The organism is Streptomyces sp. 6N223 (assembly GCF_052246635.1).
Classification (GTDB): domain Bacteria; phylum Actinomycetota; class Actinomycetes; order Streptomycetales; family Streptomycetaceae; genus Streptomyces.
The window spans coordinates 1-114,921 of record NZ_JBQQCA010000013.1 but is presented as its reverse complement, the minus strand read 5'-3'; the positions used below and the strand labels follow the sequence as shown (position 1 = coordinate 114,921).

The 114,921-nt window shown below is 71.1% G+C and carries 96 protein-coding genes, 1 tRNA gene, 4 pseudogenes and 2 riboswitches (1 of these 103 only partly in view); of the genes and pseudogenes, 41 read left to right on the top strand and 60 right to left on the bottom strand.

Annotated elements, in window-relative coordinates; genetic code table 11:
* Positions 1-165, bottom strand: partial view of a TetR/AcrR family transcriptional regulator gene (locus tag ACTWQH_RS11335; protein ID WP_443286311.1) — the 5' end (the start) only. Its footprint begins 474 nt before the window's first position; 165 of the gene's 639 nt are visible here — the first part of the coding sequence; the start codon lies at positions 163-165; its stop codon lies beyond the left edge, outside the window.
* Positions 166-246: 81 nt separating this feature from the next.
* Here ACTWQH_RS11335 and ACTWQH_RS11330 point away from each other — a divergent pair, with 81 nt between their 5' ends.
* The 3 genes from ACTWQH_RS11330 (at position 247) to ACTWQH_RS11320 (ending at position 2,490) form a co-directional block, all read left to right on the top strand.
* The gene (locus tag ACTWQH_RS11330; RefSeq protein ID WP_443286310.1) at positions 247-1,038 is read left to right on the top strand and encodes an ABC transporter ATP-binding protein; all 792 of its coding nucleotides are present in this window, start codon (positions 247-249) and stop codon (positions 1,036-1,038) included.
* A gap of 67 nt (positions 1,039-1,105) precedes the next feature.
* Positions 1,106-1,888: an ABC transporter permease gene (locus ACTWQH_RS11325; protein WP_443286309.1), complete on the top strand. Its 783-nt coding sequence runs from the start codon at positions 1,106-1,108 to the stop codon at positions 1,886-1,888.
* A 23-nt stretch (positions 1,889-1,911) separates the two neighbouring features.
* Positions 1,912-2,490, top strand: coding sequence for a cob(I)yrinic acid a,c-diamide adenosyltransferase (locus ACTWQH_RS11320; protein ID WP_443286308.1), 579 nt, complete (start codon positions 1,912-1,914; stop codon positions 2,488-2,490).
* Positions 2,491-2,689: 199 nt separating this feature from the next.
* Here the strand turns inward: ACTWQH_RS11320 and ACTWQH_RS11315 are convergent, their stop codons facing one another.
* Positions 2,690-3,250 carry a hypothetical protein gene (locus ACTWQH_RS11315; protein ID WP_443286307.1) on the bottom strand — a complete coding sequence of 187 codons (561 nt, stop codon included), beginning with the start codon at positions 3,248-3,250 and terminating at the stop codon, positions 2,690-2,692.
* Between the two features lie 131 nt (positions 3,251-3,381).
* Here ACTWQH_RS11315 and ACTWQH_RS11310 point away from each other — a divergent pair, with 131 nt between their 5' ends.
* Complete coding sequence (locus ACTWQH_RS11310; RefSeq protein WP_443286306.1) at positions 3,382-4,578, top strand: sensor histidine kinase; 1,197 nt, start codon at positions 3,382-3,384, stop codon at positions 4,576-4,578.
* Positions 4,575-5,243 (top strand): response regulator, encoded by a 669-nt coding sequence (locus ACTWQH_RS11305; protein ID WP_443286305.1) that lies wholly within the window; start codon positions 4,575-4,577, stop codon positions 5,241-5,243. The genes ACTWQH_RS11310 and ACTWQH_RS11305 overlap by 4 nt, the downstream gene beginning before the upstream one ends.
* Before the next feature lie 18 nt (positions 5,244-5,261).
* Here the strand turns inward: ACTWQH_RS11305 and ACTWQH_RS11300 are convergent, their stop codons facing one another.
* The 24 genes from ACTWQH_RS11300 to ACTWQH_RS11185 all read right to left on the bottom strand — a co-directional run bounded on the left by ACTWQH_RS11300 (position 5,262) and on the right by ACTWQH_RS11185 (position 29,279).
* Positions 5,262-5,708 carry a DUF2550 domain-containing protein gene (locus ACTWQH_RS11300; RefSeq protein WP_443286304.1) on the bottom strand — a complete coding sequence of 149 codons (447 nt, stop codon included), beginning with the start codon at positions 5,706-5,708 and terminating at the stop codon, positions 5,262-5,264.
* 114 nt (positions 5,709-5,822) lie between these two features.
* Positions 5,823-6,212, bottom strand: a complete 390-nt coding sequence (locus ACTWQH_RS11295; protein WP_443286303.1) for a F0F1 ATP synthase subunit epsilon — start codon at positions 6,210-6,212, stop codon at positions 5,823-5,825.
* 108 nt (positions 6,213-6,320) lie between these two features.
* Entirely contained in the window at positions 6,321-7,775 is a 1,455-nt protein-coding gene (gene atpD, locus ACTWQH_RS11290) for a F0F1 ATP synthase subunit beta (RefSeq protein ID WP_443286302.1), read from the bottom strand.
* A gap of 2 nt (positions 7,776-7,777) precedes the next feature.
* Complete coding sequence (locus ACTWQH_RS11285) at positions 7,778-8,707, bottom strand: F0F1 ATP synthase subunit gamma (RefSeq protein WP_443286301.1); 930 nt, start codon at positions 8,705-8,707, stop codon at positions 7,778-7,780.
* Positions 8,708-8,710: 3 nt separating this feature from the next.
* Entirely contained in the window at positions 8,711-10,282 is a 1,572-nt protein-coding gene (gene atpA, locus ACTWQH_RS11280) for a F0F1 ATP synthase subunit alpha (RefSeq protein ID WP_443286300.1), read from the bottom strand.
* 90 nt (positions 10,283-10,372) lie between these two features.
* Positions 10,373-11,206, bottom strand: coding sequence for a F0F1 ATP synthase subunit delta (locus tag ACTWQH_RS11275; RefSeq protein ID WP_443286299.1), 834 nt, complete (start codon positions 11,204-11,206; stop codon positions 10,373-10,375).
* The gene (locus ACTWQH_RS11270; protein WP_443286298.1) at positions 11,203-11,748 is read right to left on the bottom strand and encodes a F0F1 ATP synthase subunit B; all 546 of its coding nucleotides are present in this window, start codon (positions 11,746-11,748) and stop codon (positions 11,203-11,205) included. Before ACTWQH_RS11270 ends, ACTWQH_RS11275 begins: the two co-directional genes overlap by 4 nt.
* A 37-nt stretch (positions 11,749-11,785) precedes the next feature.
* Positions 11,786-12,025: an ATP synthase F0 subunit C gene (atpE, locus tag ACTWQH_RS11265; protein WP_443286297.1), complete on the bottom strand. Its 240-nt coding sequence runs from the start codon at positions 12,023-12,025 to the stop codon at positions 11,786-11,788.
* 106 nt (positions 12,026-12,131) lie between these two features.
* The gene (atpB, locus tag ACTWQH_RS11260) at positions 12,132-12,944 is read right to left on the bottom strand and encodes a F0F1 ATP synthase subunit A (RefSeq protein WP_443286296.1); all 813 of its coding nucleotides are present in this window, start codon (positions 12,942-12,944) and stop codon (positions 12,132-12,134) included.
* A gap of 231 nt (positions 12,945-13,175) precedes the next feature.
* On the bottom strand, positions 13,176-13,613 hold the full coding sequence (locus ACTWQH_RS11255) for a hypothetical protein (protein WP_443286295.1): 438 nt from the start codon (positions 13,611-13,613) through the stop codon (positions 13,176-13,178).
* Between the two features lie 208 nt (positions 13,614-13,821).
* Positions 13,822-15,180, bottom strand: coding sequence for an MraY family glycosyltransferase (locus ACTWQH_RS11250; RefSeq protein WP_443286294.1), 1,359 nt, complete (start codon positions 15,178-15,180; stop codon positions 13,822-13,824).
* A 169-nt stretch (positions 15,181-15,349) separates the two neighbouring features.
* Positions 15,350-16,024, bottom strand: coding sequence for an arsenate reductase/protein-tyrosine-phosphatase family protein (locus tag ACTWQH_RS11245; RefSeq protein ID WP_443286293.1), 675 nt, complete (start codon positions 16,022-16,024; stop codon positions 15,350-15,352).
* 20 nt (positions 16,025-16,044) lie between these two features.
* On the bottom strand, positions 16,045-16,692 hold the full coding sequence (locus ACTWQH_RS11240) for an L-threonylcarbamoyladenylate synthase (RefSeq protein ID WP_443286292.1): 648 nt from the start codon (positions 16,690-16,692) through the stop codon (positions 16,045-16,047).
* Between the two features lie 66 nt (positions 16,693-16,758).
* Positions 16,759-17,655 (bottom strand): peptide chain release factor N(5)-glutamine methyltransferase, encoded by an 897-nt coding sequence (prmC, locus tag ACTWQH_RS11235; protein ID WP_443286323.1) that lies wholly within the window; start codon positions 17,653-17,655, stop codon positions 16,759-16,761.
* A 31-nt stretch (positions 17,656-17,686) separates the two neighbouring features.
* Positions 17,687-18,757, bottom strand: a complete 1,071-nt coding sequence (prfA, locus tag ACTWQH_RS11230) for a peptide chain release factor 1 (RefSeq protein WP_443286291.1) — start codon at positions 18,755-18,757, stop codon at positions 17,687-17,689.
* Between the two features lie 111 nt (positions 18,758-18,868).
* Positions 18,869-19,093, bottom strand: coding sequence for a 50S ribosomal protein L31 (gene rpmE, locus ACTWQH_RS11225; protein ID WP_347585111.1), 225 nt, complete (start codon positions 19,091-19,093; stop codon positions 18,869-18,871).
* A gap of 125 nt (positions 19,094-19,218) precedes the next feature.
* Positions 19,219-20,325, bottom strand: a complete 1,107-nt coding sequence (locus ACTWQH_RS11220) for an LCP family protein (protein WP_443286290.1) — start codon at positions 20,323-20,325, stop codon at positions 19,219-19,221.
* Between the two features lie 136 nt (positions 20,326-20,461).
* A complete protein-coding gene (rho, locus tag ACTWQH_RS11215; protein WP_443286289.1) occupies positions 20,462-22,423 on the bottom strand; it encodes a transcription termination factor Rho in 1,962 nt (653 codons plus the stop codon).
* A 460-nt stretch (positions 22,424-22,883) separates the two neighbouring features.
* A complete protein-coding gene (gene thrB, locus ACTWQH_RS11210; protein ID WP_443286288.1) occupies positions 22,884-23,825 on the bottom strand; it encodes a homoserine kinase in 942 nt (313 codons plus the stop codon).
* Between the two features lie 233 nt (positions 23,826-24,058).
* Positions 24,059-25,132, bottom strand: a complete 1,074-nt coding sequence (gene thrC, locus ACTWQH_RS11205; RefSeq protein ID WP_443286287.1) for a threonine synthase — start codon at positions 25,130-25,132, stop codon at positions 24,059-24,061.
* A gap of 29 nt (positions 25,133-25,161) precedes the next feature.
* On the bottom strand, positions 25,162-26,454 hold the full coding sequence (locus tag ACTWQH_RS11200) for a homoserine dehydrogenase (RefSeq protein ID WP_443286322.1): 1,293 nt from the start codon (positions 26,452-26,454) through the stop codon (positions 25,162-25,164).
* Positions 26,455-26,582: 128 nt separating this feature from the next.
* The gene (gene lysA / locus ACTWQH_RS11195; protein ID WP_443286286.1) at positions 26,583-27,980 is read right to left on the bottom strand and encodes a diaminopimelate decarboxylase; all 1,398 of its coding nucleotides are present in this window, start codon (positions 27,978-27,980) and stop codon (positions 26,583-26,585) included.
* A 70-nt stretch (positions 27,981-28,050) separates the two neighbouring features.
* The gene (locus ACTWQH_RS11190) at positions 28,051-28,845 is read right to left on the bottom strand and encodes a DALR anticodon-binding domain-containing protein (RefSeq protein WP_443286285.1); all 795 of its coding nucleotides are present in this window, start codon (positions 28,843-28,845) and stop codon (positions 28,051-28,053) included.
* 26 nt (positions 28,846-28,871) lie between these two features.
* A complete protein-coding gene (locus ACTWQH_RS11185; protein WP_443286284.1) occupies positions 28,872-29,279 on the bottom strand; it encodes a response regulator in 408 nt (135 codons plus the stop codon).
* A gap of 155 nt (positions 29,280-29,434) precedes the next feature.
* Between ACTWQH_RS11185 and ACTWQH_RS11180 the strand changes: the two genes are divergently transcribed.
* Positions 29,435-29,509: transfer RNA gene (locus ACTWQH_RS11180), tRNA-Arg, on the top strand.
* A 625-nt stretch (positions 29,510-30,134) separates the two neighbouring features.
* Here the strand turns inward: ACTWQH_RS11180 and ACTWQH_RS11175 are convergent.
* Positions 30,135-31,427 (bottom strand): aminotransferase class V-fold PLP-dependent enzyme, encoded by a 1,293-nt coding sequence (locus ACTWQH_RS11175; RefSeq protein ID WP_443286283.1) that lies wholly within the window; start codon positions 31,425-31,427, stop codon positions 30,135-30,137.
* A 16-nt stretch (positions 31,428-31,443) separates the two neighbouring features.
* Positions 31,444-31,562, bottom strand: a riboswitch (SAM riboswitch).
* Between the two features lie 20 nt (positions 31,563-31,582).
* Here ACTWQH_RS11175 and ACTWQH_RS11170 point away from each other — a divergent pair.
* The 6 genes from ACTWQH_RS11170 to ACTWQH_RS11145 all read left to right on the top strand — a co-directional run bounded on the left by ACTWQH_RS11170 (position 31,583) and on the right by ACTWQH_RS11145 (position 38,527).
* Positions 31,583-31,765 carry a putative leader peptide gene (locus tag ACTWQH_RS11170; protein ID WP_443286282.1) on the top strand — a complete coding sequence of 61 codons (183 nt, stop codon included), beginning with the start codon at positions 31,583-31,585 and terminating at the stop codon, positions 31,763-31,765.
* Between the two features lie 290 nt (positions 31,766-32,055).
* Positions 32,056-32,164, top strand: a riboswitch (SAM riboswitch).
* 111 nt (positions 32,165-32,275) lie between these two features.
* Entirely contained in the window at positions 32,276-33,475 is a 1,200-nt protein-coding gene (locus tag ACTWQH_RS11165; protein WP_443286281.1) for a peroxidase-related enzyme, read from the top strand.
* Positions 33,476-33,531: 56 nt separating this feature from the next.
* Positions 33,532-34,611 carry an ABC transporter substrate-binding protein gene (locus ACTWQH_RS11160; protein WP_443286280.1) on the top strand — a complete coding sequence of 360 codons (1,080 nt, stop codon included), beginning with the start codon at positions 33,532-33,534 and terminating at the stop codon, positions 34,609-34,611.
* 6 nt (positions 34,612-34,617) lie between these two features.
* Entirely contained in the window at positions 34,618-35,748 is a 1,131-nt protein-coding gene (locus ACTWQH_RS11155) for a FecCD family ABC transporter permease (RefSeq protein ID WP_443286279.1), read from the top strand.
* Positions 35,745-36,575 (top strand): ABC transporter ATP-binding protein, encoded by an 831-nt coding sequence (locus tag ACTWQH_RS11150; protein ID WP_443286278.1) that lies wholly within the window; start codon positions 35,745-35,747, stop codon positions 36,573-36,575. The genes ACTWQH_RS11155 and ACTWQH_RS11150 overlap by 4 nt, the downstream gene beginning before the upstream one ends.
* Positions 36,572-38,527 (top strand): FAD/NAD(P)-binding protein, encoded by a 1,956-nt coding sequence (locus ACTWQH_RS11145; RefSeq protein ID WP_443286277.1) that lies wholly within the window; start codon positions 36,572-36,574, stop codon positions 38,525-38,527. The genes ACTWQH_RS11150 and ACTWQH_RS11145 overlap by 4 nt, the downstream gene beginning before the upstream one ends.
* Before the next feature lie 494 nt (positions 38,528-39,021).
* Here ACTWQH_RS11145 and ACTWQH_RS11140 read toward each other — a convergent pair whose 3' ends face one another.
* The 10 genes from ACTWQH_RS11140 to ACTWQH_RS11095 form a co-directional block, all read right to left on the bottom strand.
* Positions 39,022-39,369: a hypothetical protein gene (locus tag ACTWQH_RS11140; protein ID WP_443286276.1), complete on the bottom strand. Its 348-nt coding sequence runs from the start codon at positions 39,367-39,369 to the stop codon at positions 39,022-39,024.
* Between the two features lie 107 nt (positions 39,370-39,476).
* Complete coding sequence (locus tag ACTWQH_RS11135) at positions 39,477-39,998, bottom strand: gluconokinase (RefSeq protein WP_443286275.1); 522 nt, start codon at positions 39,996-39,998, stop codon at positions 39,477-39,479.
* Positions 39,999-40,012: 14 nt separating this feature from the next.
* Complete coding sequence (locus tag ACTWQH_RS11130; protein ID WP_443286274.1) at positions 40,013-41,311, bottom strand: ABC transporter substrate-binding protein; 1,299 nt, start codon at positions 41,309-41,311, stop codon at positions 40,013-40,015.
* 108 nt (positions 41,312-41,419) lie between these two features.
* Positions 41,420-43,306 (bottom strand): beta-L-arabinofuranosidase domain-containing protein, encoded by a 1,887-nt coding sequence (locus ACTWQH_RS11125; RefSeq protein WP_443286273.1) that lies wholly within the window; start codon positions 43,304-43,306, stop codon positions 41,420-41,422.
* An 8-nt stretch (positions 43,307-43,314) separates the two neighbouring features.
* Entirely contained in the window at positions 43,315-44,739 is a 1,425-nt protein-coding gene (locus tag ACTWQH_RS11120) for a GH1 family beta-glucosidase (protein WP_443286272.1), read from the bottom strand.
* Positions 44,736-45,647, bottom strand: a complete 912-nt coding sequence (locus tag ACTWQH_RS11115) for a carbohydrate ABC transporter permease (RefSeq protein ID WP_443286271.1) — start codon at positions 45,645-45,647, stop codon at positions 44,736-44,738. Before ACTWQH_RS11115 ends, ACTWQH_RS11120 begins: the two co-directional genes overlap by 4 nt.
* Complete coding sequence (locus ACTWQH_RS11110; protein ID WP_443286270.1) at positions 45,647-46,573, bottom strand: carbohydrate ABC transporter permease; 927 nt, start codon at positions 46,571-46,573, stop codon at positions 45,647-45,649. The genes ACTWQH_RS11115 and ACTWQH_RS11110 overlap by 1 nt, the downstream gene beginning before the upstream one ends.
* On the bottom strand, positions 46,573-47,865 hold the full coding sequence (locus ACTWQH_RS11105) for an ABC transporter substrate-binding protein (RefSeq protein ID WP_443286269.1): 1,293 nt from the start codon (positions 47,863-47,865) through the stop codon (positions 46,573-46,575). Before ACTWQH_RS11105 ends, ACTWQH_RS11110 begins: the two co-directional genes overlap by 1 nt.
* A 152-nt stretch (positions 47,866-48,017) precedes the next feature.
* The gene (gene dgoD / locus ACTWQH_RS11100) at positions 48,018-49,253 is read right to left on the bottom strand and encodes a galactonate dehydratase (RefSeq protein WP_443286321.1); all 1,236 of its coding nucleotides are present in this window, start codon (positions 49,251-49,253) and stop codon (positions 48,018-48,020) included.
* Positions 49,189-50,088, bottom strand: coding sequence for an SMP-30/gluconolactonase/LRE family protein (locus ACTWQH_RS11095; RefSeq protein WP_443286268.1), 900 nt, complete (start codon positions 50,086-50,088; stop codon positions 49,189-49,191). The genes dgoD and ACTWQH_RS11095 overlap by 65 nt, the downstream gene beginning before the upstream one ends.
* Before the next feature lie 236 nt (positions 50,089-50,324).
* Here ACTWQH_RS11095 and ACTWQH_RS11090 point away from each other — a divergent pair, with 236 nt between their 5' ends.
* The 3 genes from ACTWQH_RS11090 to ACTWQH_RS11080 are packed head-to-tail and all read left to right on the top strand — an operon-like array spanning position 50,325 to position 52,680.
* Positions 50,325-51,302 (top strand): sugar kinase, encoded by a 978-nt coding sequence (locus ACTWQH_RS11090; protein ID WP_443286267.1) that lies wholly within the window; start codon positions 50,325-50,327, stop codon positions 51,300-51,302.
* A complete protein-coding gene (locus tag ACTWQH_RS11085; RefSeq protein ID WP_443286266.1) occupies positions 51,302-52,075 on the top strand; it encodes an IclR family transcriptional regulator in 774 nt (257 codons plus the stop codon). Before ACTWQH_RS11090 ends, ACTWQH_RS11085 begins: the two co-directional genes overlap by 1 nt.
* Positions 52,072-52,680, top strand: a complete 609-nt coding sequence (locus ACTWQH_RS11080) for a bifunctional 4-hydroxy-2-oxoglutarate aldolase/2-dehydro-3-deoxy-phosphogluconate aldolase (protein ID WP_443286265.1) — start codon at positions 52,072-52,074, stop codon at positions 52,678-52,680. Before ACTWQH_RS11085 ends, ACTWQH_RS11080 begins: the two co-directional genes overlap by 4 nt.
* A gap of 582 nt (positions 52,681-53,262) precedes the next feature.
* On the opposite strand, the gene ACTWQH_RS11075 is transcribed toward ACTWQH_RS11080, so the two are convergent.
* Both ACTWQH_RS11075 and ACTWQH_RS11070 read right to left on the bottom strand, forming a co-directional pair.
* Positions 53,263-54,363, bottom strand: a complete 1,101-nt coding sequence (locus tag ACTWQH_RS11075) for an IS110 family transposase (RefSeq protein ID WP_443286264.1) — start codon at positions 54,361-54,363, stop codon at positions 53,263-53,265.
* 224 nt (positions 54,364-54,587) lie between these two features.
* A pseudogene (locus ACTWQH_RS11070) lies at positions 54,588-54,792 on the bottom strand (IS5/IS1182 family transposase); the annotation flags it as partial.
* Positions 54,793-55,866: 1,074 nt separating this feature from the next.
* Between ACTWQH_RS11070 and ACTWQH_RS11065 the strand changes: the two are divergent.
* A complete protein-coding gene (locus ACTWQH_RS11065) occupies positions 55,867-57,090 on the top strand; it encodes a glycoside hydrolase family 5 protein (protein ID WP_443286263.1) in 1,224 nt (407 codons plus the stop codon).
* Between the two features lie 1,002 nt (positions 57,091-58,092).
* Here ACTWQH_RS11065 and ACTWQH_RS11060 read toward each other — a convergent pair.
* From ACTWQH_RS11060 to ACTWQH_RS11050, 3 genes are all read right to left on the bottom strand, one after another.
* Positions 58,093-58,749, bottom strand: a complete 657-nt coding sequence (locus ACTWQH_RS11060; RefSeq protein ID WP_443286262.1) for a hypothetical protein — start codon at positions 58,747-58,749, stop codon at positions 58,093-58,095.
* Between the two features lie 54 nt (positions 58,750-58,803).
* A complete protein-coding gene (locus tag ACTWQH_RS11055) occupies positions 58,804-59,145 on the bottom strand; it encodes a hypothetical protein (protein ID WP_443286261.1) in 342 nt (113 codons plus the stop codon).
* A 130-nt stretch (positions 59,146-59,275) separates the two neighbouring features.
* Positions 59,276-60,925, bottom strand: a complete 1,650-nt coding sequence (locus ACTWQH_RS11050) for an AbfB domain-containing protein (RefSeq protein WP_443286260.1) — start codon at positions 60,923-60,925, stop codon at positions 59,276-59,278.
* A gap of 597 nt (positions 60,926-61,522) precedes the next feature.
* Between ACTWQH_RS11050 and ACTWQH_RS11045 the strand changes: the two genes are divergently transcribed.
* From ACTWQH_RS11045 to ACTWQH_RS11035, 3 genes are all read left to right on the top strand, one after another.
* Positions 61,523-61,669, top strand: a complete 147-nt coding sequence (locus tag ACTWQH_RS11045; protein ID WP_443286259.1) for a hypothetical protein — start codon at positions 61,523-61,525, stop codon at positions 61,667-61,669.
* Between the two features lie 178 nt (positions 61,670-61,847).
* A complete protein-coding gene (locus ACTWQH_RS11040) occupies positions 61,848-62,126 on the top strand; it encodes a hypothetical protein (RefSeq protein WP_443286258.1) in 279 nt (92 codons plus the stop codon).
* A gap of 62 nt (positions 62,127-62,188) precedes the next feature.
* Positions 62,189-62,398, top strand: coding sequence for a hypothetical protein (locus ACTWQH_RS11035; RefSeq protein ID WP_443286257.1), 210 nt, complete (start codon positions 62,189-62,191; stop codon positions 62,396-62,398).
* Positions 62,399-62,530: 132 nt separating this feature from the next.
* On the opposite strand, the gene ACTWQH_RS11030 is transcribed toward ACTWQH_RS11035, so the two are convergent.
* Entirely contained in the window at positions 62,531-63,505 is a 975-nt protein-coding gene (locus tag ACTWQH_RS11030; RefSeq protein WP_443286256.1) for a LysR family transcriptional regulator, read from the bottom strand.
* A gap of 123 nt (positions 63,506-63,628) precedes the next feature.
* On the opposite strand from ACTWQH_RS11030, the gene ACTWQH_RS11025 reads away from it, so the two are divergent.
* Together ACTWQH_RS11025 and ACTWQH_RS11020 are read left to right on the top strand one after the other, a co-directional pair.
* Complete coding sequence (locus tag ACTWQH_RS11025) at positions 63,629-64,771, top strand: PrpF domain-containing protein (protein WP_443286255.1); 1,143 nt, start codon at positions 63,629-63,631, stop codon at positions 64,769-64,771.
* Between the two features lie 38 nt (positions 64,772-64,809).
* The gene (locus ACTWQH_RS11020; RefSeq protein WP_443286254.1) at positions 64,810-66,093 is read left to right on the top strand and encodes an SLC13 family permease; all 1,284 of its coding nucleotides are present in this window, start codon (positions 64,810-64,812) and stop codon (positions 66,091-66,093) included.
* 483 nt (positions 66,094-66,576) lie between these two features.
* Here ACTWQH_RS11020 and ACTWQH_RS11015 read toward each other — a convergent pair whose 3' ends face one another.
* Positions 66,577-67,593, bottom strand: coding sequence for a polyprenyl synthetase family protein (locus tag ACTWQH_RS11015; protein WP_443286253.1), 1,017 nt, complete (start codon positions 67,591-67,593; stop codon positions 66,577-66,579).
* Positions 67,594-67,896: 303 nt separating this feature from the next.
* The gene (locus tag ACTWQH_RS11010) at positions 67,897-71,247 is read right to left on the bottom strand and encodes an NACHT domain-containing protein (RefSeq protein ID WP_443286252.1); all 3,351 of its coding nucleotides are present in this window, start codon (positions 71,245-71,247) and stop codon (positions 67,897-67,899) included.
* A 433-nt stretch (positions 71,248-71,680) separates the two neighbouring features.
* Here ACTWQH_RS11010 and ACTWQH_RS11005 point away from each other — a divergent pair, with 433 nt between their 5' ends.
* Genes ACTWQH_RS11005 through ACTWQH_RS10990 form a run of 4 tightly spaced genes read left to right on the top strand, consistent with a single transcriptional unit; the run spans position 71,681 to position 78,025 of the window.
* Complete coding sequence (locus ACTWQH_RS11005; protein WP_443286251.1) at positions 71,681-74,155, top strand: GMC oxidoreductase; 2,475 nt, start codon at positions 71,681-71,683, stop codon at positions 74,153-74,155.
* Complete coding sequence (locus ACTWQH_RS11000; RefSeq protein ID WP_443286250.1) at positions 74,152-76,020, top strand: hypothetical protein; 1,869 nt, start codon at positions 74,152-74,154, stop codon at positions 76,018-76,020. The genes ACTWQH_RS11005 and ACTWQH_RS11000 overlap by 4 nt, the downstream gene beginning before the upstream one ends.
* Positions 76,017-77,099, top strand: a complete 1,083-nt coding sequence (locus ACTWQH_RS10995) for an esterase/lipase family protein (RefSeq protein WP_443286249.1) — start codon at positions 76,017-76,019, stop codon at positions 77,097-77,099. The genes ACTWQH_RS11000 and ACTWQH_RS10995 overlap by 4 nt, the downstream gene beginning before the upstream one ends.
* Positions 77,096-78,025, top strand: coding sequence for an acetoacetate decarboxylase family protein (locus ACTWQH_RS10990; protein WP_443286248.1), 930 nt, complete (start codon positions 77,096-77,098; stop codon positions 78,023-78,025). Before ACTWQH_RS10995 ends, ACTWQH_RS10990 begins: the two co-directional genes overlap by 4 nt.
* A 265-nt stretch (positions 78,026-78,290) precedes the next feature.
* Here the strand turns inward: ACTWQH_RS10990 and ACTWQH_RS10985 are convergent, their stop codons facing one another.
* Complete coding sequence (locus tag ACTWQH_RS10985; protein ID WP_443286247.1) at positions 78,291-78,545, bottom strand: hypothetical protein; 255 nt, start codon at positions 78,543-78,545, stop codon at positions 78,291-78,293.
* A gap of 249 nt (positions 78,546-78,794) precedes the next feature.
* The gene (locus tag ACTWQH_RS10980; RefSeq protein ID WP_443286246.1) at positions 78,795-79,391 is read right to left on the bottom strand and encodes a TetR/AcrR family transcriptional regulator; all 597 of its coding nucleotides are present in this window, start codon (positions 79,389-79,391) and stop codon (positions 78,795-78,797) included.
* Between the two features lie 97 nt (positions 79,392-79,488).
* On the opposite strand from ACTWQH_RS10980, the gene ACTWQH_RS10975 reads away from it, so the two are divergent.
* Positions 79,489-80,976: an MFS transporter gene (locus ACTWQH_RS10975; protein WP_443286245.1), complete on the top strand. Its 1,488-nt coding sequence runs from the start codon at positions 79,489-79,491 to the stop codon at positions 80,974-80,976.
* Between the two features lie 195 nt (positions 80,977-81,171).
* On the opposite strand, the gene ACTWQH_RS10970 is transcribed toward ACTWQH_RS10975, so the two are convergent.
* Entirely contained in the window at positions 81,172-82,323 is a 1,152-nt protein-coding gene (locus ACTWQH_RS10970; protein WP_443286244.1) for an ArsR/SmtB family transcription factor, read from the bottom strand.
* 68 nt (positions 82,324-82,391) lie between these two features.
* On the opposite strand from ACTWQH_RS10970, the gene ACTWQH_RS10965 reads away from it, so the two are divergent.
* The 3 genes from ACTWQH_RS10965 (at position 82,392) to ACTWQH_RS10955 (ending at position 85,454) form a co-directional block, all read left to right on the top strand.
* Complete coding sequence (locus ACTWQH_RS10965) at positions 82,392-82,769, top strand: VOC family protein (protein WP_443286243.1); 378 nt, start codon at positions 82,392-82,394, stop codon at positions 82,767-82,769.
* 531 nt (positions 82,770-83,300) lie between these two features.
* A complete protein-coding gene (locus ACTWQH_RS10960; protein ID WP_443286242.1) occupies positions 83,301-83,801 on the top strand; it encodes a hypothetical protein in 501 nt (166 codons plus the stop codon).
* Between the two features lie 78 nt (positions 83,802-83,879).
* Positions 83,880-85,454, top strand: coding sequence for a multicopper oxidase family protein (locus tag ACTWQH_RS10955; RefSeq protein ID WP_443286241.1), 1,575 nt, complete (start codon positions 83,880-83,882; stop codon positions 85,452-85,454).
* A gap of 71 nt (positions 85,455-85,525) precedes the next feature.
* Here the strand turns inward: ACTWQH_RS10955 and ACTWQH_RS10950 are convergent.
* The 6 genes and pseudogenes from ACTWQH_RS10950 to ACTWQH_RS10925 all read right to left on the bottom strand — a co-directional run.
* Positions 85,526-86,107, bottom strand: a pseudogene (locus tag ACTWQH_RS10950) (helix-turn-helix transcriptional regulator); the annotation flags it as partial.
* Between the two features lie 82 nt (positions 86,108-86,189).
* Positions 86,190-86,771 carry a DUF4396 domain-containing protein gene (locus ACTWQH_RS10945; protein WP_443286240.1) on the bottom strand — a complete coding sequence of 194 codons (582 nt, stop codon included), beginning with the start codon at positions 86,769-86,771 and terminating at the stop codon, positions 86,190-86,192.
* 360 nt (positions 86,772-87,131) lie between these two features.
* Positions 87,132-88,445: an MDR family MFS transporter gene (locus tag ACTWQH_RS10940; RefSeq protein WP_443286239.1), complete on the bottom strand. Its 1,314-nt coding sequence runs from the start codon at positions 88,443-88,445 to the stop codon at positions 87,132-87,134.
* A complete protein-coding gene (locus ACTWQH_RS10935; RefSeq protein WP_443286238.1) occupies positions 88,442-89,575 on the bottom strand; it encodes a PLP-dependent cysteine synthase family protein in 1,134 nt (377 codons plus the stop codon). The genes ACTWQH_RS10940 and ACTWQH_RS10935 overlap by 4 nt, the downstream gene beginning before the upstream one ends.
* 59 nt (positions 89,576-89,634) lie before the next feature.
* Complete coding sequence (locus tag ACTWQH_RS10930) at positions 89,635-89,976, bottom strand: hypothetical protein (protein ID WP_443286237.1); 342 nt, start codon at positions 89,974-89,976, stop codon at positions 89,635-89,637.
* A gap of 296 nt (positions 89,977-90,272) precedes the next feature.
* Positions 90,273-90,734 (bottom strand): DUF6153 family protein, encoded by a 462-nt coding sequence (locus ACTWQH_RS10925; RefSeq protein ID WP_443286236.1) that lies wholly within the window; start codon positions 90,732-90,734, stop codon positions 90,273-90,275.
* A gap of 443 nt (positions 90,735-91,177) precedes the next feature.
* On the opposite strand from ACTWQH_RS10925, the gene ACTWQH_RS10920 reads away from it, so the two are divergent.
* Positions 91,178-92,965: a VanW family protein gene (locus ACTWQH_RS10920; protein WP_443286235.1), complete on the top strand. Its 1,788-nt coding sequence runs from the start codon at positions 91,178-91,180 to the stop codon at positions 92,963-92,965.
* A 73-nt stretch (positions 92,966-93,038) separates the two neighbouring features.
* Here ACTWQH_RS10920 and ACTWQH_RS10915 read toward each other — a convergent pair whose 3' ends face one another.
* Complete coding sequence (locus ACTWQH_RS10915; protein ID WP_443286234.1) at positions 93,039-94,487, bottom strand: MFS transporter; 1,449 nt, start codon at positions 94,485-94,487, stop codon at positions 93,039-93,041.
* 332 nt (positions 94,488-94,819) lie between these two features.
* Between ACTWQH_RS10915 and ACTWQH_RS10910 the strand changes: the two genes are divergently transcribed.
* The 3 genes from ACTWQH_RS10910 (at position 94,820) to ACTWQH_RS10900 (ending at position 98,529) form a co-directional block, all read left to right on the top strand.
* A complete protein-coding gene (locus ACTWQH_RS10910) occupies positions 94,820-95,104 on the top strand; it encodes a heavy-metal-associated domain-containing protein (protein WP_443286233.1) in 285 nt (94 codons plus the stop codon).
* Between the two features lie 74 nt (positions 95,105-95,178).
* Positions 95,179-96,141, top strand: coding sequence for a hypothetical protein (locus ACTWQH_RS10905; RefSeq protein ID WP_443286232.1), 963 nt, complete (start codon positions 95,179-95,181; stop codon positions 96,139-96,141).
* A gap of 54 nt (positions 96,142-96,195) precedes the next feature.
* Positions 96,196-98,529: a heavy metal translocating P-type ATPase gene (locus tag ACTWQH_RS10900; protein ID WP_443286231.1), complete on the top strand. Its 2,334-nt coding sequence runs from the start codon at positions 96,196-96,198 to the stop codon at positions 98,527-98,529.
* A gap of 132 nt (positions 98,530-98,661) precedes the next feature.
* Here ACTWQH_RS10900 and ACTWQH_RS10895 read toward each other — a convergent pair whose 3' ends face one another.
* Positions 98,662-99,420: a TVP38/TMEM64 family protein gene (locus tag ACTWQH_RS10895; RefSeq protein WP_443286230.1), complete on the bottom strand. Its 759-nt coding sequence runs from the start codon at positions 99,418-99,420 to the stop codon at positions 98,662-98,664.
* Between the two features lie 366 nt (positions 99,421-99,786).
* Here ACTWQH_RS10895 and ACTWQH_RS10890 point away from each other — a divergent pair, with 366 nt between their 5' ends.
* Together ACTWQH_RS10890 and ACTWQH_RS10885 are read left to right on the top strand one after the other, a co-directional pair.
* Positions 99,787-101,172 carry a glycoside hydrolase family 43 protein gene (locus ACTWQH_RS10890; protein WP_443286229.1) on the top strand — a complete coding sequence of 462 codons (1,386 nt, stop codon included), beginning with the start codon at positions 99,787-99,789 and terminating at the stop codon, positions 101,170-101,172.
* 481 nt (positions 101,173-101,653) lie between these two features.
* Positions 101,654-102,592: an alpha/beta hydrolase family esterase gene (locus ACTWQH_RS10885; protein ID WP_443286228.1), complete on the top strand. Its 939-nt coding sequence runs from the start codon at positions 101,654-101,656 to the stop codon at positions 102,590-102,592.
* 43 nt (positions 102,593-102,635) lie between these two features.
* Here ACTWQH_RS10885 and ACTWQH_RS10880 read toward each other — a convergent pair whose 3' ends face one another.
* Both ACTWQH_RS10880 and ccsB read right to left on the bottom strand, forming a co-directional pair.
* Positions 102,636-104,807 (bottom strand): MMPL family transporter, encoded by a 2,172-nt coding sequence (locus tag ACTWQH_RS10880; protein ID WP_443286227.1) that lies wholly within the window; start codon positions 104,805-104,807, stop codon positions 102,636-102,638.
* 24 nt (positions 104,808-104,831) lie between these two features.
* The gene (gene ccsB / locus ACTWQH_RS10875) at positions 104,832-105,830 is read right to left on the bottom strand and encodes a c-type cytochrome biogenesis protein CcsB (RefSeq protein WP_443286226.1); all 999 of its coding nucleotides are present in this window, start codon (positions 105,828-105,830) and stop codon (positions 104,832-104,834) included.
* A 140-nt stretch (positions 105,831-105,970) separates the two neighbouring features.
* On the opposite strand from ccsB, the gene ACTWQH_RS10870 reads away from it, so the two are divergent.
* Both ACTWQH_RS10870 and ACTWQH_RS10865 read left to right on the top strand, forming a co-directional pair.
* Positions 105,971-106,369: a BlaI/MecI/CopY family transcriptional regulator gene (locus ACTWQH_RS10870; protein ID WP_443286225.1), complete on the top strand. Its 399-nt coding sequence runs from the start codon at positions 105,971-105,973 to the stop codon at positions 106,367-106,369.
* Positions 106,366-107,274 (top strand): M56 family metallopeptidase, encoded by a 909-nt coding sequence (locus ACTWQH_RS10865; RefSeq protein ID WP_443286224.1) that lies wholly within the window; start codon positions 106,366-106,368, stop codon positions 107,272-107,274. The genes ACTWQH_RS10870 and ACTWQH_RS10865 overlap by 4 nt, the downstream gene beginning before the upstream one ends.
* A 333-nt stretch (positions 107,275-107,607) precedes the next feature.
* Here ACTWQH_RS10865 and ACTWQH_RS10860 read toward each other — a convergent pair whose 3' ends face one another.
* Complete coding sequence (locus ACTWQH_RS10860) at positions 107,608-108,042, bottom strand: chromate resistance protein ChrB domain-containing protein (protein ID WP_443286223.1); 435 nt, start codon at positions 108,040-108,042, stop codon at positions 107,608-107,610.
* On the bottom strand, positions 108,039-108,545 hold the full coding sequence (locus ACTWQH_RS10855) for a Chromate resistance protein ChrB (RefSeq protein WP_443286222.1): 507 nt from the start codon (positions 108,543-108,545) through the stop codon (positions 108,039-108,041). The genes ACTWQH_RS10860 and ACTWQH_RS10855 overlap by 4 nt, the downstream gene beginning before the upstream one ends.
* A 303-nt stretch (positions 108,546-108,848) precedes the next feature.
* On the opposite strand from ACTWQH_RS10855, the gene chrA reads away from it, so the two are divergent.
* The 4 genes and pseudogenes from chrA to ACTWQH_RS10835 all read left to right on the top strand — a co-directional run.
* Positions 108,849-110,249 carry a chromate efflux transporter gene (gene chrA, locus ACTWQH_RS10850; protein ID WP_443286221.1) on the top strand — a complete coding sequence of 467 codons (1,401 nt, stop codon included), beginning with the start codon at positions 108,849-108,851 and terminating at the stop codon, positions 110,247-110,249.
* 687 nt (positions 110,250-110,936) lie between these two features.
* Entirely contained in the window at positions 110,937-111,860 is a 924-nt protein-coding gene (locus tag ACTWQH_RS10845) for an alpha/beta hydrolase family protein (RefSeq protein ID WP_443286220.1), read from the top strand.
* A 306-nt stretch (positions 111,861-112,166) separates the two neighbouring features.
* Positions 112,167-114,682: pseudogene (locus tag ACTWQH_RS10840) on the top strand (PQQ-dependent sugar dehydrogenase).
* Between the two features lie 10 nt (positions 114,683-114,692).
* A pseudogene (locus ACTWQH_RS10835) lies at positions 114,693-114,921 on the top strand (glycosyl hydrolase); the annotation flags it as partial.

Sequence of the window (114,921 nt, the reverse complement as noted above, 5' to 3'; positions counted from 1 at the left end):
CTTGGTCGGGAAGTAGTTGTAGACCGTGTTGACCGAGACGTCCGCCGCATCCGCGATCTCGGCGACGGTCACCGTCACGAAGCCGCGCTCCATGAACAGCCTGGTCGCGATGTCGGAGATCTGCTGCCTGGTCTGCTGCTTCTTCCGCTCCCTGAGGCCCGCCATGCCGTCATGGTAGCGATCCTTGGCCAAGCTTAAAACTTGGTGGCATTGCATTTTTTGGTTCGCTCTGTTTTTCTTGCTGACATGGCTGCGACCCCGATCCTGACCACCCACGACCTGGCCCGCACCTTCACGACCAAGCGCGGGACCGTGGAGGCCGTGCGCGGCATCGACATGAGCGTCGACGCCGGGGAGATGCTCGGCTTCCTCGGGCCGAACGGCGCCGGCAAGTCGACCACCCTGCGGATGCTCACCACCCTCCTCGCCCCCAGCCGGGGCACCGCCACCGTCGCCGGGTACGACCTGGCCCGCGAGCCCACGGCCGTGCGCACGGCCATCGGCTACGTCGCCCAGTCCGGCGGCGTCGCCCCCGAGGAGACCGTGCGCGCCGAGCTGACCCTCCAGGCCCGCATGTACCGGCTGCCGAAGGCCGAGGCGATCGCCCGCACCGAGGAGCTGGCCAAGGACCTGGACCTGACCGACCTGCTGGACCGCAAGTGCTCCCAGCTCTCCGGCGGCCAGCGGCGGCGGCTGGACATCGCCATGGCCCTCACCCACCGGCCGCGAATCCTCTTCCTGGACGAGCCCACCACCGGCCTCGACCCGGGCAGCCGCGCCGACGTGTGGGACCTCGTCCGCCGCATCCGCGCCGAGAGCGGCACCACCGTCTTCCTCACCACCCACTACCTGGACGAGGCCGACGCCCTCGCCGACCGGCTGATCATCGTCGACGGCGGCCGGATCGTGGCCGAGGGCACCTCCGAGGAGCTCAAGGCGCGCTACGGCGGCTCGCCGGACGCCACCCTCCAGGACACCTTCATCGCCATCACAGGCCGCGGCCCCAAGAAGGACGACCAGGCCCCCGTCGCCGTCTGACGACCGGCCGACCCGCCGCCCGGCCGACCCACCGACCCGTGCGAGACCCAGAGGACCCGACCCCGCCATGTCAGCGACTTCCCCCGCGCAAGTCCGCGCCGCCCTGCTCTCGGACACCGGCCTGATCTTCGGCCGCTACATCCGGCAGACGCTGCGCTCCCGCATCGGCCTCATCTTCGGCCTGCTCCAGCCCACGCTCTTCCTCATCTTCTTCGGCCCGCTCCTGGAGGACGTCCGCCTCGGCGGCGAGGGCGACTCCTGGCAGACCCTCGTCCCCGGCCTGCTCGTCCAGCTCAGCCTCTTCAGCTCCGCCTTCGCCGGCTTCGGCATCATCATGGAGAAGCAGCTCGGCATCATCGAACGCATGCGCGTGACGCCGGTCAGCCGTCTGGCGCTGCTGCTGGGCCGCGTGCTGCGCGACGCCACCCAGCTGCTGGTGCAGTCCCTGGTCCTGGTGCTGCTCGGCGTCGCCTTCGGGCTGCGCACCTCCGTCCTCGGCGTGGTGATCGCCTTCCTCTTCGTGGGCGTGCTCGGCATATCGCTGGCCTCGCTCTCCTACGCCTTCGCCATGCGCGTCGAGACCATCCAGGAGTTCGCGCCCGTCATCAACTCCATCAACCTGCCCGCCATGCTGCTGTCCGGCATCCTGCTGCCGATGGCCCTCGCCCCCGCCTGGCTGGACGTCATCTCGCACTTCGTGCCGTTCCGCTACATCGTGGACGCCGTCCGGGCCGCCGTCGTCGGCGACTACGGCAGCGGCGACCTCGCGCTCGGCGCGCTGGTGGCCGCGGCGCTGGCCACCGTGTCGCTCACCATCGGCACCCGGCTCTTCCGCAAGGCCGGGGCTTAAGGGTGGCGCAGTAGGCTCGTGCCATGGTGAGGCTCACCCGGATCTACACGAGGACCGGAGACGACGGCACGACGGCGCTGGGCGACTTCAGCCGCACAGCCAAGACCGACCCGCGCATCGCGGCGTACGCGGACGCCAACGAGGCCAACGCCGCCATCGGGACGGCGCTGGCCCTCGGCGAGCTGCCCGAGGAGGTCAGGGCGGTCCTGATCCGCGTGCAGAACGACCTCTTCGACGTCGGCGCCGACCTGTGCACCCCGGTGGTGGAGCACCCCGAGGTGCCGCCGCTGCGCGTCGAGCAGGGGTACGTCGACCGGCTGGAGGCCGACTGCGACCGCTTCCTGGAGGAGCTGCCGAAGCTGCGCAGCTTCATCCTCCCCGGCGGCACGCCCGGCGCGGCCCTGCTGCACCAGGCGTGCACGGTGGTCCGCCGCGCGGAGCGCAGCACCTGGGCGGCGCTCGACGCCCACGGCGAGACGATGAACCGCCTCACCGCGACGTACCTCAACCGCCTCTCCGACCTGCTGTTCATCCTCGCCCGCACGGCGAACCGCTCCGCTGGCGTCGACGACATCCTCTGGACCCCCGGCGAGAACCGCTGACGGCCGCTCGGGGGTGATGTTCCCCGCCCACCCACCCCAGGGGGGCCGGACAGGACAGGGCCAGGCCGCGCCAGCCGCGAGGCGGGTGGCGTATCCGGCAGGACGCGGTGCCGGGCCAGCAAGTCCGGCGGCATCCGCCCAGGACCACAGCCGCCAGCGCCGTGCCGGGGCGCGCGCCCCGGCAGGTGCGGCTCGCGGGCTAGCTCCCCGCGTCGGCGGGGGCCCGCTTCGGCCAGATTGTGTACGCCAGCGCCACGATGCCGTGGATGCCGAGCACCCGCAGCGCCGCCCCCTCCGACGCGCGCAGCGGATCCACGCCGCCGTCGGCGTCCCCGGCGTTCTCCGTCGCCCAGATCAGGCACTCGAGCACCACCAGCGAGATCACCACGGCGATCAGCGTCCTCGACCAGACACGCCACTCCTCCCGCGCCCGCTCCATGCCGTACAGCGTGACGGCCGCCGGCTTCGGCCCGCCGCCGAAGCGGTACGCCACGTGCCGGTCCGCCCAGGCGATCACGGAGTGGCCGTAGGCGATCGTGAACCCCAGGTACAGCGCGGCCAGGCCGTGCGCGAACGTCGGCTCCTCGCCCCTGGTCAGGTCCACGGCCGTCGCCGTCAGCAGCAGCGCGTCGATCAGCGGGACGCCCAGCAGCAGCGCCGCGCTGGTGCGGCGCATCCGCAGCAGATAGCGGACGGCGAGGCCGGCGGCCAGCACCGCCCAGAAGGCGAACTCGGCGGCGACGATGAGTACGACGATCACGCCCTCAAGGCTCGCCGCCGAACGGCCGCCCGGCGTCGTCGCGGGCGACGATTCCCGCCCGCCGGGCTGCATCGTTCGATGTACGCCGTCCGATGGTGCCGCCGCATGCCCCGGCGTGCTGAGATGGACCCATGCCCCGCCTGCCCCGACCACACCGCCACGACGTCTGGATCGCGGCGGCGGGCCTCACCGGCGGCCTGGTCGGCATCGCCTTCGACCTGCACGTCTTCACGTACGCCGACTCCAGCCCCCTGATGCTCGTCGGGCTGCTCGCGATGTGCGGCGCCGAGTTGCTGCGCCGCACCGCCCAGCCCTGGGTACTGCTGCCGGGCCTGGCCGCCCTCCTCGCCGACAGCCTGACGGGCGGGCTGCTCGCCGTCGTGGTCATGTACACCGACCTGGTCTACGCGGCCGTGCTCTACGGCTCCGCCCGCTCCTCCCAGGTGGTGCTGCGGGCCAGCACGTGGGTCACCGTGGTGGCGACCCTGCTGGCCATCGCCGTGTGGCGGCAGCCCGCGGCGCTGATGATCGGCGCGGCCCTCGCCGCCGGGCTGGCCAGCCCGGCCTGGACCGCGATGATGATCCGCGACCACCGCGAGGCCGCCGCGGCCGAGCGGCTGCGCGCGGAGCAGACCGCGCTGCTGGCCGAGAGGGACCGCGTCCAGGCGGTGAACGCCGAGCGCGCCCGCATGGCGCGCGAGCTGCACGACCTGGTGGCGGGCCACCTCTCCGCCATCGCCATCCACTCCACCGCCGCGCTGTCCCTCGACGAGCCGGGCGCCGCCCGCACCGCGCTCGGCGTCATCCGCGAGAACAGCACCCAGGGCCTGGCCGAGATGCGCCGCCTGATCGGCCTGCTGCGCGACTCCGGTGCCGAGGGCGGCCAGGAGAAGGTGGAGGCGACCCCGAGCCTGGACGGCGTGGAGGCGCTGCTCGTCCGCGCCGAGCGCTCCGGCGCCTCCGGCCAGCTCCGCTTCACCCGCCGCGACCACCGCGACGGGCGGTCCCGCCCGCCCGCCCCGGTCGAGCTGGCCGCGTACCGCATCGTGCAGGAGTCGCTGACCAACGCCGTGAAGCACGCCGCGCCCGGCGAGGTCGCCGTCGACCTGCGCCAGGATAAGAGGAGCCTCGTCGTGACCGTCACCAGCCCGTACGACCACCGCGCCGCCGCCCGCGCGCCCGGCTCCGGGGCCGGCCTCGTCGGGATGCGGGAGCGCGTGGAGCTGCTCCGGGGCTCCTTCGCCGCCGGGGTGGCGGACGGCCCGGACGGCGCCCCGGTGTGGCGGGTGCGGGCCGAGCTGCCGGTGGCGGGGGTGTCGCGGACGTGACGGCGGAGACGATCCGGGTCGTGGTGGCCGAGGACCAGGCCGCGGTGCGGCAGGGCCTGGTGCTCATCCTGCGCAGCGCGCCGGACATCGAGGTGGTCGGCGAGGCGGCCGACGGCGAGGAGGCGGTGCGGCTCGCGCGCGAGCTGCGGCCGGGGCTGGTGCTGATGGACGTGCAGATGCCCCGGCTCGACGGGATCTCCGCGACCCGCCTCATCGCGGGCGAGGGCCTGGCGGACGTGCTGGTGCTGACCACCTTCGACTTCGACGAGTACGTCTTCGGCGCGCTGCGGGCCGGGGCGGCCGGATTCCTGCTGAAGGACAGCGACGCCGCCGCCCTCCTCGGCGCGGTCCGCACCGTGGCGGCGGGCGACGGCCTGATCGCCCCCGCCGTGACCCGCCGCCTCATCTCGGCGTTCGTCCGCTCCTCCCCCACGGAGCCCAGCCCAACGCCGGACCCGGCGCGGGTGGCGGCCCTCACCCCGCGCGAGCGCCAGGTGCTGGCCGAGGTCGGCGCGGGGCTGTCCAACGCGGAGATCGCCGCGCGGCTGAACATGGCGGAGGCGACGGTGAAGACGCACGTCAGCAGGATGCTGCACAAGCTCGGGCTGCGCAGCCGCGTCCAGGCGGCGGTGCTGGCCCAGGAGCTGAAGGCCGGGGGCACCTAGCCCGGCGCCCCGCCCCCGCTAGGCCACGTTGACGCGCTGGCCGGGGGGCGCGGCCTCCAGCCACGCCAGGAAGCCCGTGAGCGCGTCCTCGCTCATCGCCAGCTCCACGTCCTGCCCCTCGTGCCGGCAGTTCAGGACCAGCGCCCCCGGCAGCAGCGCCAGCTCCTCGTCCCCCTGCGGTCGCCGCCGCTCCCGCACCTGGATGAGGTCCCGCCGCAGCGTGCGCCGCGGGCGCGGGGCGTAGGAGAAGACCCGGAACCACTCCACGTTGTCGCCGTTGTAGCGGGCCACGCCGAAGAGCCAGCCCTTGCCGGGGGACTGCCCGGCGCGCGGCGCGGTGAAGCGGGCGCTGCAGTCGAAGGTGCCGCCCAAGCGCTGGATCAGCCGCCGCCGCACGGCGAAGACGAGCAGGCCCAGCGCGGCGAGCGCGAGCACCGCACCAGCCACGAGCAGTGCGAGGACCATATCGACCGACCTCCTCGCCTTGTGCCTCGTGGTGCGTGTCCCGGTGTACCCCGCCGGAGTTTCCCGATATCGACCGTCTCGTTTGCTAAGCCCTGATATGCCCTAGTGTGCGCCTCAGCGTTCCGCCGTCGCAGCAGTCAGCCGGACCGAGGCCCGGCGTTCGGCGGCCGCGTCCGCATCCGCCTTCGCCTGCTCCAGGGCTCGCTCCGCGCGCTCGACGTCGATCTCGTCGGCCAGTTCCGCGATCTCCGCGAGCAGCGACAGCTTACCGTCCGTGTACGAGACGAACCCACCGTGCACGGCGGCGACGACCGTGCCACCGGCGCCGCCCTCCTCGCCCACGGTCCGGATCGTCACGGGGCCCGACTGCAGCACGCTGAGGAGCGGCTGGTGGCCGGGCATGATGCCGATGTCGCCGGCGGCGGTGCGCGCCAGGACCAGGCTGGCCTTGCCGGCCCACACCTTGCGGTCGGCGGCGACCAACTCCACGTTCAGCTCAGCCACGGTTGCTCCCCATCTCTGTCATCCGTGTCAACGAAGAATAGTTCCCGTGTGCGCGGTGCCGGGACGGGGGTTGACTTCCCCGCCCCGGCACCAACTCGCGTCGTGCGATCAGGAGACGCCCAGCTTCTTGGCCTTGGCCTTCAGGTCGTCGAGGCCGCCGCACATGAAGAACGCCTGCTCCGGGTAGTGGTCGAAGTCGCCGTCCGCGATGGCGTTGAACGCCGAGATCGACTCGTCCAGCGGCACGTCCGAGCCGTCCAGGCCGGTGAACTGCTTGGCCGCGTGCGTGTTCTGCGACAGGAAGCGCTCGATGCGCCGCGCCCGCTGGACGGTGAGCTTGTCCTCCTCGCTCAGCTCGTCGATGCCGAGGATCGCGATGATGTCCTGGAGGTCCTTGTACTTCTGCAGGATCCCCTTGACGCGCGAGGCGCAGTCGTAGTGGTCCTGCGAGATGTAGCGCGGGTCCAGGATGCGGGAGGTGGAGTCCAGCGGGTCCACCGCCGGGTAGATGCCCTTCTCGGAGATGGGCCGCGAGAGCACCGTGGTGGCGTCCAGGTGGGCGAAGGTCGTGGCCGGCGCCGGGTCGGTCAGGTCGTCGGCGGGCACGTAGATGGCCTGCATCGAGGTGATGGAGTGGCCGCGGGTGGAGGTGATGCGCTCCTGCAGCACGCCCATCTCGTCGGCGAGGTTCGGCTGGTACCCCACGGCCGAGGGCATGCGGCCCAGCAGCGTGGAGACCTCGGAGCCGGCCTGGGTGAAGCGGAAGATGTTGTCGATGAAGAACAGCACGTCCTGCTTCTGCACGTCGCGGAAGTACTCCGCCATGGTCAGGCCGGCCAGCGCGACCCGCAGGCGGGTGCCCGGCGGCTCGTCCATCTGGCCGAAGACGAGCGCGGTCTGCGGCAGCACGCCCGACTCGTCCATCTCCGCGATCAGGTCGTTGCCCTCGCGGGTGCGCTCGCCGACGCCCGCGAAGACGGAGACGCCCTCGTGCAGCTTGGCGACGCGCATGATCATTTCCTGGATCAGCACGGTCTTGCCCACGCCCGCGCCGCCGAACAGGCCGATCTTGCCGCCCTTGACGTACGGGGTGAGCAGGTCGATGACCTTCAGGCCGGTCTCGAACATCTCGGTCTTCGACTCGAGCTGGTCGAAGTCCGGCGCCTTGCGGTGGATCTCCCACCGCTCGGAGATCTCCGACTCGGCCTCGGGCTCGTTGAGGATGTTCCCCAGCACGTTGAAGACGCGGCCCTTGGTCACGTCGCCGACCGGCACGGAGACGCCCTTGCCGGTGTCGGTCACCGGGGACTGGCGCACCAGGCCGTCGTTGGGGGCCAGCGCGATGGTGCGCACCAGGCCCTCGCCGAGGTGCTGCGCGACCTCCAGCGTCAGCGACTTGGTCTGGCCCGGGTTGGCCGGGTCGGCGATGGCGACGGTCAGCGCGTTGTAGATCTCGGGCATGGTGTCGACGGGGAACTCCACGTCGACGACCGGGCCGATCACGCGGGCGACGCGGCCCGTGGCTGCGGCCTTGGTGCCGGCCGCCTCAGCTGCAGTAGTCATGGTTATCGCTCACTCCCGGCGGTGGCGTCGGCCAGAGCGTTGGCGCCACCGACGATCTCGCTGATTTCCTGGGTGATGTCGGCCTGTCGGGCCTGGTTGGCAAGCCGCGTGAGCGACCTGATGAGCTCCTCGGCGTTGTCCGTCGCCGACTTCATGGCCCGGCGGCGGGCGGCGTGCTCGGAGGCGGCGGACTGGAGCAGGGCGTTGTAGATGCGGCTCTCGACGTACCGCGGCAGCAGCGCGTCGAGCACCTGTTCCGGAGAGGGCTCGAAGTCGTACAGCGCGTGCGGCTCACCGGCACGCTGGAAGGCCTCGGCGGACTCCTCGGCGGTCGAGGCGAGGGTCAGGGGCAGCATCCGCCGCTCCACCGGTGTCTGCGTCATCATCGACACGAACTCGGTGTAGGCGATGTGAAGCTCGTCCACGCCGCCCTCGTCGGTGTCCCGCTCCATGGCCTCGATCAGCGGCGCCGCCACCGCCTTGGCGTCGGCGTACGTCGGGCTGTCGGTGAAGCCGGTCCAGGACTGGGTCACCGGCCGCTCGCGGAAGGCGTAGTACGCCACGCCCTTGCGGCCCACGATGTAGGTGTCGACCTCCTTGCCCTCCGCGATCAGCTCGCCGGTGAGGTTCTCGCCGGCCTTGAGGGCGTTCGCGGAGTACCCGCCGGCCAGGCCGCGGTCGCTGGTGACGACCAGCACGGCGGCCCGTCGGGCGGGGTCGGCCTCGGTGGTGAGGGGGTGCTTGACCTCGGAGCCCTGGGCCACCGCGCTCACGGCGGCCGTCAGCTCGTCGGCGTACGGAGTGGAGGCCGCCACCTTGCGCTGAGCCTTGATGATGCGCGAGGCGGCGATCATCTCCATCGCCCGCGTGATCTTCTTGGTGGCGGTGACGGACTTGATGCGGCGCTTGTAGACGCGAAGCTGGGCGCCCATGGATCAGCCCTCGCCCAGCAGCTTGCCGTCCGAGGTCTCGAACTGCTGCTTGAACTTGGTGACCGCGCCGCGCACGGCCTCGACGGTGTCGTCGGACATCTTGCCACCCTCGCGGATGGCGGTCATGAGGTCCTTGTGCTCGCGGCCGAGGTAGTCCAGCAGCTCCCGCTCGAAGCGGCGGACGTCGCCGACCGGGATGTCGTCCATCAGGCCGTTGGTGCCGGCCCAGACCGAGACCACGATGTTCTCGGTGGTGAAGGGGCTGTACTGCTCCTGCTTGAGCAGCTCCACCATGCGCTGGCCGCGCGCCAGGGCCGCCTTGGACGCCGCGTCGAGGTCGGAGCCGAACGCCGCGAAGGCCTCCAGCTCGCGGTACTGCGCCAGGTCCACGCGGAGCGAGCCGGTGATCTGCCGGATGGCCCGGTGCTGGGCGGCGCCGCCGACCCGGGAGACCGAGAGGCCGACGTTCAGCGCCGGGCGCTGGCCGGCGTTGAACAGGTCGGACTCCAGGAAGCACTGGCCGTCGGTGATGGAGATCACGTTGGTCGGGATGTACGCCGAGACGTCGTTGGCCTTGGTCTCGATGATCGGCAGGCCGGTCATGGAGCCGGCGCCCATGTCGTCCGACAGCTTGGCGCAGCGCTCCAGGAGGCGGGAGTGGAGGTAGAAGACGTCGCCGGGGTAGGCCTCGCGGCCCGGCGGGCGGCGCAGCAGCAGCGACACGGCGCGGTAGGCCTCGGCCTGCTTCGACAGGTCGTCGAAGATGATCAGCACGTGCTTGCCGTCGTACATCCAGTGCTGGCCGATGGCCGAGCCGGTGTAGGGGGCGATGTACTTGTAGCCGGCCGGGTCGGAGGCCGGGGCGGCGACGATGGTGGTGTACTCCAGGGCGCCGGCCTCCTCGAGGGCACCGCGCACCGAGGCGATGGTCGAGCCCTTCTGGCCGACGGCGACGTAGATGCAGCGGACCTGGCGGCTCGGGTCGCCGGAGCGCCAGTTGTCCCGCTGGTTGATGATCGTGTCCACCGCGAGGGCGGTCTTGCCGGTCTGCCGGTCGCCGATGATCAGCTGACGCTGGCCGCGGCCGATCGGGGTCATGGTGTCCACGGCCTTGTAGCCGGTCTCCATCGGCTCGTGCACCGACTTGCGCTGCATCACCGAGGGGGCCTGGAGCTCCAGCGCGCGGCGGCCGGTGGTCTCGATCTCGCCGAGGCCGTCGATCGCGTTGCCCAGCGGGTCCACGACCCTGCCGAGGTAGCCGTCGCCGATGCCGACGGAGAGCACCTCGCCGGTGCGCTTGACCGACTGGCCCTCCTCGATGCCGCTGAACTCGCCGAGGATGACGACGCCGATCTCCCGCTCCTCCAGGTTGAGGGCGAGGCCGAGGGTGCCGTCCTCGAACTCCAGCAGCTCGTTCGCCATGGCCGAGGGCAGCCCCTCGACCTTCGCGATGCCGTCGCCGGCAACGCTGACCGTCCCGACCTCTTCGCGCGAGGCCGCGTCCGGCGTGTACGTCTGGACGAAGTTCTCCAGCGCGTCCCGGATCTCATCCGGCCGGATCGTGAGCTCCGCCATCTGGATTCCCTGCTCTCCTTGTTGGGACCGTAATGTCTGGGTACGGCCCAACTCGGGCCGCTGACTGTCTTCTGAGTTGGGTTGTGGCCGTCAGTCGAGCCGCCGGTCCACCGCGTCGAGCCGGCCGGCGACGGTGCCCTCGATGACCTCGTCCCCGATCCGCACCGAGATCCCGCCGAGGACATTCGGGTCCACGTCGAGATTCAGGCGGATCTCCCGGCCGTACAGCCTGGCCAGCGCCGCGCCGAGGCGCCGCTGCTGGGTGTCGCTGAGCGGCACCGCCGTGGTGACCACCGCGACGGAACGGTTGCGGCGCTCGGCGGCCAGCTTGCTCAGATCCTCCAGGCCACCTTCCAGGCTACGGCCCCGCGGCCGTTCCACCAGTCTGGCGACGAGCCGCTCGGTGACCGGCTGCGCACGCCCGCCGAGGAGGCGGCGTACCAGGGCCACCTTGGCCTCCCGGTGGGCGGTGCTCGCGACGCGGCCGGCGAGGGTGGTGCGCAGCTCGGGCGAGGAGACGACGATCCGGCCGAACCGGAACAGCTCGTCCTCGACGGTGTCGAGCACCCCGTCCCGCTCGGCGCCGATGAGGTCGGCCAGGTCCGCCAGCTCCTCCACGGCGTCCACCAGGTCGCGCGAGGCGGACCAGCGGGCGCGGACCATGCCGGAGACGAGGTCCACCACCTCGCCGCCGACCTGGTCGCCCAGCAGCCGGCCCACGAGCTCGGCCTTGGGCTCCCCCGGCTGGCTCGGGTCGGTCAGCACCCGGCGCAGCGCGGTCTCGCGGTCGAGCAACGCCGTGACGCCTGCGAGCTGCTCGGCGAGCACGGTGACGTCGAGATAGGAGGTGCTGTCCACCAGCACGCTCAGCCGCTCCCGGGCGGCGGCGCGCGCCTCCCGGCTGGCGATGCCGCCGGCCGTCACCGCGCCGCCTCTGCGGCCGTGGCCCGCTCCTCAAGCTCGTCGAGGAAGCGGTCGATCACGCGGGACTGCCGGGCGTGGTCCTCCAGGGACTCGCCGACGAGCCGCCCGGCCAGCTCGGTGGCGAGCCGGCCGATGTCCCGGCGCAGCGTCTCGGCGACCTGGCGGCGTTCGGCCTCGATCTGGGCGTGGGCGGCGGTGACGATGTCCTCCCGCTGCCGCTGGCCCTCCTCGCGCATCTCGGCGATGAGCGCGGCGCCCTGCTCGCGGGCCTCCTCGCGCAGCCGTGCCGCCTCGTGACGGGCCTCGGCCAGGCGTTCCTTGTACTCCTCCAGCGTCTGGCGGGCCTCGGCCTGCGCGGCCTCGGCCTTCTCCATGCCGCCCTCGATGGCGGCCCGTCGCTCCTCCAGCGCCTTGTTGATCGTGGGGAGCAGCTTCTTGTGGAAGAAGAGGTAGATGATGCCTAGGCAGAGCAGACCGATGACGATCTCGGGCCACTCCGGCAGCAACGGGTTCTGCGGCTCTTCCGCCGCGAGATGGAACATGGGGTGCCTCCTTCCGTCCGAGTCGGCGGGTCTGTCGTCAGGAGGTGGGGTACACGAACGGCGCGACGAAGCCGATCAGTGCCAGCGCCTCGACCAGGGCGAAGCCCAGGAACATGTTCTGCCGGATCAGGCCGGTCGCCTCGGGCTGACGGGCCATGGCCTGCACACCGCTACCGAAGATGTAGCCGACGCCGATGCCGGGGCCGATGGCGGCCAGGCCGTAGCCGATGGAACCGAGGTTGCCCATGATTTCGGTGGCGGCGAGGGTCTCAAGCATGGTGGTGGGTTTCCTTATCTCGGTTGGCCGGTGGACGTGGGTTTCGGGCCACCGGTCGTCTTTCGGGGGTGGAACGGTCTGCGGGGGCGGTCCGTGGGCGGTGCCGTCAGTGCGGCTCCTCCAGCGCGCCCGAGATGTAGGTGGCGGTCAGCACGACGAACACGTAGGCCTGCAGCGCCTGCACGAACATCTCGAACGCCGTGAGGATCAGCGTCACGGTGAGCGAGGTGATCGAGAAGAAGGAGCCGACGACCGAGCCGAGCGTGTACCAGGAGCCGATCAGGAAGACGAGGATCAGCACGTGCCCGGCGAACATGTTGCCGAAGAGCCGGATGGCGAGGGTGAACGGCCGGATGAAGACGTTCGACAGGAACTCGATCGGGGTCAGCAGGAAGTAGATCCACTTGGGCAGACCGCTGGGCACGCACAGGTTTCTGATGCCACCGACGAAGCCGTTGGTCTTGAAGGTGAGGGTCATGTACGTGACCCAGACGACCAGCGCCAGGGCGATGGGATAGCCGATGATCGAGCTGGCCGGGATCTGCGCGAAGGGCACGATGGCCCAGACGTTCAGCATCCAGACGAGGAAGAAGAGGGAGACCAGCAGCGGCACGTACGGCTCGCCCTTCTTCCCCATCACTTCGCGGGCGATGCCGCGCCGCACGAAGTCGTAGAGCACCTCGCCGACCATCTGGACCTTGCCGGGCACGACCCTCGCGCGGCCGAAGGCGATCCAGAAGAAGCTGAGGATGGTGACGGTGCTCAGCAGCGCCAGCAGCATCGGCTTGTCGAAGTCGACTGGGCCGACGGAGAAGATCGGCTCGAACTCGAACGACCACAGCGTGGGCCCGGGGTAGCCGCAGTCATGGAGCAGATGACAGTCGGTCTCAAAGGCGAGCGTCTGGTCGTCATTCACCATGGGCTCCCTCGGCGTGACGCATGAATACGGCAACCTCGCGTGTCGGCGTGGCGGCGAACGCCACGGAGCGGCACTGGACAGGGTGAGTGGAAACGGAACCGGTCGGCGCTGGCGCGGCGCGCGTGGGACCGCCGTTCGCGGCTCTCGGCGACGGACGATAGCAGCCCACCACAGCCCGCCGAACCTCGCCCCCGGCGATCACGCCGGGGGCACGAGCCGTGCGGACAGGGCTCATGGGGTGCCGTCCTGGGCGGTGGTCGCGGATGGGGCGCTCGGCTCGGGCTCGACGTACGGGGCCTTGAGGGTCAGGCTCGCCCTGGTCTGGCCCACGAGCCAGGCGACGGCCGCGGCAAGCACGCCCGCGCCGAAGGCGCGGCCGTTGAGGAAGGAGGCGTCGCGCAGCAGGAGCAGCAGGACCAGCAGCAGGCCGATCTGCGTGGTGTAGACCAGGAAGCCGATGCCGAGGAAGAGCTCGGGCCAGCGGCGGCTCGTCCGCATCAGGGCGAGCTGGCCGAGGCCGAAGAAGGCGATCGCGAGCACCGCGCCGAGAGCGACGCCCACCGCGCCGTCCGCCCCCGCCGCCACCGCACCGATGACGACGGCGAGCGCACCAGCCGCGGCAGCGAAGATCGCGGCGCCTCGGATGATCCGGGCGTCGTGTGACTGCATGTACAGATCTCCGGCGGGCTTGGGGACGTGTCGTCGTTGACGATTGAAGATGTCGTTCGGCGCTGGGGGCACAGCGCCGGAGTACGTGAACGCTATCACAAACTATTTGATGAGGTCTTTACCCAGTTCGTGTGCAGGACCTCACACCTGCGGGGTAATCCGCGTGTCGCCTGGCTGACGCCCGGGTGGCGGCATGCTAGGGCCCGCGTCACGAGCGGCTGTCGATCTTCCGGCGCGACGTGAAGCGGCGCCGCTCCCCCACCGCCGTGGCGCCGCGGAGCTCGGCGAGCGTGGGGCCGGGCCTCGGCGTTCCGTTCACCGCCGGCCCGTCGGCGTTGCGCGCCGCGTCCGGAGGTGCGACGGCGGGCTGGGCGGGCCGGGCGGCGGCCCGGCGCGTACGCCGGTACCGCGGCGGCAGCAGCCGCTCGGCCCAGGCCAGGCCCTGGGTGCTGATGGCGGGCAGCAGCAGGATGACCAGGCCCACCGCGCTGAGCGCCACGATCACCGGCACGACCCAGGCGGCGGAGCTGGCGGACTGCACGGAGTACCCGACGACGCCGAAGGAGATCAGCGCCGACCAGAAGTACATGATCATCACGGCGCGGCTCTGCGAGTGCCCGATCTCCAGCAGCCGGTGGTGGAGGTGGCCGCGGTCGGCGGAGAAGGGCGAGCGGCCGTTCCAGGTGCGGCGCACGATCGCCATCACCAGGTCGACGAAGGGCACCGCGATGATGGTCACCGGCAGCAGCAGCGGGATGAAGACCGGCACGGACTGGAGCACCGTCTCCCGCTCGGAGCCGGCGAGCCCCATGACCAGGTCGGGGTCCACCTGGCCGGTGATGGAGACCATGCCGGCGGCGAGCACCAGGCCGAGCAGCATCGACCCGGAGTCGCCCATGAAGATCCGGGCGGGCGGCAGGTTGTGCGGCAGGAAGCCCAGGCACATGCCCACCAGCACGGCGGCGAAGAGGGTGGCGGGCGCGGCGGCCTCGATGCCGTACCCATACCAGAAGCGGTAGGCGTAGAGGAAGAACGCGCAGGCCGCGATGCCGACCATGCCGGCCGCGAGGCCGTCGAGGCCGTCGACGAAGTTCACGGCGTTGATGGTGATGACCACGATCGCGACCGTGAGCAGCGTGCCCTGGAGCGGGGTGAGGGCGACCATGCCGACCGTCGGGATCGGCAGCCACAGGATGGTCAGGCCCTGGAGCACCATCAGGCCGGCGGCGACCATCTGCAGGCCCAGCTTGACGAGGGCGTCCAACTCCCACTTGTCGTCCAGCACGCCGATCAGCCAGATCAGCAGGGCCGCCGTCAGCAGCGCCCTCGGCTCGTCGGAGAGCTTGAACACCTCGCCGATGTTGGTGAGTTGGGAGGCGACCAGCAGCCCGGCGCACAGCCCGCCGAACATCGCGATGCCGCCCAGGCGCGGGGTCGGCTCGGTGTGCACGTCGCGGTCCCGGATCGGCGGCATCGCGCCGACGGCGATGGCGAACTTCCGTACGGGGCCCGTCAGCAGATAGGTGACGGCCGCCGCGACGCAGAGCGTCAGTAGGTATTCGCGCACAAGCTGCCCCAGTGGTCTCGCTGGTCTACCGCGCAACACCTTCTCATGCCGCTTCCCATGCCTGCGCCCCCCTCGGCGGTCAACGGCTGTCTCTTCAGACTAGATCAGTGACTAGAGCAGAAGGAGATCAGAACGAGATAAGAACGAGGTCACAGGAGACGCGCCGCCGCTACGGGTTCTTCACACGTCCGCGACGGGCCGGTACGCCGGTGAGCGCGGTGATCACCGGGTCCAGGGCGTTGCGGATCTCCTCGCCGATGCTGCGGAAGTACGGGATCGGCGAGCCGTAGGGGTCGGGCACCTCGTCCGCCTCGGCGCTGGGGGCCGTCAGCCAGCCGCGCAGCGCCGCGGCGGCGCGGGCCAGCGCGCGGGCGCGTTCGACCAGCGCCTCCGGCGAGGTGGCGTCCGGGAGCGTGGTGGCGTCGATGGCCCGCACCAGGCGGGTGAACTCCTTCAGCGTGAAGGTGCGCAGGCCCGCGGAGTGGCCCATGGAGATGACCTGCGCGCGGTGGTCGCGGGTCGCGGTCAGCACCAGATCGGCCTGGATGACGTGCTCGTCCAGCAGCTCCCGGCCGTGGAAGCCGCCGGGGTCGGCGCCGTACTCGGCCAGCACCTGCGCGGCGTGCGCCTCCATGGGCGCGCCCTCGTGCCCCCAGGTGCCGGCGCTCTCCACCACCAGGCCGGGGACGCCCGGGGCGCCGGGGATCTGCCCGCCCAGGCGTTCGACCAGCCCCAGCCGGGTCAGCCGCTCGGTGATGGGCGAGCGGCAGACGTTCCCCGTACTGACGTACAGGATCCGGAACTCGCGGGGCGGCGAGTCGGGGATCACTGACATCGCCGACATCGCCGGTATCAGTGGACGTATCAACGGGCGATCTCCAGATCGGGCACGACCTTGCGCAGTTCCTCCTCGCTGATCGCGCCGGCGCGCAGCAGCACCGGAACCTTGCCGGTGACGTCGACGATCGAGGAGGGCACCGTGTCGGGCGTGGCCCCGCCGTCGAGGTAGACGGCGACGGCGTCGCCGAGCATCTCCTGGGCGGCGTCGCAGTCCTGGGGCGCCGGGTGGCCGGTGAGGTTGGCGCTGGAGACGGCCATCGGGCCGAAGTCCTTCAGCAGTTCCAGGGCGACGGGGTGCAGCGGCATGCGGATCGCGGCCGTGCCGTGGGTCTCGCCGAGGTCCCAGGTCAGGGAGGGCTGGTGCCGGGCGACGATGGTCAGCGCGCCGGGCCAGAAGGCGTCCACCAGCTCCCACGCCTTCTCCGAGAAGTCGGTGACCAGGCCGTGCAGGGTGTTGGGCGAGCCGACCAGAACCGGGGAGGGCATGCCCCGGCCGCGGCCCTTGGCCTCCAGCAGGTCGCCGACGGCGGTGCTGTTGAACGCGTCGGCGCCCACGCCGTAGACGGTGTCGGTGGGCAGCACGACGAGGTCGCCGCGCCTGACCGCCCTGGCTGCCTCCAGCAGGCCGTTCTTGCGGGACCTCTCCTGGGTGCAGTCGTAACGCCGTGCCATGGTTGAACGTCTCCTCCTGCGCGCATGCGCTCTCACGCGGTCCGTCAACGCCGTGAGCCGGGGCCGTCAGCGAGCGACCCGCCGGGCGGTGGCGAAACGGGGTCGGTTGTTGAGGTCGGGGTGGTCGGCGGCGTCGGCCCAGCCCCGGTCCTCGGTGAAGATCCAGGGCACCTGGCCGCCCTGGGTGTCGGCGTGCTCGATCACCACCACGCCGCCGTGCCGCAGCAGCCGGTGCGCGGTCCGCTCCAGGCCGCGGATCATCTCCAGGCCGTCCTCGCCGGAGAAGAGCGCGAGCTGCGGGTCGTGGTCGCGCGCCTCGGGGGCCACGTGCTCCCACTCGCCGAGGGGGATGTACGGCGGGTTGGAGATCACCAGGTCGACCTGCCCGCCCAGCTCGGGCAGGGCGGTGCGGGCGTCGCCGTGGTGCAGGATCACGCGGGTGCCCTCGGCGTTCTCGCGCGCCCACTTAAGGGCCCGCTCGTCCAGCTCGACGGCGTGGACCGTGGCCCTGGGCACCTCCTGGGCGAGGGCGAGCGCGATGGCGCCCGAGCCGGTGCACAGGTCGACGATGAGCGGCTCGGCGACGTCCATCGCGCGGACCGCGTCTATCGCCCAGCCCACCACCGACTCCGTCTCCGGTCGGGGGACGAAGACGCCGGGGCCGACGCGCAGTTCCAAGTAGCGGAAGAAGGCGCGGCCGGTGATGTGCTGCAGCGGCTCGCGGGCCTCCCGGCGGGCGACGACCTCCCAGTAGCGGGCGTCGAAGTCGGCGTCGGCGACGGTGTGCAACCGGGTGCGGTCGGTGCCGTGGACGTACGCCGCGAGCTCCTCGGCGTCGAAGCGGGGCGAGGGCACCCCGGCGTCGGCCAGGCGCTGGGTGGCCCGCGCCACCTCGGCCAGCAGCAGCGAACGCGGCCGCCGGGAGGGCGGGGCGGGCTCGGGAGGCTCAGACCGGGATGACACAGTCACGTGGCCCACCTTACGGCTCCCGCGCTCAGCCCGCCGCAGCGAGCCGTGCGGCCGAATCGGCGTCCAGGCAGGCCTGGATGACGGCGTCGAGGTCGCCGTCGAGCACCTGGTCGAGGTTGTACGCCTTGAAGCCGACGCGGTGGTCGGAGATGCGGTTCTCGGGGAAGTTGTAGGTCCGTACGCGCTCGGAGCGGTCCACGGTGCGGACCTGGCTGCGGCGGGCGTCGGACGCCTCGCGGTCGGCCTCCTCCTGGGCGGCGGCCAGCAGGCGGGCGCGCAGGATGCGCAGCGCCTGCTCCTTGTTCTGGAGCTGGCTCTTCTCGTTCTGGCAGGAGACGACGATGCCGGTGGGGAGGTGGGTGATGCGCACGGCGGAGTCGGTGGTGTTGACCGACTGGCCGCCGGGGCCCGAGGAGCGGTAGACGTCGACGCGCAGGTCGGCGGCGTTGATCTCGACCTCGACGTCCTCGGCCTCCGGCATGACCAGCACGCCGGCGGCGGAGGTGTGGATGCGGCCCTGGGACTCGGTGGCGGGGACGCGCTGCACGCGGTGCACGCCGCCCTCGAACTTCAGGCGCGCCCACACGCCCTGCCCGGGCGCGGGGGTGCCGCGTGTCTTGACGGCGACGGAGACGTCCTTGTAGCCGCCGAGGCCGGTCTCGTTGCCGTCGATGATCTCGGTCTGCCAGCCGAGGCGCTCGGCGTAGCGCAGGTACATGCGCAGCAGGTCGCCGGCGAAGAGCGCGGACTCCTCGCCGCCCTCGCCCGCCTTGATCTCCAGGATGACGTCCTTGTCGTCGTTGGGGTCGCGGGGCACCAGCAGCAGCCGCAGCTCGTCGGTGAGCTCCTCGCGGCGGGCGCTGAGCTCCTTGACCTCGGCGGCGAACTCCGGGTCCTCGACGGCGAGTTCGCGGGCGGCGTCGATGTCCTCGCCGCAGCGCCGCCAGGCGCGGTACGCCGTGATGACGGGCGTCAGCTCGGCGTAGCGGCGGGAGAGCCGGCGCGCGGTCGCCTGGTCGGCGTGGATGGCGGGGTCGGCCAGCCGCCGTTCGAGGTCGGCGTGCTCGCCGATGAGTTCCTCGACCGCCTCGAACATCTTCGGTGCTCCTGACAAGGGTGTGGGTGGTGGGCAGGCCGCGAGACAGCCAAAAGCGCCGGTCCGGCCCGCTCGCGGTGGAGCGGCCGGGCCCGGCGCGGTGGGTGTTCGCTACTTGCGGGACGACCCGGCGTTCTTGCCGAAGCGGGCCTCGAAGCGGGCCACGCGGCCGCCGGTGTCGAGGATCTTCTGCTTGCCGGTGTAGAAGGGGTGGCACTCCGAGCAGATGTCGGCCCGGATGCGTCCCTCGGTCACGGTGCTGCGGGTGGTGAACGACGCGCCGCAGGTGCAGCTGACCTGCGTCTCGACGTACGCCGGGTGAATGTCACGCTTCACGGTGGGTAACTCCTCGATCGCTGTGGCCGCCGGGTCGGCTACGCCGGATGCGTGCCGTGAACCGGAGCCGACGCCCCAGTGTGCCAGCACGGGGCTCTGCCTCCAAAACGGGCTGGGGCCAGGCGCTATTCCCCCAGGCCGGTCCGCTCCCCGGCGACGACCTCGCCGGGGCCGTGGCGCGCGGCGGCCGAGCCCTTGATCGCGGCCCTGGGCACGGGGTCGTCGCGCCTGAGCGCCGCCCAGACCTGGTCGGCCCGCTCGCGCAGCGGCACGACGCGGTTGGCGTCGCGCGCGTCGTAGGTGACGGGCAGGGTGACGAGCTGGAGGTCGCGGCCGTCGATGCCGCGCAGCGTGCGGGCGAGGTCGGTCAGCTTCCTCACGGAGGCGAGGTCGGAGTCGGTGGTGACGGCGGAGGTGGCGGCGTCGGCGAGGTCGTAGAGGCGGGCGGGGTTGGTGAGCAGCCCGATGCCGCCGACCTGGTCGGCCAGGGCGCGGATGAACTGGTGCTGGAGCCGGATGCGGCCCAGGTCGCTGCCGTCGCCGACGTCCTTCCGGGTGCGGACGAGGGCCAGGGCCTGCCGCCCGTCGAGGGTGTGGGTGCCGGCGGGGAGCGTCAGGTGGCTGTCGGGGTCGTCGATGGGCTCGGTGGTGGTGATCTCGACGCCGCCGAGGGTGTCGATCAGGTTCCTGAAGCCGCGGAAGTCGATCTCGACGTAGTGGTCCATGCGCACGCCGGTGACCGCCTCGACGGTGCGGACGGCGCAGGCGGGGCCGCCGACGCGGTAGGCGTCGTTGAACATGGCGCGGGCGGCGGCGGGCGCGGTGGTGCCGTCGGCGCGGCGGCAGGCGGGGCGGGTCACCAGGGTGTCGCGGGGGATGGAGACGACGGTGGCGGCGGAGCGGTCGGCGGCCAGGTGGACGATCATGGCGGTGTCGGAGCGGGCGGCGCCGCCGGTGCCCGTGCCTGCGCCTGCGCCGCCGTAGACGCCGCCGCTGCGGCCGGAGCGGGAGTCGGAGCCGAGCACGAGGATGTCGAGCGAGCCGTTGTCGGTGTCCTCGGGCCGGTCGGTGCCGAGGGCGGCGTCGATGTCCACGTGGGCGATGTTGCCGTCGAGCTCGCGGTAGAGGGCGTACGCTCCGGCGGCCGTGAGGAGCAGCGCGCCGAGCACGGCCAGCGCGGTGGCCCGCAGCAGGCGCTCGCGATGGCGAGCAATCCGGCGTATCGGGATCATTACCTCATTTTGCCCCGACCGTCGGAGTGACGCTTCCCGAGAGGCATCAAGGCCCCCGAAACGCCGAGGCGGGGATGTCCGCCGGCCACGGGTCCGGCGGACACCCCCGCTTGCTCGCGGGCGGCGACGGCGAGCGTCAGTCGCCGTTGCCGGGCGTCGGCGTGGTCTTCTGGATCTGCAGCAGGAACTCGGCGTTCGACTTCGTCTGCTTCATCTTGTCCAGCAGCAGCTCGATGGCCTGCTGCTGGTCCAGCGCGTGCAGCACCCGGCGGAGCTTCCAGACGATGGACAGCTCCTCGCTGCCCATGAGGATCTCCTCCTTGCGGGTGCTGGAGGCGTCCACGTCCACGGCCGGGAAGATCCGCTTGTCCGACAGCTTCCGGTCGAGCTTGAGCTCCATGTTGCCGGTGCCCTTGAACTCCTCGAAGATCACCTCGTCCATCCGCGAGCCGGTCTCGACCAGCGCGGTGGCGAGGATCGTCAGGGAGCCGCCGTCCTCGATGTTGCGGGCGGCGCCGAAGAACTTCTTCGGCGGGTAGAGCGCGGCGGAGTCCACACCGCCGGAGAGGATCCGGCCGGAGGCGGGCGCGGCCAGGTTGTAGGCGCGGCCCAGGCGGGTGATGGAGTCCAGCAGCACCACCACGTCGTGGCCCAGCTCCACCAGCCGCTTGGCGCGCTCGATGGCGAGCTCGGCGACGGTGGTGTGGTCCTCCGAGGGCCGGTCGAAGGTCGAGGAGATGACCTCGCCCTTCACCGAACGCTGCATGTCGGTGACCTCCTCGGGCCGTTCGTCGACGAGGACGACCATGAGGTGGCACTCGGGGTTGTTGCGGGTGATGGCGTTGGCGATGGCCTGCATGACCATGGTCTTGCCGGCCTTCGGCGGCGAGACGATCAGCCCGCGCTGGCCCTTGCCGATGGGCGAGACCAGGTCGATGATGCGCGGCGTGAGCGCGCCCGGGTCGCTCTCCAGGCGCAGCCGATCCTGCGGGTAGAGCGGGGTCAGCTTGTTGAACTCCGGGCGGCCGCGGCCGGCTTCGGGCGACATGCCGTTGACCGAGTCGAGCCGGACCAGCGCGTTGAACTTCTCGCGCCGCTCGCCGTCGCGGGGCTGCCGGACCGCGCCGGTGACGTGGTCGCCCTTGCGCAGGCCGCTCTTGCGGACCTGGGCGAGCGAGACGTACACGTCGTTGGGGCCCGGGAGGTAGCCGGAGGTGCGCACGAAGGCGTAGTTGTCGAGGATGTCGAGGATGCCGGCGACCGGGATCAGCACGTCGTCCTCGGTGATCTGCGGCTCGGCGATCTCGTCGCGGCCGCGCCGCCCGCGGCGGTCGCGGTAGCGGCCCCGGCGGCCGCGGCGGCCGCCGTCGAAGTCGTCGTCGCGGCCGCCCCGGCCGCCGCCCTGACCGCCCTGGCCCTGGCCGCCCTGGCCCTGGTTCTGGCCGCCGCCCTGGCTCTGGCCCTGGCCGCCGCCGCTCTTGCCGCCGCGGCGCTCGCGCTTGGACTGGCGGTCCGGCTGGCCGCCGTCGCCCTTGCCCTCGCCGTCGCCCTTGCCTTTGCCCTCGCCCTTGCCGGCGGTCTCCCTGGCGGCGTCCTTGCCCGCGTCCGCCCTGGCGTCGCCGGTGGGCGCCACCGGCTCGGCCGCGGGGGCCTGCGCGGACCCCTGGGGCGCGGTGTCGGCCTGGCCGGGGATCTCGATCTGCCGCGCGGCGGCCTCGTCCCCGCCCTCCCCGGTCCTGGCCCGGGAGGTCGCCCGGCGCTTGGGCTTGTCGGCCCCGCCGGCCGTCGCCTTGGCACCGCCGGACGGCGCCGCGTCCGCTTTCGCCCCCGACGGGGCACTCCCGGAGACGCCCGCCTGCTTCTCCTTGATGACCTCGATCAACTGGCTCTTGCGCATACGCGCGGTGCCCCTGATCCCAAGCCCCGAGGCGACCTGCTGCAACTCAGCCAGGACCATGCCTTCGAGGCCGGTACCGGAGCGCCGGCGCCGCGGGGCGGCGCTGGCGGCAGGAGCGTCCGTGGCAGACGCGGTGGCATCACCGGCAGTCTTGTCGGCGTTCTCGGCACTCACGCCCATCAGATCGGTGGTGTCGCTCACGAAGGGTCCTTCCCTGGAGCGGACGTCGGCCTGTCTGGCTCGGCGACCGGTCGTGCTGTCCGGCGGCGGTCCTGTGTGCGTGGACCCGCCGGTGCGGTGTTCCCGCCCGCTCTCATGCGGGACGGGAAGATCAATTCAAGGTGGTGGTGCGGGGAGTCGTGGAGGCTGACCGCGAATCGCCGCACCGGTTCCGGAGCGTGCTCGGCGCTACCAGGCAGGCTGCTCAGGCAGATGAGTGGAGGCTCCCGGAAGAAGATGACGGTCCCGAAAGGGCGGGACCCCTGCGTACCCAGTCGGAGGTCGATTCGGTACGTGCAGACTTGAGGTTAACACTACCGGATCCTGCCTTCATTCCCCCTCTCGTCGTTCGTCAGCGAACTTCCCCGGAGAGCCCTGCGCCATCCCGGCGTGCCCGGCATGCGCGCAATACCCGCCACGCCTGCCATGCCCGCCGCGCCCGTCACTGGCCGGACCCGGACCCGGCCAGCGGCAGAACCGACGCGCCCGCGAGGTCCAGCTCCAGCCGGTTGGCCGTCCAGCCGGTCCCGGCGAGCCGGGCGACCTTGTCGGCCTCCCCGTCCTCGGTCAGCGCGAGCACCGTCGGCCCCGCGCCGGAGATGACCGCGGGCACGCCGTCCGCCCGCAGCCGGCCGACCAGGTCCACGCTCTCCGGCATCGCCGGGGCCCGGTAGTCCTGGTGCAGCCGGTCCTCGGTGGCGGGCAGCAGCAGCTCGGGGCGCCTGGTCAGCGCCTCCACCAGCAGCGCCGCGCGGCCCGCGTTCGCCGCCGCGTCCGCGTGCGGCACGCTGCGCGGCAGCAGCCCGCGCGCCGTCTCCGTCGACAGCGGGCGGGAGGGCACGAAGACCACGGGCACGACGGTCGCGGCGGGCTCCAGCCTGATCGCCCGCACCGCGTCGGCCGCGCTCGGCTCCTCCCATGTCAGCGTAAAACCGCCGAGCAGGCATGCGGCAACGTTGTCCGCGTGCCCCTCCATATCAGCGGCCAGCTCCAGCAGCGCGGCGTCGTCGAGCCGGGCGTCGCCGCCGGTGGTCACCGCGCGGGCCGCCAGGATCCCCGCGCAGATCGCGGAGGCGGAGGAGCCCAGGCCCCGGCCGTGCGGAATGCGGTTGGCGCAGACGAACTCCAGGCCGCGCGGCTGGCCGCCCAGCGCGTCGAACGCCGCTCGCGCGCTCCTGACCAGCAGGTTCGTCTCGTCGCGTGGCAGGGTGTCGGCGCCCTCGCCCGCGACGTCCATGTGCAGTCCCGAGTCGGCCACCCGCACCACCACGTCGTCGTACAGGGCCAGGGCCAGACCCAGGGTGTCGAATCCGGGGCCGAGGTTGGCGCTGGTCGCGGGCGTACGCACCCGGACGGCAGCGGCGCGGAAGGCGGGATGGGCCATCGCTCGATGACTCTCCTTGTGAGTTCTGTGAAGCGTCCCCGTGCGTCGCGCGGTGTGGGGTCCCGGACTCGCGGGGCACTGACACGGCGAGCCCGCCGGGAGCCGCGGCGACACCACGGAACGAATACCAGCCTATCGAAGGAAGGTTCTGATGCGATACAGGGCGGACCGGTGTGGCCGGGTGAGTACGGATACGGGGGGATCGGACGGGGTCTGGCGTCGCCGGGCGGGGGTCAGGCCAGGCCGAGCCGCTCCGCGGCGGCGTCGGCGTCCACCGGCACCGTCACCGGGCGGGGCGCGCCGGCGACGGCCCAGTCGGGATCCTTCAGCCCGTTCCCCGTGACCGTGCAGACGACGCGCTGGCCGGGGTCGAGCTGGCCCTGCTCGGCCGCCTTGAGCAGCCCGGCCACCGAGGCGGCCGAGGCGGGCTCGACGAAGACGCCCTCGCGGGCGGCCAGCAGCCGGTAGCACGCCAGGATCTGACGGTCGGTCACCTCGTCGATGAGGCCGCCGGACTCGTCCCGGGCGCGCTCGGCCGGGGCCCAGGAGGCGGGGTTGCCGATGCGGATGGCGGTGGCGATGGTGGACGGGTCCTTCACCGGCTCGCCGCGCACGATCGGCGCAGCGCCCGACGCCTGGTACCCCCACATGCGCGGGGTGTGGGTCGCCGGGCCGTCGGCGGCGTACTCCTGGTACCCCCGCCAGTACGCCGTGATGTTGCCGGCGTTCCCCACCGGGAGCACGTGGATGTCGGGGGCGTCCCCGAGCATGTCGACGACCTCGAAGGCCGCGGTCTTCTGGCCCTCGATGCGGGAGGGGTTCACCGAGTTCACCAGGGCGACCGGGTACTTCTCGGCGAGCTGGCGGGCGAGCGTGAGGCAGTCGTCGAAGTTCCCGTCGACCTGGAGGATGCGGGAGCCGTGGACGAGCGCCTGCCCCATCTTGCCCAGGGCGATCTTGCCCTGCGGGACCAGCACCGCGCAGACCATGCCCGCGCGCACGGCGTACGCCGCGGCCGAGGCGGAGGTGTTGCCCGTCGAGGCGCAGATGACGGCGCGCGCGCCCTCCTGCCTGGCCCGGGAGATCGCCACCGTCATGCCACGGTCCTTGAAGGATCCGGTGGGGTTGGCGCCCTCGACCTTGAGATGAACCTCACATCCGGTGCGCTCGGAGAGCTCCTGCGCGGGCACCAGCGGCGTGCCGCCCTCGCGCAGCGTCACCACGGGGGTGTCCTCGGTGACCGGGAGGCGGTCGCGGTACTCCTCGATGACCCCGCGCCACTGGTGGCTGGTGCGTGCTGCGTCCATGATGACCACGATCCCTCTCGATTCCCTTCCTACTCCCCCTCGACCCGCATGATGCTCGCGACGCCGTGCACCGTGTCGAGGCGCCGCAGCGCGCCGACGGTCGCGGCGAGGGCGGCGTCGGGGGCCCGGTGGGTGACGACGACGAGCGACGCCTCGCCATCCTTGCCGGACTGGCGCACGCTGTCGATCGACACCCCGTGGTCGGCGAAGACCGTGGCGCACTGGGCCAGCACGCCCGGCTTGTCGACCACGTCGAGGCTGATGTGGTACCGCGTGACGACCTCGCCCATGGGGCTGACCCGGAGCCGGGCGTACGCCGACTCGCCCGGGCCCTGGGAGCCGCTGCGCTTGTTGCGGCTGGCGGCGACCAGGTCGCCCAGCACCGCCGAGGCGGTGGGGACACCGCCCGCGCCGGGGCCGTAGAACATCAGCCGGCCGGCGGCCTCGGCCTCGACGAAGACCGCGTTGTACGCCTCGCGCACCGAGGCCAGGGGGTGGCTCCGCGGGATCATCGCCGGGTGGACGCGAGCCGTCACCGACCGGCCGTCCGCGGCCCGCTCGCAGATGGCCAGCAGCTTCACCGTGCGCCCCATGTCGCGGGCGCAGGCGATGTCGGCGGCGGTGATCTCGGTGATGCCCTCGCGGTGCACCTCCTCCAGGCGCACCCGGGTGTGGAAGGCGATGCCGGCGAGGATGGCGGCCTTGGCGGCGGCGTCGAAGCCCTCCACGTCGGCGGTGGGGTCGGCCTCGGCGTATCCCAGGGCGGTCGCCTCGCGCAGCGCCTCGCCATACCCGGCGCCGGTCGACTCCATCCGGTCGAGGATGAAGTTAGTCGTGCCGTTGACGATGCCGAGGACGCGGTTGACCTTGTCGCCGGCCAGGGACTCGCGCAGCGGGCGCAGCAGCGGGATGGCCCCGGCGACGGCCGCCTCGTAGTAGAGGTCGGCGCCGTGTTTCTCGGCGGCGGCGTAGAGCGTGGGGCCTTCCTCGGCCAGCAGCGCCTTGTTCGCGGTGACCACGCTGGCGCCGGATTCGAGGGCGGCGTTGATCAGGGTGCGGGCTGGCTCGATCCCGCCGATCAGCTCGACGACCACGTCGATGTCGCCGCGCGTGACGAGGCCGGCGGCGTCGGTGGTGACCAGGGTGGGGTCGATGCCCTCGCGGAGCTTGTCGGGGCGGCGCACGGCCACGCCGGCGAGGCGGAGCGGGGCGCCGATGCGGGCGGCGAGGTCGTCGGCGTGCGTCGTCATCAGGCGGACCACCTGCGAGCCGACCACGCCACAGCCCAGCACCGCAACCTGCAACGGACGCGCACTCACCACCATCCCACCTCGCCTTTCCGAATCCTCACCGGCCGGTCTCAAGTCTCACGCACGCGCGGCGGGCTGCCCCATGCACGTTCAGTATGCGGACTCCGACTGACAACGCCCTGACTCCCACCCGGCGGGACTCAGCCGACGTCGAGGCGGAGCAGGTCCTCCTCCGTCTCGCGCCGCACGATGACGCGGGCCTCGCCGTCCCGGACCGCGATCACCGGCGGGCGCGGCGTGTGGTTGTAGTTGCTGGCCATGGAGCGGCAGTACGCCCCGGTGGCGGGCACGGCCAGCAGGTCGCCGGGGACCACGTCGGCCGGCAGGTAGGCGTTGCGGACCACGATGTCGCCGCTCTCGCAGTGCCTGCCGACGACCCGCACCAGTTCGGGCGGGGCGTCGGAGGCGCGGGACGCCAGCGCCACGGCGTACTCGGCGTCGTACAGCGCGGTGCGGATGTTGTCCGACATGCCGCCGTCGACGCTGACGTAGGTGCGCAGGCCGTCCAGCGGCTTGACGGTGCCGACCTCGTAGAGGGTGAACGCCGTCGGCCCGGCGATCGCCCGCCCCGGCTCGACGGAGAGGCGGGGCAGCGCCAGCCCGGCCGCCTCGCACTCGCGGGCGACGATGTCCCCCAGGGCCTTGGCGATCTCGTGCGGCTCGCTCGGGTCGTCCTCGGAGGTGTAGGCGATGCCGAGGCCGCCGCCGAGGTCGATCTCGGGCAGCTCGACGCCGTGCTCGTCGCGCACCGCGCTCAGCAGGCCGACGACGCGGCGGGCGGAGACCTCGAAGCCGGCCATGTCGAAGATCTGCGAGCCGATGTGGGAGTGGATGCCGACCAGTTCCAGGCTGTCGCCGTGCGCCAGCACCTTCCTCACCGCCTCGGCGGCGGTGCCGTCGGCGAGGGCGAGGCCGAACTTCTGGTCCTCGTGCGCGGTGGCGATGAACTCGTGGGTGTGGGCCTCGACGCCGACGGTGACGCGGACCTGCACCCGCTGGCGTACGCCGTGCCGCCGTGCCGCCCGGGCCACGCGCGCGATCTCCTGGAAGGAGTCGAGCACGATCCGCCCCACCCCCGCCTCGACGGCGCGGTCGATCTCCGCCTCCGACTTGTTGTTCCCGTGCATCGCGATACGCCCGGCGGGCATCCCTCCCGCCAGCGCGGTGGTCAGCTCCCCGCCCGTGCAGACGTCGAGGTTCAGCCCCTCCTCGTGCAGCCAGCGGACGACGGCGCGGCTGAGGAACGCCTTGCCCGCGTAGAAGACGTCGGCGCCCGGGCCGAACGCCTCGCGCCAGGCGCGGCAGCGGGCGCGGAAGTCGTCCTCGTCCAGGACGTAGGCGGGGGTGCCGTGGGCGGCGGCGAGCGTGCGGACGTCGATGCCGCCGACGGTGAGGACGCCGTCGGCCTGGCGGCGTTCGACGGTGCGGGCCCAGACCTTGGGGTCCAGGGCGTTCAGGTCGGCGGGCGGCGCGGTGTAGTGCCCCTCGGGCAGCACGTCGCCGTGCCGGGGCCCGGCCGGGTGGGCGGAACGGCTCATGGAAAGGGACCTCTTGCTGGCTTCTGTATCTGGCTGTGTCTGTCGGCGGGCCTGTCGGCGGTCGTCCGCGCTAGAGACGGTCGGGTGCGCTGATGCCCATCTGGTGGAGGCCCTCCGCGAGCACCGTCCCGGCCGCCTGGGCGAGGGCGAGCCGGGCGCGGTGGACGGCCCCGGGTTTCTCGTCGCCGAGCGGCAGCGTGTGCCGCTCGCGCTCGGCCGTCAGCAGCGCGTCGGCGGTCATCCGGAGCCGCCCGGGCCCGAGCCTGCCCTCGCCGAGCAGCCGCAGCAGGGCCCGCTCCCCGGGGTGCGGGTAGGCGCCCCGGAACGCCCCGGGCTCGGGCGTCAGTCGCAGCGCGTCCGCCGCCCGCTCCAGAGCGCGGCTGCGGGCGTGGGCGTAACGCACCAGGAAGAGCGGGTTCGACTCCCGCTGCACGAGCAACGCCGCCCGGTCCTTGTCCTTGCCCTTGTCCTTTACGCCGGTGATCTCGGCCCAGCGGGCTGCGTCCCGCGCCGGGTCCTCGGGCAGCGGCGGCGCCGGGCGCGGCCGGGCGAGGATCTCCCGCAGCAGCGCGGCGTCGGAGCCGTCCGCCAGCGTGATGGTGAGGAACCCCCCGCCGGCGACCTCCACGCCGCGTACGCCGGGCTCGCGCAGCAAGCGCGTACGCAGCACCCCCGCCACCTCGGGCGCGCTCCGCCCGGCGGGACCGGCCAACCGCAGCGCTATGCCCGTGGCCCAGCCCCCGCCCGCCGACCGCAGCGGCACCCGGTCCGGGACGGCCACCGCCACGCCCGCGCCGAGCTCACCGCCATCGACCGCGCGGCGCACGCTGCGCAGCACGGCATCGGACAGCTGGGCCGGAGTCACGCGCCAAGCCTACGAGAGCCGCGGCCTCACTCCGCCACCGATTTCGCCAGCCGGACGGCGGGCGTGCGCCCCTCCGCCCACAGCCGGCGCACCAGGCACACCAGCTGCGCGGGCTCGAACGGCTTCGCCAGCACCGCATCGACCCCTCGCGGCGGCTCCCCCTGCCCGGCGCTGGCGCTGACCAGCAGCAGCGGAATGTGCCCGACCCGCGGATCCGACCGCAGCCGACGCACGGTCCGGAGCCCGTCGAGCCGGGGCATGGCGATGTCGAGCGTGATGACGTCAGGCTGGAAGTGCTGCACCGCCTCCAGACACTCCGCGCCATCGGAGGCGGTCATGACCTCGAAACCGTCGAGCTCGAGGTTGACCCTGATCAACTGCCGGATGACCTGGCTGTCGTCAACGACTAGGACCCGGCCGGGAGCGGCTGGCACACAGCCAGGGTAAGCGCGCTCCCGCCCCCGCGTCCGGGATTCCGCGAATCTCTACCCGGGAGTAGCGCCCTCCGCACCCACGTACGGAAACACCGGTGCGGGACCCCCCTGCCGAGCTGGTAGGGTTCTACCCGTCGTCACGTGAAGCGACATCCGCCCCCGTAGCTCAGGGGATAGAGCAACGGCCTCCGGAGCCGTGTGCGCAGGTTCGAATCCTGCCGGGGGCACCATCAGTTTCTGTGTTTTCCCAGGTCAGGTGTTGTCCTGGCCTGTCCTCGCGATAAACACATCGCGGCTGCCTCATACCCCTGCTGCTGCCAGAAAGCCCAGGTCAGCAGCCTGATCATGGACAGTTCACCGAGGACGCGACGTTTGCGCGGGTGGGAACCCAAGGGGGACCCAGTACATGGGAACAAAGACACGGGGTTGGCTCGATCGGTGATGCGCTGCTGAGCGACCTCGGCGACAGGACGGCCGGACTCTACGAGGTCGAGGACCTTGCGGCGGGACTCGGGCGGGTGGCTGCGGGGCATGTGGGCCTCCAGAGGCGCCGGATGACTGATCGTCCAGCAACCCGACTCCACCGAACCCGGGGCACATCACACACTCATCGAAACTCGGGTCAGCTCAGCGTGCCAGGAGATCGCGATGTGGTCGGCCATGGCGGGCCGCCGAACCCGTCGCCGCGAGTGAGGAACACCCCACCAGCCCCAGCGGTCTCGACGGCCGGCGGCAGCCCGTGCGGCAGCCGCTGGTCCTCGGTCGCCGGGCACGGAGGGGACATGGCTGAGCAGTGGGAGGCCGATCCGACGGCGTCCTTCGCGCCCCGGAGAGCGACCGGGGCGGCTGGGAGCGTCAGTCCGGCGGACCGGCGGCGGCCAGTTCGCGGACCGCGCGCACCAGTCGTTCGATGTGCTCGTCCGGGGTGCCTGCGCCGAAGCTCGCCCGGACGGCCTTCAGCGGCCCGTCGCAGTCCCCGTCTCCGTCCTCGGCCCTGTCACCGAGGAGGGCTTGTACCAGCGGGTGGGCGCAGAACAGCCCGTCGCGCACGCCGATGCCGTACCGATCGGACAGCGCGCGGGCGAGCGCGCCGCTCTCCCAGCCCGCCACTACGAAGGACACCACGCCGACCCGGGGCGCGTCCTGGCCGAACAGCCAGAGCACCCGCACGCCGGGTGTCTCGGCCAGGCCCGTCAGGAGGGAGGCCAGCAGGCGTTCCTCGCGTGCCACCAGGGCGGGGAACCCCGCCGCGTCCAGGGCTCGGCAGGCGGCGGCGAGGGCGTAGGCGCCGACGACGTTCGGAGAACCGGCCTCGTGCCGCACCTCCGGCGCGGTGTGCCAGGTGACCTCGACCCCGGCATCCGGCGACGCGCTGACGACCGCGCTCGCGCCGCCGCCCGCCAGGTACGGCTCGGCGGGGCTGAGCCAGTCGGCCCGCCCGGCCAGCACGCCGGCACCGAAGGGTGCGTAGAGCTTGTGCCCGGACAACGCCACCCAGTCCACGCCGAGGGCCGCGATGTCCACCGGGCGGTGGGGCGCCAACTGCGCGGCATCCAGCACCGTTCGCGCCCCGAACGAGCGCGCCGTGGCGGCGAGGTCGGCCACCGGCCACAGCTCGCCGGTGACATTCGAGGCTCCCGTCACGCACAGCAGCTTCGGCCCGGGGGCGGCCTGGGCGAGCGCGGCACGCAGGATGGCGACGGCCTGCTCCGGCGTGCTGGGCGCGGGCAGGCAGGTCACCGCCGCGCGGCCGTGCCGGTCCCAGGGCAGCAGCGCGGCGTGGTGCTCGGTGGCGAAGACAAAGACCTGGCAGCCCTCGGGCAGCGCGCCGGCCAGCAGGTTGAGCGAGTCGGTGGTGGAGCGGGTGAAGATCAGCGCATCGTCGGGACGGCAGCCGAGGAACGCCGCGACCGTCGCCCGGCTCTCCTCGAACAGTTCGGTGGAGAGTCGGGAGAGGTACCCGGCGCCGCGGTGCACGCTGCCGTAGGAGGGGAGGAAGGCGGCGACCTCGTCCCAGACGGCGCGCAGCGCGGGCGCGCTGGCGGCGTAGTCCAGCGCGGCGTACGGGACGTCTTCGCCGGTGTCGAGGGGCGCGCGGACCTCGGCTCCGAGAACGGGCAGGCAGGCGGAAACAGTGGTGACAGGCATGACGGAGCTCTCTCCTTGACCGTGCTTGCCGACGGCCTCGCTTGCCGACGGCCAGGTCATCACCCGGGGCACCCCGCCACGGTTGGAGGGTTGCCGGACAGCGGGCCGGGGCCGTGGTCGCTGTCACTCGTGACCTGCCGGAACGTTAACCCGCCATGCGCGGCCATGGAATCCCGTGTCCGCATGGCGAGACGAGGGTGTCACCGACCAGCCTTGACAACCGCGGGGCGCTCCCCGAAAGTTGCAATATGCAGCCATTGCCCCGCCTGACGTCGCGCCGACACATCGATCTGCGCCGTGTCACCGCGTCCTCCTGTCTGGCTGCCGCCGGCCTCTGAGCCGCCCCTCCGGACACCGCCAGCCGTCGGCTCGCGCGCTGACCGCTCGCGCGCACCGCACCACCAGCCCGATGGTTGACCATGCTCCGGGGGATCAGCGATTGCGTCCCGGCGCTCGCCGGTCTGGCGCATGCGGTCGCGCGCAGCATGCGCCAGCGGGGAGAGGCCCAGCCAGTCAGGCACGCGCGGTGGAGAGCCGGGACGGCTTGCTGCCCGCATCGCGGATGACTGGGTCTCACATTCCGGACTGAGGTTTTCTCAGTCTCTGCGGTCGGCTAGCTTGACGAGCAGGTCAAGAGTGCCAGCGCGAAGTCCCGGCTAGCTGGCCGGCAACCCTCCTGCACGGCGGGGTGCCCCCGGGAAGACGACCCGGCTGCGGTGATGCGGCAAGCGTGCTCCTGGCGAGATCTCGTCTTCGTCTTCGACGGTTTCGACGCGTTTGCGGCGTGCCTCGGCCACCACGCGACCAGGCAACAAGCACCACGTACCAAGCACGACGAGGCGGACCCCATGAGCACCACTCCCGACGCGGCGTCAAGCGACGCCACGCACAAGGACACCGCGGACCGCGGGCCGGCCGACGACGACATCGGGCGGCTGGCCGGGCTGGACGAGCGGATCGAGGCGGCCCGCGCCGCGAAGCCGCAGGTGTCCGCGCACGCTCAGGAAGCGGGAGCGGCGCTGTTCAGCGGGGAGGCGCCGGTGAGCGGCCCGGTGCGCCGGGGCTTGGCCGCGCTGGCCGCGCGCTGGCACGGGGCGGAGGACCTCGTTCGCGACCACGCGGAGCGGGGTGCCGACCCCCTGCTGTGGCACGACGAACTCCCAGGCGACCCCGCGTTGCGGGCGGCGGCGGCCCACATCGATCTCGTCACCGTCTCCCCGGCGTTGGCCACGCGCGAGGATCTGGACCGGCTGGCCGACGCGGGTTGGTCCACCGACGCGATCGTGACGATTTCCCAGACCGCGGCGTTCACGGCCTTTCAGGCGCGTGTCATCCAGGGCCTGCGCCTGCTCCAGGGTCGTGACCCGGCCGCAGCGCCCCCGCCGGCGCGGCACACGCCCGGACGTGGTCGCGCCAAGAGCACCGCGCGGACGGCGGCCAACGGGCGTGAGCGGCCGGTGGCGTACACCCGGGAACTGTTGTCCTGGACCGCGTGGGTGCCCCCGGTGCCCGACGGGGAGCTCACGCCCGAGCAGGAGGCGTCTTTCCGGGGCAAGACCAACGGCGAGTACTTCCGGCTCCTGGCGCGGCTGCCCGCGGTCCTGGCGGCCCGCACCAGGCTGGATGCCGCGATCTTCGCCACCCTCGAGGGCCTGCCCCGCGCCGAGCGCGAGCTGGCCGCGGCGGCGACCAGCAAGGTGACCGACTGTGTGTACTGCGCCTCCGTGCACGCCCGGAAGGCCGCCCAGATGTCCCGGCGCCCCGCGGACGCGGACCGGCTCCTGGGGGCCAGGCTGGAGCGGGACGCCGACTGGGTGCCCCGGCGTACCTCTCCGCTGGCCGAAGGCCAGGACTCCCGCTGGGCCGCGATCGTCGAGTTCGCCGCGGCGTTGGCCACCACCCCGGTCAGCGCCACAAGCGCCCACGTGGACCGGCTGCGCGCCGAAGGGCTCACCGACGCCGAGCTGGCCGACCTCGTGGCGGCCACGGCCTTCTTCGCCTGGGCGAACCGGCTGATGCTCAGCCTCGGCGACCCCTACTGGCCGTAACGCCGCGCCGACCGCCAGAACAACCCCTCCCAGAACCATCCCGGAACGGAACCGCCATGAGACAACGCCTGCCCCGCGCAACCGTCTTCGCCACCGCGACTGCCGTCGTGCTCCTCGCCGGTGCCTGCGGCACCGTCACCGAGGAGTCCGAGGAGGGCACCGGGGGCGGAGGGGAGGGGTCCCTCACCGTCGTCGACGACGTCGGCCGCACCGTGGAACTCGACGGACCCGCCGAACGCGCCGTCGTCCTGAACAGCTACGGCAACGAGTTCGCCCAGGCCATCGGCGCAGGCGAGAAGGTCGTGGGCTACGACCGCGTCTCCGCGGACCGCCTTCCCTACCTGGATATATCCGGCGACGAGGTGGTCAGCGAGGACCTTCAGGAGATCAACTACGAGGCCGTCGCGGAACTCGACCCCGACGTGTTCGTCCTGCCCCGCAACGGGGCCTGGCAGGCGGCCAGCGAGCAGCTTGAGCCCTTCGGCATCCCCGTGGTCGTGGCCACCGCCTGGGACTTCGACGTGTTCCACGAGACCGTGGAGCTGCTGGGCGAGGTCTTCGGCGAACCGGAGGGGGCCCAGCGGGTCTCCGGCTTCTACGACGAGATCTTCGGGTTGATCAGCGACCGAGTGGCCGGCACCGAGCCCGTGCGCGTGTACTGGGAGACCGTGGAGCCCTACCTCACCGGTCTGCCCGGCTCGGGCTTCGACCAGATCATCGTGGCCGCCGGTGGCGAGAACATCTTCGGCGACCTGGAGACCGGCGGAGACGAGCAGGCCGAGACCACGGTGGATCCGGCCGCGATCCTGGAGCGCGACCCGGAGGTCGTGGTCCACGAGTTCGAGCCCTCCGCCGAGCCCACCGGCCAGGGCCGGTTCGACACGCTGGGCCAGGAACTGACCGGCCGGGCCGGCTGGCAGGACCTCGCGGCGGTCGGCGACGACCGCGTCTTCGTGACCAACGGCTGGGCCACGAGCGGCCTGTCCAAGGCCATCGGGGCGCTCTACCTGGCGAAGTGGCTGCACCCCGAGGAGTTCGCCGACGTCGAGCCCGGCGACTACCTGGCGCGGTGGGCCGAGGAGTTCCAGGGGACGGACTTCCCGGGCGAGGACGCGTACATCCAGAAGGTGGGCTGACGCGCGATGAACGCCTCCCCCGGTGGCCCGGCGACCGCGACTCGCCCCCCGTCCCCCGAATCCGCCGCCCCCGAGCGACTCCGGGGCCGTGCCGGCCTGCGCTCCCGCGAGGCGTGGACGGGGCGGCCCGCGGTGCTGGTGGCCGGCACGGTGCTGTCCGTCCTCGTCTCCGCCTGGTGCGTCGCCGCCGGGACGGCCGACGCCGGGCTCCTCGACGTGTGGCGCGCAGTTCGCCTCCGCGTCTTCGGCGGCGTACTGACCGAGGACTTCGCCCAGACATACGCCATCATCATCAACCTGCGGCTGCCCCGGGTGCTGCTCGCCTTCGCGGCCGGCGCCGCGCTGTCACTGGCGGGCGTGGTCATGCAGGGCCTGTTGCGCAACCCGCTGGTCAGCCCCTTCACGCTCGGGGTCTCGCCGGCCGCGGCGTTCGGTGCGGGACTCGCGATCCTCTTCTCCGGCGGATCGGCCGGCTCGGGGTCGTGGCTGGTCATCGGCAGCGCGCTGGGTACCGCGCTGGCCGTCTCCGCGCTGGTCCTGGGGCTGGCGTCCGCCAAGGCGATGTCCACCGCCACTCTGCTCCTGCTGGGAATCGCGCTCACCCAGCTCTTCGAGGCGGGAACCGCCGCCCTCCAGTTCGTGGCCGACGAGAACACCCTCCAGGCGATCGTGCGATGGACCTTCGGCTCCGTGAACGACGCCGACTGGAACGACGTCCTGCTGGTGGGGGCCCTCACGCTGGCCGCCCTGCCGCTCCTGCTGTGGTTCAGCCGCGACCTCAACGCCATCGCCTTCGCCGGTGACGACGCCGCCAGGAGCCTCGGCGTGAACGTCACCGCGGTGCGGGTGGGACTCATCGTGGTCTCGGTGGTGCTGGCGGCGGTCGTGGTGTCCTTCTGCGGCGTGATCGGCTTCGTCGGCCTGGTGGGCCCGCACATCGCCCGCCTGGCCATCGGCGCGAACCACCGGTACCTGCTGCCGTTCTCCTTCCTGACGGGAGGACTGCTGCTGGTGATCGCGGACACCGTGGGGCGTACGGTGCTGGCGCCGTCGGTGATTCCGGTCGGCATCGTCGTCGCCTTCATCGGCGCTCCCGTCTTCATCAACCTCGTTCTGACCAGGAGGGCCGCGCAGTGACGACAGCGACGACAGCGAGCCTCGACGTTGCCTCGGTCCGGTTCTCCTACCGGCGCAGCCCGGTCCTGGAGGGCGTCGACCTGCGAGTGGCGGAGGGCGGTTTCTGCGCCCTGCTCGGCCCGAACGGGTCCGGGAAGTCAACCCTCATCAAGATCATCGCCCGGGTGCTGTCCCCAGCGGCCGGCACCGTCTCCTTCGGCGGCCGGCAACTGCTGGCCATCCCCCGCCGCGAGCACGCCCGTGTCGTCGCCTACGTCCCGCAGTCGGGAGCGACACCGTTCGAACAGACCGTACGGGAGGCCGTGCTGCTCGGCCGCACCCCGCACATCGGGCTACGCCCCGCCCGGCGGGACTGGGAGATCGTGGACGCCGCGATCGAACGCCTGGACCTGGCTGGGCTGCGCAAGCGCCCGCTGTCCCAGCTCTCCGGCGGTCAGGCCCAGCGGGTGCTCATCGCGCGCGCCCTGGCGCAGCAGCCCCGCGTGCTCCTGCTGGACGAGCCCACGTCCGCGCTTGACCTGCGGTACCAGATCGAGACGCTCCAGATCATCCGGTCGGTGACCCGGGAGGAAGGCGTCACCGCGCTCATCGCCATCCACGACCTCAACCACGCGGCTCACTTCTGTGACCAGGCGGTCTTGCTGGACGGCGGTCGTGTCGTCGCCGACGGACCGCCGTCCCAATCGTTCGACGCCCCCGTGCTCAGCCGGGTGTACGGGCTCGACGTGCGCGTCTCCCAGGGCGAGACCGGTGTGCAGGTACGGCCCGCCGCGCTGGCACCGGCGACGGGCGCCCCGGCCGTGGCATCTCCGACGGAGCCGGTGTGACCGCCCCCGGCGCGGAGCGCGCGACCTTCGACGTGGTCGTGGTGGGGGGCGGGCCCCGCGCGGTCGCCGTCGTGGAGCGGCTGACCGCCCGGCACCGGACCACCGCGCCACCGGTACGAGTGGCCCTGGTGGACCGGACAGAGGTCGGCGCCGGTGCCACCTGGCGCACGGACCAGTCCCCGCTGCTGCTCAACAACACCTACAGCGCCCACACCACCATCTACACCGACGACTCCACGCCGATGACAGGGCCGGTGACGCCGGGCCCCGATCTGATCACCTGGGCGCTCGAGAGCAACCCGCCGCCGGACCGCCCCGCGTGGGTGGCCGAGGAGGCGGAGGGCTTGCGTCCGTGGTCCTATCCGACCCGCCGGATTCAGGGCGTGTACTACCGGGAGCAGCTGGCACGGGCGGAGGGAACGGGACGAGTGGTAGTCACGCCGGTGGTCGGCACAGCAGTGGATCTGGACCCGGTCGCGGACGGGAGCCGTACCGTCCGGCTGGCCAACGGCCGCAGGCTGAACGGCCGCGTCGTGGTACTGGCCCAGGGAATGATCCAGGCCAAGCGCTCGCCCCGGGTGCGGTCCCTCGTGGCGGCCGCGCGGCGGCACGGGCTGGTCTACATCGAGCCGGGCATGCCCGCCGAACGCGACTGGGACCGGGTTCCCGCCGGCGAGACCGCGCTGGTGACCGGCCTGGGCGCGAACTTCTTCGACGTGGTCGCGCTGCTCACCGAGGGACGCGGCGGCCGTTTCGAGCCCGCGGGGGACCCGGCACGGCCGGCACGCCTGCGCTATCTGCCCAGCGGACGCGAGCCGCACCTGGTGGCGGGGTCGCGGCGCGGCCTGCCCTACCGGTCGAAGGCGATCTACCCGTCGGGGTTCCCGCCCCGATACGAACCCCGTCTGGCCACGCGCGCCTGGTTCGAGCGGTTCGGGCGGACGGCGGCCGTGCCCCGGCAGGACTTCCGCCGCGACGTGTGGCTGCAGCTCGCCCGGGAGTTCGCCTGGGCCCATCTCTCCACCCTGCTCGCGCACCATCCGGACGCCGTGGTGCCGGGATCGGGCGAACGGCAACTGCTCGACCGGCTGCGCGCTGCGGCAGGTGACGACGAGGTGGACGACGTCATCGCGAGCACGGTGACCTCCGCCCGCTGGACCCTGCACGTGGCGCGTCTTGACCGGCCCTCCTCTCCCGGGCCCGTCGATCCGCAGACCTGGCAGATGTGGGTGCGCCACCACGTCGAGGATGAACTGGACGCGATGCACGCTCCCCTCACCCACCCGCGCAACACCGTCAACCGCGCCATGGCGGCGCTGCGCGGCCCGGTGCGAGAACTGGTGACCAGCGGCGCCCTGGACGGCGCCAGCGTGGTGAGGGACATCGACGGCTGGTTCACCCCCCTCGGACTCGCCCTGGCGTCCGGGCCGCCGCCGCACCGCACCGCGCAGGTGCTGGCCCTGATCGACGCGGGCGTACTCGAGCTGCTCGGCGAAGACACCGCGGTGACGTACGAGGAGGGCGCGTTCGCCGGCCGCTCCGCGGTGCGGCGGAACGCGCCGGTTCGGGCTCGCACGTTCGTGGAGACCCGCATGTCGAAGGGGGTGGTGACCGACACCGACGACCCGCTGCTCGACTCGCTGCTGCGCTCGGGCAGGGCGCGGCTGCACTGCTGGCCCACCGACCACGGCCCACCGGTGTCCAGCGGCACCCTGGACGTGACCCCGGACGACTTCCATCTCCTTGACGCGAACGGCGTCGCGGACGCGAGAGTGATCGTCCTGGGCATACCGGCGGAGGCCGTGCAACCCGGCTCGGCCATCGGCGCCACCCCGGGCACCCCGTCGCCGTTGCTGGCCGGAGCCGACCGGGCCGCTGCCCAGATCCTCGCCGCGCTCCGGGACACCCGACCGCCCTCACCGACAGCGACGGCGGCACGATCCGAAACGTGATCAGCGGCGAGGGTGCGGCCCGTCTTCTTGCGCCCATTGCCCCCATGACCAACCAGGCAGGCCAACTGGGTTATCGCCCTAGCCGGACAATGTGTTCAATGGTCAGGCTCAGCCCGCTGACCTGCGGATTCTGCTGTTCCCATGTTCCGGGTCCCCTGCCGGGGGCACCCGAGATGATCAGCCGAAAGACCCCGTGACCAGGGCGTTTGCCCGGTCCGGGGTCGTTGTGCGTGTGCAGCCGGATGCCGCCGGAAGCAGCCTCATGACAGTGATCACGTAATGGCCGCGTAATGATCTTGGTGGCCATCTCCGCATGTCAAAACGGCTGTCGCTGCCCATCTCGCGACGCCTCGCCATCGTGGCCGGGTCGCTGGTACTCGCGTGCCGCGTCTCACAGTGTGTGCCCCGGCACGCTGTGATCGCGCAGAACCACTCTCTGGTCCGGCCTGCTGCCCTAGCCTTCGACAGATGGCCGATTCGTTCGCCGATCGAACTCAGCGATGCCAGTGGCAGTACGTGTGGACTCGGTGGTCTGTATCGATCACGTAGCAGTACTGGCTCTGCCATACGCCCCCGCGCACTTCCTGCAGCACGAGCCCCAAGCCATCACCGAAGCGGAACACCGTCCAGACCGAACCCGGTGAAACTTCATAGCAAAGCGTCCCCGCGATCGCCGCACTCGCGGACGCGACTGCTTCAGCGTGAGACGCGTGTGGCCTTGGTTCTCCTCTCGGTGCAAACACCGAGTACTGCAGTTCGGCTAGCTCGGCATAACCCGGGAAGACGTCGGCGAGCTCACGCGCGAGGTTCTGGACTACGGCATACACCGTATCGATGGGCACGGGTGCCGACTCCACGACCCACTCGGCACCGGGGTCAGGCAACAACCAGGGACGGTACCCGCGTCGACGAGCGAACCTGAGACGCGGCAGCGGCCGATCGTGGAGCTTCAGAGGCGTGCGGCGACCCAGTCCGCAGCGGCTTGGGCGCACTCGCGGACGGAGCCGGAGACGTCGACTTCCGTGCCCGACTCGTCGGCCTGCAGCGACTCCAGCGCAGCGAGTTGGGAGACCAGCAGGGTAGGCGGCATGAAGTGATGCCGACGGTCGGCTGCGCGCGCGGCGAGGAGTTCCGGCGGCGCGGTGAGGTGGACGAACACCGCCTCAGCGGCATGGGCTCGCAGTCGGTCCCGGTAGCTGCGGCGCAGCGCGGAGCAGGCGACGACGCGTCCGACCTCCGGAGGCCCCGCGGCCAGAGCCGCGCCGACAGCGTCGAGCCAGGGCCACCGGTCATCGTCCGTGAGCGGTATTCCACCGGACATCTTCGCCACGTTCGCGGGCGGGTGGAGGCGGTCGGCATCGAGCCACTCACACCCGAGCACCCGCGCCAGCTCGGCGCCGACGCTCGACTTGCCGACCGCCGACACGCCCATCATCACGACGCGAACGCCCGAGGCGGCACGCAGACCCATGAACCCGTCGACGCTCAGTAAGCGGCGTCGATCTCGTCCTGGATGGCCTCCTGAGCGGTGGCCAGTGAGCCGTCGGGGTCGTCACCGAAGATCGCGCCTCGGAACCCGGCCACCCACGGGCCGTTCGCGTCGTTGAAGACCCGGCCGTAGGGCAGGGTGGCCGGCGTGTGACCGTTGACCAGGTTGTCGGCGATGAGCATGGTTCGCGGGTCCTCGGAGGTGTACGGGTTGTCGGTGAGATCGGTGCGCGCCGGGAGGTCGCCGTTCTTCGCTGCGATCTCGACCTGCGCCTCCTCGCCGAGACTCCAGGCCAGGAAGTCCCACGCCTGGTCGGGGTGCTGAGAGGTCTGGGAGATGCCGGCGACCTCGCCGCCGACGAACGTCGAGGTGGCCGAGCCGTCGGGCGAGCCGAGCGGGGCGGCGCCCCAGTCGAAGGTGACCTCCTCCTTGAACTCGTTCACCAGCAGCGAGCCGTGGAGCAGGATGCCGACCTTGCCGGCGACGAAGCCGGCGCTCCAAGTTGAGCCGTCGTCGTTGCGGGCCGAGCTGTCAGTGATGCCCTCGTCGTACATCCGCTTGTAGAGGGCGAAGGTCTCCTCGAACGTCTCGTTGTCGAGGTCGACGCTCCTGCCGTCCTCGGTGACCACGTCGTTGCCAGCCGCGTACGCCGCCGGGAAGGTCGTGTAGGCGATGCAGCCGCCGCAAGCACCGGCGAAGTAGAAACCCTGGATGTCACCGCCGAGCGCGGCTACGGCTTTGGCGTCCTCGTAGATGTCGTCGTAGGTCTTGGGGGCAGCCTCGGGATCGAGTCCGGCCTGCTCGAAGAGGTCCTTGTTGTAGTAGAGGACCGAGGAGTCGACCTTGTGCGGCACCGCATAGATCCTGCCGTCGAGGGTCGCCGCGTTGAGGTGCGCCGGCGCCAGGTCATCGACGAAGGACAACTCGTTCACCCGGTCCGTGATGTCCATCAAGATGCCCTGGGTGGTGTAGTTCGGTGAGTCGGCGACGTCCGAGCCGAGGATGTCCGGGAGGCTCCCGGAACCCGCCGCCGAGCCGATCCGCTGGAGGTAGGAGCTCTCCGGGATGGCCGTCAGCTCGATCTGGTTGTCGTGGCTGGCGTTGTAGGCGTCCACCAGTCGCTCGGTATACGGGTAGGTGCCGGATCGGACCCACATCGTCAGTTCGGTGCCGTCGTCGACGGCCTCGCCGGTGGCGCTGCCTGCGCCACCTTCGTCGGCGCAGGCAGCGGCTGTGCAGGCCAACAGGGCGGCGGCGGCTGCCGCGACGGTGCGGCGGATGTGTCGAACCCTCATGTTCTCGTTTCTCCTGGAGCTGGCATGTGCTGGTGCGGTGCCGGTATCGAACGTGCGACTGCGCGTTTTGCGCAACATGCATTGCGCGTCGCGCAACGTGGGAGCGGCCTACTGCTCCAGCGGGAAGCCGCGCGGCACCGGCACGGACACCGTGGGCATCTCGGCGACCCGGAGTCGTGCCGACCCGTACGGCACCAGCCGCAGGCTCTGCAGAGGCATCGTCAGCGGCACCGGGCTCGCCGGCACCGGGCCGGCCGAGTTCTGGTGCAGCTGCCAGTCCTCGATCATCGAGCCCCTCCCGGCCACCACCACGGGCGGCGACTCGGGGGCGAACGGAACGGGTGAAACCGGCGTGCGGGTGACGGGCCAACTCTCGAGCCCGTCGGGATCCTCGGCCCAGAGTCCGAAGTGCCAAGCGGTGCGCGGAGAGATCTCCCACTCTCCCAGTCCCTCGTGCCCGGGCACGGGGCGCCACACCTCGCCGAGCCCATGGACCATTACCAGCGGGCCTAGGCGTAGCCCTACGGCGCCCCCGTCGCGCGGAACGGTTCGCAACTGCATCGGTAGCACCAGCTGGAGTCGGTCACCGTCGGTCCACTCCCGGGTCACGGTGAAGAACCCGTGCTCGTCGGGGCGCACCGGCTGCACTTCTCCGGCGACGGTCAGCGTGGCGCCGGTACACCACTCCGGGATGCGCAGGCGCAACCCGAAGGCGGGCAGGCCAGGCTCGATGTGCACGACGACCTCGACGGTCTCGTCGAAGGGGTAGCTGGTCTCGACATCGAGGACGACCGTACTGCCGCCGAGCTGCGCCGAGACCCGACACGGCCCGTAGGCGACCGCCGTGAGCTCGTCCCTCTTCGGCCCGGCCATCCACATCGCCCGCACCAGCTTCGGCCAGGCCTGATGGAGATTCGCGGTGCAGCACTTGCCGACCGGGCTCGGGCCGAAGGTGTTGGCCTCGTCCTTGCTGAAGGTCCATTCCCGGTGCCCGAACGACACCAGCACCTGGTTGGCCTGCTGGACGAACTGGTGGGCCAGCATCCGGGGGTCGTTCGCGGCGGCCAACTGGTTGAAGGCGATCTCTTCCAGCCGGTCCCCGTACCTGCCCTCCCCCAGGTTCCGCACCAGCTGCTCCAAGGTGAACATCAGCTCCACGACCGCGCACGTTTCCACGCCTCGCCGAGCGTCTCGCCCGGCGAGCCACTCGTCGCCGGAGAACATGCCGTGCACCTGGCCGTGCAGCCGGTCGAGGCGCTCGAACATCCGGACCACCTGGGCCGAGGCGTCGGCATGGCCGTCGACCCGCGCGGCGATCGCGGGCAGCTTGAGCGCCATCGCCGTGTTCACGACATGCGTGAGGTGCGAGAACCGGGTCATCGGACCGGCCGGCAGGTCGTCGGTCAGTGCGGTCACCCAGTCCGCGGTCTGGGTGAGCAGTAGCCGCCCGAGGTCGAGCAACCAGTCCTCGCCGGTGCGTTCGTGGAGCCAGAGCACGGAGACAACGTTCTCTGCGCCGCGAGCTTTGGCCCAGCTGGTGAGGGGACGGTCGGGGAGCTCGGCGACCTGGTAGCGGAAGTAGCTGGTCAGTAGTCGCTCGACGCGGTGGTCGCCGGTCGCGTCCGCCCACTGGGTGAGCGCCTTCAGCGCGACCATGCGCGGCCACCAGTCGTCGTTGCCGACCGGCCCGAACTGCCCGTTCGGTCGCTGGCTGGCGATGATGGACTCGACCCAGGTCCGGGCGCGTTCCTTGAGTTCCTCATCGTCGAGGACGAAGGCCAGCGGGACCAGCCCATCGAGGTAGTACGGGCCGTTCTCCCAAGCCTCCCCGTCGCCGCCGAGCCAGGCGCTTGAGGCACTCACGTCCTCCCAGAGCTCAGGCAGGCGGCCGGTCTGCCCCTCGGCCTGCAGCCTTAGCTGGTCGGCCAGCCATCCCGTCGGCCGCACGGCCCCCAGGGGCAGCTCCCGCAACGCGGCACTCGCGATCTCGGACATGGTTCTCCTCAGTGTGTTCTGCGGGCGGCGTCGTGAGCCGCGATGGTCGCGGCCAGCCACTGGCCGCTGTCCTTGACCGTGCGTCGTTGGGTCTCGTAGTCGACGCGGACGATCCCGAACCGCTTCTCGAAGCCCCAGGCCCACTCGAAGTTGTCCAGCAGAGACCACACCAGGTAGCCGCGCAGGTCGACGCCGCGGCGGACCGCGCTCGCCGCAGCCTCGAAGTGCCGCCGCAGGTAGTCGACCCGGTCCTGGTCGTGCACAGCGCCGTCGGTCGCCACGTCGTCGAAGGCGGCGCCGTTCTCGGTGACCATCAACGGCAGGTCGGGGAACTCGGCGCTCAGAGAGACCAGCAGCCGCTCGAGCCCGTGAGGCGCAATGTTCCAGCCCATGGCCGTGCGCGGTCCTGGGTCCGGCACGAACTCCACATCCCGGCTGCCGGGCCAGGGCGAGCCCGCGGTCTCGCGGTGGTTGTCATCCCGGAGCCGGGGGCCCTGTCCGTCCCATATCCGGACAGCGTTGGTGTAGTAGTAGTTGACCCCCAGCACGTCGAGCTCCTGGTGGGCGAGGTCCAGGTCGCCGGACCGGACGAACCCCCAGTCCGTGATCGCGGCAGTGTCGCTGACCAGCCGCTCCGAGAGCCGGCCGTGGAGCATCGGGTCGAGAAAGGAACGGTGGGCCAGGGCGTCGATGCGCGCGATGGCCTCGGGCGAGGACTCGTCCACCGACTCGAGGCCGCGGAAGTTGAGCGTCACCGAGTACGCCGCGTCATGGGTGACGGTACGGCGCAGCTCGCGGACGGCGAGGCCGTGGGCGAGGTTGAGGTGGTGCACGGCCCGCAGCGCCGCCTCGTCGTCGGTGCGCCCGGGCGCGTGCGCTCCGGAGCCGTAACCCAGGTAGGCGCTGCACCACGGCTCGTTCAGCGTGGTCCACATGTGCACCCGGTCGCCGAGGGCGGCGCCGAGCACCGCCGCGTACTCCTCGAAGGCGTACGCCGTGTCACGCGCCGGCCAGCCGCCGCGGTCTTCGAGCGCCTGGGGCAGGTCCCAGTGGTAGAGCGTCGCGATCGGGTCGATGCCGCGCTCGAGCAGCCCGTCCACCAACCGGCGGTAGAAGTCGAGACCGGCCTGGTTGAGCGCGCCGCGGCCCTCCGGCTGGACCCGCGACCACGAGACGGAGAACCGGTAGGCGTGCAGTCCGAGTCCCGCCATCAGGTCGAGGTCTTCCTCGAGCCGGTGGTAGTGGTCGGCCGCGACGTCACCGGTGTCGCCGCCCTGGACCCGGCCGTCAGTGTGGCTGAAGACATCCCAGATCGAGGGGCCCCGTCCGTCGGCGTCGTGCCCGCCCTCGATCTGGTAGGCCGCTGTGGCGGCTCCGATGACGAAGCCGTGCGGGAACGACGGCGGCACGCCGGCCCAAGAGTCAGCCGTCATCCGCGCAGCGCCCCGCCGGTGAGCCCGCCCACGTAGAAGCGCTGGAGCAGCACGTAGAGGACCAGGCAGGGCACCATTGCGATCACCACACCGGCCTGGAGGGCACCGAAGTCGATCGAGCCATAGGCGCCGGAGCGGATATTGACCAGCATGATCGGCAGGGTGTACTTCGACCCGTCGTTGAGGAAGATCAGCGGGGCCAGGAACTCGTTCCACGACGCGAGGAACGCGAAGAGGGCGACGGTGACGATGCCCGGGGTTACCAGTCTCAGCGAAACGAGTCGGAGTGCTCCGAAGTTCGAGCAGCCGTCGATCATCGCCGCCTCCTCGAGCTCGCGCGGGATCGACTCGAAGCTGTTGCGCATCAGGAAGACGCTGAACGGGAGCTGGAACATCACCAGTACCAGGCTCAAACCGATCAGAGAGTTCTGCAACCCCAGGTGGCCAAGCACGATGTAGAGCGGCAGTAGGATCGTCGCGTACGGAACCATCAAGATGGCCAGGACCGCCAGGAACAGCGGCCGCTTGCCTCGGAACTCGAAGCGGGCGAACCCGTAGCCGCCCAGGACGGAGACCGCGACCGTCCCGAGCACGGTGAAGACCGAGACTATGACGCTGTTGACCGCGTAGACCCCGATGCCCTCGCCGTACGTCGCCAGCCCCTCGTAGTTGTCGAGGGAGAAGCCCTCCGGGAACCAGGTCGGCGGCTGCTGGTTGGCCTCGGCGGTCGGCTTGACAGAGTTCAGCAGGGCCCACACAAGCGGGAACACGAACGCGACCGACAGAACGACGCTCACGCCGTGGTAGCCGGCGGTGCCAAGCGCCGAGCGCAGGCCACGGCGCCGCCGCTTGGGCGGCAAAGCCGGGCGGGCGGACGTCTTGGGCAGGGCTGGAGCGGTGGTGGTCATCAGGAGTCCTTGGAGCGGAGAAAGCGGAGCTGGATGACGTTGAGCACGATCAGAGCCAGGAGCAGCACGATCGAGAGCGCGGCCGCCGCACCGAGCTCAAAAGACGAGAAGGCCCGCTTGTAGAGTGCGTAGACCATCGTGATCGTTGAGTTGTCCGGCCCGCCCTGGGTCAGGACCAAGAACTGGTCGAAACCGAGCAGAGACCCGGTGATCGAGAGGATCAACAGCAGTGCGATCGTCGGTCGCAGCATCGGCAGCGTGATGTGACGCAGCCGCTGGAGGGTGCTGGCGCCGTCAATCCTGGCGGCCTCGTCGAGCTCTGCGGGAATCGCCTGGAGCCCGACTAGGAGCACGACGACCTGGAACCCGATCGTCTTCCAGACCACGAGCACGACGACCGAGAACAGCGCCTTGTTCGGGGTATCGAGGAAACCGACCGGCTCGTTGATGACACCGACCGCCTCGAGGATCATGTTGTATACCCCTACCTGGTCGTTGTAGTTCACGAACCAGAGCAGGCTGGCGGCTGCCATGCCCACGACATAGGGCAGGAAGAAGGCGGTGCGGTAGATTCTCGAGCCGCGCCGTTGAGAGTTGGATATGGTGACGAGCACCGCCGTCGCCGCGGCCAGGAGCGCCGTCGTGAGCACCGTGTAGAGCAGGGTGAACCCGATGGCTCCTAGGAAGACGTCGTCCGCGGCGATGTCGGTGTAGTTCTCTACTCCGTTGACCTGAGGTGACCCCAGCAGCGGCCAGTCCGTGAAGGACATGTAGACGAGGAGGGCAAGCGGGGCGAGGAAGAGCACCGCGACGACGAGGGCCGTCGGCGCGACAAACAGCATCCCCGTGGTCGGGCGGGTCGTCGCTGACGAGCCGCTCCTGCGGCTCGCGGTGCTCCTCTGGGAGGCGGCCTTGGTGGTGGTCATCAGTAGGTGGAGTCCAGCTTCTCCTGGATGCTGGCCTGGGCGTCGGCCAGCGCGGCGTCGGGGTCGTCGCCGAAGATCGCGCCGCGGAAGCCGGCGACCCATGGGCCGTTGGCGTCGTTGAACAGCTCGCCGTAGGGCAGCGTCGAAGGGGTGCGACCGTTCGGCAGGTTCTCGGCGATCATCTGACGGCGGGGATCGGCCGATGTGTACTCGTTGTCGCTCAGGTCGTCGCGCACGGGGAGGTCGCCATTCTTGCTCACCACGTCGACCTGGGCGTCCTCGTCCAGGGTCCAGGTCAGGAAGTCCCAGGCCTGGTCGGCGTGCTCGGAGGACGTCGAGATGCCGGCGACGTCCCCGCCGACGAACGTCGAGGTGGCCGCGCCGTTCGGCGAGCCCAGCGGCTCCACGCCCCAGTCGAAGTCGACGTCCTGAAGGGAGTTGATGAGTTGTGAGCCCATCAGCAGGATGCCGACGTTCCCGGCCAGGAACCCTGCGGTCCAGGTGGCGCCGTCGTCCGTCTTGGCTCCGCTGACGACGATGCCCTCGTCGTACATCCTCCCGTAGAGGGCGAAGGTCTCCTTGAACGCGTCGTTGTCGATGTCGACGCTCTGGCCGTCGTCGGAGATCACGTCGTGGCCGGCCGCCCACGCGACCGGGAAGGTCGTGTAGCCGGTGCAGCCGCCGCAGTTGCCGGCGAAGTAGAAGCCGCTGACGTCGCCCCCGAGGCCGGCTACGGCCTTCGCGGCGTGGTACAGCTCGTCGAAGGTGGTCGGCCCGGCCTCCGGGTCGAGCCCAGCCTGGGCGAAGAGGTCCTTGTTGTAGTAGAGGACCGAGGAGTCGACCTTGTGCGGCACGGCGTAGACCTCGCCGTCGTCGGTGGCGGCCCTGATGTGCGCCTGCGCCAGCCTGTCGGCGTAGGGCAGCGCCTCCACCTGATCAGTGATGTCGCGAAGCAGCCCCTTGGTCGTGTAGTTGGGCGAGTTCACGACGTCGGAGACCAGGATGTCCGGCAGGCTGTTGGAGCCGGCGGCGGCCCCGACCCGTTGCAGGTACTGGTCGTTGGGGATGACGGTCAACGTCACCTCGTTGTCGTGAGAGTCGTTGTAGGCGTCGACGAGACGCTGGCTGTAGTCGCCGGTGGCGGCGCGGACCCACATCGTCAGTGAGGTGCCGTCGTCGACGGGCTGGCCTGAGAACTCGGAGCTGTCGGAGTCGGAGCCGCACGCGGCGGTGACCAACAGGAGCGAGGACGCGGCAGCGAGCGCGACTCGGCGCAGGTGGTGTGAGGTCATGGACTTCTCCTGCTCATGGGCTTCTCCTTTGAGGTTCGAGGGCCGCCCGAGTCGGTACCGAGGACCCAGTCAAGCCACCCGTTGAGTATCGCGCAATGGTTGTTGCACATAGCGCACAAGCCTTGGCATCTCATCGGCGCTCCGTGCGGCGGTCACCACTCAGCGAACGAGCCGTCCGGGTGGTCCCAGGTCGGGGTGCGCCAGCCGCGGAACTGCGCGGCCGCTGCGCGCACGGCGTCCTCATCGACCCGGACGCCCAACCCCGGGCCGGTCGGCCGCCGCACGGCACCGTCGCGGAGGGTGAACACGTCCGGGTCCTCGAGCAGGTCGAGCAGGTCCGCGGTGGTGTTGTAGTGGATGCCGAGTGACTGCTCCTGGATCAGGAAGTTCGGGGTCGCGAAGTCCACCTGCAGGCACGCGGCTAGCGCCAGCGGGCCGAGTGGGCAGTGCGGCGCGATCGCGACGTCGAAGGTCTCCGCCAGGGCTGCGATCCGGCGTACCTCTGAGATCCCACCGGCGTGGGCCAGGTCCGGCTGGAGCACGGCTACGCCGGCCTTGAGGACCGGCAGCACGTCCCAGCGGGAGTAGAGCCGCTCGCCGGTGGCGATCGGCACCGGGGTCGAGCCGATCAGGCCGGCCAGCGCCGCGTGACCGTTCTCGGCGAGCACCGGCTCCTCCACGAAGAGCGGATGGGACTCCTCCAGGCGTGGGATCAATCGGCGGGCTGCTGGCGCGGAGAGACGGCCGTGGAAGTCGATGGCGAAGTCCCGCTCGGGGCCGAGCGCCTCGCGCACCAGTCGGGCTCGCTCAACAACCTCGTCGTCCTCGGCCTGGGTTGGCAGGTGGGAGCGCTGGTCTGTGGCGTTCATCTTGACGGCGGTCAGACCGGCCTCCGCCTGGTGTCGGGCCGCGGCCGCGACGTCGCTGGGCCGGTCGCCCCCGATCCAGCCGTAAACGCGGACCGAGTCACGGACGTGGCCCCCCAGCAGCTGGTGGACCGGTACGTCGAGCGAGCGGCCCAGAATGTCCCACAGGGCCATGTCGATGCCGGCGACCGCCGAGCCGAAGACCGGGCCACCGCGGTAGAACCCGCCACGAGTGGAGCGCTGCCAGGAGTCCTCGATCCGACGGGGGTCGCTTCCGACCAGCCGCTCCCCGAGCGCGTGGACAGCGGCGGCCACGACGTCGGTGTGCCCCTCGAGCGTGGCCTCGCCCCACCCGACGATCCCGGCGTCGGTGTCGACCCGGACGAGGAGCCAGCGCGGGGCGACGGCGAAGGTCTCGATGGTGGTGATCTGCACAGGTGCTCTCCCTGGCTCGTCGCTAAGACTGGTAGGACAGGGCCGCCGGACCGGTGACCCCGGGCCGGACCGCGAAGATCGCGCCAGCGGTCGGGTGTGCGCGGACGTCTGCCTCGGTGTAGTCCTCGCGCGAGGTGGTGATGAACAAGGTGCCGCGGTCGGGGCCGCCGAACGCGCAGCTCGACACCTGGGGGGCGTCGACCGTTACCCGGCCGAGCGGCTCACCTGACGGGGAGTAGCGCTCTACCGCAGAACCGCCCCAGAGCGCTACCCACAGAGCGCCCTCGTCGTCCATGCACATCCCGTCCGGATGACCCTGCTCCGGCGGGATCTCCACGACGACGGACCCGCGCGTGACCAGGTCGTCGGCGTCTGCCTCGAGCCGGACGACGCGCTGAGTGGGCGTGTCGATGTAGAACATCTCGGCCCCGTCCGGCGTCCAGGCCAGGCCGTTGGAGATGGTGATCCCGGTCAAGGCGGTGCGGGCGCGGCCGTGGGCAAGAGCGTAGAGCGATCCCGCACCCTCCCGCTTGTCGAAGGCCATGGAACCGGCCCAGAACCGGCCGGCCGGGTCGACCTTGCCGTCGTTCATCCGACGGCGCACGCCGTCGTCTGGCAGGACCGTGACGACGGGGTCCAGTCGACCCGACTCCGACAGGCTCAGGAACCCGTCGCGTGCCGCGACCGTCCAGCCACTCTGAGCTGCCGGCACCACCGCACCCACGGGCCCGCCGACGTCGACCGGGTCGTCGAGCACCGGCCCGCCCGGCAGCGGGGCGTGACTCGCGAATGTCGCGGACCGGATCAGGCCGACGTACTGATCCACCCAGAGCAGCCTGCCGGAGCGCTGGTCCCACAGCGGACCCTCGGCGTGGTGGGACACCGCCGGGACACAGATCTCGGCACGCCACTGCGCGATCAACGGAGGCTCCCCTCGGATCGGTCCCACTGCGCCCGTGACCCGCCGAACCAGCCCGACGTCGGCGGCGGCGAAATCGCGGACGGGACAAACTACACCCGATCTCCCCTGCGGTCGACAATGTGCATTGCGCTCTGCGCAACAGATCTTGGACGCGGACTCCAGGTGACCCATCCTTGTTGCATGATGCGCAGAGCCAGCAGCGGCCAGCGGCAGCGATGACACCGAGAGGCAGGTCCATGCGTGCACCCCGGACCGTGTGCGTCGGCGAGGCTATGGCGCAACTGGCGCCTCTGGACGGCGCGCCCGTAGAGGTCGCCGACACCTTCCAACTGCGCGCGGCGGGCGCCGAGAGCAACGTCGCGCTCGGGCTCCGTCAGCTCGGTCAGGAGGTGGCCTGGGCGGGCCGGATCGGTGACGACGCCCTGGGGCGGCGACTGCTCGCGCAACTCGAGCACGCCGGGGTCGGAGTCGACATGGTCGTCATCGACCGGGTCCGACGGACCGGGCTGTTCATCAAGAGCCCAGGCCGGGAGTCCTCGGCGGTCACCTACTACCGCGAGGAGTCGGCTGGGTCGGCCCTCGACGTCGACGACATCGAGCAGGTGCTCGCCTGTAGACCGCACGTGCTGCACCTGTCCGGTGTGACGCCCGCGCTCTCCGAGTCCTGTCTGAGGGCCAGCCGGTACGCCGTGGACTCCACGCGCCGCTCAGGCGCGCTGGTCTCCTTCGACGTCAACTACCGCCGGGTCCTCTGGGAGGACAGGGAGGCCGCGGCTCGGGTGCTGCTCGAACTCGCCTCCGGCTCAGACATCGTCTTCGTCGGGCTCGACGAGGCCCGGTCGCTGTGGCCGGCGCACGTACGCACCGCCGCCGACGTCCGCGCACTCCTGCCCACCGTGCAGCACCTCGTCGTGAAGGACGGTCCGCGCGAGGCCACCGAGTACGCCGGACTCGCCATGGTCTCCGTGCCTGCCCGCCCGGCCGAGGTCATCGAGCCGGTGGGCGCTGGCGATGCGTTCGCGGCCGGATGGCTGCACGGCTTCCTGCGTGGCGATCCGACGCCCGTCCGACTCCGGCTCGGCCACCTGATGGCGGTGCGCGCGCTCACGTCGGTCTCCGACTACTCCAGCGCGCCGTTGCACCTCGACCAACTGCACGACCAGGCGGCGGTAACCTGGGAAATCGACCCGGTGGCCGAGGGAGGGGTGGACTGATGTCGCAATCCGTCGACCGTGCGATCTCGATCATCACGCTGTGCGCGGAGTCGCCACGCGGACTGAGAGAGCTGGCCGACGAGCTCGACGTGCACCGCTCGACGGTGCTCCGCCTGCTGCAGACCATGGAGAAGCGCGGTTTCATGCGCCGTGACCGCGACGGCACTTGGGCACTGGGTCTCCGGCTGACCGGGGTCGCGGTCAGCGCCCTGGAGGCGATAGACACCCGCACGGTCGCTCACCCCTGGTTGCTTCGTCTGGCTCGCGAGCTCGGACACACTCTGCACCTGGCCGAGCTGCAGGGCAGCGACGTTGTCTACGTGGACAAGGTCGAGGGACGGGGAGCGATGCGGATGCACTCGCGGATCGGATTGCCGGTGGTCATCCACACCGCCGCGGTCGCCAAGGCACTGCTCGCCTACCTCGACCCGCCCGGACGCAACCGGATCATCGCGAAGGCGACCTTCCAGCGGTTCACCGGCAAGACCATCACCAGCCCGACGGCGTACGTGAAGGAGCTCGAGGCGGCGCGCGAACGGCACTGGGCCAAGGACGACGGCGAGTACGAGGAGTACATCAACTGCGTCGCGGTGCCCATCTTCGACTACACCGGCGCGCCGCGCGCGGCGATGTCGATCACCGCCTTAAAGGCGATCGAGCCGATGGAGCGCCTGCAACTGCACATCCCGTTGCTGCAGGAAGCGGCCGCGGACATCTCGCTCCAGATGGGCTCGTCGCGCGACAGGTCGGAGCAGGACAGGAAGACACCGTGACGGACGACGCCGATTTCTTCACCGCCCACCTCGATACCCCACGGTTGATGGTCATCCTGCGCGGTCTCGGCACCGAGCAGACCTTGCGCCTGTGCCGTCGCGCTCAGCAGTGCGGGGCGGGCCTGGTCGAGGTGCCAGTCCAGTCGCCCGCGGCGCTGACCTCGCTCGCGGCGGCCGTTGCCTGGGGTGCCGAGGCCGCGGTGCCCGTCGGGGCCGGCACCGTCATCAGTCCGCGCCTTCACCAGCGGGTGGTCGCTGCCGGTGCCGCCTTCACCGTGGCCCCGGGCCTCGACGAGGACGTCCTCGCCGAGGCCCGGGAAACTGGCGTTCCTCACCTGCCTGGAGTCGCGACCGCGACGGAGATCCAGCAGGCCATCAAGGCTGGCTACACCTGGCTCAAGGCGTTTCCCGCGTCGTCCCTCAGCCCCGATTGGTTCCGCGCGGTGCGTGCGCCTTTCCCCGACATCCGGCTCGTCGCCACTGGCGGCGTCCACGCTGACAACGCAGAGGCCTACCTCGACGCCGGAGTGGACGCTGTGTCCCTAGGGAGCTCGTTCGAGGGCGCTGCGCTCAAATCGGTCAGAGCGCTGCGCAAGAGGACCTGACCGGGATCGCGGCATGCCGACCTCCATGAAAATTCGCTTATCGCCTCGGCCGGGGCAACCGTCGTGTGATCCTTCTCGCTTTTCCGGGCGCATACGCCTTGAGGTCGGAGGCAAAGACCACGCCGCTGTTTCTTGGCAGCTTCGTTCATGGCCGAGGTCAGTTCCTCGCCGTGCTCTCTGCGGCAGCCACACTGGCTGCCCTCCCAGTCATCGCTGCCGGTTCGATTGCTCAGAAGCAGTTGGTTCGAGAGCTTTCCCTGGGCGCCGTCAATTGGTCCACCCCCCACTTCCCCGCAAAGGAACTCAGGTCAAGCGCGGAATCGGCAACCTCGCCGCAGCCTCGGACGACCACCTGGCCTCAGCCGTGAAAAACCGCCTGAAGAAGATCCAGCACCGACCCCCGCTGATCGACACCTACCTCGCCCAGGCCAGCCTATCCCTGGACAACCCGACCTGACCACGCCCGACATCACGCATTCAACTTCAGTAGCGCGTGGCCCTTATTGCCGTAGCCAGATGGCGATGGCGCGGAGCACAACGCCTCGGCGGTAGATGGTGGCGAGCTTGATGCCCCTATGGATGTCAAGCGGCCAGGGTCTGTTCCTGAGACATGGCATGGGTTCGGATGATGACCGTGTAGAGCTCTCGGGCGACGTAGCGTTTGAGGCACCGGATGGCTTCGCGTCGGGTCTTGCCTTCGGTGATGCGTCGCTCGACATAGTTGCGGCTGCGTGTCTCCCAGCGGAGACGGGCCAGGACGATGGTGTAGAGGGCCGAGTTGGCTTGACGGTCACCGCCTCGGTTGCGTCTCCTGCGCTGTGTCTTCCCTGAGGACGCCTCCACCGGGCTCACGCCGCAGAGCGAGGCGAATGAGGCCTCGCTGCGGAGTCGTTGGGGATTGTCGCCTGTGGCGATGAGGAGGGTCGCTGCGGTGTCCGGGCCCACGCCGTAGCAATCAAGCAGCTGGGGCGTGTGTTGCCTGATCACGTCGGTGATCTGCTGTTTGAGGGCAGCGATCTCGTCATCGAGTTCTTCCACGCGGCGGGCCAGGAGCCGCAGGGTGAAGACCGCCGCTGCCGCGGCCGTGCCGACCGCAGCACCGGGCAGAGCGATGCAGGCCCGGACGAGCTTGGGAATGGTCAGTCCCTCAAGGGGCTCCCGCAGCTGTGGGCTGGCCGTCACGACAACCGCCCTGAGCTGGTTGATGGCCTGGGTGCGGGCTTTCACCGCGGAGACCTTGGCCATCTTGAACAGCCGGAGGGCTTCAGCCGGGCCGTCCGCGAGCTTCGCCGTAGCGGTGGCCCTGCCGGACAGCACGGCATGCGCTGCCGCCTCGGCGTCGATGGTGTCGGTCTTGCCACGACGTCGGCGTGTGGCCTTGTCCGGCTGGTTCACCTCGATCACAACCAGCCCGTTGCAACGCAGGAAGCGACTCAACGCGGCTCCGTAGGAGCCGGTGCATTCCACTCCCGCCCGGTTGACCACGCCTGCTGAGCGGACCCAGTCCAGCAGCTGCTGATAGCCATCGGCCGTAGTGGGAGAACTGCGAGAGCCGATCAGCTTGCCGGTCACGCAGACCACGGCTGCCACGTGTGCGTCCTTGTGGGTGTCAACACCGAGGACGACCTCGCGCCGGCGGTCATGGTGCAAACGGGTCGGCTGGGCCATGCTGGCACTGGTCATCGGTCTCCTGCCATCGAACCGTAGGGCTGGTGGCCGTCGCCGGGCCGGCAGGGTGGTCAGGACTGTGACGGTGCCTGTCGCGCAGGCCCCTATCGGGACACACCCGCCGACCTGGCGACAGCGAGTGCCGCCCCGGACAGCGGCCGACAGATCAAGACGCAGGACATGACAGTCAGTCGTATCGCGGGTCAGACCACCGCCGGGACGGCACCGCCATCCTCACAGTCGTAACGCGTGGCCAGGCCGCGCCACTGCTTGATGCGGCTCGACGGTGTTGCGCTGCTTGTACGCCTCGCGGTCGAAGGCTGGTGGCCTGCCGCCCCGACTGCCGCGCCGCCTGCGGTGGGCGGCCTGGTCGGCCGGGACCGGGATCACGGCCCGGATCCCGCGTCTGCGCAGGTGGTGGCGGATGGCGCGGGAGGAGTAGGCCTAATAGGCACTGTGGGTTGGCCGTTGGGCCAGTCCTGGCAGGGGCCGGACGGGACGTCTGGTCTGTATGCAGCACCGGGAGTGCTTCGGCAGGAGGGACGCGGGTCCGGCCCTGCCATTCCGAACTCGGTCACCGTACCGTGCCGTGGTCGAGCCCTTCCCAGGGCCACCTCCCGATCAGCCGGAGCCGTGGAGGCTTCACGGTCCTGGCTACCGACCGTGACGCCGATGAGCCCGTTCCGAACCGAAGGCTGTGCACGGTCACACGAGTTCGTGCCACTTGAAACGATCTACAGTATGCGCTTTCATCATGCTGCTGGTGACTGTGTGCGTTCACTGTCTCCCCTGTCGCTTCCTCTGCGCAGTAGGCGGCACCACGAAGTGTCTGGGCGTCAGCTGTTACAAGGAAGTAGACCTCCCATGTTCAGCAGTTCCCTTGAACCCAAGGCTTCGGCCCGGGCTGCGCCTGTCCGCCTCGAGGGCTGGCTCTCCGGGTGGACGGCGTCCGCGGTCGCGGCCGTCTTGGGGTTGGACATGCCCTCGGTCAGTGCGAGCCAGGCGCCGACTGCTGACAACCAGCCCCAGCGGGGCCCGCATACGACCACGGCCAGCATCTCCGCCAGCCGAGGCACCTTCCCCGCCGCGGAGCTAAGCGCTGCGGCCGGGACGGCTCCAGCGGTGGGAAGAACTACTGCCCGGCCGACACAGCAGCAAGGCCACGTTCGGTGGGATCGCCATCGTGCCCGACAACGCCGCCAACTGGTCCGCCGAAGACGCATGGATGGGGCACGGGCCGGCCTCGTTCGGGTTCACCCGTCATCGGAATCGACAGCCGAGACGACCAGCGCAATCGGGGCGCGCAACTGCTGGCCGCACGCGACTATCTGACTCCGCGTAGTTCAGCGCTGCTCAGATTCGAGTACACCCTGATGCGCCCGGAACCAAAGGAGGATGTGGGCGCTTTCCACCTCATGATCAGTGGGAGCGCATGACCATGCTGTGACCCCACCGCGCCCCGCGCCATGTAGATCTCCTAGGTTGACACCCTAAAGACTGAAAGAGAGGAAGTGGCCTGTGGTTTCAAAAGTAGTGAAGATCAGAGTCATCGTCATTGCCGTCATGTTGGCGCTTGCCGCATCCGTGCCCGGCTTGACGAATCAGACATCGGCCAACACCGTGACGCAGTCAAGCGCTTCGCAGATTGTCGCCGACATGGGAGCGGGTTGGAATCTGGGGAATCAGCTTGAAGCCAACATCGACGGAGTTCCCAGCGAAACGGCATGGGGCAACCCGGCCGTAACGCAAGCTCTCATCGACGAGGTAAAAGCGGCAGGGTTCGGAACGATCCGAATTCCGGTCTCCTATTTGAACACGATAGGGCCGGGACCGGATTACACGATCGACTCTGCCTGGCTGAACAGAATCCAACAAGTCGTCGACTACGCATACAACCGAGACATGTACGTGGTGATCAACATACACGGCGATGGCTTCAAGACGATCGACGGTTCCTGGCTGATCTGTGATGCATCCTCCCAATCGGAGATCAAGGCCAAGTACCAGAGGGTCTGGGAGCAAGTCGCGTCCATGTTTCAAGATTACGGCCAGCGCCTGATCCTGGAATCCATGAACGAAGAATTTACCGGTGATTACGGCGAGCCGACCGAACCGTGCTACTCCAACATCAACGACTACAATCAGATCTTCGTGGACACCGTGAGGAGAGCCGGCGGGAACAACAGTTCAAGGTGGTTGCTTGTTCCTGGCTGGAACACGAATATCGACTACACCGCGGGAGACTACGGCTTCACGATTCCGACCGACGAATACCGAGACCCCTCCATTCCCAGCGATGAGCAGAGAATAATGATCTCCGTTCATTACTACGACCCGTGGGAGTTCGCTGGAGAGGAAAGCGGAACCTTCACGCAATGGGGGGCGGCTGCAACCGACCCGTCAAGAACGCCGACCTGGGGTCAGGAAGACTTCCTGGATTCGCAGTTGAAGAAAATGTACGACAGATTCGTCGTGCAAGGGTATCCGGTAGTCGTCGGTGAATACGGTTCGATCGACAAGTCGTCGTTCGATTCTTCGAACAATGGGTACCGTGCGGACTACGCGTACGCCGTCGCAGCCACTGCCACGAAATACGGAGCGGCCACTATTTACTGGGACAACGGCGCAAACGGACAGTACGGGTTCGGGCTATTCGACCGAAATTCCTACGCGGTGACCCAGCAGGGCATTATCGATGCCATCATGAGCGGCGTTGGGAGTGGCGGTAGCGGCCGGGCCTAACGTCCGGAACGTACAAGATCAAAAACGCGACGACCGGCACGTACCTCGATTCCAATGGGTATGGCGCACTAGTCATTACCGTCGCTTCAATCTACGATTACTACCTGTACGAGTCGACCGGTCAGGTGAGGTGGAGCACGGGAGCGACCGTCGCCAGCACCGTCTGGATCTCCTCGAACCCAAATAGTCAACCTGAAGTGGCCCGGGACCGGCCAAATGACGCCGGTCCCGGGCCCACTGCAACCGCATCTGGAGAATGTGGCCTCGGCGCCTGTAGTGGGAGCGGCGGGCTCGGGCCTGGCTGCGTCGCCGGAAGCGTGACCGGTGCAGTTGCAGTACTACTGGGTTGAACTCGTGGTGTCGTGTTGTTGCTCGGGTGGGTCTGATGGTCAGGCCGGTCTCGGCGAGGCAGAGACGCGTCGAGCTGGAACGAGGACGGTGACACCGAGCGGATCACTGCAAGCTGCCCACGATCGTGGTGATGCCGGACGCCGGCGTCACCCAGTGGCACGTAAAGACCGCAGGGTTCTCCAGAGGTGATCGCACTGCGTGACTTCCCAGCTATCCCCGCCCGCAGCTCCTCGCGTCGCTGCTCCAGGTACGCGCGTAGCGCCTGAGCGACGAGATCCTTCTTCGTCAGCCCCAGGAGGTGCGGCTCTGGCTGATCAACTTATCCGTATCGGGATGGATCGGGGATGCCGCCGCCGATGTGCTGGAACGGCTCATTGACGAGGCCCACTCGCCACCGGCAGACGGGGCCGTGCTGGGGGTGGCAGGGGCGAGCGTTGCGATGGATGATGCACGTCGGGACCGGGAGTGAGCTGGCGCTTCTACTACTCCGGTCACATTGCCCGTGGCCTCCGAGTACGGCCACTGCGGCTCCTCCAGTGAGTGCGGCTGCCCACCCACAGCCGGGTGGCGGCCGGGTCGGGGGACGGACCGCAGGCGGGGGCGGGCTCGAAGACCACGAGGCGGAGCCGGGGATGCTCCGTGCACGACCTCTCAGCAGCTCTGGAAGAAGAACTCGGCGTTCTTGCCGTCCGGTGAAAGGAACAGGTAACCGACCCCGTTGTCACCGAAGTTGACCTCGAAGGGCAGTTGGTACGAGTCGAGCTGCGCGACCAGCTGCCAGCCCTCGCCCGGCAGGTCGTCGCCCTGCAACCAGACCGGGACCACATCGGGGCCGCCGAGCTGGTTCATCCGGATGCTGCCTGCGGCGTCCTTCTGGCGCTCTTGGAGCAGTTCCTCCAGCCGCTCCTCCCGGTAGTCCTCGTCCTCGACCGGCTCCAGTTCCCGCTTGACGTGGGAGAAGTCGACCTCCTCCTCCACCCGGAGCAGGTGGACCCGGTCCAGGTCGGTCGGCCCGGTGACCGCCGCCCGCGTCTCGAAGGACTCGGTGACCTGCCCGCCCGGCTGGACGACGGTGGCGTGTTCACCCGAGAACCCGATGGCGAACAGGTACACCATCCGATCCCCCTCCCCGCTGCCGTCCGCCGGCACCCGGAACTGCCCCATGAACGAGGCGAGTTCGTTCTCGTACGGGTCGACCGGCCACTGCGGCTCCTCCAGCCAGTGCGGCAGGCCGCCCAGCCTGGTGCCGTCCGTGACGGCTGCCTCGGCGTCACTCGCCGGGTGGTAGGACGTGAAGCGGTACCGCATATGGATCTCCCGTTGTTGACCGACCTGCCGTGCTGCCGCACAAGTTATCGCCCGTCACCGACAGCCGGACCCCGCCCCCCACCGCCGAGACCTGCACTCTTCCCTACCCGAACCCAGGACCAGCAGCCGGCGAGCGGGGCGTACCTGCTCGCGCGGGGCACCGATCAACGCCAGGTACCGGACCCCCAGCAGAAGGCCCAGCACCGACAGGTGCGCCACGTAGGCCGGCACACCCAGCCGCAACCCCAACGCCAGCACAGTGCCGAACCCGAACAGGAACGTCAGGCCAATCACTGCTCCCATGATTGCCGTCACGCAGCGCAATCCCACGATCTGATCGACGGATGCCGTCGATCCGGCCCCACCGCGCGATGATGACGCCGAGGCAGCCATCATGCTCCTCCTTTCACCACCGCTGGCTGAACCGCCCCTCGATCACCAGGCGGCAGACGACGAGGCCCCGCGAGGGGTACGGATCTCGCGGGGCCGAGTGCCGGCACAGCCGCCGCCGGCGGTGCGAAGCGGCTCAGGCCCAGGGCGCGACGGCCTGGAAGGAGCTGTCGTCGCGGAAGAGCTGGGTGGCGTCGTAGGAGTGGAGCCACAGCTCGTTGTTCCGGTGGCGCAGGAAGCGGCCGGGGAAGTTGGACGACTCCAGCCGGACGCTGCCGCTGGCGGTGCCGGGGCGTGGGATGAAGGTGGCGTCCGAGCGGAAGGCGGCCGTGCCGTCGTCGGCGGCGAGGCGGATGCGGAAGGTGTTGTGGCGCAGGTACTGGCCGTTGGCGGCGCGGAAGGAGTAGCCGTTGGGGGCCGCCAGGCCGGGGACGATCGTGAACGTGGCGTCCTGCTTGACCTGGGCGGTGCTGGCGGCGGTCACCTCGTGGAGGTAGCCGAGGTAGTTCTGGTGGCGGATGTAGCGGGTGGGGAAGTTCACCGACTGGAGGGAGCGGGCGCCGGACGGCAGGGTGGCCGTGCCGGACTCCCGGGCGTAGGCCAGCGTGCCGAAGCCGAGTTCGTCGAAGCCGCCGCTGGTCGAGCCGTAGTCGCCGCCTCCTCCCTCGGGCCTGACGCGGGCCACCATGTCGCCGGTGTTCGGCATGGCCATGCCGCGCCTGATGGCGTAGTGGTGGTAGACCCGCTCCCAGACCGGGCGGCCCTGGCCACGGCCGCCTTCGGAGATGACGGTCTGCGCCGTTTCCACGCAGTGCGGGCCGTTTCTCCAGATGTAGGTGGTGTACGGCACGTCGTAGCCGAGGTTGTACCGGGCGACGTACTCGCACGCCTTGCGGAACTTGGAGTCGTCCGCTGCGTAGAGGTCGACGCCCTGGTTCCAGGCCATCTCGCAGATGGTGCCCATCAGGCCGATGCCCATGATGCTGTGCGCCTGGTCGCGCCCGCTCTCCTGCCACTGGGCCAGGCCCACGTCGTCGTAGACGTAGGGGATCGCGTTGGCCAGCGAGCCGTTGCCCGGGCCGCTGTGGAAGTAGTCCACCGTCTCGTTGACCTTGGCCTGGTCGTCGCAGAGGATCCCGATGGCCATGACCGAGGCCATGGAGCACAGGTCCCAGTTCGCCCAGTAGTGGCCCCAGCAATTGGTGGTGCGGTTCAGGAAGTCGTGGCTCGCCGGATAGAAGTAGGTGAGCATCATGGCCTGGAAACGGGCCAGGTCGAAGCCGGGGTAGCCGCGCATGATCTCGCCGACGTTGGCGAACTGGTACCCGTAGATGCCCGCCAGGAGCACGACTTCGGAGCCTCCGCAGATGCCCCGCAGCGTCCCCGACCAGGCGTTGCAGATGTCCCGCGCGGTGTCGGCGTGTGCGGTGTCACCGGTGACCTTCCAGCGCAGCGCGTTCTGGTACGCGGCGTGGATGTCGTTGTAGAGGATCGGGTAGTTCTGCGGGTCCGAGCCGCCGCGGCAGACCATCTCCTGCGGACGGGGGGTCCAGCCGGCGGCCGAGTGGGAGTTGGCGACCAGCCGGTCCCAGCCCGCCTTCCAAGGCTGCTTGCCGGCGTTCACCATCGCGCGCATGCGGTCGAGGTCGGCCTGGGTGTGGAGCACGCCGGGGTGGGTGGCCGCGACGGCGGTGGGTGCCGCGGTGTAGAGCAGTGCGGCTCCGGCGCCCACGCCGACGCCGGCTCTGAGGAAGTTTCTCCGGGTCAGGGGGGTGGGGGGTCTCATGGGTGCTCCTCTACGTCATCGGGAGGTGCGATCAGTGACAGGGCGGCGACTCAAGGTGATAGAAAAGGTTATCTTTTTACCGTTATAAGAGCGCTCCAGGCGAATGACAAGAGGCACGTCGCTCGCCTTAACTTTCGGTCCGGCTTTCGGAAAGCCACGGAGCGTCCGCTGGAGGGGGGTTCCACGAGCGCGCCCAGCAGGTCGCGCAACGCCTCCCGTTGACCGCCGTCGAGCGGCGCCAGCGGGGGGCGTTCAGGCGGTCGAGGACGGTGGCGCGGGTGTCCCGGCCCGCCGGGTGAGGGCGATGCGCTTGGCCCGGCGACCCTTGGGGGGGCCGGCGCTCGATCAGGCCCGCCCATATGGACAAGAGGTCTCCCAACCTCTGGACAGAGCTTTCTTATACCGATAAAAACATCACATGTAACCGGGCGAGGCGTTCTCGCGTGCACGCCCGCCCTGACGGCCGCCGGCGCCGTGACACCGACCGTGGCCGCGTCCGCCCAGGCTGCCAGGCAGTGAACCCTCCACTCCGCACTCCCCCGGCTCGACATGGGACGACGGCCCCACCCCAATCCCCCGCTCCGGTTCGGACCACGAGTGCGGCTGCTGACGCCATCGACGCTGGCCAAAAACCAGGAGCATGAGGATGTCGACGAACAGCACGGTACGACCAACTCGTGCGCCAGCCATGCCCCCGACCGGATGAACGAAGGGATCGGCAGCGCCAAGGATCTCGTGGAATGACGACCCGAGGCTTCTCCCTGTTCGTCGCATTGCTGTTCGCCCTGGTGGCCCAGTCCGGCTTCATCGCCGGCATCCCCACCTCCGGTATCACGTAATCCCCTCCTCACACGGCTTCAGCCGTGGAGGACTGTCCTGACGGAAAACGTTATCTATCGCTCGACTGCAAGGAGCTGACACGATGAACTGGTCCCTGTCCCGACGCACCGCGCTCACGGCCGCCGGTACCGCCGCCCTCGCCGGCGACAGGGTGGTCGTCCACCCGACCCTCCCGCAGGTCCCCACCAACAACTCCTTCACCGTCAGGGTCCGCCCGGCCGGCGGCACCTGGCAGACACTCGGCGTCTACCTCGTCAAGCTCGCCCTGATCGACCCCCTGATCGGTCGCAACACGAGGTTGCGGGGCCGGTCGATGGTGAAGCGCAGGGTGCTGCCCAGCACCTCGGGCGTGATGCCGTAGGAGTCGGGGCGGATGCGGGCCTTCTCGAAGCCCCCTTGGTGTAGGTGACCTCGGCCTCGACGGTGCCGGCGAAGTCAAAGGCGGCCATCGAGGAGTTCTGGGACGTCGTCAAGGACGTCACCCTCGAGAACCTCGTCATCAACGGCCGCGTCATCCGCGACAGCGGCGGCAAGCCCGCCTGGTACCTGGCCTCGGACGGCGTGCCCATGTTCGTCAACGACCACGTCCAGGGCCTCCGCTTCCTCACCACCGAGGAGGCGGCAGCCCTGTGACCCCAGGGCGCCCGGGATGACTACTCCCGGGCGGCCGACGGCTCCCACATCCGGCCTCGCCTCCTGGGCCGTCGACCCGCGCCTGCCGGTCTCCGGCACGGCCTGCTGAACACCGCCCCCGGGCCGTTCTCGTCAGCGCACCCCTCGCGGTCCACCGCTGCGGCGGACCGATCCGAGCTGGTTGCGGTCCAGGTTCGTGTCCATGAACCGCTCTGCGACCGCACGCAGGATCTCCGTCATGGCCAGCGCGGTCGGGGTCGGTGTCCGGTTCTTCGGGCGGGCCAGAAGGATTCGGCGAATGGGGGCGGGTACGTCCGAGCCGAAGCGCACCAGCCGTACGTCGTTGCGGCGGTTGGTGAGGGCGAGCCTGGGCGCGATGGCGATGCCGAGGCCCGCGGCGACCATGGCCTGCGCCTCCTGATAGTCGTGCGACTCGTAGGCGATCTTCGGCTCGAACCCGGCGAGCCGGCAGCTGCGCCGCAGCACGTCGGCGACGGGATGGTTGTCGGCGCGGATGATCCAGTGCTGTCTCGCCAGGGAGCCCAGCGTGACGTCGGGCTCGTCGAGGAGTTCTGAGGTGGCGGGCACGACGAGCACGGTCGGGTCGTTGACCAGGTGGGTCAGCGTGAGGGCATCGTCGGTGACCCGGTTCCACCGGTAGTCCCAGAGCAGGGCCAGCTCGACCTCGCCGGTGTGCAGCATCTCCAGCAACTGCGCGAGCATGGCCGAGCGGACCACGGCCTGCGTCCCGGGGTAGGAGCGGGTGAACCGCGTCAGTGCCAGGGGCAGCAGCGAGGCGCTGACCGTGGGGAACGAGCCGAGTCGCAGGGTGCCCTTGTCGAGCCGGGCGAAGGCGTCCAGATCCGCCTGCGCGGCTCGAAGCTCACGGCGGATCGACCGGCCACGCGCGACGAGCGCTGCCCCCGCGTCGGTCAAGCGCACTCCGCGCGGCAGCCGTTCCAGCAGCGGCTGGCCGACCTCGGCCTCCAGCCGGGACATCTGCTGCGAGGCGGCGGACGGCGTCATGCCCGCGGCCTCCGCCGCCCCGGTGAGCGAGCCGTGCTCGGCGACCTCGGTGAGCAGCAGCAATCTCCGTACGTCCAGCATGCGCCGAGTCTAGCCTTTAGCTCAGCTCAATCCTACATAAGAATTTAGGTATTGTTCTCAACTCGCTCGGCTGCCAGGGTGAGCGCGTTCACCGCCCCTAACGAGCACACGAGGACGGCTGAAGTGCGCATTCCCGGAACCCTGGTGCGCGGCGGCACCAGCAAGTGCTGGCTGTTCGGCCACGAGCACGTCCCCCCGACGCTCGACGGCATCGAGCGGCTGCTCGTCGACGCCTACGGCGCCACCGACCCCGTGCACCTGGACGGGATCGGCGGCGCGACGCCGACCACGTCGAAGGCCGCGGTCGTCAGGCCGTGCGCCGAGGCCGGCATCGATGTCGAGTACCTCTTCGGCCAGGTCGGCATCGGCGTCGGAAGGGTCGAGTGGGGCAGCAACTGCGGCAACTGCGCCACGGCGATCGCCCTGTGGGCCGTGACCAGGGGACTGGTCCCGATCACCGGCGACCTCACCCGGGTCGTCCTGCGCAACACCAACACCGGTGACGTCCTGGAGGCCGCCGTCGACACCACCGGCGGCGTCGTGCACGAGTTCGGCACGCAAACCGTGCCGGGCACGCGGTCGGGCGGCGTCGCCGTCGCACTCACCTTCCTCGACCCCGCCGGGCGGTCGACCGGGTCGCTCCTGCCCACCGGCTCCACGGTCGACGACCTGCCGGTCGGCGTCGGCGGGGAGACCGTGCGCGTCAGCATGCTCGACGCCGGGGCACCCGTGGTCCTCATCGACGCGGCCGCGGCGGGCCGCACCGGCGTGGAGCCGCTCGCCGCCCTGCGCGCCGACGCCGGATGGCTGCGCGCGGTGCGCCACGCCGCCGCGCCCCGCATGGGCCTGCTGCGGCCCGGCCAGGCACCGGACGACGCCGTGCCGAAGGCCGGCCTCGTCGGCGCGCCGGTGCCGTACGTCAGCACGACCGGGGATCACATCGCCGCGACCGACTACGACATCTCGGTGCGCATGCTCTCGATGAACGATCCGCACCCGGCGATCGGCCTCACCTCGGCGGTCGCGATCGCCACGGCGAACCTGCTCGAGGGATCCGTGGTGCGGACGGTATCCACGGCGACAGCCGACCCCCCGCTGTCCCAGCCATCCCAGCTGCGCATCGGCACACCCGCCGGTGTCGTCCAGGTCACCTGCACGGACATCGATGCCTCGGGGCCCCACCGGGTCACCGTGCGTCGCGCCGCACGCATCCTGTGCGAGGCCGAGATCTTGGTGCCGGAGCCTGCTCTTCCCACCCCGGCCTGACATATCCTCCTTTTCTCTTTCCATCCCCAAGGACAACGATGTCTGCTGAAGTCATATCCATCGTCGCGCTCTTCGTCATGTTTCTGGTCGGCACGCTGCTGCCGATCAATATCGGAATTCTCGCGTTCGTCGCCACCTTCGTGGTCGGCACGTCGGCGCTCGGCATGACCGAGGACGAGATCTTCGCGGGATTCCCCGTGAACCTGTTCGTGACGATCGTGGGTGTCACCTACCTCTTCTCGATCGCACGACGCAACGGCACGATCGACCTCCTGGTCGCCGCCGGAGTGCGGCTGGTACGCGGCAAGGTCGCACTCATCCCGTGGGTGCTCTTCGTCGTGGCAGCGGTGCTGACCGCATTCGGCACCTTCACCCCCGCGGCGGTCGCCATCCTGGCGCCGATAGGAATGAACTTCGCCTACCGGTACACGCTGAATCCGCTGATGATGGGCATGATGGTGATCAGCGGGGCGCACGCGGGCGCGTTCTCGCCGATCGCCGTGTCGGGGGCGCTCGTCCTCGACATGGTTGAGGGCACCTCGCTCTCGGTGTCGGCGCCCACGCTGTTCTTCGCCAGCTTCGGCTTCAACCTGCTGCTGTCCGTGCTGACCTTCGCGCTGCTGCGCCACAGAACGGGCGGCCGCGCCCTGGTCGCCGCCGATGTCTCCACGGACGAGGACGCGGCGGCGGACCCCGAGCCCGCCGAGGACCGCCTGACCGGCGTGACGTGGCGGCAGGCGCTCACCCTGTGCGCGCTGGTCGTCCTCGTGGTCGGCGCACTCGTCTTCGACCTGCAGATCGGATTCCTCGCGCTGGCCGCCGGCGCGGTGCTGGCACTGGTCGACATGAAGAACCAGGAAAAGGCCGTCGAGGGCATCGGCTGGTCCACGATCCTGCTCGTCGCCGGCATGATGACCTACGTCGCCATGCTGGAGCACGCCGGCACCATCGAGTTGATCTCCGAGCACGCCGCGAACGTCGGCGCGCCCCTGATCGTGGCCCTGCTGCTGTGCTTCACCGTGGCGGTGACGTCGGCCTTCGCGTCGTCCACGGCGATCCTGACCGCGATCATCCCGATCGCGGTGCCGTTGCTGCTCTCCAGCCACCTGAGCCCCGCCGGGCTGATCGCGGCGCTGGCGATCTCGACGACGATCGTGGACACCTCACCGTTCTCCACCAACGGCGCGCTGGTGCTCAGCAACGCCAGAGGCGTGGACCGGGAGCGCTTCTACCGCCAGGTCATCGGCTACACCTTCGGAATCGTCGGCCTCGGCCCGGTACTCGCCTGGAGCACGTTGGTCCTGGTGCCCTGGACCCTGTGACCGAAGGATGGGGATGACGGACACGAACCGCTTCATCGTCACGCGCGACAAGTTCAGAGGCCACCTCCCACCGGCCCTGTCCGCCGCTGGCCACGATCGCCGCACACGCTCCCCGAACCACCGCACCATGATCAACGATCACGGCCGAACGCGCTGCCGCCAACCATGCACGAGGTCGCAAGGCCGCTCCGGCGCCAGCTGTACCCGCGGTCGCGGCTGCACCGCAGGCGTCGACCCCCAGGCGGCCCAGACCCTGTGGCGGCACGTCATCGGCCTGGCCGCAGGTTGGCCGCGGAAACGGAGCGCGTCGCCCATCGGCCACGGAGCGGGCCGGATTCGCGGGCGGAGACACGATCCCTCAGCCAGGGCGACGGCCATCGCGGTCTCCGTGGTGGGGACATCTGTCTCACCGTCGGTCAGCGCCGCGTCATCCATGACAGGAGCCGAGTCGGGTGCCCGGCCGGTGCGGCACCAGGGGTCGAGTCATGACGGCTCGCCGGTGAGGGCGTCCAGCCAGGCGGCGAGTTCTGCCCGGGCGGTGGGGTCGGGAAGGGCCGTGGCCAGGGCGTCTCGCGCGTCGTGGACGTGCTGTCGTATCTGGTCGACGAGCCAGGAGCGGCCGCCGCACGCCTCGATCAGCGCGCGGATGTGCGGCAGCTGGGAGGGCTGCGGTTCCTCGGCGGCCGCGTAGATGGCGGCGAGGCGGTCCCTGGCCGGGCCCTGGGTCTGGAGGGCGAACGCGACGTACGGCAGCATCTTGCGCTGCCGCAGGTCCGCCATGCCTTCCTCCAGCGCGCCGCGCGCGCTGCCCCAGGTTCCCTCCCAGGCGTCGTACACGGCCAGGGCCGTCCCCGCGTGGTAGCCGAAGGCGTACGCGGCTTCCACCTCGGCGGGCGAGGCGCCCCGGCACAAGGCGCCGACGGCAGGGAGAGCGGCGATCTGCTTGCCGGAGTTGCCCTCTCTGGTAGCGAGCGACTGCTGGAGGCTGATGCGGGGATCGGCTGCCTCGCGCATGTCGCGGATCTGCCCGGAGCAGGCTTCGCGCGCGGCGAAGGAGTTCCAGCGGATCGCCTCGGCGGCGATGGGCGCGGGCTCGCGGGCCAGGAGTTCGAAGCTCAGGGCGAGCATGGCCACGCCCGCCTGAAGCGCGGCCGGCCGGCCGAAGGCGGCCCAGACGGACGGGCGGCCGTTGCGGAGCGTGTCGTTGTCCTGGATGTCGTCGTGGACGATGGTCGCGGCCTCCATGAACGTCATCGCGGTGGCCGCGTTGCGGGCGCGCTGCCACGCGGCCTCCTCGCTCCCGGTGCTCAGCAGCACCAGGGTCGCCGGACGTCGGCGGACGCCGACAGGGGTGGCCGGACGGCCGTCGGCCTCGACCCATCCGAAGTAGTACCCGACGATGGTCCGCACCGGCTCGGTGAGCATCGCCGTGGCCTCACGCAAGGGCGCGTCCATGTAGGCGACGACATCCCGGGTGATCTCCTGCGGACTACGCGCCATGGCGCCCTCCTGTTGCCTGCGCCGCCAAGGGGCCGGGCCGGGCGGGAGGCTGACCCCGGTGACCGCAACGGAGGATGAAGGAATGGTGCGACAAGGGTGAGAACCCAGCGCGACCAGGCTGGGTCACGATTCCCCCGACGCCGACAATGGCCTCCCTCCGCCTTGGGACCATGCCCGCTCGTGCGGGGGTGGTCACCCGAGCAATGCAAAGGGAACGGCATGGGAGGTGTTCCCCGCGCACGGGGGAGTCCGCCGCGTGGGAGTCGATCGCCGCGCTGGCGCTCTGATGGTGGACGAGCAGGGCTACCTGCCGGCTCTCGGGCGCCGTTCGGGGCGGGAACTGCTCTGTGCTCGTCGGCCCATCCGCTCCCAGAACGTTCTGAGTTCGGCGAGATTCGTGTTCCGCTGCCACCTGGTCTGGGGCCTGACGGGGAAGCGGGACCGCGACAGCAGGGTCGTCTGGGCCCGGCAGAACGCCTCGCTCAGCTCGGCCCGATACCCGTCGAGCCCCTTGGGCGGGTAGGGGCACAGTTCGAAGGCGCAGCCGTCAAGGCAGTTGGAGCCCGCTTGCGAGGCCGCCGTGCGCACGACGGTGCGGCCCGGGTCGAGGGGGGCTCGGTCCCTGGTCAGGCACGGAGGCAGATCCGGGCGGCCGGTGAGCTGGAGGCGCCGGAGCCGGCTCTCGGGCCAGTCGTCGCGTTCGGCCAGGTTGAGCAGCAGGAGCACGTCGGCGAGAAGCTGCTGGGCGCGTGGATGCAGGGCGCTCCAGCCGGTGGATGGCGGAACCCACAGGTTGTGCTTGCGCTGTTCACCGAACGGGGTGGTCTGCGACCCGATCTGGGCGGCGACACCCGACTCGTCGATCCACAGGAACCGTTCGGGCTGCCCGGTCCGCAGCGCCCAGACGCACAGCTCGGCGGCGGCGTCCACGAAGGGATGCTGCGTCTCCCCGTCGGGGAGGGCGAGCCACTGGCGGACCTGTTCGCCGGGGTCGGAGCCGCGGCTGCCCGAAGCGCCGTTCGCTTCGACGTCGTCGCACAGTTCGTACAGGGTCAGCGCATGCAGCAGCGTGAGGCGAGTGAACCAGAACCGGGTGCGCTTGAGCATGTCCCATGCCTGTTCGCTGAGGTACTCGCGGGCCTCCGGGCAGGCGTGCGGATGGCGGGGGCGGCGGTTGGCGGCGTACTTGAAGCCCTGAGCCAGGGCCACCTCCACGGAGAGGTCGAGACCGGGCCGGTCGTCCTGCTCCGGCGCGCCCACCCGCCCCACCCAGCTCTCAAGGAAGCCGTAGGGGGTGTCCCGGTGGCGGCGGGTGGTCACCGAGCCCACCAGCAGCGGGACCAGCCACGCGCACATGGTGTTGTCCCGCCACCGCTGCTCCGCGGCCTCGCGTTCCTCCCTCTCCCGGCGGCACTCCTCCGCGCGCCGCTGCTGCCTTTCCCTCCGTTCGCGCTTGGCTCGCGCCACGCCGCCCTCCGTCTGGCGCTGTCGCCTGGTCTGCTGTTCCGAGACGATCTCCGGCTGCTGGCCGCCCCACATCTCCAGGCTCAGATCCTCGTCGGCCTCTCGGTCGGGCGACTGGTCCCGGACGACTCTGGGGCCGCGCAGGCAATGCTGCAGCGCCTCGAAGGCGAGATCCTCGCCGGCGCCGATCTCCTGCGCGATGGCGACCCGGACGGCGTACGTCGGTTCCTGGCACGCGATCTGGAAGAGCTCCAGGTAGGCGGGCCGCAGTGTCCGCCGGCGAGCGACGCAGTGCATCGCCTCGCCGAAGCGGGAGACCAACGTCGTCTTGGCCTCCCGGAGGCTGTTCGGATCGCGTGCCCGCAGGTCCGGCCACGCCGTCAGCAGCCGCATGGCGATGAGGCGCTGTTGCGGCTCCGCATCGGCGCAGTCGATCTCCAGGGCCGCCGCGTACAGCTCCAGGGCCTTGGTGTGCAGCGTGCGTTCGAAGAGGGTCCGGGTCTCGCGGGCGGGCCGGGCCGCGGCGTCTCCGTCCCCTCCGTCGGAGGAGCCCGGAGCCGGCTGTGGACGGCCGCCGGCGGCGTTCAGCAGCAGGTCGCGGGTGGCGGCCACCGGGCACCAGGGCCCTCCGCCCCGGGCGGCGTTCTCGCGTTCCCCGTGATCGCCGTGCTCGCCGTGCTCGCCGTACTCCTCGTGTACGCACGCGCCTTCCGGCGTGCGGGAGTAGAGCACCATGGCGATCAGCAGCTCGCGCCCGGGATATTCCAGCGCCGCGGGGAAGTACGAGCCGCGGGTGGGGGTGTCCGGCACGTCCGGATGGATGACCGCGTTCATGAACCGGGCTCCGAGATGGGCCTGGATCACGCTGTGCTGGAACCGGACGCCGTGCCCGCCGAGTTCCACCAGCCGCATCTGGGCTCCCCAGTGCGCGGCCAGCCGGATGTCGAGCCGGTTGCTCCCGACCCGCTTCTGCAGTTCCGTGACGATCTCGGGATAGGGAGACCGCGAGGGGTCCTCCTCGTCGAGGACGTCGGCGAACCGCACATCCGAGGAGTCCGCCGCCAGTCCGACGCAGGCCAGCGCCGACAGGTAGTGGATCGTGTCCTGCCGCATCTCCTGGCTGAGCGGCAGCTCGGGATGGCATCGCCCGTTGATGATCGCGTTGATCCAGGTGTCGAGCAGGTGGAAGCGCAGCGCCGCCCGGTCCCCGCCACGGGTCTCCACGCCGCCGTCCTCGGAGCGCTGGGCGAGGGCGTGTTCCAGCAGCCGCTCCTCGTGGAGCTCCCTGGCGATCTGCAGATAGGTGGGCGCCTGTGCGATGCCGGCCTTCTCGACGATCCAGTCCAGCCGCTGCCGGTCCTCCCGCTCGTCGCCGGAGGAGATGTACTCGAGGGCCGCCTCCGCACTCAGGGGCTCCAGCTCGGTGAGAGACGCCTCCATCCCCCGGAGCGCGTCGTGCGGCCGCGAGGTGATGAGGAGCGGCAGCCGCGCGTCGTTGGCCCGGCGGATCGCCAGCCGGATCGTGGTGTCGCGTTCCTTCGCCAGCTGTTCGCCGGTCAGCGCCTCCTCAAGTCCATCGGCCAGGACGACGACTCGTTCCTGCTGGCACAGCCGCCGCCACACCTTTTCCGCCTCGGCATCGGAGCGGATGTAGCGCTGGACCTCGCGGGAGAAGCGCTCGTACGCCAGCTGAAGGAAGTCCAGGCTGTCCTGGGCATCGCGCAGTCGCAGCGGCACCGGAACGGCCTCGCAGCGGGCGAGTTTCTCCGCCAGCAGCACGACCAGTGCGGTCTTACCCGTGCCGACGCCGCCGACGACGATGTTGGTGCGGCGGAAGCGCCTGTGCCGCAGGTCCTCCATGAGGACCTGGCTCAGGTCGTCGCGGCCCACCACCTCGCCGAAAATGTCTCCCGCGGTTTCCACGAGTTGGCGTGGCTCCCGACGGGATCTGTTCAGGTAGGCCCGCCTCACGCGGCTGAACCGGAAGAGCAGGTACGCGACCGTGGCCAGCGCCAGGGTGAGGAGGGGCATGAAGAGGGTTTGGAGAACGCCGCAGGAGAAGCCGTTCACGCTGCATTTTTCATCGATCCACACGAGGGGCGACCAGAAGTCCTTGTCGGCCCCCTTCGCCAGGGTGATCACCGCGGTGACCGCGAGGTACAGCACAAGCAGTGCGCCAGCCACGGTCACGGTGAGTAGTGGATAGTGCCACACTCCCTTGCGGCTTCGCCACCTGCGGGCTCTCCTGTAGCCCTGCTGGATCAGCCGTGCCGACTTGCTTCTTCGAATATTCACGCGCTTATTCACGCATTGTCCGGTCCGTATCGGCGAAGCGATCGATGCCCGGCCCGGGGATATTTCACCCGCCGGGAGCAGGGGCCGAGCCTCCGGCTCATATCATTTGTGATTACTTGGAGCTGTTAGCGCCGACAAGCTCCGCTGATGGCACACGGTATTCGCATGTCACCGAAAGCGTGGGCGGGCCGGGGTAGCGCGCCGGCGTCGTGCGGGTCTCGGGGCTTGCGTCGCTCCTGTGGCGGAGGGTGACCGGGGAGACTAACGTCTCATTAATGGCAAATGTCCCTACGGGGAACGGTCTGCTGCGAAGGGCGAGGTGGCGACGGTGCGTGGGTCAGCCGAGGTTGACGCGGTCGTGGTCGGCTCGGGGTTCGGGGGGTCGGTCACGGCCTGCCGGCTGGCCGAAGGGGGGCGGTCGGTGGTGGTGCTCGAACGGGGAAAGGCGTACCCGCCGGGCGGGTTCCCGCGGACGCCGGCGGCGATGGCCCGGAACTTCTGGGACCCCAGCGAGGGGATGCACGGCCTGTTCGACCTCTGGTCCTTCCGCGGCCTGGAGGGAGTCGTGGCGAGCGGCCTCGGCGGTGGCTCGCTGATCTACGCCAACGTGCTGCTGCGCAAGGACGAGCGGTGGTTCGTGCACGAGTCGCCGTTGCCCGGCGGCGGCTACGAGCACTGGCCGATCAGCCGGGCCGACCTGGAGCCGCACTACGAGCGGGTGGAGGGGATGATCGGCGCGACGCCGTACCCCTACGCCGACACGCCCAAGACGATGGCGATGGAGGAGGCCGCCGGGCAGCTCGGGCTGCGGGCGACGCGGCCACCGCTGGCCGTCTCGTTCGGGGCGCGTCCGGGAGAGCCGGTGCCGGAGCCGGAGTACGGCAACATCCATGGCCTGCCGCGCGAGACCTGCCGGTTGTCGGGCGAGTGTGACGTGGGCTGCAACTTCGGGTCCAAGAACACCCTCGACCACACCTATCTGTCGGCGGCCGCGCACCATGGCGCGGACATCCGCACCCGCTGCGAGGTGCGTGGTTTCGCGCCTCTGCCCGGCGGCGGCTGGGAGGTGCGCTACGTCGTGCACGAACCGGCCGGCGAGGGGCGCCGCACCGACACCCGGCGGCTGCCGGTGCGGCGGATCACCTGCCGGCGTCTGATCCTCGCGGCGGGCACCTTCGGCTCGACCTATCTGCTGCTGCGCAACCGCGCCGCGCTGCGCGGCATCAGCCGGGCGCTCGGCACGCGGTTCTGCGGCAACGGGGACCTGCTGGGGCTGGTGGTCAACGCGACCGGTGCCACCGGCGGCCGGCGCCGGATGCCGCGGTCGCTGCGCGGCAGCACCGGGCCGGTGATCACCACCGCCGTGCGCGTCGGGGACGAGGTGGACGGGGACGGATCCACCGGGCGCGGCTTCTACATCGAGGACGCGGGCTATCCCGTGTTCGTCGACTGGCTCGCCGAGGCGACGCAGGTGCCGGGGACCGTGCGGCGCGGCCTGCTCTTCGGGCTCCACCGGCTGCACGCGCGGCTCGGGTTCAGCCCCAGGAGCAACATCAGCGGCCGCCTCGCCGCGCTGCTGGGGCCGGCCGTCTTCTCGGAGAGCTCGCTGCCGCTGCTCGGCATGGGCCGTGACGTGCCGGACGGAAGGATGGGCCTGCGCCGGGGCTACCTCGACGTCGACTGGACGACGAAGACCTCGCTCCGCTACTTCGCGGGTGCCAGGTCCGTCATGCGGGACCTGGCGGAGGCGCTCGGCGCCGACTTCCGTGACAACCCGCTGTGGTGGTCGAAGCGGGTTGTCACCGTGCATCCGCTGGGCGGCGCTCCGATGGGCCGGCACCCCGGCGAGGGCGTCTGCGACTCCTTCGGGGAGGTGTTCGGGCTGCCTGGGCTGTACGTGCTGGACGGCGCGGCGCTCCCCGGGCCGGTGGGCGCCAATCCGTCGCTGACGATCGCCGCGTTCGCCGACCGGGCCTGCGACCGGATTCTGGAGGAACGGGCCACTCCGCGTGCCGCGATCGCCGAGCCCGTCGGAGCCGGTGCGGGCACGGCCGAGGGAGCGGGCGGCGTCACGGAGCGGGCGCCGGTCCGGGAGGTGGCGGGGGTCTCGGTCGCGGACGGGCGGGCCACCAGCCTGTCCTTCACGGAGGAGATGAAGGGCTGGTTCGCGCTCGACGTCGAGGATCCCGTGGAGGGACGGTCGCTCGGCAGGTCACGCGGGGAGCGCCTGTCGTTCCGGTTGACGATCACCGCCGACGACGTGGAGCGGTTCGCCGCCGATCCCGCGCATCCGGCCCGGGCCGAGGGCCACGTGGACTGCGACGTCCTGGGCGGACGGCTGACCGTGGAGCGCGGCTGGTTCAACCTGTTCACCCGCGACGGTGCCGCCCAGGACGGCGGCCCGGCGCGCCGCATGCCGTACCGGCTGCACCTGCGCGACGCGGGCGGCAACCCCCTCACCCTCGCCGGTCACAAGGACGTGCGCAACGCCCCCGGTCTCGACCTGTGGCGCGACACCTCGACGCTCTATGTCCGTATGCTCGCCGGACACGTGTCGCCGCAGGACGACGACGCGGCGCCCGTGCTCGGCGCGGGCGTGCTCACCATCCTGGTGCGGGACTTCGTGCAGCAGCTGACGACCTTCCGCACGAGCGGCCCGCACCCGGTGCGGGCGATGGAGCGCTTCGGCCGGCTGTTCCTGGGTGAGTTGTGGGACGTCTACGGCCCGCGCTCGTCCCGGGCCCAGGCCCGGACGCGGTCTCAGGCCCGGACCGGGGCAGCCGAGGCCCGGGAGTCGGCGTGAGGGTCAGGGAGCTGCGGCGGCACGCCGACGAGCTCGGCTTCACCCCGCAGGAGCAGGCCCGCTGGCTGGCGCCCCGGGAGCTGGCCCGAACGGCGGTCAAGGTGGCGCTCGCCGCCGTCTTCGCCGACTACGCCGACAAGCGGGAGATCCAGGGCGCGCTGGACGCCGAGCTGCTGCGGGCGCCGCTGGACGACCCGGACGCGGCGGAGACCTGGATCGACTACGTCGCGGACCTGGGCGACGGCTTCGACGCGACCAGCTCCGTGGCCTGGGCCCTGGCCGCGGCCGAGCTGACGCCCCGGGGCCCGGGCACGGCCGGGAGCCCGCTGGGGCGGGGCTCGCTGCTGGTCCTCGGCGGGGACGAGGTGTATCCGGTGGCGTCCGCCACGGCGTACGAGGACCGGATGAAGGGCGTCTACCGCGCCGCCCTGCCCGCCGCCGCCGCGGACGACAGGCCGCTGATGGTGGCGCTGCCGGGCAACCACGACTGGTACGACGGGCTGACGGCGTTCCTGCGCATCTTCGCCCAGCGGCGGCCCCTCGGCGGCTGGCAGACCCGGCAGACCCGGAGCTACTTCGGAGTGCGGCTGCCGCAGCGCTGGTGGCTGGTCGGCCTGGACAGCCAGCTCGGGTCGTACATCGACGAGCCCCAGCTCCGCTACTTCGAGACCCATCTCTCGGCGCACCTGCGGCCGGGTGACGGCGTGATCGTGTGCTCGGCCAAGCCCACCTGGGTGACCAGCGCGGAGGACGACGCCGACGCCTTCAACCAGCTGCACTGGTTCGACCGCAACGTGGTGCGCACCCGCATCGATCCGGAGTCCGGGGAGCGGGTGCCCACGCACGCCTCGATCCGGCTGTGGCTGACCGGCGACCGGCACCACTACGCGCGCTACGCCGAGCGGCTGCCGGACGACCCCCCGGACGCCAGAGGGCTGGCGCCCGATCCACGACGGCGGCAGATGGTGACCTGTGGGCTGGGCGGCGCGTATCTGGCGGCCACCCACCGGCTCCCGGCCACCCTGCCGCTGCCGCCCGCGGGCGCCAGGCTCCGTGACCGGGACGACCCGCCGGTGGCGTTCGCCCGCGCGCAGCGGACGTACCCGGACGCGCGGGAGTCCCGCCGGATGGCCAGGAACATCGCGCTGCCGTGGTCGCGGCACTGGCTGCCCCGGCGCAACCCCGGCTTCGCGCAGCTCGCCGCCGGGGTGCACACCGTGCTCTTCCTCGTCACGGGCTTCCTGTTCGCACTGACCGAGGGGGTACGCCGGCCCGTCGAGGCGGTGCGGAACGCCGACACCGGAGATCTCGGCGGCTTCGCCGGCATCGCGCCGATCGCCGTCCTGGCGCTGCTGGCGGTCGGCTGGGCGGACCGGCAGGCGCGCGGGCGGCGCCCGGGGCTCTCGGGACCGGCCGGCGCCGCGCTGGTGCAGATCGCCGTGGCGCTCGCGATCCTCGCCGTCACGGTGCTGCTGCCGTTCCCCGACGCCTGGCCCGGATGGCTGGTCCTGGTGGTGTGCCTGGTGGTGGCGGCGCTGGCCGGGGCGTTCGTGGGATCCGAGGCGTTCGCGCTGTGGTTGCTCTCGGCGAGCGGCGGCATGGTCGCCGAGTGGCAGATGTCGGGCCAGGCCATCGAGGAGCACAAGGGCTTCCTGCGGATGCGCATCGGCCCGGACGGCGATCTGACGCTCTATCCGCTGGTGCTGGAGTCCGTCTGCCGTGACTGGGAGCTGCGGGACGACCCGGCGGGCGGGAAGCGGCCGGTGCCCGCGAGGCCGCCGGCGGTCCGGCTGATCGAGGAGCCCGTCGTCATCTCCAGGGAGCCCGGGGAGACGGAGGAGACGGGGGAGGCGGAGGAGCGATGACCGCCACACAGCCGGCCGCACGGCGGGCCGGGCGCGCGGTCCGGCCGACCACCCGCGAGGACCACGTCACCGAGGTGCTCCCGCTCACCGCGCTGGACGGCCGGCCGCTGACACTGGTGCGGGTGCGTGGCCGGCACGCGCCGACCCGGGGGCCGGTGCTGGTGGTGCACGGGGCCGGCGTGCGTGCCGAGTTGTTCCGGCCGCCGCTGCCACGCACCCTGGTGGACGCCCTCATCGACGACGGCTGGGACGTGTGGCTGCTCAACTGGCGGGCGTCCATCGACCTGGACCCGGTGCCCTGGACGCTTGACCAGGCCGCGGCGTACGACCATCCGGCCGCGGTGGACCACGTGCTGGCCGTGACGGGCGCGGACCGGCTGCGGGCGGTGGTGCACTGCCAGGGTTCGGTGTCGTTCATGATGGCGATGGTCGCGGGGCTGCTGCCGCGGGTGGAGACCGTGGTCAGCAACGCGGTCTCGCTGCACCCCGTCGTGCCGCGGCTGTCGACGTTCAAGCTGGGCGGCGTCGCGCCGCTCGTCGCCCGGGTGCTGCCGCACGTCTCGCCCGCCTGGGGTGACCGGCCGGATGGCGCGCTGTCGCGGCTGATGGTCGGGATGGTACGGGCCACGCACCCGGAGTGCCGCAACGCGGTCTGCCGGATGGTCAGCTTCACCTACGGCGCGGGCTGGCCGGCCCTGTGGTCCCACGCGAACCTCGACGAGGCGACGCACGAGTGGATCCGTGGCGAGTTCGCCGAGGTACCGATGACGTTCTTCACGCAGATGGCCCGCTGCGTGCACGCCGGCCACGTGGTGCCGGTGGACGGCATCGGCACGCTGCCGGCGTCCTTCACCGACACCGCGCCGCGCACCGACGCGCGGTTCGCCCTGCTGGCCGGCGCGAACAACCGATGCTTCCTGCCGCAGAGCCAGCTGCGCACCTTCGCCTTCCTCCAGCGCCACCGTCCCGGCCGGGACTCGCTGCACGTGCTGCCCGGCTACGGCCACCTCGACGTCTTCTTCGGCCGCCGCGCCGCGGCCGACGTGTTCCCTCTGATCCTGAAGGAGCTCGCCCGATGAAGTCCCTCCTGCCCCTGGTCCGGCTGGGGTTCTCGGCCGTGCCCTCGGCCGTCCCCCGCCGGCAGCGCAGGCTCGCCGGACGGCATGCGCTGGTCGACGGGATCCCCTTCGAGCTCCCGATCGACTCGGCCGACACGCCCGCCCTGATGGCCGCGTTCTCCGTGGACGGCGCCGCGGCGGCCCGCCTGCTGCCCGGCGGTGAACTGCACCCGGTGACCCTGCCGGGTGGCCGGGGGGTGCTGATCGTCACGGTGATCGACTACGCCCGCACGGACATCGGCCGCTACATCGAGTACTCCCTCGCCCTCGCCTGCACCCGCGGCCCCCGGCCGGCGCCGCCGCTGCTCGGCGGCCTGCTGCGGCGCACGTTCCGGACCGGGCAGTTCGTGCTCGACCTGCCGGTGAGCAGCGAGGTCTCGGTCAAGGGCGGCAAGGGCATCTGGGGGATGCCCAAGCACCAGGCGAGCCTTGACTTCCGCGTGTCCGACCGAGTGGTGTCCAGCCGCTACGAGGACGGCGGACGGCTCGGCACGTTCGTCGAGATCGACCGCCCGCCGCCGACCGCCCTGCCCCTGCGCGTGGGCGCCACCAACTACTGCGCGTTCCGCGGGATGCTGATGAGGTCGACCGTCTACTTCGAGGGCACGGCCGACGTCGCGTTCGGCGGCCGGGCCAAGGCGAGACTGACGGTGGGCGACGCGCCACGGGCCGCGCCGCTGCACGACCTGGACATCGCCGCCGACCCGCTGTTCACCTGCTTCCTGCCGTCCACCACGGGCGTGCTCGACGACCACTTCGAGTGCTGGTTCCTCACCAGCGAGGAGCCGGGGCGCAGCCACGGCGAGCCACTGGAGAGCGTGGTCGGTCTCGGCCTGTCCGAGGAGTGGCCGGCACCGCCCCGGGGCAGCGAGGGTGCACGGCCGTGACGGCCCGGTGCACGTCGTCCGTGCGTGCAGCTCAAGGTCGAAGAACGCGGCAAGCACCGCCCGATGGCCCCCGGAATCTCGTTGTTGTACACGACCTCGTCGCAGTAGAAGCTGGAGGCGCGCGATGCCCGGCACCACACCAAAAGACATGGGTGTCTGACCTACTCCCGCAACAGGTTGGCAAGGCCTCACGGCCTACCGACACACCAAAGCTCCCGGGTGCCGTGACACCCGGGAGCTTTGGTGTGTCTGAGCGGATCAGCTCTCACGCGCCACCCGACAGCTTCTCGGTGAGCATCTTCTTGATAATTTCCTTGATGTCCTCGTTGATCTCCGCCATGACCTGATCGGCGGCCTCCGCTATGGAATCCTCAGTGACAGAAGCGTCCACGGTATCCTGCGGGGCACCCAGATCAGTATCACTCCCGTCGACGTGAGGCAGCTTCTCGGCGAGATCGCGCACTCCCTTGTCGATGGCACGGCCGACCGTGCGGTCGAGGGGTGTGGTAGAGGTCGTCAATGAAGTTCAGGCCTCGGAACTTGCTGCGCGGGCGTATTGATTCGGCCATCGAATAGGTCGCCGTGAAGGGCTAGAATCATGCCGATCTCGCTTGGCACCGATCTTCTCCACCGGCTCGTTATCCCTGCGGGACACGGACAGATAAGGTGCCCGCGCAGGAAACGGAGCGATTTCGGTCAGGCCGACACCTCGCAGCCATGGCTAAGAACTTGTCACTCTTTCGAGTGATGTCCCTACACGACAGGGCCGTCAGCCCTGCGGGGGTCGCACGGCGGGCAGGAGCGTGGCGGCCAGGACGCCGGCGACGTCGTCCGCGCGCAGCCGACCGGCCTGGACGTCTGCGGCGGCGGCGTGGACGAGGTGGTAGTAGACACTCACCAGCCACTCGGCGGGCAGGTCGGCACGGATCGTGCCCTGCTCCTGGCCGCGCTCCAGCAGGCCGCGCAGCGGAGTCAGGACGCGGTGGTGGCGGTCGCGCAGCTGCTCGGGCGTCAGGGTGGTGGACACGGCGGTGAACAGTCCCAGGTGGCGGTCGAGGATCCGCCAGGAGGTTCGGGACAGGGCCACCAGGGCCTCGTCGGCCGGCAGCGCCTGAAGGTCCTCGGCGTTCAGCACGGCCGAGGTCTGCGCCATGGCGCGGTCGATGACGGCGTCGAGCACCGCCTCCCGGGTGGGGAAGTGCGTGTAGAGGGTGACGCGGCTGACGCCGGCGGCGCGGGCGATCGCGGCCATGCCGGCATGCGGGTCGGCTCGGAAGCAGTCCAGCGCGGCGTCGATGATCGCGGCGATGTTCCGCTCGGCATCGGCCCGCCGCTTCCCGGGCCGTTCGGTCTTCGCTTCCGCCATGCATGCAACCTTAACGCCCGTGTTCAGGTTGAGGCGCGCGTGGGCGTACGCTGGCCCGTATCCCTAACAGGAGTGTTCAGGTTAAGGAGCGCGCACCATGCCGTCGTCCGAGTCCTCCCCTCATGCCGATCACCACCCCCACGCCGCCGCGCAGCCGGCCGCGCACCCCCATCGCTGGCGGTTGCTGGCCGTGCTCTGCCTGGCCCAGTTCATGCTCATCGCCGACGTGACCGTGATCAACGTCGCCCTGCCGACCATCGGCGAGGAGCTGTCCCTCTCCCCCGGCGCCGTCACCTGGGTCGTCACCGCCTACACCCTCTTCTTCGGCAGCCTGCTCCTCCTCGGCGGCCGGCTGGCCGACGCCCTCGGCACGCTGCGCATGTTCCTGGCCGGGCTCGTCGTCTTCGCCGCCGCCTCGATCGCCTCGGGCCTGGCCACCGGCGGCGGCATGCTCATCGCCGCCCGCTCCGCTCAGGGCGTCGGCGCCGCGCTGCTCTCGCCCGCCGCCATGGCCCTGGTCGTCGCGCTCTTCCACGGCCCCGACCGCCACAAGGCCCTGGGTGCCTGGGCGGCCATCGGCGGCGCCGGCGCGGCGGTCGGCGTGCTGCTGGGCGGCGTCTTCGTGTCCGGCCCCGGCTGGGAGTGGATCTTCTACATCAACGTCCCCGTCGGCCTCCTGGCGCTGGTGGCCGTGCCCGCCCTGCTCGGCGAGGGCCGCGCACACCTGACCCGCCCCTCGGCCGAGCGGTCGCGGCCCGACCTGCCCGGCGCGCTCACGCTGACCGCCACCCCGGCCCTGCTGATCTACGGCCTCGTCCAGGCCCGCGACCACGGCTTCACCGACGCCTCCGCGTGGCTGCCGCTGGCGCTGGCTCTGGCCGCCGCGGCGGCGTTCGTCGCGGTGGAACGCGCTGCCCGCGACCCGCTGGTGCGCCTGGAGCTGCTGGCGCGCCGCACCCTCGTCGGCGGCGGGGTGGTGATGCTGGTCGCCTCCGGGCTGCTGATATCGGTCTTCTTCCTCAACTCCTTCTACGTCCAGCACGTCCTGGGCCGCAGTGCGCTGGCGACCGGCCTGGCGTTCCTCCCCGTGGCCGTGGCCATCACCCTCGGCGCCCACCTCGGCTCCAGCGCCGTGCCGCGCCTGGGCTGGCGCCCTGTCGCGGCCACCGGCTTCGTGCTCGCGGCGGCCGGCGCGCTGCTGCTGACCGGCCTGTCGCCGGACAGCGGCACCTGGACCGGGGTGGTGCCCGGCTTCGCGCTGTTCTCCCTCGGCATCGGCCCGGCGTTCGTCTGCGCCACCACCGCCGCCATGACCGGCCTCCCCCACCAGGACACGGGCCTCGCCTCGGGCCTGGTCAACACCGCCCACGAGCTGGGGGCCTCGCTCGGCGTCGCCGTCATCGCGGCCATCGCCGGGGCCAGCCTGGAAGGCGGCCACGGCGGCGCGGGTCCGGTCGATGCCGGCGGCTTCGACAACGCCTTCACCGCGGTCGCGGTCATCGCCGCGGCCGGCGCCCTGGCCGCCGCCTTCCTGCTGCCGCCCGGCCGACCCGCCCCCGCCCAGGGGCCGGTCTTCGCCCACTGACGGCTGGCCCAACGCCCGCTGAGCAGCGCTCAGATTCCTCTCAGGGGTCTCCCGGCAGCGTGGCCTCCTCCCGGTGAGAGCCACCGGGGCAGACCCAGAAAAGCCCTTCACCGCAGGCATCCGCCACCGGCCAGCACGAACACCCTGACACCACTCACACCGGACCGTGTGACCAGCGACTTCCATGGAACGCGCTCATTCGAGTGCCTCCTGCAGTGTGCGGCAGGCTTCGCGGAGCGGATCTCGGTTGACATGGATCCGTCGCTGGTCGCCGTCCTCAACCTGCTCGACGAGGCCGGCCCTGCGGAGGGCTGCGACTTGGCGGGAGATGGTGCTTTGGTGGACCTTCAACGCGTCGATGAGTTGCTGCATGGACAGCGGCCCGTGCTCGAGGAGGTGCAGGACGATCGCCAGCCGGGTCCTGTCACCGAGGGCCTGCATCGTGGGGGCCAGCGGGGCGAACCTGGGCAAGGCGATGCCCGAACGACCGCTCCGGGCGTTGCCAGCGTGATCGTCGGTTGGCAGCGGGGTGTGGAGGATGACGATGCGGTCGCCGTCTTCGCACAGGGAGAGGCTGCGCCCAAGGCCGAGGCACGGCATGACGGTGAGCCGCTGCGCCGTGTCAGCGGCCTCGGCGTACTGCGGATCTGGTCGGAGCCCGGTGACCAGACTGATCCACTGCGCGCCACCACAGCCCGGCGGCGGCGTCGGGGCTCGGTTGACGTCCCAGCCGAGCTTCGGGAACTGGTCGCGCCAGGAGCGGGCGAGCCAGAGGTCCCAGATCGCGTCCAGCAGTGCCAGAAGGGTGGCGCGGATCGAGGCCGGGTCGAGCAGCTCGGCGGCACGTTCGGCCGCGTTGGGGATGCTCCAGGATCGCAGAACACGCGCGCCATCGCGACGCAGCGCGTCGAGGGTGCCGCGGAGGCCCGCCACGGCACGCGCCGGCAGGTCCTTGTCCGGGTCCGCGGGCTTGTCGTAGGCGAGGTTTGCGCTGACGCCCGCCTCCAGCAGACCGAGGGTACGGTCGTCGTCCACATCCGCAAGCCAGCGGCGGAGTGAGGGCCAGTCGGTGTGGCCAGGGTGGTCAGGTGGCAGCTGTGCCATCAGCACCGCACGAAGCATCGTCCCGTGTGCCAGAGCTGCTCGCACAGGGTGACTCGCCTCGACGAGATCGGACGGAAGCTCCTGCGCCACGGTCTGGGGCTCCGGGCTCGGTGTCGTCAATCCAGCCAAGGCGTAGTCGACAAGCACCATCGCCGTCGGCATCACGACAGCCAGGCTCGGCTGTGCCACGTCCAACTCCGGAGTCGGGATCGCCTCGGCAATCACTGGCAATGGGTGCACCATGGAGTTAGTATGCGCATCGCACATGCGGCATGTAAAGTCAGTCGCAGGCACCACGGAAGGCGGAGGCCATGGCCAGCTTGGCGTTCAAGGGGCACACGATCTTCTGCACGGACGTCATGTCATCAGCACGGTTCTACGAAGAGGTCCTGGGCTTCGCGAGGGAGTGGGCCGACGACTCCCACATCAGCCTCCTCGCTCCGGTCGCGGACTCGGCGGATGCGACCGTCAGTCTTCTCCTGCACCCCGGTGACCGTCCCGAGCCGATCGATCTAGGCACCTTCGAAACCGACGACGTTGACGCCCTCATCGAGAAGGCGCGGGCGGCCGGCTGCGCCTTCGGGACCGAGCCGACTGATTCTCCATGGGGGGTCCGCGAGGCCTCCGTCAGCGATCCTGACGGCAACGGGCTGTACATCACCGGCCCACTACAGACCACCGCGCGGTGAGGAAGAACCTGGCCATTGGCGCGCTCCGGCTCGCCGGGCACGGCACCATCGCCTCTGGCGAGCGGCACGGTACTCGCCTGGCGCAGGCGAGTACCGCACTGTCAGGTCCGTGACTGGCAGCAGATCCCCGATCAGGGCGCTCAGACGCTCGGCCTCTGCCTGGGCGGTGCGGAGGGTGTCGGCGCAGGGTGTCGGGGGTCGATCCGCCCGCCGTCGCGTTCGGCTAGCTGCAGAACGCCGGCCACGGTCCGCCGGCTCTCAGCTGGCGGACCGTCTGCTCTTTGGGCGCACGGTGGGCAGACCGCTGCCCCGGTCTTCGCGCAGGGACCGGGTGGGCGCCGATTCCATGCGCTCCGGTCGGGACACGCTCCGGTCGCGACAGTGGAATCTGCCAGCCTCGGCACCACCTCGCCACGGCGGGACGGGATGCCGCTGGCCTCGTGGACGTGTCGGCGGCGTGGTCGCCGCGCAGCACGCACGCACAGCCTGACCCGGCGGCAGCGTACCCCCTCCCGGTATAGTGGTCCACTCATGGACGGTGAGGGTGAGGCGATGACGGCACGGATGGTCCGGTGGCACCGCACCCGCAGGGGCGGTGCCCGCTGTCTGCTCCGGGCCGTGGTCATCGTGTTCGCGGCGCTGGTCGTGCTGGTCCACCACCAGATCGCCGGCGTGGCCAACGCCGCACCCGCCCCGTCGGCCGCGCCGGCGGCGCACGCCGTGGCGCACATCCCCGGAATGGCCATGCCGGCCGGTTCCGCCGCGCTGCCGGCGGAGCATGCCGCGCCAGGGCCCGATGTCGCCCGGCCCGCGGAGTCCTGGTGGGACGCCCCGGCACACGGGCCCTGCCCGAGCGTGGGCATGCAGCACTGTGCCCCCGCCGGCGTCGACGCGGTGCAGCTCGCGCCGCCGCCCTCCTCGCCGGCCGAGCGCGCCCCCGACTCCTGCGCGGCGGTCTCCCATCGCCTGGCCGCGGCCGTGCCGCAGCACGCTCCACCCGATCTGAACGTCCTGTCCCGGTTGCTGATCTAGGCCGTGCCCCCACGGCGCAGCGCCGCCGTGCCCGCACACGACCTGACGACACCCATCCGAGACAGGGACACCCCTTTCATGAACAGCATCAGCCGCCGCTCCGTCCTGCTGGCCGGACTCGGCGCGGCGGGCGCAGGCGCGCTCGCCGCTTGCAGCACCTCCTCCGGCACCTCCGGCTCCCCCGGCACCCCCGATCTCGTCAGCCCTTCCGGCCCGGCGGTCCGCGGGGCGGAGGACGCGCGCGCCGGCAGCGGACGGGTGCGGGCGTTCTCCCTGGCCGCCGCGCCCGCCGCGCTCGACCTGGGCGCCGGCGTCACCGCCCGCACCTGGGCGTACGACGACCGTGCGCCCGGCCACGAGATCCGGATCACGGCCGGAGACACCCTCGCCGCCGACCTGTCCAACCAACTCCCGGACAACACCGCCACGTCCATCCACTGGCACGGCCTGGCGCTGCGCAACGACATGGACGGCGTGCCGCCCGCCACCCAGCGGGCGGTGCCCGCTGGCGGCTCCCTCACCTACCGCTTCGTCGCCGACGCCCCCGGCACGTACTTCTTCCACCCGCACGTCGGCGTTCAGCTCGACCGCGGTCTGTACGCCCCGCTGATCGTCGAGGACCCGCGCGAGCCGCTGGCGTACGACGACGAGTGGGTCGTCGTGCTGGACGACTGGCTCGACGGCGTCACCGGCACTCCCGACGAGGCGTTCGCCGAACTGTCCCAGGGCATGGGGGACATGGGCGGCGACATGGGCGGCATGGACCACGGCGACATGGAGGGCATGGAGGGCATGGACCACGGATCCATGGGGTCGCTCATGCTCATGGGCGCCACCAGCGAGTTGCTCGGCGGCGATGCCGGGGACGTGAACTACCCGCACCACCTGATCAACGGCCGCGTCCGGCAGGACCCGCAGGTGCACACCGCCCGGCCCGGCGACCGGGTGCGGCTGCGGATCATCAACGCCGGCTCCGACACCGCCTACCGCGTGGCCCTCGGCGGCCACCGCCTGACGGTCACGCACACCGACGGCTTCCCCGTCGAGCACACCGAGACCGACGCCGTTCTGATCGGCATGGGCGAGCGCTACGACGCCCTGGTCACCCTCGGCGACGGCGTCTTTCCGCTGGTCGCGCTGGCCGAGGGCAAGGACGTCACGGGCCTGGCGCTGCTGCGCACCGGCCCCGGCGGCAGGCCGCGGGCGGCCGTCAGGCCCGCCGAGCTCGACGGGCGCGTCCTCACCGCCGCCGAGTTGCGCGCGGCCGAGGAGGTACGCCTCCCAGCCGCCGAGCCGGACCAGGTGCACCGCGTCGAGCTGACCGGCGGCATGGACGCCTATGACTGGGCCATCAACGGCCGGCCCTTCGACATGGCGGACCCCACCGCGAACCCGCTGCTGGTCGAGGAGGGCCAGCGGGTCCGGCTGGACTTCGTCAACACCACCGAGATGTGGCACCCGGTGCACCTGCACGGCCACACCTACCAACTCGGCGACGCCGGCCCCCGCAAGGACACCGCGATCGTGCTGCCCGACGAGACGCTGTCGGTGTCCTTCGACGCGGACAACCCCGGCCAGTGGATGCTGCACTGCCACAACGCCTACCACGGCGAGGCCGGGATGATGGCCCTCGTGGCCTACCGGGCTGCCTGACCGCACAACGCGACGAAGGCGCCCGCCCGTTGCCGTCGCCCCCGGCGGCAACGGGCGGGCCGACGCGGCGGTCATCGGCCGGCGCTGGTGTCCGATGCCTCACCCAGGTCGCCGCCACCCAGATAGTGCTTCGGAGAGGTGCCGACGGTTCGCCGGAACGCCGCGAGGAACGCGCTCGCCGTGGCGCATCCCACGGCGTGGGCGACCCGGGAGACGGGCTGGCCCTCGGCGAGCAGAGGCAGGGCGGCGCGCAGTCGCGCGTGGGTGCGCCAGCGGTCGAAGGTCATGCCGGTGTCGGCGACGAAGAGCCGGGTCAGGGTGCGACGGCTCACCCCCACGGCCCGGGCGTGCGCCGCAAGGGTCCGCGGGTCCGCAGGGTCGGCGAGCAGCGCGTCGGCCACGGCGCGCACGCGCTCGTCGGCCGGATCCGGCACGTCGATGGGCGTCGCCGGCAGGGGGCGCAGCAGATCCAGCACGACCGCCTCGGCCCGCAGCCGCGTGTCGTCGGCCAGGTCCTCGCGGCTGAGATGGGCGATCAGGTGGGCCAGCAGCCCGTCAACGCCGACGGGCGTGGGCACGGTCCAGTTCAGGCCGCACCGGTCCGGTTCGAGATACAGGCTGGACAGCACCGCGTCGCGGGTCGCGCCGGTCCGGGATGAACGCACGCCCGCCGAGGGCGTGAACGCCGCGGGCCCGGGGCCGCCGTTCGGCGCCCGGGCCCTGCGATGTGCGTTCTCAGTGGTGGTACTGGTGGACCACGGCGTGTCCCTTGCCGCGGCCGATCAGCCACTTGTTGACGGGCGTGGTGACCAGGAACGCGATGGCGAAGGCGAAGGCCAGCGCGCCCCAGAAGAGGCCGTCGGACAGGTGGGCCTCCATCGCGCCGGGGACGAGGAGCAGCACGCCGTTGTCGACGATCTCCATGACGGTGATGGACAGGGTGTCGGCGGCCAGCGCGACGCCGATCGCCGCCTTCAGGCCGAGTCCCGCGCGGGTGACGGCCCAGAGGGTCAGGGAGTAGCCGAAGAAGAACGCCAGCGCGATGGCCAGCACCATCGTCGGGGCGTCGTGCCACCCGAGGGCGGTGCCGATGATCATGCCGAGCACCTCGCCGATGGCGCACCCGGTGAGGCAGTGCAGCGTCGCCTTCGCGGCCATGCCCCAACCCACCGGGCCCTGCCCGTGCGCGTGCGCCTGGTGGTCAGGCCCGTGACCCGCGTGGTCGTGAGGAGCGCTCGGCTGCTCCGGCACGCCGTGGTGGTGCTGGTCGTGGTGCGCCTGCTCATCGTGAGTGTGGTGACCGGTGCCGTGCCGCATGGTGACCCCCTGAGGTGGTGGGCGTTCGTCCTCGTCACACGCGAATATACCCCCGGGGGGTATAGCGCGCCACGGTTTTGCGCCGCCCTCGACGGTGCCCCTCCCCGTCGACCCACCGCCATACGTGCGCTTGATTGCCGAACGGGACTGATTGGGCGGGCAGTTGGGGCGTCGCCCCCGCGCTCGACCCGCCAACCGTTGTGACGAGGCTCACAGGAGGGGGCGGTCAGGCGTCCTCGCGTTCCCCGACGCGGTGGGGCAGGAGCAGCACCGCGGCCGGGCCGCCGGCGAACCGGCGGCCCGGTGTGAGACGCGGGTACGACCAGCCGGCCGGTGGCAGGCCGGCTGGTCGTGGTTGCGTCACCCTGCGGTCGCGGGTTCCCTCTGGGCCTCGCGCGCGGTGGGGGGCGCGAGGCGGCCGGCGCGGTGCAGCCCGTGGAGGGCGGCGGCGCAGGCCGCGCCCAGGGCCAGCAGCGCGAGCCACGGCAGTGCGGACAGGCCCGCGTCGCGCGCGGTGTCCAGCACCGCCCCCGTCAGCAGGTTGCCGAGGGTGATGCCCACGCCGCAGATGGTGTTGTACAGGCCGTAGTGGGTGGCCACGTGCCGGTCGCCGGAGAGGCGGACGATGGTGTCCATCTCGAAGGGGTAGGCGATCATCGTCCCCACGGCCAGCAGCAGGGCGGCGAGCGTCGGCGGCATGGCCGCCAGCAGCCACAGGCCGACGCCGCCGTCCGGGACGGGCACGGCGGTGGCCGCCAGCAGCGGCACGAAGGCCAGACCCATGATCAGCAGGCCCCAGGCCAGTGCCCGCCCCGGTTCCATCCGCGCCTTGCACCAGGCGGTCATCCGCGTCTGCCATGCGATGGTGCTCAGCCCGGAGACCGCGAACAGCAACGCCACCGCCGCCGTGCCGCCCGTGCTGTCCCCGCCGAGGCGGCGTACCTCCAGGGGCAGCGCGAGGTAGACCTGGAAGGACAGGACGTACGAGCCGATCATGGCCCCGGAGAAGAGGAGGAAGGGCCGGTTGGCGATGACACCGCGCCACTGGGCCAGCACGCTCTCCCGCCGGCCGTCTCCGGCGTTCGCCCTGCCGTCGTCGCCCCTGCGGGCCGGGAGGGCACGGATCTGCACGACGCTCAGCAGACCGAAGATGGCGGCCGAGGCCAGGCAGGTGACGCGGAAGTCGATGCCGACCAGGGCCATGCCGACCAGGGGGCCGAGCAGGATGCCCGCCTGATAGAAGACGTTGAACAGCGCGAACGCCTCCACCCGGCGTTCCCCCGCGTCCGCGGCGAGGTACGCCCGCACGGCGGGGTTGAACAGCGCCCCGGCGAAGCCGGTGGCCGCGGAGGCGGCCAGCAGGGCCGGGACGGAGTCCACGAGCCCCAGCGTGGCGAAGCCGACCGTGCGCAGCAGGCATCCGGCGACGATCAGCGGCTTGTAGCCGAAGCGGTCGGCCAGCGTTCCGCCGACCAGGAACATGCCCTGCTGGCTGAAGTTGCGCACCCCGAGGACCAGCCCGACCAGCCAGCCGGCCAGCCCGAGCGGCCCGGCCAGGTACGCGGCCAGGTAGGGCATGAGCATGTAGAAGCCCAGGTTGATGGTGAACTGGTTGACCATCAGCAGCTGGACACTGCGCTCGTAGGAGCGGACCTGCCGCACCAGTCCCGTCATCGGTCCTCACCCTCTCCCGGGGTGTCCGCCTCGCGGAGGGTGAGCGGGTCGACCACGGTGGTGCAGCGGGTCCAGCGGGTGACCTCCTTCTCGTCGGGGCGGCCCACCAGCTCCGGCTCGACGGTCGGCGGCGCCTCCAGCAGGCCGTGGGCGGCGCAGTAGTCGTCGTCGTAGACGGTGCCGAGATAGCGCTGCGGGCCGTCGGGGAAGATGGCCACGATGCGGGCGTCGGCGGCCATGGTGCGCGACAGCCAGCCCGCGACCAGCGCGACGGCTCCGACGCTCCACCCGCCGGTGGCGTAGTGGGAGGCGGCCAGCTGACGGCAGGTCCACACCGCCTCGGCCGGGGAGACCCAGTGCACCTCGTCGAAGGTGCCGTAGGCGACGTTGCGCGGGTAGATGCTCGACCCCAGGCCGCGCATCAGGCGGGGCCGCGCGGGCTGGCCGAAGATGGTCGAGCCGATGGTGTCCACGCCGATCACCGTCAGCTCGGGGTAGAGCTGCCGCAGGACCCGGGAGACGCCGCCGGAGTGGCCGCCGGTGCCCACGCTGCACACCAGCGCGTCGATGTGGCCGAGTTCGGCGCCCAGTTCCAGGGCGAGAGGGGTGTAGGCGGAGACGTTGTCGGGGTTGTTGTACTGGTCAGGGCACCAGGCGCCGGGGTGGCGTTCCATCAGCAGCTGCACGCGGTCGCGGCGGGCCTGCTGCCAGCCGCCGGTGGGGTGTGGCTCGGCGACGACGTTCACCTCGGCGCCGTACGCGGTCAGCAGCCGGGTCATGGACCGTTCGAGTCCGGGGTCGGTGACCAGCGTGACGGGGTGGCCGTGGACCATGCCGGCCAGCGCCAGGCCCAGGCCCAGGGTGCCGCTGGTGGACTCGATGATCCGGCACCCGGGCCGCAGGTCGCCGCGGGCCCGGGCCCGTTCGACCATGTGCAGGGCGGGGCGGTCCTTGATGCCGCCGGGGTTGAAGCCCTCCAGCTTCGCCCAGAAGCCGCGCCCGGCCGGGGCGAACGGCTCGGAGATCCGCAGCAGCGGGGTGTCGCCGACCAGGCCGGAGATGGCCGAACGGCCGGCGGAGCCAACGGAGGAGGGGGTCGTGGGGGTGTCCGTGGTGGTCTGAGGGTTCATCGTTGTCGCTCTCGAAGTCAGAAGTGACAGGTCGTGGGGGCGCGTGACGGGAGAGCGGTCTAGATACGCCACCGGCAGACGACGCTGAGTCTGGAACGCCCGGCGAGCGCCCTCGGCACTCTTCGCTCAACGGGCCGGGCGATGGTCGAAGGCGTCGCCTCGGCGGCCGGATCGACAACGACGGCAACGGTCGCGGCCGTCAGCGGGGGCAGCGGCTGCGGGCGCCGCTCGGTCAGGGCGGCGACGTCGTAGGAGGTGCACGGTCCGGCGGGGTGCTGGGCTTCGGGCGTCTCCGGTTCGGCGTGCACCTCCCGCCACGCCAGGCCCTGAGCGTGGTGGGCGTGCCCTAACTCCCGGGGCGCGGCATCGCAGTCGACGAGGGTCAGGAGCAGTCCGCCCAACAGGAGCACCGCGAGGCCACGGCACCAGAGCACAGCGGAGTGCAGGGGGTGGAACGACACGGTTCCTCCACGGAGAGGCCGTCTCCGCCTCAACGGGCGCGAGCACGGCGACAGACGGACATCGGCGGGTGCGAGCGAGGAAAGCGGCACCGTCGCGTAGCCCGGTCACCGGCCCGGGCGGGGGCCCGGGCGGGCCGGGGCGGCCGTGGCCAGGCCAGGGCGGGTGCGTCAGCCGTCAAGAGCCAAGCCGACGGCGACCAGCGACGGGGGCGAGGGATGCCGCCTCGTCACATCCGTCAGATCCGCAGAACCGTGGATTCCGTGGAGACTCTGGAGGCGGGTTCGGCCGACTCCGCTCCGGCCCATGCGGCGCCGGGTAGCGGCGTGACCAGGGACTCCCGTCCCCACTGCATGATCACGGGGCTGGGCGCCGCCAGGCCGGGGCCGTTCTGCGGCTGTCCGGCGGCGCAGTCCTGCTCCGGGTGGGGGGAGTCGTGGTCGTCGTGATGGTCGTCGTCGTGGTCGGCGTCGGCGGAGCCGGTCTCGGAGGCGCAATCGTCGCTCACGTGGCTCTCGTCCTGGCCGGTGCGGTCCATCGGGACGGCCGGGCCGGGAGCTGCGTGGGCCATCACGCTTTCGGCGTTGACGCCATGCATGTAGACCAGCCCGAGAAGGAGCGCGGACAGCCACGCGAGGCGCAGCGGGCGCGTCCAGGGGCGGTCCCACCGCGTGCCGGAACGAGACCTGTCCGTAACCACGCGGAGACCATAACACCGCTCCCGCCGCACGCGTGAAACGGACCAGAAACTTCCGGCTAACGGTGACGCAGTGGTTGGCCACGGAGCGTGTCAGGCCAGGGTGCTGCCTTCCTGCCAGGTGTCCCAGTCCGGTTCCAGGCGCCGTAGCCGTTGTTGACGGCCACGGTGTCCGCGTACGCCTCGGGCCCGAAGATGCCAACAGTGGCCGAATCCATGCGGATGGGGGAGGGAGGGAGCCTTGCTGACCCGATTCCGGGTGCCGATCAGCCCGCCGCCGGCGTCCGTGCCGACGAGGTTCATCCGCAGCGTGACGTCGGCGCCCGACTCCCAGTACCGTTTGACCGGAATGCGATCTTCCCTGGCGTCTGCACGCTTTTTTGCGTCACGTAGGATTTTCTTCCCGCGCCTTCCCTGCCGCCGTACGCCCGTCTCAAGGGAGACCCGTGTCCTTCGTACCGCCGCCGCCGCCGGCCGAGCCGCCACGCATACCCAGGCCCACCTTCCGGCAGCGCACCCAGCAGTGGGCACAGCGCGTCGCACGACTCCCCCGGCCCGCGCTCATCGGCGGCGCCGTGGCGCTCGGGCTCGGCGGCCTGTACCTCACCAGCACGCTGCTCGTCGACGACCAGGTCGCGCCGGGCACCAGCGTGTACGGCGTGGACATCGGCGGCCTGTCCCCGCAGGCGGCGCAGGAGAGGCTGGACACCGAGCTTGCCGCGGCCCAGGCCGCCCCCATCCAGGTGCGGCTCGGTGACGCGGAGGAGGTCTACGAGGTGGACCCCGCTGCCGCCGGGCTCAGCATCGACCTCGCCGCCACCGTCGACCAGGCCGAGCGCCACGGTCTGCTCGGCCGCCTCTTCGGGACGGATGGCGAGGAGCTGGCGCCCGTGGTGCGGCTGGCGGAGGACACAGCCCGCGCCGAGCTGACGGCGCTGGCCGAGAGGTCGGACACCACCGTCAGGGAAGGCGCCATCACCTTTGCCGACGGCGTCCCTCATCCCACCGAGCCGCGCTCCGGCGTCATGCTCGACGTGGCGGGCTCGTTCGACCCGTTGCGGGAGGGCTTCCTGACCGACAGCGACGGACCCGAACCCGTGCGCCTGCCCGTCCGGGAGGCCAAGCCGCGCACCGACGCGGCGGAGGTGGCCCGCGCCATGGAGGAGTTCGCCGAGCCCGCCATGTCGGGGCCCGTCGACCTCACCGCCGGCAGCGCGCGGATATCCATCCCGCCCGCGGTCATCGGCGACCACCTCACCCTGACCGCGGACGACGAGGGCACCCTCATACCCGAGCTGGACGGCGATGGGCTCGCCGGGGACGAGCGCCTGGCCGGCCCGATCGACGAGGCGACCGTGCCGCCCACCGAGGCCAGCCTGAGCCTGGACGGCGACCAGATCGCGGTGGCCGACGGCGGCGAGGCAGGCACCCGCGTGGTGACCGGCGCCATCGGCGACGCGGTGTGGCCGCTGCTCACCGAGACCGGCGCGGCCCGCACCGCCGAGGTGGAGACCGAGCCCATCGAGCCGGAGCTCAGCAGCGACAACTACCGGGACCTCGGGATCACCGAGGTGGTGTCCTCCTTCACCGTCGAATTCCCGCCCGCGCCCTACCGGATCACCAATATCGGCCGCGCCGCCGAGCTCATCAACGGCTCCCTCGTCATGCCCGACGAGACCTGGAGCTTCAACGACACGGTTGGCGAGCGCACGGAGGCCAACGGCTTCGTGGAGGGCACCATCATCCTCGACGACCGCTACCAGACCGCCCAGGGCGGCGGCGTCTCCGCGGTGGCCAGCACGATGTTCAACGCCGCGTTCTTCGCCGGGGTCGATCTCGTGGAGTACGGGGCACACTCCTTCTACATCGAGCGCTACCCCGAGGGCCGCGAGGCCACCGTCGCCTGGGGCAGCCTGGATCTGCGCTTTCTGAACGACTCCGGCAACGCCCTCTACATCCTGGCCAGCTCGACGGATTCCACCGTCACCGTCACCTTCCTCGGCACGGAGAAGTACGACGAGGTCCGCTCGGAAACGGGCCCCCGCGAGAACATCACACCGCCAAGCACCCGCAGAAGCAGCGACGAGGACTGCGTGCCGCAGCCCCCGCTCGAAGGCTTCGACGTCGCCGTCGACCGGGTCTTCGTCGACGGCGGCGAGGAGATCGGCCGGGAGACGTACGAGACCAGCTACGTGCCCAGGGACGAGGTCATCTGCACCGCCGCCACCGACTGACGCGAACGCCTCGGCCAACCCGCCAACCCAGAGCCGTCTGCTCTGGGTTGGCGGGTTGGCTGGTGGGTGGGTGTCAGGCGGTGAGGGTGGCCTCCTTGGTTGGTGTGGCCTGGTCCTCCCGCGCGGGTGAGGGCTTGCGCAGGGTGGCCAGGGCGAGGACCGCTCCGGCGGCGGCGATGGCCGCGGCCCCGAGGAAGGCGGCGGAGAAGCCGTCGGTCAGCGCGGTGAGGTCGCCGAGTTCCTCGGCGCCCTGGGAGGCGGCGATGGCGGTCATGGCGGCCAGGCCCAGGGCCGAGCCGATCTGGTAGCTGGTGTTGACGATGCCGGAGGCCAGGCCGCCTTCCTCCGGGCGGGCGGCGGAGATGGCCGTGCCGAGGGAGGGGATGAAGGCCAGGGACATGCCGACGGCGGCGAGAAGCGAGGCGGGCAGCACGTCCACCGCGTACGAGCCGTCCGGGCGGACGAAGGACAGCCACAGCATGCCCGCCGCCAGGATTGCCATCCCGCTGATGATCATGGTCTTCGGCCCGAAGCGGCTCATGAACCACGGGGCCAGCACGATCATCATGAGCATGATGGCGCCGGTCATCGGCAGCAGCGCGGAGCCGGAGGCGAAGGCGCCAAGCCCCAGGACCTGTTGCAGGTAGAGGTTGAGGAAGTACCACATCGGGATCCAGGCGCCCGCCAGCAGCAGCTGCGCCAGGTTGGCCGCGGCCAGGTTGGGGGTGCGCAGGATGTTCAGCCGCATCAACGGCTCCCGTCGCGCGGCCTGGAGAGCGACGAAGATCCCGGTGAGCGCGAGGCCGCCGGCCAGCAGCAGCCAGGTCTGCGCCTCGCCCCAGCCGGTCTCGGGGGCGCGCACGACGGCGTAGACGATGGTGCCGAGCCCGCCGGTGACGGTCAGGGCGCCGAGCAGGTCGATCGATCCCCGGCGGGCCGGGGCCTGGGGCATCAGGGCCGGGATGGCCGCCAGGGCGATCAGGGCGACGGGGATGTTGATGTAGAACACCCACGGCCAGCTGGCGTATTCGGTGATGACGCCGCCGAGGAAGACGCCGGCGGTGCCGCCGGCCGGCGCGGCGGCGCCGTAGAGCGCGAACGCCTTGGTCAGTTCCTTGGGCTCGGAGCCGAAGAGCATCATCAGCAGCGTCAGCGCGGACGGTGCGATCAGCGCGGAACCCGCGCCCTGCACGGCCCGGCCGGCCAGCTCGACCCACACCTCGTTCGCCAGGCCGGCCATCAGCGATCCGGCGGCCAGAATCGCCCATCCGGCGGCGAAGACCCGTCTGGCGCCCAGGAGGTCGGACAGGCGGCCGCCGAGGAGCAGCAGGCCGCCGAAGGCGATGACGTAGGCGTTGAAGACCCAGGAGAGATCGCCCTGCGTGAAGCCGAGATCGGTCTGCATCTCGGGCAGGGCCACGCCAATGATCGACGTGTCCATGATCACCATGAACTGTGCCATGGCGATGAACGCGAGCGCGAGCCAGCGCCGCGGGTGCGGGGTGGTGTGCGTCGGGGACATCCCACTCACTCTCCAATACTCCCAGGAGGTATGCGTTCGGACGCTGAGCAATATACCCCCGGGGGGTATATTGACGCAACATCCGAGACGAGGAGGAGCTCGGAGATGGCCGGCTACAGCGGCGACAAGAGTGCCCATCCCTCCCGCCCGCGGACGGCGCCATCCCGCGAGCCCTCCACTCGGTCACCCGCCGGCCGCCCTCTGGCACCCCCTCCGCACCAGCGATTCACACCCGCTTGACTTATACCCCCCAGGGGTATGTATGGTTTCTGGAGCGGGCCGCGCAAGAGGCGGGCCGCGGCGAACCACTTGTGCGTCGAAGGGAAACCGCCATGACCACGTCCCCCACCCAGGCCGCCGACCAGACCGTGACGAGCTACAGCGTCAGCGGCATGACCTGCGGTCACTGCGTCAGCTCGGTCACCACCGAGGTCAGCAAGCTTCCCGGCGTCGCGGACGTCGACGTGGACCTGGCCAGCGGTACGGTCACCGTCACCAGCCACGCCCCGCTCGAGGAGGCGGCGGTCGCCGCGGCCGTGACGGAGGCCGGCTACGAGCTGGTCCCCGCCGCCGAGGCCGAGCCGTCGGCGGGCAGCTGCTGCGGCACCTGCCACTGACACCTCTGCGCCGGGGCCGACGGCACGCCGTCGGCCCCGGCATGGGCCCCGCACAGCAGAAGGAGAGCAGAGCGATGAACACGACCACAAAAGTCGGCGCCTTCGGGGCCGGGCTGGCCCTGGCGTTCGGCACGGCCTTCGGCGTCGGGCACGCCGTCGGCCCGGTCGGCTCCGACCCCGCACCCGCCCACGGCGACCACCAGGATTCCGAGGAGACGGACGCGATGAACGAGATGAACGACAACGCCCCCACCGCGCTGGCCGAGGCACCCGGCGGGCTGCAGGTCTCCGAGCGCGGCTACACCCTGGTCACCCCCGACGAGCCGCTCGCGGCCCGGGAGCGCACCACCTTCCGCTTCCACATCCTGGGTCCCGACGGCCGGCCGGTGACGCGGTATGAGGAAGCCCACGAGAAGGACCTGCACCTGATCGTCACCCGCCGCGACCTGTCGGGCTTCCAGCACGTCCACCCCACCCTCGACCCCCAGGACGGCACCTGGAGCGTGCCGCTCACCTTCGAAGACGCCGGCGACTACCGCGTCTTCGCCGATTTCTCCCCCGCTGGCGACCCGGCCGGACCGCTCACCCTCGGCGCGGACGTGTCCGTCTCCGGGGCGTACGAGCCCGAGCCGCTGCCCGCGCCCGCCCGCAGCGTGACCGTGGACGGGTACACCGTCACCCTGGAGGGCGACCTGGCCGCCGGCGCCGACAGCGAACTCACCCTCTCCGTCGGCCGGGACGGCCAGCCGGTCACCGACCTGCAGCCGTACCTGGGCGCCTACGGCCACCTCGTGGCCCTGCGCGCCGGTGACCTGGCCTACCTGCACGTCCACCCCGAGGGCTCCCCCGGCGACGGACAGACCCCCGCCGGGCCCGGCATCTCCTTCCACACCCAGGCCCCCAGCACCGGCACCTACCGCCTCTACCTCGACTTCAAGCACGAGGGCACCGTGCACACCGCCGAGTTCACCGTCACCGCCGGAGAGTCCGCCGCTCCTTCCGCGGCCGGCGAGCACGGCGGCGGCCACGGCCACTGACAGACGCCTGACTGACGCCACTCACCCAGCCAGGAGCAGAAGGAGACGAGAAGGATGAGCACGGAGACCTCGGCACCGCAGCACCCCGCCCACACCGACGAGGTCGAGCTGGCGATCGGCGGCATGACCTGCGCCTCCTGCGCCAACCGCATCGAGCGGCGCCTCAACAAGCTCGACGGTGTAACCGCCACCGTCAACTACGCCACCGAGAAGGCCAAGGTCACCTTCTCCCCCGGAGTGACCGTCGAGGAGCTGGTGACGCAGGTCGAAGCCGCCGGCTACACCGCCGAACCGCCACCGCCACCGACACCCGCGGGCCAGGCGCCACCCGCGCCACCGGCCCAGGACGGAGAGGACGGCCGGCTGCGGGCGCTGCGCGACCGGCTCATCGTCTCGCTCGTGCTGACCGTGCCGGTCATCGCGCTGGCGATGGTGCCCGCCTGGCAGTTCACCAACTGGCAGTGGATCTCCCTCGCCCTGGCCTGGCCCGTCGTCGCCTACGGCGCCTGGCCGTTCCACAAGGCCGCCTGGACCAACCTCAAGCACGGCACGTCCACCATGGACACCCTCGTCTCCATGGGGACTCTCGCCGCCCTGGGCTGGTCGCTGTACGCGCTGCTGTGGGGCACGGCGGGCGAGCCGGGCATGACCCACCCCTTCAGCCTCACCATCGAACGCACCGACGGCGCCGGCAACATCTACCTCGAGGCCGCCGCAGGCGTCACCACCTTCATCCTCGCCGGGCGCTACTTCGAGGCCCGCGCCAAACGCCGCTCCGGCGCCGCGCTGCGCGCCCTGCTCGACATGGGCGCCCGCGACGTGGCCGTGCTCGGCGCCGACGGCCGCGAGCAGCGTGTCCCCATCGACCAGCTCGCCGTCGGTGACCGCTTCGTCGTCCGCCCCGGCGAGAAGATCGCCACGGACGGCGTCATCGAGGACGGCACCTCCGCCGTGGACGCCTCCATGCTGACCGGCGAGTCCGTGCCCGTCGAGGTCCGCCCCGGCGACCCGGTCACCGGCGCCACCATCAACGCCGGCGGGCGCCTGGTCGTCCGCGCCACCCGCGTCGGCGCCGACACCCAGCTCGCCCAGATGGCGCGCCTGGTCGAGGACGCCCAGAACGGCAAGGCGCAGGTGCAGCGGCTCGCAGACCGCATCTCCGGCATCTTCGTGCCCATCGTCATCGCCCTGGCCGCCGCCACCCTCGGCTTCTGGTGGGGCACCGGCGACGGCGTCGGCGCCGCGTTCACCGCCGCCGTCGCCGTGCTGATCATCGCCTGCCCCTGCGCTCTCGGCCTCGCCACCCCCACCGCCCTCATGGTCGGCACCGGGCGCGGCGCCCAGCTCGGCATCCTCATCAAGGGCCCCGAAGTCCTCGAATCCACCCGCCGCATCGACACCATCGTGCTCGACAAGACCGGCACCGTCACCACCGGCCACATGACCCTGCTCGCCGTCCACACGGCCGACGGGGAGGAGGAGACGGAGGTGCTGCGCCTGGCCGGAGCCCTGGAACACGCCTCAGAACACCCCATCGCCCAGGCCATCGCCACCGCAGCCACTGACAGGGCCGGGCAACTGCCCACCCCGGAGGACTTCGCCAACGTCGAAGGGCTCGGCGTCCAGGGCATCGTCGACGGCCACGCCATCCTCGTCGGCCGCGTCCGCCTGCTGGAGGACTGGGCGCTGACCCTGCCGCCCGAGCTGGAACGCGCCATGGCCGCGGCGGAGGCCGAGGGCCACACCGCCGTCGCCGTCGCCTGGGACGGCCAGGCCCGCGGCGTGCTGACCGTCGCCGACGCCGTCAAGCCCACCTCCGCCGAGGCGATCCGCCGCTTCCGCGGGCTCGGGCTCACGCCCGTCCTGCTCACCGGCGACAACGCGACCGTGGCCGCCTCGGTCGCCCGCCAGGTCGGCATCGGCCCCGACAACGTCATCGCCGAGGTCATGCCCAAGGACAAGGCCGACGTCATCACCCGCCTCCAAGCCGAGGGCAAGGTCGTCGCCATGGCCGGCGACGGCGTCAACGACGCCGCCGCCCTGGCCACCGCCGACCTCGGCCTGGCCATGGGCACCGGCACCGACGTCGCCATCGAGGCCGCCGACCTCACCCTCGTACGCGGCGACCTGCGCGCCGCCGCCGACGCCATCCGCCTGGCCCGCCGCACCCTGACCACCATCAAGGGCAACCTCTTCTGGGCCTTCGCCTACAACGTGGCCGCGATCCCGCTGGCCGCGGCCGGGCTGCTCAACCCGATGCTGGCGGGCGCGGCCATGGCGTTCAGCTCGGTCTTCGTCGTCAGCAACAGCCTGCGCCTACGCCGCTTCCGCCCCCTGACCGACGCCCACCACGCCTCCGACCAGCTGGACGTGACGACCGCGGCCTGACACCACGAGCCGCTCAGCATGAGGCAGGCCCTGGGCCGGACCCGACAGGGGACGCCCAGGGCCCGGCTCGTCGCTCTTGGCATACACACGCAGTGGCACACCGCCAGGCAAGGCCGAGGGCGGTCCGGGCCGTCAGGTCAGGCGTATGCGACGACGGTTCCGCAGGTGCCGCCACGCGGGCACGACGCCCAGCAGGGCGACGCCCGCGGCGGCGGGGATCCACAGCCCCATGGAAGGCGGCGCGACCGTCGAGGCACCCGCCAGCACCCAGGCGGCGTTGCCCGGAAGCGTGCCCACGAGGGTGGCGAGAGCGAACTGCGACCATCGCACCCGCGACAGGGCCACGCCCAGATTGACCGCCGCGAACGGCAAGATCGGCAGCAGACGCAGCACGAGAACGCCGACGAAGGCCCGGCCGGAGAGGCGCTGGTCGAGCGTCGTCAGCGCCCCCGAGCGCAGCAGCACCGGTCGCAACGCGTCACGCCCGAGAAGACACCCGACCGCGAAACCGAGCAGGGCGCCCAGCATGGTGCCCGCCACGGCCACCAACAGCCCCGGCCCGATCCCGAACAGCGCACCAGCGGCGGCGGTGAGCGCCGACTTGGGCACGAAGGCGAACGCGGCCAGCGCGTAGACGCCCACACACAGAACCCCAGCCCCCACGCCCGGAGCGACGCCGCCGGACCGCCGGTCGAGCACGTCGTCCACTCCCGTCACGACGACCGCACACACGGCCCCCGCCACGAACAGGCCCAACAGGACAAACCGGCCCCAGGGCGACAGGACAACCCGGCTCGCCGCACGCGCACCCCCGCGAAACGGCCAAGCCGCAGCGGCCGGTCGTGCGGTGCTCGGCGTACGGGTCGCGGGACGCGGGACGTTGTTGGTCATGGTGCGGGCCAGTCTCTCCCACCCGGCCCGGATCGATCGGCCCGGTCCCGGATACCGGGACCGCTCGCGAGCGAACACCCGTAACGGCAGTGGTCACATGGCGTGCTGTGCGGCTGTGGGTGGCGGACCGACCCGTGTGCGCCAGGACCGGTTATTCCGTGGTGTCGTTCGGCGGCGACGAGGCAGCGGCCTGCTCATCCGGGCCTCTGGGCGCACCGTTGATGCGCAGCTTGTCACAATGGTAGTCTCGCAGCGCGTTTTGACCTGAAAGTGCAGGGGGCTGAATACCAGGCACGCGACCGCCTGTAGCGCTCGCCGTCGCCGCAATTGCGAGGCGGGTGTCCACAGTCGGATGAAGGGTAAACGATGAAATCTCTGGCTATTCTGAAGTCGAGTCGCAGCCTCGCCTGTCTAGTGGGCCTGCTCTGCGTCCTGATGTTGGTTCAGCCTGCCACGGCAAAAGCGGACAACCCAATCGTCCAGACCATCTATACGGCCGACCCGGCGCCACTCGTACATGACGGCCGTGTGTACCTCTACACGGGACACGACGAGGACGGCTCAACAGAGTTCACCATGAAGGACTGGCGGGTGTTCTCGTCCTCGGACATGGTGAACTGGACCGATCACGGCTCCCCGATGAGCATCGAGACCTTCAGCTGGGCGAGCGACGACGCGTGGGCGGGCCACGTCGTCGAGCGGAATGGCAAATTCTACTGGTACGTTCCCGTGACGAATGGGGCGACCGGCCGGATGGCCATCGGGGTGGCGGTGTCGGACAGCCCTACCGGGCCCTTTGAGGACGCCCTCGGACATCCGCTGGTGGAAAACGGCGAGATCGACCCGAATGTGTTCATCGACGACGACGGGCAGGCATATTTGTACTGGGGTAACCCGAACCTCTGGTACCTGAAGCTGAACGAGGACATGATCTCGTTTTCCGGCGACCCGACCCAGATCCCCCTCACCCCGGAGGGGTTCGGCAGCCGCGAGGGAAATCCGGACCGTCCCACCCTCTACGAAGAAGGGCCCTGGGTGTACAAGCGTGACGGCTTGTACTACATCGTGTACGCGGCCGAGTGCTGCAGCGAGCACATCGCCTATTCGACGGCCCCCGGTCCCACCGGGCCGTGGACCTACCGGGGAACGGTCATGCCCACACAGGGCACCAGCTTCACCAACCACGCCGGCGTCATCGATTTCCAGGGCAACTCCTACTTCTTCTATCACAACGGCGCACTGCCGGGCGGTGGTGGCTTTACCCGCTCGGTCGCCGTGGAGAAGTTCGCATACAACCCCGACGGCACATTCCCGACGATCACCATGACCGAGGAAGGGGCGCCCCAGCTGGGCACGCTGGACCCCTACGCCCAGCAGGAGGGCGAAACGATCGCCTGGGGCTCCGGCGTCGAAACGGAACCCTCAGGCGACGGCGGAATCAATGTCGGTTCCATCGAGAACGGGGACTGGATCAAGGTCAAAGGCGCCGACTTCGGCGCGGGCGCGAGCTCCTTCAGTGCGAGGGTGGCCTCGGAGACCAGCGGCGGCCAGATCGAGGTCCGTCTGGACAGCGTCGACGGTCCGCCGGTGGCGACGTGCGACGTCCCGGGCACGGGCGGCTGGCAGACATGGGAGACCGTCTCCTGCCCGGTGAGCGGCGCAACGGACACGCACGACGTGTACTTCACGTACACCGGCGGAAGCGGCTCTCTGTTCAATGTGAACTGGTGGCAGTTCTCGGCGACCTCGTGAGCGGCTTGAGATCAAGAAATATATGCGCCGGGGAGGTTGACGTCGCGCCCACGTCTCCTATGATCCCTGTCTGATGCTCCAGCCATCATTCGTCATACGTTCGTCATAGCGAACGACGCGAGGCTGGACCGGCCTGTGCCGTCTCATAGGCCACCGCATGAGAGCACGCGCACCATCAGTTCCGTCCATGTGAGTTCCCCTCACGCGGCATGTTGCCGGACGCCTGAGGACGACGGGCGATGCCGTGTGGTGGGCCCTCCAGTAGAGCCGCCATGGAGCAGTCCGTGCTTCCTTCGACACGCCGTCGCGCCCTGCTCGGCGCCGGGCGGCTGACCGGCGGGCTCAGCCAGCGTTTCGGACCCCATCTCGGGAGGCGCCGGTCGGCCGGCACGCACACACGCGTGCCGGCCGGCCGGCGCTCCCCCACCCCCGATGAAGGAGGAGAAATGTCAATATTTCACCAGCGAGAGGGAGTTGCGCGATGATGAAGCGTAAATTCCTCTCGGGTTCTGTCGTGGTCGCGGCACTTGTCGCCCTGACCACGGGTGGCACAGCACTGACCAGCGCCGCCAGCGAAGCCGGCCTGCCGCGCTCGGATGCCGGTACCGCCCAGGAGACCGCCGGATGCGGCCAGGCCCCGACGTTGCAGGACGGCACCCACACGATTCAGAGCAGCGGCCAGGACCGCACCTTCATCCTGGACGTTCCCGACAACTACGACAACAGCAAGCCCTACCGGCTGGTCCTGGGGCTCCACTGGTGGGGCGGCACCGCAGAGAACGTCGCCACAGGCAACACCGTGGAGACGGGCACCTGGGCCTACTACGGGCTCCAGCGGCTTGCGGAGAACAGCACCATCTTCGTCGCGCCCCAGGGCATCGACAACGGCTGGGCCAACACCGGCGGGGCCGACGTGACGTTCATCGACGACCTGCTCGCGACGATCGAGGCGGATCTCTGCGTCGACACGACACAGCGCTTCTCCATCGGCTTCAGCTACGGCGGCGCCATGAGCATCTCCCTCGCCTGCTCCCGGCCGGACGTCTTCCGCGCGATCGTGGCCCAGTCCTCCCCGGGAGAGATCAGCGGGTGCGACGGCGGCACCGAGCCCGTCGCCTACATGGGGGTGCACGGCACCGCCGACAACTTCACCGGCGGAGAGGCCCAGCGCGACAGGTGGGTCACGAACAACGGCTGCACCCCCCAGGACACGCCCGAACCGGCAGGGGGCAGCCTGACCCACATCACGACGGCCTACGAGGGCTGCCAGGAGGGGTATCCGGTGGTATGGGCCGCCTTCGACGAGGGTCACATCTCGGCTCCGACGGACGGGGTCGCCGGTGACAGCGGCAACACCTGGGTGCCCGGAGAGGCGTGGGACTTCATCACGCAGTTCGAGTCCACCGCGCCGCCCGAGTAGAACCGAGTAGAACGAGCGGCACCGTCACGCCGCCTCATCGCCGTCAACGGCGCGTCCGCATGCGGACCGCGCCCTCGTCTGATCGAGGACGAGCGCCCGGGGGGATCCTGACCGGGATCCCCCCGGGCCTCACCCGATGTGTTGGCCAGGCCCGCTGCCCCAGGGTGTGGAGGAGAGCGGGGGTGATGACGAGCACGGCGGCCGCCGCGGCCAGCACGCCGGCGGCGAGGCCGAGGCCGAACTGCTTCATGATGCGGTCGGGGGAGAGCGTGTAGCTGGCGAAGACGGCCGCCATGATCAGGGCCGCGGCGAGCACCACGCGGCGTGAGGCGTGCAGTCCTTCCCCGACGGCCGTACGGGCGTCGCCGGTGCGCGCGTGTGCCTCGCGGATGCGGGTGAGGACGAAGACCTGGTAGTCCATGCCCAGCCCGAACAGCAGCGCCATCAGGGTCATCGGCATGTAGCTCTCCAGCGGTCCGGTGCGGCCGGCGCCGAACAGGCCGGCGGCCCAGCCCCACTGGAAGACGGCCGTCAGCAGGCCGTAGGCGGCGCCCAGGGACAGCAGCGTCAGGATCACCGCCTGGGCCGGCAGCAGGACGGAGCGGAACATCGCCGCCAGCACCAGTGCGGAGATGACCACGACGGCCAGCACGAACGGCAGGAGCCGGCCGGCCATCCGGTCGGTGAGGTCCTGGAAGGTGGCGGTCACGCCGCCGACGTGCAGCCGCGTGTCGGTGCCGTGGGCCGCCCGGGGCAGGACGTCCTGGCGCAGCTCACGCACCAGTTCGGGGGTGGCCTCGTCCTGGGCGGTGGTGGTGGGGATGACGGTGATGACCGCGGCCTGGCCGTCCGGGCTGAGCGCGGGCGGGGTCACCGCGGCGACGCCGGGGGTGCTCTGAAGGCCGCGGGCCAGTTCGTCGAGCTGGCCGGGGGTGGCGCCGTGGAGGTCGGCGACGACCATGAAGGGCGCGGTGGAGCCGGGGCCGAACGCCTCCTGCTTGAGGTCGTGGGCGCGGCGGGTGGTGTCCGAGGCGGGGGCGTTTCCGGCGTCCGCCGAGCCAAGGCGCATGGCCGTGGCCGGGGCGCACAGCGCCAGCAGCACGACGGTGCCGCCCAGGGCGACGGCGAGCGGGCGTCGGCGCGCCATCCCCGCGCCGGTGCCGGTGGCGGTGGCGGTGGCTCGGCGGGTGGTGCGGCGTTCGAGGCGGCCGGTGGGGGTGAGCCAGCGGTCGGTCAGCGCCAGCAGGGCGGGCACCAGGGTCAGCGCGAGGCCGAGGGTGACGGCGACGCCGAGCATGCAGGCCACCGCCAGGCCGTAGACGAAGGGCACGCCCATGAAGAACATGCCGGCCAGCGAGACGATGACCGTGGTGCCCGCGAACGCGACGGCGTGCCCGGAGGTGCCGGCCGCGGTCGCCACGGCGTCCTGCGGCGACTGGCCGTCGCGGCGGGCGGTGCGGTAGCGGGTGGCGATGAACAGGGCGTAGTCCACGCCGACCCCGAGCACGATCATCAGCGCGACGGACATGCTGAAGTCCGGCACGTCCATGGCCTTGGTCAGCAGCATCACCCCGCCCAGGCTGGCCAGCAGGCCGGTCAGCGCAACGACGATGGGCAGGCCGGCCATCGCCAGGGAGCCGAAGGCGGCCAGCAGGATCACCAGCGCGGCGGCCAGCCCGACCGTCTCACTCATCCCGGTGCTCGGGACGGGGGCGAACATGGTGCCGGACAGCTCGACCGTCAGGCCCTGGCCGGACAAGGCGGTGAGGCGTTCCTTGATCGCCTCGGCCGCCTCGTCGGGCACCTCGGTGCGGCTGGTGGTGAACACGATCGTGGCGATCCCGGTCGTGCCGTCGTCGCTGACGCGCCCGCCGCGGGCGGCGTCGGTGTGGGGTATGACGTCGGCGACCACCGGGTCGGCGCTGCGGGCCGCGTCCAGCACCTGCTCGGCCCGGTCGCGGATGGCCGGGTTGTCGAGGCCGGCGTCGGCGTACAGGACGATGTCGCCGGTGCCGGCGGCGCGTTCGGGGAAGTGGTCCTCCAGCACGTCGTAGGCGCGCTGGGAGTCGGTGTCGGGCAGGGCGTACTCGGAGTCGAACTCCGGGCCGGCCATGCCACCGACGCCGGCGAGGGTGAGGGCCACGAGGAGCCAGCCGATGACCGTGGTCCACCGCCGTCGGTGGCAGGCGCGGGCGATGCCGCTGAGCGAGGGCATAGGGGTCGGTCCTTCCCGCCGGGCTCAGAGGCCGGCGTAGGAGTGAAGGCCGGTGAGGAAGAGGTTCACACCGACGACGTTGAAGAGGAAACAGCCGTATCCGGCGAGGTTGAGCCAGGCCGCGCGGGCGCCCGTCCAGCCCGCCGTGGAGCGGGCGTGGAGGTAGGCGGCGTACATCACCCAGGTGATGAACGCCCAGGTCTCCTTCGGGTCCCAGGCCCAGTACCGGCCCCAGGCGTTCTCCGCCCATATGGCGCCGGCGATGATGGCGAACGTCCACAGCGGGAAGACGAACGCGGCGGTGCGGTACGCCAGGCGGTCCAGCGCCGCCGGTCCGGGCAGGCGGAGCGCGGCGGTTGCGCCGAGCCGGGGGTGGGCGAGGTGGAGCGCGGAGACGACGGCGCCGATGGTGAAGGCACCGGTGCACAGCACGGCGGCGGAGACGTGGATGCCCAGCCAGTAGGAGTCCAGCGCCGGGGCGAGCGGCCCGGCCTCGGCGTACAGGACGGCGATGGCCAGGCCGAGGACGCAGGTGACCGGCAGCAGGACGAAGACGCCGAGGCTGCGGTCCCGGCGCCGGGCGAGCAGGAGCAGGAAGGCGGCGACGATGGCGAGCGCGCCGCCGGTGGCGAACTCGTACATGTTGCCCAGCGGCACGCGTTCGGTGGCCAGCCCGCGGGCGGCGGTCGCGGCGGTGTGCAGCAGGCCGCCGAGGATCGTCAGCGCGACCGCGATGTGACCGGCGGCGTCCGCGCGTGGTGGGGCGCCGCGTGACGCGGGCGCAGCCTCGGCTTTCCGGACTCCGGGTTCGGGCGGTGGCGCGGCGAGCGATCCGGCTGCCGCCGCGCCCAGCAGGGCGGGCGTGCGGGCCTGGGCCGCCGCGTCCCGTGCGGCGCGGCGCGCCAGCCGGCCGCGTGTGCCGATGGCCCATTCGGCGCAGAACGCGACGAAGGCGCCGACGTAGACCACCAGGGCCCAGAGCATCAGCGTGTTGCTGACCTCGGCCAGAGTCGCACCGTTCATGATGACCGCCTCCCAGACACGGCACGCTTTGCTCTACGTCGTGTAGAGCAATGCTTCGGGTCGGCACCGTAGCAGGGCGGCGCGCAGTTGTTCTACGTCGGGTAGAGTTACGCCTCGCGAGACGCGGAGGGAAGGAACGGATGCGCCGCTCCGGCGAGTTGGAACGCGCGGTCATGGACGTGCTGTGGGAGGCGGAGGGCGCCCTCACGGCCAAGGAAGTGCTGGCCGCGCTGCCGGATCAGGGCCTTGCCCACACCACCGTGATCACGGTGCTCGACCGGCTGGCGCGCAAGGGTACGGCCCGCCGGGAGCGCACCGGACGCTCCTGGCGGTACACGCCGGCGGCCAGCCGGGAGGCGTACGTCAGCAGCCTGATGATGGACGCCCTGGGACAGGCAGGGGACCGCGAGGCGGTCCTGGTCCACTTCGCCCACGCGGTCTCCACCCCCGAGGCGCAGGCCCTCCGCGAGGCGCTGGAGAAGCTGGGGGACGCCCAGGACGCGGAGTCCGCCGACGGCGACGGTGGCCCGAAGCCGTGAGCCACGTCCTGCACTTCGCCGTGCTGCTGGTGGGCTGCGTCGCGGCCGTCCGGCCGCTGGCCCGCGCCCGGTGGGTGGCGCGCATGCCCCGCACCGCGCTCCTGCTGTGGCAGGCGCTGGGCGTGACCTTTGAACTGTCGCTGTTCGGGCTGCTGTTCTCCGCGGCCTTCGCCCCGGAGAACCAGGGGCTGCTGCCCGGGCTGCTGCGGCTGGCCGCGGACCCGGCGAACGTGCCGCTCGGCCCGGCCGGTCCGCTCGCCCTCGGGGTCGGCGCGGCCTGCGTGGGCGGCCGGATCGCCGCGTTGTCCCTGGCGTGGCTGGCGGCCGGACGGCATCGGCGACGCCACCGACACCTGCTCGCGCTCGTGGCCCGCTCCGACGACGCGCTGCCCGGCGTCGCGATCCTCGACCACCCGGCCCCGGCGGCGTACTGCCTGCCCGGGCGGCACGGCAGCATCGTGCTGAGCACTGGGGCCCTCCACGCGCTCGAACGTCAGCATCTGGCGGCCGTCATCGCACACGAGCGTGCACACCTGCGCCAGCGGCACGACCTGGTGCTGCTGCCGCTGCTGGCCTGGCGTCGCCTCATCCCGCACAGCGCGCCGCTGGACGAGGCGGTGGCGGCCGTCCGGCTGCTGCTGGAGATGTGCGCCGACGACGCCTGCTGCCGGCGGCTGCCCGCCCGCGACCTCACCCGTGCCCTGACGCGGTTCGAGAACGCCGGCCCGCCGCTCGCCACGCCCGCGGGCGGGTTCGGCGCGGCGGACACGGCGTTGCGCACGCGCAGGGCGCGGCTGCTGGCCCCGGCTCCCCCGGGCGCCACGGCCGCCGGACGCCTGACCGTCCTCGCCCTCGCGGCGGGACTGCTGTCCACGCCGCTGAGCCTGTTCCTGCTGCCTGTGTGAGGTTCACCGACCGGTGGCGGCGGTGGATGCATCATGGAAAAGCACGCCACTATGCGCTCGGGTACGCGGTCGGCACCGGCAGCGGTGATGGATCACGTGTGGGTGAAGGAGTTGGTCCGATGTCTCCGCTCATGCGCGGGCTGCTGGTTGCCGCTGGGCTGGTCGCGGGGGTCGCCTGCGTTCTTCTCGGTGGCCCGTGGCTGGTTGACCACCTGTGAGGGATCGGCGGTGTGCCTGGCCGCTGAGAGGCGGCCGGGCACACCGCCGAGCGGCCAGGACCAGGATCCGGGGCGCCGAGGATCAGAGGCAGTGCGACCGAGCTGGTCGCGCCTGTCAGGCGGGTTCGCGGCCCAGCAGGTGGGCGCGTTGGTAGTAGGCGTACAGGCCGTCGAAGACGGGCCGGGTGACGGTCAGGGTGTGCTCGTCGTCGCCGATCATGGACAGGCCGCGGAGGATGGCGTCGAGGCCGGGAGCCTCGGGGGCGTCGAAACGCTCGTCGTCGAGGTCGGCTTCGTGGACGATCTCGGCGATGCGCTCCAAGGCGCGGTCGTCGGCGAGCTGGTAGCGGCGCAGGATGGTCTCGAAGCTGCAGTCGCCGTGGTGGTGGCCAAGTTCCACGCCGCGCATGTCGAAGGGGGTGGCGTCACCGGGGACCTGGTCGGGGTCGGTGACGAAGACGAAGGCGGCGTCGGGGTCGATGAAGCGGCGGATCAGCCAGGCGCAGGCGGCGCGGTCGATGTGGATGCCGGCGCGGGTGGCCCACTTCATGCGGACTCACTCTCCTTGGTGCGGGGTTCGGTTCGATGCCCGGGGGCGAGGGCATTGACGGCGGCCTCGGCGGCGCGTCGTGCGGGTGGGGGGAAGTAGTCGCGGCGGTGGATGCGCCGCAGTTCGGCGCGCAGCTTGCGCAGGACCCGCTGACGGGTTGGTTCGTCTGCGGTGCGGGCCTGTTCGGCTTGGTCGCGCACGTCCTCGTATTCGGCGGTGCGGGCGTCGGCCATGGTCTGGGCGAGCTGGCGTTCCTGGGCGGCGCTGGTGGGGTGGGCGAGCCAGACGGTGGCGGTGCCTCCGGCGTCGAGGATCTCGTCTGCGATCCAGTCCAGGTGCTCGCGGGTACGGGCGTCGGCGGGCAGCGCGACCAGACCGTCGGACAGCTGGGCGACGCCGAGGCGTTTGAGCTTCCGCCAGATCGTGATGCGCGGGGTGGAGGGCTCGCGCGGGACTCGGTAGCTCAGCAGCACCCACTGCCCGCCGACCCCGGACGCGGTCACCGGCGGGTCTCCCGCGGCTCGGGACCCGTTGCCCCGGCGATCGGAGGCAGTGCGAACCGAGCCCGGTCCGGGGGGGTGTGCGGACGCATGGCCACCAGTCTCCTTCACTCCAGTGCACTCCAGGGCGTCGTCAGGCCACTGGAAGAATAATGCAACCACGGTTACATTGTTCTTGCTCGGCGGTCCCTGGCACGCGAGGGGCGCGGACAGGCCAACCCGTCGACGCTCCCGCCCGCCTCAAACCCCTCACCGCCCGAAGACAGACGAAACAGACGAAACAGAGAAGACAGAGGAGTGCCGCCGGTGACCGCTGCCGACCCCATACGCCGCCCGCCGGACGAGACGCCGCACCGGCGGGATCTGATCCCGTTCCGCCAGGCGCTGCGGGCCTGGTTCGCGATCTCCTGGCAGACCTTCGGCGGGCCGGCCGGGCAGATCGCGGTGATGCAGCGGACCCTGGTGGAGGAGAAGCGGTGGATCGGGCAGCAGCGGTTCAACCACGCGCTGTCCTACTGCATGCTGCTGCCCGGCCCCGAGGCCCAGCAGCTGGCCATCTACACCGGCTGGCTGCTCAACGGCACCCGGGGCGGCCTGGCAGCGGGCACCCTCTTCGTGCTGCCCGGCGTGCTGACCCTGCTGGCGCTGTCCGTGCTGTACGTCGGGTGGGGCGAGATGACCTGGGTGACCGGCCTGCTGGCCGGGCTGGCCCCGGCGGTGACCGCGATCGTCGCCCAGGCGGTGTGGCGGGTCGGCCGCCGCTCCCTGACCCATCCAGGCCATATCGCCCTGGCCTGCGCGGCGTTCGCCGCGCTGGCCGTCTTCGGCGTGCCGTTCCCGGTCGTGATCGCCGCCGCGGCGGCGGCCGGGTGGCTGCTGGCCCGCTACGTTCCCCGGTCAGCGGAAGCGGCCGGCCATGCCGCGGCGAGCGACGGCGCGCCGCCGGTGATCGCGGACGAGGAACTGCACCATGCGCCGGCCGGGTGGCGCCGGGCGGGGCGCATCCTGGTGGTGGGGCTGGTGCTGTGGGGGCTGCCGCTGGCCGCCGTCGCCGTGCTGACCGGCACCGGCAGCGTCTTCACCACCCAGGGGCTGTTCTTCTCCGGCACGGCCCTGATCACCTTCGGCGGCGCCTACGCCGTCCTGGCGTTCGTCGCCCAGCAGGCCGTGCAGACCTACGGCTGGCTCGGTCCTGGTGAGATGGTCCGTGGCCTGGCCCTGGCCGAGACCACCCCCGGCCCGCTGATCATGGTCGTGCAGTTCGTCGCTTTCCTCGGTGCCTACAACAATCCCGGCTCGCTCTCCCCCTGGGCCGCCGCGTTCCTGGGTGCGTTGCTGACCACGTGGGTGACCTTCGTGCCCTGCTTCCTGTTCATCTTCCTCGGAGCCCCGCACATCGAGCGCCTGCGCGGCAACCGCACCCTGTCCGCCGCGCTGGCCGGCGTGACCGCGGCGGTCGTCGGCGTCATCGCCAACCTCGCCCTCTACTTCGCCACCCACACCCTCTTCACCGACGTGGAACCCCTCACCACCGGCCCGCTGGACCTGCACCTGCCCGACCTGACCACCGTGCGCTCCACGTCCCTGGGCATCGCCGTGGTCGCCGCCGTCCTGATCTTCCGGCTGCGCTGGAGCGTCCTGCGCACCCTCGGCGTCTGCGCCGCCCTCGGCCTGGTCGCCGCCCTCGCCGATCTGCCCGGCACGTGACGCTCGTTCTGCCCCGTCCCACCGCGGTCGACAGGTGGCGACGCTCGCCGCAGACTGCGGGGCCTTGCTGCCGGGTGGCCGCATGTCGCAGCGCTCGGTCCGCATGTGTTCGATAAAAAAATTCGTACGACGTATGTTGACTGATGTCTCGGCGCGCTTATGATCCCTCTCGTCTGAAGAATCAGTTGAGCGTTCGGCATGTCGGACGTGCAGCTGGTTGCATCGGTCTGTGCCCGTCCCACGGACCATGGCAGGACAAGCACGCGCACCATCCGTTTTGTTCCGGTGAGGCTCCCCCACGCACGGCCAGGTTGCCGGACTTCTGAGGACACAGGAATGCCGTGGTGGTCCCCACCGGCCGAGCCGCCGTGGAGTTGTTCCGTGTTCGCTTCAGCGCGTCATTGCCGCCCGCGCCATCTGGTCGCGATCGCGGCCCCGGGTGGACCGAAGCCCGCTTTCGGTAGCGCGGCCATGGCCGCCGCCAGCCGACGGCAGTTGCCCAGGGGCTTCCAGGGGACCTCCGCCGGCCGGCCGCTCGCCCCGACCCCGGCCGTCAGCCACCGCTTCGTCTCAGGTTCCGGCACCTTCGCTCCAGCGCACTGACCTCGCGTCAGCCACCACGTGCAGCGGCGGCACCAACGTCCCCCCAACCCCCATCCCCCCACACCACCCCCCACAGGAGTCACCATGTCGATGCGACGGCGCACCCTCCTGGGACTTGGCGCGGCCGGAGCAGCCACTCTCGGCGCCGGCGTGCTCGGTGCCGAGCAGTCCCTCGCCGGTCCGGCGACCAGGATCCCCTCCCCACGGCAGGCGCCGGCCGAGCCGTTCGCCATCGGGTGGCGGGAGTACCTGTGGACGCGCGGCGACCGCCAGCTCACCACGCACGTCTACTATCCGGCCACCGGCACCCCCGGCGGCGATCCGGTCCGCGACGCCCCCATCGCCGACGGCGTCTTCCCCGTCGTCGAGTTCAGCCACGGGTACGGCGGAAACGCGGACAGCTACGACGCACAGGTCGAACCGCTGGCCGAGGCCGGCTTCGTCGTCCCCTCCCCCAGCTTCCCCGGCACGGGCAGCCCGCCGGACGTGTACAACGGCACCCAGTCGATGGACGTCTCCGAGATCATCACCCTGACGCTCGCCCTCAACGACGCCGCGGACGACCCGCTCGCCGGGCACATCGACACCGAGGCCGGGGTCGGGGTGTCCGGCCACTCGCTGGGGGGCATGACCTCCCACGGCCTGCTCACCGCCTGGCCGGACGACCGCATCGTCGCGGCCGTCCCGATCGCCTGCGTGGACATGGGCGACCCCGCGCCCGAGGTCGCCGCCAACGTCCTGTTCATCCACGGCGACCAGGACGGGACCTGTCCTTACTCCTCGGCCCGCCAGGCGTACGACGAATGGCCCGGGCCCAAGGGGTTCCTCACCCACCTCGGCCAGGGCCACGGCGAGTACCTGTACCGCGAGGCCGGGACGTATCCGCAGACCACCAACACCATGCTGGACTGGTTCCGCTGGAGCCTGTACGGCGACACCACCGCCCGCGACCGCCTCTCCGCCGACGCCACCAGCGGCGGCACCGCGTGGGACGCGGTCCTGGAATAGTCCGGCTCCACGCCCGCCGTGCCATAGCGGTTCGTTGTAGCGACCGCGTGGCGGGGCGTCGGTACCTCCCAGGACCAGCCCTCTGCCCAACAGCCCCTCGCGGCTGGTCCTGGGCGGCACCCGCTCGACGACGCACCACCCGGCCGGGGGCGAAGAGCCGCAGAGAGGGCGTGCGGGCAGCGATGGCGCCCGCGAGGAATCCGCCATCTCACGCTCACCAGCCACCACGGGGCCACTCCCCGGCGCGGCGCGCGGACGGGACACGCGCCGGTTCACCGGGCAACTCACCCCCACTAGGAGGAGCACATGTACAGAGGATTCAAAAGGCATCTCATCGCGCTGACCGGCTCGCTGCTCGCGACGGCGGGCTTCGTCACGGTGCTGTCGACGGCCTCGGCCGAACCCGCCGATACGGTCGACACGCGGCAGGCGCAGTTTCAGCAGGTGACCCTGGCCAAGGGGGTCTCCGAGTTGGGCGAGCCGATGTCGCTGGCGGTGCTGCCCGACCGCTGGGTGCTGCACACCTCGCGGGACGGCACCCTGCGGGTCACCGACCCCGAGGGCACCACCAGCGTCGCGGCGCAGATTCCTGTCTACTCCCACGATGAGCAGGGCCTCCAGGGCGTCGGAGTCGACCCGGACTTCGCCACCAACCGCTTCGTGTACCTCTACTACTCGCCGCCGCTCGACACCCCGCCCGGGGACGCGCCGAACGAGGGCTCGGCCGCGGACTTCGAGGCGTGGAAGGGCGTCAACCGGCTGTCCCGGTTCACCCTGAACGAGGACCACACCCTCGACCTCGCCAGCGAGGTCACCGTCCTCGACGTGCCGACCGAGCGCGGCATCTGCTGCCACGCCGGCGGCGACATCGACTTCGACGCCGAGGGCAACCTCTACCTGACCACCGGGGACAACACCAACCCGTTCGCCTCCGACGGCTACACCCCGATCGACGAGCGGAGCAACCGCTACCCGGCGTACGACGCCCAGCGCTCGGCGGGCAACACCAACGACCTGCGCGGCAAGCTCCTGCGGATCTCGGTCAACGAGGACGGCTCCTACGACATCCCCGAGGGCAACCTCTTCCCGCCGGGCACGGAGAACACCCGGCCCGAGATCTACGCCATGGGCTTCCGCAACCCGTTCCGGATGAGCGTCGACAAGGAGACCGGCGTCGTCTACGTGGCCGACTACGGCCCGGACGCCGGCACCTCGAACCCCGCTCGCGGCCCGGGCGGCATGGTCGAGTTCGCCCGCGTCACCGAGCCGGGCAACTTCGGCTGGCCGTACTGCGTCGGCGACAACCAGCCGTACATCGACTACGACTTCGCCACCGGGGCCTCCGGCTCCGCCTTCGACTGCTCGGCACCCACCAACGACTCGCCTAACAACACCGGCCAGACCTCCCTTCCGCCCGCCCAGCCGGGCTGGATCTCCTACGACGGCGGCTCCTTCCCGGAGTTCGGCAGCGGCTCGGAGTCCCCGATGGCCGGTCCCGTCTACCAGTACGACGCGGACCTCGACTCGGCGGTGAAGTTCCCGGAGGAGTACGACGGCGACTTCTTCGCCATGGAGTTCGGCCGCCGGTGGATCAAGAACATCGACATCGGCGAGGACGGCAGCCCCGCCGCCATCAACGACTTCCCCTGGTCCGGCACCCAGCTCATGGACGCGGAGTTCGGCCCTGACGGCGCGCTGTACGTCCTGGACTACGGCACCGGCTGGGGCGGGGGCGACGAGAACAGCGCCGTGTACCGAATCGAGCACACAGGAGCCAAGTAGCGCGGCGCCGGGACTCCCAGGGCCAGTCCTCTGTCCAACAGCCCCTTGCGGCTGGCCCTGGGCCGGCGCCCCATGAGGAACCGAACCCGTCATCTCACGCTCACCAGCCAACCCCGGAGCCCCCGGCGCGGCGCGCGGACTGTACAGGCAGTGCGTCACCAGGTGGCTCACTGCTCTCAAGGAGGACTCACATGCACAGAGGATTCAAAGTGTCCCTCGCCGCGCTGACCGGCTCGCTGCTCGCGACGGTGGGCGCGGTCACGGTGCTGTCGACGGCCTCGGCCGAGACGAGAGCCTCGGCCCAGCCGTCAGGTCCCACCGTGACCCTCGAGCTGCCGGCGGACGGCCAGATCGTCGACTTCGGCGATGAGGTGCCGTTCGAGGTGACGGTGACCGACCCCGCGGCCGACGAGATCGACTGCTCGAAGGTCACGGTGGCCTTCATCCTCGGCCACGACAGCCACGGTCACCACCTGACCTCCGAGACCGGCTGCTCCGGCACGCTCCAGGTCCCCGCCGATGCCGGGCACGACGGCAACGCCAACATCTTCGGCGTCTGGGACGCGAAGTACACCAGCGCGGACGGGCTGACCGTAAACGACCAGCACGTCACCCAGCCCAGCCAGCGCCAGGCCGAGCACTTCGGCACCCAGAAGGGCGTTCAGCTCGCCAGTCGCAGCAACGCGCACGGAGGGCTGGCGGTGGGCTACATCAACGACGGCGACTGGATCGCGTTCGAGCCCTATGTGCTCGCCGACGCCACCGAGTTCACCGCCCGGGTCTCCTCCGGCGGTGCCGGTGGGACCATCGAGGTCCGTGCCGGCTCCCCCACCGGTGACCTCCTCGGCAGCGTCGAGGTGGCGAACACCGGCGGCTCGAACACCTTCCAGGACGTGACGACCGCGCTGTCGGGTGCCCCCGCCGGGACCACCACGCTCCACCTGGTCTTCACCGGTCCCACCGGCAGTGGGGCCCTGTTCGCGGTCGACGACTTCACGTTCGCCACCGGCGACACGGCCTCGGGCGACTCTCACCAGTGAAGGGAGAAACATCGTGTCCAAGCATGTGACCCGGCGGTCCGTCCTCGTCGCGGGAGCCCTGGGCGCCGCGGCGCTGCCGGCGGCGGCCGCCTGGGGCGCCTCCGGCGCCTCGGCGCGACCGACCACGGCCTCCGGCGCCTCGGCGGCGCCCGACGATCCCGCCTACGACATCCTCGTCTTCTCCAAGACCGCGGGATTCCGCCACGACTCCATCCCCGACGGCATCGCCGCACTCCAGG

Bases quoted from the DNA above. Each gene is read 5' to 3' on its own strand.
- ACTWQH_RS11330 (WP_443286310.1), top strand. From the start codon at position 247: ATGGCTGCGACCCCGATCCTGACCACCCACGACCTGGCCCGCACCTTC.
- ACTWQH_RS11325 (WP_443286309.1), top strand. From the start codon at position 1,106: ATGTCAGCGACTTCCCCCGCGCAAGTCCGCGCCGCCCTGCTCTCGGAC.
- ACTWQH_RS11320 (WP_443286308.1), top strand. From the start codon at position 1,912: ATGGTGAGGCTCACCCGGATCTACACGAGGACCGGAGACGACGGCACG.
- ACTWQH_RS11310 (WP_443286306.1), top strand. From the start codon at position 3,382: ATGCCCCGCCTGCCCCGACCACACCGCCACGACGTCTGGATCGCGGCG.
- ACTWQH_RS11300 (WP_443286304.1), bottom strand. From the start codon at position 5,708: ATGGTCCTCGCACTGCTCGTGGCTGGTGCGGTGCTCGCGCTCGCCGCG.
- atpD (WP_443286302.1), bottom strand. From the start codon at position 7,775: ATGACTACTGCAGCTGAGGCGGCCGGCACCAAGGCCGCAGCCACGGGC.
- ACTWQH_RS11285 (WP_443286301.1), bottom strand. From the start codon at position 8,707: ATGGGCGCCCAGCTTCGCGTCTACAAGCGCCGCATCAAGTCCGTCACC.
- atpA (WP_443286300.1), bottom strand. From the start codon at position 10,282: ATGGCGGAGCTCACGATCCGGCCGGATGAGATCCGGGACGCGCTGGAG.
- ACTWQH_RS11270 (WP_443286298.1), bottom strand. From the start codon at position 11,748: ATGTTCCATCTCGCGGCGGAAGAGCCGCAGAACCCGTTGCTGCCGGAG.
- atpE (WP_443286297.1), bottom strand. From the start codon at position 12,025: ATGCTTGAGACCCTCGCCGCCACCGAAATCATGGGCAACCTCGGTTCC.
- atpB (WP_443286296.1), bottom strand. From the start codon at position 12,944: ATGGTGAATGACGACCAGACGCTCGCCTTTGAGACCGACTGTCATCTG.
- ACTWQH_RS11255 (WP_443286295.1), bottom strand. From the start codon at position 13,613: ATGCAGTCACACGACGCCCGGATCATCCGAGGCGCCGCGATCTTCGCT.
- ACTWQH_RS11245 (WP_443286293.1), bottom strand. From the start codon at position 16,024: ATGTCGGCGATGTCAGTGATCCCCGACTCGCCGCCCCGCGAGTTCCGG.
- ACTWQH_RS11240 (WP_443286292.1), bottom strand. From the start codon at position 16,692: ATGGCACGGCGTTACGACTGCACCCAGGAGAGGTCCCGCAAGAACGGC.
- prfA (WP_443286291.1), bottom strand. From the start codon at position 18,757: ATGTTCGAGGCGGTCGAGGAACTCATCGGCGAGCACGCCGACCTCGAA.
- ACTWQH_RS11220 (WP_443286290.1), bottom strand. From the start codon at position 20,325: ATGATCCCGATACGCCGGATTGCTCGCCATCGCGAGCGCCTGCTGCGG.
- thrB (WP_443286288.1), bottom strand. From the start codon at position 23,825: ATGGCCCATCCCGCCTTCCGCGCCGCTGCCGTCCGGGTGCGTACGCCC.
- thrC (WP_443286287.1), bottom strand. From the start codon at position 25,132: ATGGACGCAGCACGCACCAGCCACCAGTGGCGCGGGGTCATCGAGGAG.
- lysA (WP_443286286.1), bottom strand. From the start codon at position 27,980: ATGAGCCGTTCCGCCCACCCGGCCGGGCCCCGGCACGGCGACGTGCTG.
- ACTWQH_RS11175 (WP_443286283.1), bottom strand. From the start codon at position 31,427: ATGCCTGTCACCACTGTTTCCGCCTGCCTGCCCGTTCTCGGAGCCGAG.
- ACTWQH_RS11170 (WP_443286282.1), top strand. From the start codon at position 31,583: ATGCGCGGCCATGGAATCCCGTGTCCGCATGGCGAGACGAGGGTGTCA.
- ACTWQH_RS11165 (WP_443286281.1), top strand. From the start codon at position 32,276: ATGAGCACCACTCCCGACGCGGCGTCAAGCGACGCCACGCACAAGGAC.
- ACTWQH_RS11160 (WP_443286280.1), top strand. From the start codon at position 33,532: ATGAGACAACGCCTGCCCCGCGCAACCGTCTTCGCCACCGCGACTGCC.
- ACTWQH_RS11155 (WP_443286279.1), top strand. From the start codon at position 34,618: ATGAACGCCTCCCCCGGTGGCCCGGCGACCGCGACTCGCCCCCCGTCC.
- ACTWQH_RS11135 (WP_443286275.1), bottom strand. From the start codon at position 39,998: ATGGGTCTGCGTGCCGCCTCGGGCGTTCGCGTCGTGATGATGGGCGTG.
- ACTWQH_RS11130 (WP_443286274.1), bottom strand. From the start codon at position 41,311: ATGAGGGTTCGACACATCCGCCGCACCGTCGCGGCAGCCGCCGCCGCC.
- ACTWQH_RS11125 (WP_443286273.1), bottom strand. From the start codon at position 43,306: ATGTCCGAGATCGCGAGTGCCGCGTTGCGGGAGCTGCCCCTGGGGGCC.
- ACTWQH_RS11120 (WP_443286272.1), bottom strand. From the start codon at position 44,739: ATGACGGCTGACTCTTGGGCCGGCGTGCCGCCGTCGTTCCCGCACGGC.
- ACTWQH_RS11115 (WP_443286271.1), bottom strand. From the start codon at position 45,647: ATGACCACCACCGCTCCAGCCCTGCCCAAGACGTCCGCCCGCCCGGCT.
- ACTWQH_RS11110 (WP_443286270.1), bottom strand. From the start codon at position 46,573: ATGACCACCACCAAGGCCGCCTCCCAGAGGAGCACCGCGAGCCGCAGG.
- ACTWQH_RS11105 (WP_443286269.1), bottom strand. From the start codon at position 47,865: ATGACCTCACACCACCTGCGCCGAGTCGCGCTCGCTGCCGCGTCCTCG.
- ACTWQH_RS11090 (WP_443286267.1), top strand. From the start codon at position 50,325: ATGCGTGCACCCCGGACCGTGTGCGTCGGCGAGGCTATGGCGCAACTG.
- ACTWQH_RS11085 (WP_443286266.1), top strand. From the start codon at position 51,302: ATGTCGCAATCCGTCGACCGTGCGATCTCGATCATCACGCTGTGCGCG.
- ACTWQH_RS11075 (WP_443286264.1), bottom strand. From the start codon at position 54,363: ATGACCAGTGCCAGCATGGCCCAGCCGACCCGTTTGCACCATGACCGC.
- ACTWQH_RS11060 (WP_443286262.1), bottom strand. From the start codon at position 58,749: ATGCGGTACCGCTTCACGTCCTACCACCCGGCGAGTGACGCCGAGGCA.
- ACTWQH_RS11055 (WP_443286261.1), bottom strand. From the start codon at position 59,145: ATGATGGCTGCCTCGGCGTCATCATCGCGCGGTGGGGCCGGATCGACG.
- ACTWQH_RS11050 (WP_443286260.1), bottom strand. From the start codon at position 60,925: ATGAGACCCCCCACCCCCCTGACCCGGAGAAACTTCCTCAGAGCCGGC.
- ACTWQH_RS11040 (WP_443286258.1), top strand. From the start codon at position 61,848: ATGAACTGGTCCCTGTCCCGACGCACCGCGCTCACGGCCGCCGGTACC.
- ACTWQH_RS11030 (WP_443286256.1), bottom strand. From the start codon at position 63,505: ATGCTGGACGTACGGAGATTGCTGCTGCTCACCGAGGTCGCCGAGCAC.
- ACTWQH_RS11020 (WP_443286254.1), top strand. From the start codon at position 64,810: ATGTCTGCTGAAGTCATATCCATCGTCGCGCTCTTCGTCATGTTTCTG.
- ACTWQH_RS11015 (WP_443286253.1), bottom strand. From the start codon at position 67,593: ATGGCGCGTAGTCCGCAGGAGATCACCCGGGATGTCGTCGCCTACATG.
- ACTWQH_RS10995 (WP_443286249.1), top strand. From the start codon at position 76,017: ATGACCGCCACACAGCCGGCCGCACGGCGGGCCGGGCGCGCGGTCCGG.
- ACTWQH_RS10990 (WP_443286248.1), top strand. From the start codon at position 77,096: ATGAAGTCCCTCCTGCCCCTGGTCCGGCTGGGGTTCTCGGCCGTGCCC.
- ACTWQH_RS10980 (WP_443286246.1), bottom strand. From the start codon at position 79,391: ATGGCGGAAGCGAAGACCGAACGGCCCGGGAAGCGGCGGGCCGATGCC.
- ACTWQH_RS10975 (WP_443286245.1), top strand. From the start codon at position 79,489: ATGCCGTCGTCCGAGTCCTCCCCTCATGCCGATCACCACCCCCACGCC.
- ACTWQH_RS10970 (WP_443286244.1), bottom strand. From the start codon at position 82,323: ATGGTGCACCCATTGCCAGTGATTGCCGAGGCGATCCCGACTCCGGAG.
- ACTWQH_RS10965 (WP_443286243.1), top strand. From the start codon at position 82,392: ATGGCCAGCTTGGCGTTCAAGGGGCACACGATCTTCTGCACGGACGTC.
- ACTWQH_RS10960 (WP_443286242.1), top strand. From the start codon at position 83,301: ATGGACGGTGAGGGTGAGGCGATGACGGCACGGATGGTCCGGTGGCAC.
- ACTWQH_RS10955 (WP_443286241.1), top strand. From the start codon at position 83,880: ATGAACAGCATCAGCCGCCGCTCCGTCCTGCTGGCCGGACTCGGCGCG.
- ACTWQH_RS10945 (WP_443286240.1), bottom strand. From the start codon at position 86,771: ATGCGGCACGGCACCGGTCACCACACTCACGATGAGCAGGCGCACCAC.
- ACTWQH_RS10940 (WP_443286239.1), bottom strand. From the start codon at position 88,445: ATGACGGGACTGGTGCGGCAGGTCCGCTCCTACGAGCGCAGTGTCCAG.
- ACTWQH_RS10935 (WP_443286238.1), bottom strand. From the start codon at position 89,575: ATGAACCCTCAGACCACCACGGACACCCCCACGACCCCCTCCTCCGTT.
- ACTWQH_RS10915 (WP_443286234.1), bottom strand. From the start codon at position 94,487: ATGTCCCCGACGCACACCACCCCGCACCCGCGGCGCTGGCTCGCGCTC.
- ACTWQH_RS10910 (WP_443286233.1), top strand. From the start codon at position 94,820: ATGACCACGTCCCCCACCCAGGCCGCCGACCAGACCGTGACGAGCTAC.
- ACTWQH_RS10905 (WP_443286232.1), top strand. From the start codon at position 95,179: ATGAACACGACCACAAAAGTCGGCGCCTTCGGGGCCGGGCTGGCCCTG.
- ACTWQH_RS10900 (WP_443286231.1), top strand. From the start codon at position 96,196: ATGAGCACGGAGACCTCGGCACCGCAGCACCCCGCCCACACCGACGAG.
- ACTWQH_RS10895 (WP_443286230.1), bottom strand. From the start codon at position 99,420: ATGACCAACAACGTCCCGCGTCCCGCGACCCGTACGCCGAGCACCGCA.
- ACTWQH_RS10890 (WP_443286229.1), top strand. From the start codon at position 99,787: ATGAAATCTCTGGCTATTCTGAAGTCGAGTCGCAGCCTCGCCTGTCTA.
- ACTWQH_RS10885 (WP_443286228.1), top strand. From the start codon at position 101,654: ATGATGAAGCGTAAATTCCTCTCGGGTTCTGTCGTGGTCGCGGCACTT.
- ACTWQH_RS10880 (WP_443286227.1), bottom strand. From the start codon at position 104,807: ATGCCCTCGCTCAGCGGCATCGCCCGCGCCTGCCACCGACGGCGGTGG.
- ccsB (WP_443286226.1), bottom strand. From the start codon at position 105,830: ATGAACGGTGCGACTCTGGCCGAGGTCAGCAACACGCTGATGCTCTGG.
- ACTWQH_RS10870 (WP_443286225.1), top strand. From the start codon at position 105,971: ATGCGCCGCTCCGGCGAGTTGGAACGCGCGGTCATGGACGTGCTGTGG.
- ACTWQH_RS10860 (WP_443286223.1), bottom strand. From the start codon at position 108,042: ATGAAGTGGGCCACCCGCGCCGGCATCCACATCGACCGCGCCGCCTGC.
- ACTWQH_RS10845 (WP_443286220.1), top strand. From the start codon at position 110,937: ATGTCGATGCGACGGCGCACCCTCCTGGGACTTGGCGCGGCCGGAGCA.